This is a genomic window from Haliea sp. (genome assembly GCF_040221975.1).
In the GTDB taxonomy this organism is placed as follows: Bacteria; Pseudomonadota; Gammaproteobacteria; order Pseudomonadales; family Halieaceae; genus Haliea.
Genome location: NZ_JAVJWR010000023.1, coordinates 1 through 112,899 on the forward strand (window position 1 = coordinate 1; position 112,899 = coordinate 112,899).

Below are 112,899 nucleotides of genomic sequence, written 5' to 3' on the forward strand. Positions count from 1 at the left end.
GGACCACCTGGTGCGGGTGGATCGCGACTCGCTGACCCTGGGCTGGGCCGGGGTCTACTCCAGCTTCCTGCTGTTTGCCAAGCGCAGTGCGGCCAAGTACGGCCTGTCCTCGCGCGACATCCTGGTGGAGCTGGGCCGCCGGCGCACGGTGGGTGGCCAGGAGGACATGATCGAGGACCTGGCGCTGGATATGGCGCGGGAGCGGGACGCAGCTGCCGGCTAGGTGGGGCCGCCTAGGTGGGGCCGCCCAGGTGGGGCCGCCCCCTCTGAATCAGTGGCGCTTGTGCTTGCTGGTCTGGTGGTGGCCGTTTTCCATTTCACCGCCGCTTTCATAGCGATCGAGCAGCCCCAGATCCAGTACCGGTGAAGCGTCTATGTGCTCCGCATCCATCATTTTTGCGATGCGCTGCAGGGAGGAGATAATCATGGTCTGCTCCCACTCCTGCAAATCCCCGAACTGTCTCGTGAACTGTTCCTGCAATGGAATAGGCGCACTCTTCAGCACTTCCTGCGCATCCGCGGTGAGATGGGCGTGCACCTTGCGCTTGTCCGCACTCGAACGCTTGCGGTACGTCAGGCCGCGCTTTTCCAGTCGATCGAGTATGGTGGTTACGGTTGCCTGACTGAGACTGATATCGGTGGCGAGTTCACCGATGGTGACTTCGCCGCGGTCGCGGATGGTCTGCAGCAGCAGGATTTGCGGCGCAGTCAGGCCCGTGGTCTTGGCCAGGTGGCGTGAGTGCAGGTCGGTCGCCCGTATCACTCGTCGCAGGGCGACGAGCACTTCATCTATCCTGCCCAACAGTATCTCTCCCCTGGTTGCATAAACCAGCATAGTGTACCTCCGGCCGTCTCCCGGCGTCAGTGGCTGGAGCGTCTTTGCCGCGCCCTTGGCAAGCGGTCGACTATACTCCTGTTGTCCCTGATAGAGTGTAAGTATTTAGTGGCCAAAAAACAAAAATTTCCTTGATTGTTGACTAAAAGCATCCAACGGCGGCGAATAAACAGAAAAATGCGGGTTAATATTCTGGGCTCGTACTGGTATAATGTTTAGCGTTCTAAAGACCAGAGAGGTAATAGCATGAGTTTGAATCTGACATTGCGGCCACCGACCGATAGCGATGGCATGGCAGTGCACAAGCTTATTGCTGAGTGTCCGCCACTGGACACCAACTCTGCCTACTGCAACCTCATCCAGTGTGCGCATTTCGCCGCCACCTCCGTGATCTCGGAAGGGGCGGGAGAAGTCGTGGGATTTATTTCCGGACACCGGATTCCTGCCCGCCCCGACACCCTGTTCGTATGGCAGGTTGCGGTCAGCGCCAAAGGTCGCGGTCAGGGGTTGGCCGGGCGCATGCTGGCCGCCATCCTTGATCGCCCGGGCAATGAGGATATTCGGTTCCTGGAGACGACGGTGACGGCGGACAATGAAGCGTCCTGGGCCCTGTTCGAGAGTTTTGCCCGCAAGCGCGATGCCGGCCTGGAACGGAGCGTGTTTTTTGATCGCGAACAACATTTTGCGGGTACCCACGACACGGAAATGCTGGCCAGGATAGGCCCGTTCCGGCAGGAGAGCGTGCGCGCCGTGGCTCCCTGAATTGCCACTGAACTGAAACATTGATACGCAACGGACAAAGGATTATTCCATGAAAATATTTGAAGAGATTGAATCGGAAGTTCAAAGTTACGCCCGCTCTTTCCCGCGCCTGTTCAACCGCGCCAAGGGCGAGTTTCTGTATGACGATGACGGCAAGGAGTATCTGGATTTCCTGGCCGGCGCCGGCACCCTCAATTACGGGCACAACAATCCGGTTCTGAAGGAGAAGTTGCTGGCCTATATCGAGGCGGATGGCATCAGTCATGGCCTCGACCTGCACACGGTCGCCAAGGCCGAGTTCCTCGATACTTTCAACGAGAAGATACTCAAGCCGCGCAAGCTGGAGTTCATGGTGCAATTTACCGGGCCCACCGGTACCAATGCGGTGGAGGCGGCGCTGAAGCTGGCTCGCAACGTGACCGGGCGGGAGAATGTGATCTCCTTTACCAACGGCTTCCACGGCGTCAGCCTGGGTTCGCTGGCCACTACCGGCAACTCCCATCACCGGGGTGCCGCGGGCGTCAGCCTGAATGGCAGCAGTCGCATGCCTTTTGACGGCTACCTGGGTGACGGTATTGATACGACCGCCTATCTCGACAAGGTACTGTCGGATTCCAGCAGTGGGATCGACAAGCCCGCCGCGGTCCTGGTGGAGACTGTGCAGGGCGAGGGCGGGATCAATGCCGCCAGTTTCGAGTGGCTGCGCAACCTGGAAGCGGTCTGTCGCAAGCATGATGTGCTGGTCATTGTGGATGACATCCAGGCCGGTTGTGGCCGCACGGGAACGTTCTTCAGCTTTGAGGAGGCGGGTATTTCCCCGGACATTGTCACCATGTCCAAGTCCCTCAGTGGCTACGGCCTGCCATTTGCGGTCGTGCTGATTCGCCCCACGCTGGACCAGTGGAAGCCGGGCGAGCACAACGGTACCTTCCGCGGCAACAATCTGGCTTTCGTCACTGCCAAGGCTGCAATAGATCACTTTTGGTCGGATGACAGCTTCGCGAAGCAGGTGCAGGCCAAGGGCCGCTATATCTCCGGACGGCTGCAGACCATTGTCGACCGCTATGGCGAAGGCAACTTCACCACTCGCGGCCGCGGCATGTTCCAGGGCATCAACTGTGTCAATGGCGATATTGCGGCGCGCATTACCCGCAAGGCGTTTGCCAAGGGGCTGATGATCGAGACCAGCGGTGCCGATGATCAGGTGGTCAAGTTTCTCTGCCCGCTGACGATTTCCGAGGATAACCTGAAGCGTGGTATCGACATCGTTGAGCAGGCCATTGCCGAGGTGTGTGCGGCCGAGGGCGGAATTCCTGAAACCGTGGATTTCTTCGAGGATGACTATAGCGTTTCTGCCGAAGACCGGTTTCGCAAGGCAGGCTGAAGCAGCCGGCTGACCCGTTGGGATCATAATGGCCTTAGTGAGCGTAATGGATAATGGAACAGAACCCAGGCCGGAAGATGCCGGCCGCGATAGCACAGGGGGAGTTGTGAGTAGTCATACCGTGGAAAAAATCGGTGGTACATCGATGAGCAATTACGCCGCTGTGCGTGACAGCATCGTCTTTGGCCAGCGCAACGGCGATACGCCCTATCAGCGCGTGTTTGTAGTATCCGCCTATGGCGGCATTACCAACAAGTTGCTGGAGCACAAGAAGGACGGCAAGCCCGGGGTCTATGGGCTGTTTGCGAGCAGCTTCAAGGACCGCAGCTGGGAGGAAGCGCTTGACGGTGTGCGCGATGACATGTTCGCCATCAACTCGGAGCTGTTTGCCGACGCCGAGTCCCGGGCGGAAGCCAATGCCTTCATCGGCGAGAGGCTCGAAAATGCTCGCAAGTGCCTCGAAGACCTGCACAGTCTCTGCGGGCACGGCCATTTCTCCGTGCAGGACCATCTGGTCACGGTGCGGGAAATGCTGTCCAGTGTTGGCGAAGCGCACAGCGCCTGGAATATGGCGAGACTACTGCGGCGCGATGGTCTCAACGCCATTTTTGTGGATCTGTCCGGCTGGCAGACTCCGGGCAGCATGCCGCTGGACACCGTCGTGCAGCAGGCATTTGCCGATATTGATCTGGAGAGGGAGCTTCCGATCGTGACAGGTTACGCCTACTGCAGCGAAGGGCTTATCCGTCAGTTTGACCGCGGCTACAGCGAAATGACTTTCAGTCGAATCGCGGTGCTCACCGGTGCGCGTGAAGCCATCATCCACAAGGAATTTCACCTGAGCAGTGCGGACCCGCGCCTGGTGGGCGAGGATAACGCCGTCCCCATCGGTCGGACCAACTACGATGTAGCCGACCAGTTGGCCAATCTCGGGATGGAAGCGATCCACCCCAAGGCCGCCAAGGGCCTGCGCCAGAATGACATTCCGCTGCGGGTAAAGAACACCTTTGAGCCGGAGCACACCGGCACCCTGATTACCCGTGACTATGTCAGCGACACTGCCTGCGTCGAGATAATTGCCGGTTGCCGCGGCGTCTACGCGCTGGAGCTGTTTGACCAGGACATGGCGGGAATCCTGAGCCAGTACGACACCGAGATATTGCGCAACATCCAGCGTTTCAAGGCACACATTGTCGGCAAGGACATCAATGCCAACACGGTGACTCATTATCTCGACACCAATTTGAAGACAGTCAAGCGGATCAAGACCGCGCTGCAGGAAGTGTATCCCGAGGCAGAGATACGTGAGCAGAAAGTTGCCATTGTCTCCGCCATTGGCAGTGACATGCAGGTGCCCGGCCTGTTGGCGCGCACCGTGGCGGCCCTGTCAAAAAACGACATCAGCGTGTTGGCTATCCACCAGTCCATGCGCCAGGTCGATATCCAGATTATCGTCAATGATGATGACTACGAGGTGGCCATCAGGAGCCTGCACGAAACTCTGGTCGAACCCCACGACCACGGCCGGGCCATCTGCCTCGCCTCCTGACCCGGTGCGTCCACTGGCCCGGAGCTGCTCTGCGGTATAGCCTTGCAGCTTCCGGCTCCTGCCAGTGATGGGCGCGCGCTGTGTTCCCCGGCAGTAATGCCGTCAGCTTGACTGACATCAATGCTTGCAACTGGCTGCTTCTTTACCATGCGCGCAGGGTGAGTGGTCACCCAAGTCCATAGTGAGGAGTAAGACATGAAACAGGTAACAAGCCTGGCCCTGGCGGCCTTTCTGGCTGCTGGCGCCGTCAACGCCAGTGCCTATGAAGCGGGTGATTGGGTTCTGCGGCTGGGTGCAACGACAGTAGCTCCGGACGAAGACAGCGACAGTATCGTACTGCCCACGTCACCGGCGACGGTTTTGCCCGGCGTCTCAATCGACAATGATACCCAGCTCGGCATTATCCCGATGTATATGCTGACCGATAACTGGGGCGTGGAACTGCTGGCGGCGACGCCCTTCGAGCACGACGTCAAGGTCAATGGTGTGGGCATCAAGGCCGGTTCTGTCACCCACCTGCCGCCGACCCTGATCATGCAGTGGTATCCTTTCGGTGGACAGCGCGGCTGGCAGCCCTATGTCGGGCTCGGCTTGAACTATACCTTCATTTACGATGAGGATGTGGATCCGCAGCTGGCGGGTGCGCTGGAGGCCCTGCTCGGCGCCAGCGAGGCAAAATTGTCTCTGGATGACTCCTTCGGACTGGCTGCACAGGCCGGTGTGGATATTCCCCTGTCAGACAACTGGGCGATCAACCTGGCGGTCTGGTACATCGATATTGACTCAACCGCCAAGATCCGCACTGATGTGGGCACTGTCGAGTTTGATGTGTCGATAGACCCCTGGGTATACAACGTAGGCGTAGCCTACCGTTTCTGACTCTCCTGAGCGGGCAAGCCGCGTTGCGCGGCTCGCTCGTGATTCCCTCCGTCAGTCCAGGCCTCCCCGTTACCTGGCGTCACGCAGTCTTCAATGGTGGTGCTGACCGTGCCCCTGATCCATCTGTTCCTGCTGCTGCCCATGGCTGCTGTGCTCGCCGTGGTTGCCGTGGCTGATCGTCAGGTACAGCGTCCATATTCCCGACAGTATCAGCAGGAGCCCCAGGACAATTTTCAGCCCTCTGCGCCGCAGCAATGACTGCACGGCACCGGCGCCGAAGCTGGTTGCAAGCATGGCCGGCAGCGTGCCCAGCCCGAAAAACAACATCATCAATGCCGACAGTCCGGGATCCTGGGCTGTAGCCGCCCATGCCAGGCTGCTGTAGATCAGACCACAGGGCATCAACCCCCAGCACAGTCCCAATGCCGCGCCCTGATACCAGTGCCGCAGGGGCAGCAGCTTGCCGGACCAGCGCTGCACTGGCCGCCAGAGTACGGCGCCACCGCGTTCCAGCCACTGTAGCGCCCGCCACCAGTCGGCGATGTACAGCCCCATGGCTACCAGCAGAATCCCGGCGAGATAGCGCAGTGCCATGGTCCAGGCGGTGATATCGATGCTGCCGGCGGCAAATCCCAGTGCAGCACCGAGCAAGGTGTAGCTGGTGATACGGCCGCCGTGATAGGCCAGGGTCATGCCGGTTCCCCTGGCGCCGCCGAGTTGCAAAGCGGCGGCGATACCGCCGCACATGCCGAGGCAATGGCCGGCGCCTGCCAACCCCAGGGCGAAGGCGCTGCCGAGTTCAGTCAGCATTGTCTTTATCTCCTTCCGCTGGCGGTTTCTGCTTGCCGGCTTCCTCGTCCATAAGGATGCGCGAGGCTTCCTTGTCGAGGTCCTCGTACTGGCCGCTGTCGATGGCCCAGATCAGCAACCGGATGACGATGACGCAGAATACCAGCGCAATTGGAATCAACAGATAGAGGCTTTCCATATCAGGCCGCGCCCTGATCGCGTGACTTGTTGAGGCGCAGTGAGTTCATCACCACGACCAGCGAGCTCAGGGACATCCCCAGGGCTGCCGCCCAGGGCGGTATGAAGCCCATGGCGGCCAGCGGTATCCCGCTGCAGTTGTAGCCCAGGGCCCAGGCAAAGTTCTGTTTGATGATACGGGTGCATTGGCGGGCCTTGCGCAGGCTGGTAATCAGGGCCCCGAGGTTGTCACTGTCGACCACGAAGTCGGCCTGGGCCCGGGCCAGGTCGGTGGCGCTGGCGACGGCGAAAGATGCGTTGGCCAGGCTCAGCAGAGGAGCGTCATTGAGACCATCGCCCACCGCCATGACGACCTGCCCCTGTTGCTGCCAGTTGCGTACCTGCAGCATCTTGTCCTCCGGCGACAGGCCGATACCGACATGGTCAAAACCCAGCTCGGTCGCCAGCCGCTTGCCGGCGGCGGAGCTGTCCCCGGTCAGCAGGGCCAGCGTCATGCCGGCGCTACGGGCGGCTGCCACGACCTCGCCCGCTTCGGCGCGCAAACGGTCCGAGAGCCCGAACCAGGCCAGCGGCTGGCCCTGTGCACACAGGGCGACCCAGTACAGGCTTGAGTCCGGCGCTGCAGGCAGATCCGCTGCGATTTCGCGACAGAAACGTTCGCTGCCCATGCGGTAGCGCCGCTCCTCCCAGCTCGCCTCAACACCAGCGCCGGTAACATAGACCGGGTCAGTCACCTGGGCAAGCGGGCCAATGTCGCGAAAGGCGTAGGCAATCGGATGATTGGAATGTTGCTGCAGGGCGCCGGCCAGGGCAGTCAGTTCCCTTGCATCGGTCTGGCCGCAGGGCACTACCCGCTGCAGCTGCAATTTTCCCTCGGTCAGGGTGCCGGTCTTGTCGAATACCAGCAGGCGCGACCGTGACAGGGCTTCAATGGCATTGTCGCCGTGTACCACGACGCCCTTGCTCCGCAGGGCGCTGGCGGCCGCTGTCAGCGCGGCCGGGGTTGCCAGTGCCAGGGCGCAGGGACAGCTGATCACCAGCACCGAGAGACAGATCCACAGTACCTGCTCCGGTGCGATCTGGCTCCAGACCAGCCCGGTGGCAGCGGTGATCACCAGAATGCCGGCCACGAACCAGGCCGACAGGCGGTCAGCCATCCGCGCCAGGTTGGGCTTGGCGCGCTGGGCCCGTTCCACGCTCTGCTGCAAGGCTGCCAGGCGGCTGTTCTCGTAGAGCTGCTGTACCGTCAGTTCCAGGCTGCCTTCCAGGTTGATGGTGCCGGCAAAGACCGCGTCGCCCGGTGTCACCGTGCGCGGCACATACTCGCCGTTGAAGGTGTCTTCACGCACGGCACTGGTGCCACTGTGCACAGTGCCATCAACGGCGATGGTTTCGCCGGCCATCACCCGTACCGTATCGCCGCGCTGTAGCAGGCGCCTCGGGACACGCTCCCAGGCGCCATCGCGGCGTACGCTAACCGCCAGTGGCAGACTGTCCTCTGCATCGTGGCAGGCGAGCATGTGCCTGCGTCGCATGCGTTTCTCGAAGAACCGGCCCATGAGCAGGAAGAATGTGAACATCACTACGGAATCGAAATAGACCTCACCACCCCCCGTAGCGGTTGCCCAGACGCTGGCGCTGAAGGCGAGGCCGATGGCCAGGGCCACGGGCAGGTCCATCACCAGCGAGCCATGGCGCAGGTGACGCCAGGCCGTGGTGAAGAAGGGACGCGCGGAGTAGACCATGACGAAGCTGGCGACCAGCAGGCTGACCGAGCGCAGCAGGGTTTGGTATTCGAGGGCAATACCCTGCAGGTCGCCAGCGTGCAGGGCAATGCCGAACATGCCGACCTGCATCATGCCGACGCCCGCGACCGCCACCCGGCGCAGGTCGGCGCGGTAGTCCTGCTCGATCTGGTCGCGCTGGCTGCTGCTGTGGAACGGCCTGGCACTGTAGCCCAGTGCTTCGACCAGGGCGAAAATGCGGCTGGGCTGGATCCTGGCACTGTCGAAGTGCACTGCCAGGCGTTGCTGCTGCAGATTGACCTGGGCGTCGAGGATGCCCGGCTCGCGCAGCAGTGTCTGTTCTATCAGCCAGGTGCAGGCCGCACAGGTGACGCCGCCGAGCAGAAGCCGTGCGTTCTCGGTGCCATCCTCGCCGCGGTGGCAGAACTGGCTGCGCACGGTCGGGTCATCGTAGAGCCGGTATTCTGCCAGTGTTGGCGGGGCATCGCTGGCTGGCTTGTCGCTGAAAGCCGTGCGTTGGCGGTAGAAGCTCGCCAATCCGCTGTCCGCGATGAGGCTGGCAACGGCGCGGCAGCCGGGGCAGCACATGGGCTGGGCGATACCGTCGATAACAACACTGAAGCGGGTGCCGGAGGGTACGGGCTCGCCGCAGTGGAAGCAGGGTTGGGGGCCGGTCATCGCCGTGGCGCGCCTCCTCAGGAATCTTCGGCGAGCAGATCTTCCGCACGAACGACACCGTCCAGGCGCCATTCGTTGCCCGCGCCATCACTGAGAATCCAGTGCCAGCGCTCGGCAACGGCGGCCGTCATCTGGCCGTTGTAGATGCCCGGGCCTACCCTTTGCAGCGGGATGCTGAAGTCGCGGTCGGCCTCCATGGGGTGGGAGAAAGTCAGTTCCAGAGTGCCTGCGGTTACCGGTCCATCCAGCTTCGCGGTAACCTGTTGGTCGGTAATCGTGAACTGTGCCGCCAACGCGAGTTCCGCCGCGCGTTCCTTGCGTTCCAGCTGACGATTGATCGCCAGTCCCACCTTGTAGTATTGATCCACGACCAGATCGTCAGAGTGCTTGTAGGCGGTGTACATGAGATGGAAACTGACCACCACCACGGTGCCAGGCAGAGCGATGAGGAACCAGGGCCAGAACTGCCGGTACCAGGGTGTGGTGTCTTGATCGGGATAGACCGGTTTCATCACAGTGGCCTCATGAAGCGCGATTCGGAACGAGTCTGCAGCGATTCCTGGTCGGTGGCCCTGGCGGTAAAAACAATTTCGCTACTGGGTTTCGGCAGCTGTTCCGGGGCGGCACGAACCCTCAGGGTGATGCTGCGCACCTCGCCACCGCCAAGAGTGTAGAGCGTGTCACCGATGATTTCAGCATCGTCTATGCCGCTGATCTGGATCTCGAACTCGTGCATGGACTGCTCCATGTTGACCAGGCTCAAGGTGTAGATGTTTTCTATCTTGCCGTCCATGGTGGTCATGTACAGTTCGTTGCGGTCCCGGATCACGGTCAGTTCCAGCGGCACTCGGGTGACGATCCGGTAGCTGAACAGCCCCACCATGACGCACAGTACCAGCAGGTAGCCGATGATGCGGGGCCGCAGCCAGTGGGTGGTGCCCCCCTGCAGCTGATGTTCACTGGTATAGCTGATCAGCCCCCGGGGATAGGACATTTTGTCCATCACCGAGTCGCAGGCGTCAATGCACAGGGCGCAGCCGATACATTCGTATTGCAAGCCGTCGCGAATATCGATGCCGGTCGGGCACACCTGTACGCATAGCTCGCAGTCGATGCAATCCCCCAGCCCCAGTGCCTTGTAGTCGGCGTCACGCTTGCGTGATCCGCGCGGTTCGCCGCGCGTCGGGTCATAGGAGACAATGAGGGTGTCCTGGTCGAACATCACTGACTGGAAGCGCGCATAGGGGCACATGTACTTGCAGACCTGTTCTCGCATCCAGCCCGCATTGATGTAGGTGGCCAGGGTGAAGAAGACCGTCCAGAGTACGCCCCACTGGCCCGCCGAGAAGGTCAGCAGGTCCGGCAGCAGTTCCCGTACCGGATAAAAGTAGCCGACAAAGGTCATCCCGGTAAGGAAGGCCACGAACAGCCAGCCACCGTGTTTCAGGCCCTTGCGCAACACTTTCTCCGCGGTCCAGGGGCCCTTGTCCAGGCGCATGCGCTGGTTGCGGCTACCTTCGAACTTCTGCTCGATCCACATGAAGATACTGGTCCACACCGTCTGCGGGCAGGTGTAGCCGCACCAGACCCTGCCCGCAACGACTGTCACAGCGAACAGGGCAAAGGCCGAGATGATCAGGAGAAAGGCCAGCAGCGGAAAGTCCTGGGGCCAGAACACCAGCCCCAGGATGTGGAACTTGCGCTCGGGCAAGTCGAACCAGATCGCCTGGCGGCCATCCCAGGACAGCCAGGGCAGCAGGAAATAGGCGATCAACAGAGGCCAGCCGGTGTACAGGCGGATACGCTGGTAGAAACCCTCGATCTTGCGGGTATAGATTTTCTCCCGGTGCTGATACAGATCGATTTCGCTCACTTCCGCCGGAGCAAACTCGTGAACGTCAATCAGGTTCTTGTCTTTCATGCCGCGGTACCACTATCGAGGGCAGGGGAGGGTGTAGCGACCGGCCTCCCGAGGGAAGCCGGCGGGTAGATCAGTTGCTGAGACTGTAGACGTAGGCCGCCAGGATGTGGATCTTGTCCTCGGTCAGGCTGTCGCCAAACGCTGGCATCACACCGTTGCGGCCCGCACGCAGGCTGTGTGCGATCTGCTCGCGGTTGCCGCCATACAGCCAGATACCATTGGTCAGGTTGGGCGCGCCAAACAGGTAGTTGCCCTTCGCATCCCCGCCGTGACAGGCAGCGCAGTAGGTTTGATAGTGCTGCTCGCCGGCGGCGGTCATATCCGCGTCGGTGGAGCGCCCGTTCAGGGACAGCACGTACTCGGTGGTTTCCGCGATACCCTGGTCGCCCAGGACACCGGCCCAGGCGGGCATGGCGGCGCGACGACCGTCGACCAGAGTGGTCTTGATTGCCTCGGGGCTGCCGCCCCAGAGCCAGTCGTTGTCGGTCAGGTTGGGGAAACCGTAGCGGCCCTTGCCGTCAGCACCGTGGCACTGGGCGCAGTTGTTGCCAAACAGGCGCATGCCCATCCTGAGCACCGCTGGGTCCTCGGCAATCTCTTCCACCGACATGGCCAGGTAACGGCTGCGCATTTCACTGTAGCGCTCCTCCGCGGCGTCGACTTCTGCCTTGTGCTGGCCGATCTGGGTCCAGCCGATCAGGCCCGGGTAATTGCCCATGCCGGGGTAGATGATCAGATAGCCGATCGCCCAGACAATGGTGATCACGAACATGTAGAACCACCAGGCCGGCAGGGGATTGTCATACTCCTCGATACCATCGTGGGCGTGGCCGGTTGTCTTGTCGGTGGTCCCTTCGCCGCGCTTGCGGTTGGCCAGCAGGATCCAGGTGATCCCGACAAAGGTGATGACGGTCAGGATGATGACCCACCAGCTCCAGAAACTAGTCATTGTTCTTTGCCTCCTCCTGCTTGGTACGTTGACTCAGTTCCTCATCTGCGAAGGGCAGGTTGGCGGCCTCGTCAAAGGATTTCTTGCGCTTGCTGCTCCAGGCCCAGACACAGAGGCCGATGAAAGCGAAGAACAGCAGCGCCGTGCTGATTCCTCTCAGGTCATTGATGTCCATTGGTCAGCGCCTCGTCTGCAGGAGGGTGCCCAACTGCTGGAGATAGGCCACCAGGGCATCGATTTCCAGCTTGCCTTCCACCGCGCTGGCGGCGCCGGCGATATCCTCATCGGTGTAGGGAACCCCGACCCTGCGCAGTGCCGTCATCTTCCTGGGAGTGCGTTCGCTGTTGATCTCGTTGTCGAACAGCCAGGGGTAGGCGGGCATGTTGGACTCAGGGACCACGTCCCGGGGGTTGTACATGTGGGCGCGGTGCCAGTCGTCGCTGTAGCGCTGCCCCACGCGGGCCAGGTCCGGGCCGGTGCGCTTGGAGCCCCAGAGGAAGGGGTGATCGTAGACGAACTCGCCGGCAACGGAGTAGTGGCCGTAGCGCTCGGTTTCGGCGCGCAGCGGGCGGATCATCTGCGAGTGGCAGTTGTTGCAACCCTCGCGGACATAGATGTCCCGTCCTTCCAGCTCCAGGGCGGGCAGTGGCTTGAGGCCGGCAATGGGCTCGTTGACCTGCTTGCCGAACATCAGCGGAACCAGTTCCACCAGGGTGCCAAAGCTGATGGCAACGATGATCAGAATGATCATCAAGCCAACGTTTTTCTCTACGACTTCATGCTTCATGCGTGACTCCCCTGTGCCGCGCCCGCCGGGAGCGCCTGTTCGGCAACATCCTTGCGTGTGGTCATGTAAACGTTGTAGGCCATCACCAGCATGCCGGCAAAGAAGATGGCACCACCGGCCAGCCGCACCAGATAGCCCGGATGGCTCGCCACCAGGGACTCGACAAAGGTGTAGGTCAGGGTGCCGTCCTCATTGTAGGCGCGCCACATCAGGCCCTGCAGAATGCCGTTGACCCACATGGAGGCGATGTACATCACGGTGCCAATGGTCGACATCCAGAAGTGGACATTGATGAGCTCAATGCTGTACATGCGGCTCTTGCCAAACAGTATCGGGATCAGGTGGTAGATACAGCCAATGGAGATCATGGCGACCCAGCCCAGGGCCCCGGAGTGGACGTGGCCGATGGTCCAGTCCGTGTAGTGTGAGAGTGCGTTCACGGTCTTGATGGACATCATCGGACCTTCAAAGGTGGACATGCCGTAGAAGGACAGGCTGACCACCATGAAGCGCAGGATCGGGTCGGTGCGCAGTTTGTGCCAGGCACCGGAGAGAGTCATCATGCCGTTGATCATGCCGCCCCATGAGGGTGCCAGCAGAATGATGGACATCACCATGCCCAGGCTCTGGGCCCAGTCGGGCAGGGCAGTGTAGTGCAGGTGGTGAGGACCGGCCCAGATGTAGACGGCAACCAGGGCCCAGAAGTGCACAATACTGAGGCGATAGGAATAGATGGGGCGTTCCGCCTGTTTGGGCACGAAGTAGTACATCATCCCGAGGAAGCCCGCGGTGAGGAAGAACCCGACCGCGTTGTGGCCATACCACCATTGCACCATGGCATCGACAGTGCCGGCATAGGCAGAGTAGGACTTGGTCATGTCTACTGGCATCGACGCACTGTTGATGATGTGCAACACCGCGACCGTGACGATGAAGCCGCCAAAGAACCAGTTGGCCACGTAGATGTGGCTCACCTTGCGTTTGACGATGGTGCCGAAGAATACGATGGCGTAGGAGACCCAGACCACCGCGATAAGAATGTCAATCGGCCACTCCAGTTCGGCATATTCCTTGGAGGAGGTGAGCCCCAGCGGCAGGGTGACCGCCGCCGCCACGATAACCGCCTGCCAGCCCCAGAAGGTAAAGGCGGCCAGCTTGTCGGAGATCAGGCGCGCCTGGGTGGTGCGCTGCACGACGTAATAGGAGGTCGCGAACAGGGCACTGCCGCCAAAGGCGAAAATCACCGCATTGGTATGCAGGGGCCGCAGCCGCCCGAAGCTGGTCCAGGGCAGGTCGAAATTCAGGGCCGGCCAGGCCAGCTGGGCGGCGATCAGCACGCCGACCAGCATGCCGACGATACCCCATACCACCGTCATGATGGCAAATTGGCGCACGACCTTGTAGTTGTAGGTCGGATGCTCCAGTGCAGCGTTGAGTTCACTCATGGTTTGATTCCACTGTCAAAGAAGGTGGGCTCAGGCCCGGACCAGGGTTGTTCAGACGTCGGTGAAGGCAGGCCCCACACCGAAATCCCACAGGATAACGGTGGTTACCATCAGGGATACGAGAATCACCAGGCCCACACCGACCACCGCGGATGAAAACAGGAAGCCGCGCTCCTCGGGTATGTTGGTCATGATCGGAATCCCCAGGTACAACAGGTACACCGACCAGCTGACCGCAATTACCGCCAGCAGCATGTCCACCCACAGCAGGGGGTAAACGCCAGCAAGGCCGAACACGAACAGGGGGGTTGCCGCCAGGCTCGCGATCACGATGCCCTTGGCAAAGGTGGTCTCGGCGCCGTAGGTCTCCGCCATCCAGTGAATGAAATAGCCTACGGCCACCACGCAGCCGACCATGGCAAAGTAGAACAGGATACACAGTTGCAGGGCGCTTTCGACGGTCAGCCTGATGGCTGGTCCGTCGCCAACCGTCCAGCCGACACGGCTGGTGCCGAAGTACCAGGCGACAGCGGGCAGCAGCGCCATAACGCAGGGATAGAGGATCAGGATATTGATCGAGCTGGCGGGCAGTTCGGCCACACTGCGCCACTGCGCATCGGGCTTCACCAATAGGCCTAGAGTGTGCTGAATCATGTTGTTTTTCTCTCCCCAAGAGTTCGTTGTGCGTGGCACGGGCGCATTCTAACGGTCTGCATTGCCAGCGCCTTGATACAGATCAAGAGAGCCAGAGGGGCGCCCCCGGCCGCCTCTCATGCCGCGATGTTGGCCGCCAGCTGCAGGGCCTCCTGGTCCAGAATCTCGATTTCCTTGTTGTCGACCCGCAGGATGCCGCTTTTCTGCATCCGGCTGAATACCCGGCTGATGGTCTCGACGGTCAGCCCGAGATAGTTGCCGATATCCACCCGCGACATGGGCAGTCGGAACTGGCTTGCACTCAGGTGGCGGCGCGCGTTGCGCCGGGAAATGCTCAGCAGCAGGGTGGCCACGCGCTCATCGGCTGAATTCTTGCTCAGCAGGGTGATCAACAATTGATCCTCGGTGATCTCCCGGCTCATGAGCTGGAACAGGTGTCTTTGCAGGCCGGGCATGAGGGCGCTGAGCTTTTCCAGGGAGTCGAAGGGAATCGCGCAGACGGCCGAGGTTTCCAGCGCCCGTGCCGATGAGGCATGGGCGCTATCGCTGATGCCGTCCATTCCCAGGACTTCGCCGGGGAAGTAGAAGCCGGTGACCTGCTCGCGGCCATCGCTGGTGGTGCGGTAGGCTTTCATGGCACCGGAGCGCACCGCGTAGATGGATTGGAAGGGCCCGCCCTCGTGGTAGAGGAGCTCATTCCTCTGCAGCGGTTTGCTGCGCTGGATGATGTTTTCCAGGTGCTCCAGATCGGCGCTGTTCAGCGCCAGCGGTAGACAGATCCGGCTCAGCCGGCAGGTGTCGCAGCTGACTTTGTACTCGTGGCTACACGATCGGAAAGGCTCGGTTTCGCTGACGTTTTGCACGCGCACTGACATGACGTCCCCCTGGACAAATTCATGATCCAGAGTATAGAGCATTTGATAGGCTGCCTGCACCCTGCGGCGATCAGGTCAGGGCCGGGGTTTCAACCCAGTGAGGCGACACTTTTCAGTACCAGCCTCACCAGTTCGGCCTGACGGGAGACGCCGGTCTTGGCAAAGATGGATTTCAGCTGGGCGCGGGCGGTATGCGGGGAAATGTTCTGGGCCTCGGACACCTCCGCCAGGCTGAGGCCGCGGGACAGGAGGATGGCCAGGTTGGCCTCGGCCGGAGTCAGGTCGAAGAGCTGCCCGAGGGTGCCCTGGGACGCTGTTTCGTTGAGTTCCGGGTCGGAGATGAATACCGCCACACAGGGGCTTGACTGACCTTCCCCCCACTCGGGAACGGGCACCGGTCGCAGTACCAGGCCAAGTTGGGAATGGCCGCCGCTGCGGGGGACGCGCAGGGCACGCACCACCGAGGTTTCACCTCGATGCTGGGCCTTGATGATGGTTTCCAGGGCAGTCTGCAGTTCCCGGTTCTTGTCGCGATTGTCGATGACCAGGTGTTGTCCACGCACGCTGAGTCCGTTACCTTCGTCCAGCAGCGCCCGGGCGATGGTATTGGTGCTGAGGATGCGCCCCTGTTCATCCAGCACAATGGTGGCCACCGCCAGCTGCTCCACGGCACCGGCGTAGAGGTTGCGCTCCGACACGGTGCGGCTGAGGGTGGCATACAGCTGTATGGACAGGCGCAGGTGGGGCGCAATACGGGCCAGCAGGTTGCGCTCGTCGGTGCTGAAACGGGGCTCGTTGCGGCGCCGAGAGAAGCGCAGGCGGGCCAGCATGCCGCCGGGCTCGACCGTATCAAGCCCCAGGATCCGGAACAGTCCTGCCGACTCCAGGTAGTGTTCATAGTAGTCCGAGGCCACCAATTCCTCGTCGCTGAGGATGTCTTCCAGCGCCACCACGCGATCCGGCGGCAGGTTGACGAATGGGTCCAGGGAGAAGAACTGCTCGCGGTAGGCGGTTACCTCCCAATCCGGAGGGCCGTCGAGCTCCCCGGGGCGGGTATCATTGCTGCGGGGGCGAACGCTGTTGAGGATAACGCCCCGGTCATCTTCTGCCGGAGGTCGCAGCACCAGCGATACGACGTGACAATCAATCAACTCGCGCAGCGCTGGCAGGGCCGAAGCCCAGGGCTGGCTTTCCAGAGGGCCGCGGTAGAGGGTCGCGATCAGCTCATCGTAGGCGGCCGGAATCGTAGCCAGTGTGGCGGGGGTCAGGCCGGGCCCGGGCCGTTTCACTTTTCTATGCTCGAGAGGTCAAGCGCCACTTCTGCCAGTGGTTTCGGTCGCCCGATCCCCCAGCCCTGCAGGTAATCGACACCGATTTCCCGCAGCTTCTCTATGATGGCCTCGTTTTCCACTGACTCGGCGATGGTTTCCTGGCCGAGGAAGTGGGCCAGGTCGTTGATCGAGCGCGCCATCGCGTAGTCATTGCGATTTTCGTGGATGTTGGTGATGAAGCTGCCGTCGATCTTGACGTAGTCCACCGGCAACTCGCGCAGGTAGTTGTGGCTGGCAAGGCCGGTGCCGAAGTCGTCGATCGAGAACTTGCAGCCGATGTTGCGGAAGGCGCGCACGAAATCCGCCGCCTTGACCATATTGGATATGGTGCCGGTCTCGGTGATTTCGAAACAAAGGCGATTGGTGCCGACGCCGAATTCGGAGATCTGCTCGAACAGGTAGTCGAGAAACGCATCGTCGGTGACGCTGGCGCCGGACAGGTTGATGGCGAGGTTGGGCACCACTTTCTGGGCGTCCATCAGTGAGCTGATCCAGCGAAAGGCTTCCCGCACTACCCAGCGATCTACCAGGGTCATGAAACCATAGCGCTCGGCGGAGTCGATAAAGGCCTGGGGAGAACTCAGGTTGCCGTTCTTGTCGCGCACCGCCAGCAGCAGTTCGTAGTGCCTGGTGATGGACATGTTGCCGGCGACGGCGGTTTTGGCAATCGGTTGAGCGCGCAGGACGAAGCGTTCGCTCTCCAGCGCCTCCTCCAGCGCCTGCCGCGACCGGCGCTGTTCCTGCCGGTAGCTGCGCACGACATCCTCGCTGTCACGATACTGCTCCACCCGGTTGCGGCCGTTGTGCTTGGCCAGTTGCATGGCGGCCTGGGCGTTGGCCATGATCTGATCGACATCGGGGCTGTAGTCGAGAATCGGGGCGATACCGATGGAGACGGTAAAGCCGACTTTCTCGCCTTCGATTTCCACGCTGCCGGCGGCGATGTCGCTGCGGATCCGTTCGCCAATCGCCTGGGCCTGTTCCAGGTCGCGGTCTACCAGCAGTACTGCGAATTCATCCTCACCGAGGCGGGCCGAGGAAATTTTCTTGCCGTGCAGCTGCGCCAGCAAACGGGAGAATTCCAGTAATACCTGGTCGCCGCTGATGCGGTCATAGATCTTGTTGACCAGGTTGAACTTGTCGATATTGAGCCACAACATGGCATGCTGGGACTGGTGTTGCTGGGCGTGGCGCAGGGTTCGGCCCAATTGCTCGACAAAGGTTTCGCGATTGATCAGGCGGGTGAGGGAGTCGTGGTTGCGGGCAAAGCTCAGGGTGCGCTGCACATTCTCCAGCGTGCCGTACATGCTCTGGTCGACCACTGACAACGTGTCTGCTGGCGCCGGCAATTGCGCGCCACGACTGAGCTGGCGGGCCAGCTGAATCTTGTCGAGTTCAGCCACTTTTTGCCCGCGCTCGTTGACAAACAGGAAGCGCTCGAGGTCGTCGCTGATCCAGGCCAGTTGCATGCGGTGCCGCTGTCCTTCGTGGTCGCGGTAGTTGAGCCAATTGCCCGTTTCCAGCTCTTCCACCCGCCGCACCCAGCGCCGCAGGCGCAGGGTCTTGTCGATGCGCTTGCGCCGGGCGTCGGTGTCGCTGCCCGCTTTGACGGTCCGCGGGCGATCGTCCGCAGCCACTGCAACCGGAGCCTCGCCGGCAAGGATGGCGCGCAGCTCGTCCAGTACGGCCTGGATGGATACATTGCCAGGCAGGGCTGCGCCAACCTGCTGTTCGATCAGGTCGATGAAGGGTTCGGCCTCAAGGCTGCGCTCGACGACAAGATCCTCATCGACATTGCCCCGCTGTTGCTGCACCAGCCAGGTGGCGAGCAGATCCAGGGTGCGCAGGTGCTCCTGCCACTCGCGGCTGTCGGCTCCCTGCTTGATATGGGTGAGTACCATCAAATCGCGCCAGCCGTTGTCAATCAGGTCCAGCAGGACCTGTGGCACATCCGATTCGGGCAGGGTGGCGTGCACGACAGCGTCCACCGCGCTGCGGGCGCTGGCCAGTTTCTCCTTGCCTTCCTGGGCCTTCACCACCCGTTCGATGTTGCGCGCGTGGGCCTGGGCCTGCTGCTGCACCAGCCTCTCTACCCCGGCGAGCGCTTCGTCGAACACTCCCGTGTCGCGATCATAGTTGGCGACTATGTTGTCGATGATTGTCTCGACCCTGCTCTCCAGCATGCGGTTTGGGAAGTTCGCCGAACTGGTCAGCACGGCCAGCTTGTCGACGAGGCTGCGGGCAGGATGTGCCGGGTCGAGGAAGAAGTGGGGCTCGAGCAGGGCCAGGCGCGCCAGCGGAATCTGCAGGTTGCCCAGAGCGGGCTTCAGGTCCGTGCTGACATCCAGCTGCGACTGGATGGTGCCGAACAGGCTGTCAACCATCTCCAGCTGGTTGCGATTCTCGACGCTGAGAGCGTTGCCGGCACCCAGACCCTGTACTTCCGCCGTCTGGGCGACGAGGTAGTCGGCGATGGAGCCGGCACGCCTGATTTGCTGCAGTGCCTCGCCGCTCTGTTGCAGGCGCGCCAGGGCGTCGACCACGGTTTGGGCATCTGCCACGGGCCCGGTGCTGGTCGTTGCTGAGCCTCCCTCGGCTTCGCGCTTGAAATTCAGGGCGTTGATCACAGAGCTGTAGAGTTGCTGTGGGCGTGACAGGGAAGCGCTGTCACCACCCGGGCCGCCGGCCGCCATTGTGGCGGGCTGCTCCTGTGGTTTCGGGGGCGGACGCCGCAGTGGCCGGTGGTGGGAGGTCACCGGTTTTTTCAACAGCGAACCGTGAGCGCGTATCTCGGTTTCCAGTTCCGGCTTTATTCCCGCGCCCTCGAGATGGTTGTTGAGCGCCGCGAAGAATTCGTCCAGCCGGCGGACGAAGTGGGATACAAAAAAATCGTAAATCCTGGGAGACAGCTTCTGTGGCACCCGGAACGCGTCGAGCACCTGCTGCAGGGCGCGGCATAGTTGCGCGACATGCTCGGGCAGGCGCAGGCGCGCAGGATCTGCGCCCGCCAGTTCTGCAACGCGGATCTGCAGGGCCTCCATGGGCACCCGGAACAGATCCTCGCCAATGCTGACCATGCGCTCAATGGCGAGGAAGTCCTCGAAGTCATTCAGGTCCACCAGATCGAGGGTGCCGCCCTCGTCAATCAGGTCCCACCACTGGTGCAGTTCCGAGGGCGGCGGGGTCAGGTTGGCGTGAAAGTGCCGGATGTGGTCCAGAAAGGCTTCCACCATGCCCGTGCGCTGCAGTTGCAGGATGGCGACGGCCTCCGCAACCGTGCCGTGTCCGACCTGGCCGGCTTGCGCTCCCGACGCACTGCGCTGCAGGTTGTCGCAGAGCTCCTGCAGAAACCCGGTGAACAGGCCCTGAAGCTCGCGCTCGCTGAGTGCCCGGTAACTGTCCAGCAGGCTCAAGCGCCTTCCTCCACAAAAAAATGCAGTATACCGTTCCGGGCGTCGGGCACAAACCTGCCCTGGACCCGGGTTCCGTCAGGCCGCGATCAGGGTGGGGAGGAACCGTCCGTGGGCGCGGGCAGACTGAAGGCAAGCAGCGCATCACCGGCTTCGGACCAGCCATGGCCGCCGGCCGCCAGCACCACAAACTGGCGGCCCTGCGGGCGGGTGCGATAGCTGAGCGGGGTGGCGTTGCCGGTATAGGGCAGGGCATGTTCCCACAGCAGTTCACCCGTGGCGCTGGCAAAGGCGCGGAAGCGGGAGTCGGTGGTGGCGGCGATGAACACCAGGCCGGAAGCCGTGGTCAGGGGGCCACCGGCGTTTGGGCTGCCGGCATCGAACCAGAACGGCCACGGGGCCTGGCCACGCGTATTGCCCAGGCTGCGGGTCCACACGGTCTCTCCCGTGCGCAAGTCCACCGCGGTCAGGCTGCCCCAGGGGCGAGGATTACAGGGCGCTCCCAGCGGCGACATCAGGGGAAAGCGGCGCACACCGTAGGGGCTGCCGGCCATCTCGTAGTGCTCCAGCGGGTACCCGGGCTCAGGGTTGAGCGCGTCGTACTCTGCCCGCGGAATCAGTTGCACCACCGATGCCAGATGCATCTGGTTGACGATCAGCAGGCCCCGCTCCGGGTCGATGCTGATCCCGCCCCAGTTGATGCCGCCGGTGGTGCTGGGGTACAGCACGCTGCCTTCCAGGCTGGGCGGGGTAAACATGCCCTCATTGCGATACTTGGCCAGCTCCCTGCGACAGGCAAGTTTGTCCAGCCAGACGAAGCCGTCCATGTGCTCGGGCCCCAGCCGCTCGGGCAGGTGCAGCGGCGGCGGGTGGGTCGGAAATGGCTGGGTGGGCGAGAGCGTTTCGCCGGGCACACCGTTGCCGGGCACCGGGCGCTCCTCCACCGGGTACAGCGGTGCGCCGGTTTCCCGGTCGAGCAGGAAGACATGGCCCATTTTGGTGGCCTGCGCCAGACCAGCGCGACCGGCTCCTACATCGGGAATCTGGAACAGGGTGGGCTGGGAAGCCACATCGTAATCCCAGACATCGTGGTGCACCGTCTGGAAGTACCAGCGCAACTCGCCGCTGCGATCGTCCAGGGCGACCACTGAGGAGCCATAGGTGTCGATACCGTCGCGCTCGCCGGCGAACAGGTCCGGTGCCGGATTGCCCGTGGGTACATACACCAGGCCCTGTGCAGGATCACCCGCGATGGGTGCCCAGACGTTGGGGCTGCCCATGTGATAGCGGGCATTGCCCAGGCTGTCACGATGCCGTTCCCGGTAGTCCTCGGGCACCGGCTCCCAGGCCCAGGCCAGCTCACCGCTGCGGACATCGAAGGCGCGCACTACGCCGGAGGGCACATCCTTGCGCTCGTTGTCCGGCACCAGGGCGCCGATCACGGCGACATCATTCTGCACCCAGGGCGGGGACGTCGGGTAGTACACCAGCGGCTCGCCGCCGCTGATGTCCTCGCGCAGGGATACCCGGCCATTGTTGCCGAACGCTGCGCACGGCAGGCCGGTAGTCGCATCCAGGGCGATAAGCTCCGCGTCGCGGGTGCCGTACAGGATCCGCTTGCCGCAGCTGCCGGCGGCTTCCTCGGGGTCACTGGCCTGCCACAGGGCCACGCCGCGGCAGACGGCCGGGTAAACGCCGCTGCGGCGGTTCTGTACCTGGGGGTCGAACTGCCAGCGCTCGGCGCCGGTCTCCGCGTTCAGGGCGAATACACGGCCAAAGGGCGTGCAGTAGTAAAGAGTATCGTCGTCGACCAGCGGGGTGACCTGAAACGAAGTCAGGCCCCAGTCGCCGCTGCCATCACTGAAATCACCGGAGCGGTGTTGCCAGGCCAGTTCCAGCTGGCCCACGTTGGCCGGGGTGATGTCCGTGAGCGGGCTGTACTGGCTGACGTCCCGGCCGCCGTAGTTGGGCCAGCCGGTGCTCGCGCCCGGCGCCGACTCCCGGGCGGCGAGGCAGCCTGTGGCAAGGCCCAGCGCCAGCGCGGCAACCGCCAGGCTGCGGCGCCGGCTCACGCGCCGGTGCCCGCATTGGCGGCCTGCAGGAAGGCGGGTTTTTCACCACCACCGTGGACTGCAATGCTGCTGCCACTGATATAGGAGGCGAGCGGGGAAGCCAGGAACAGGCAGGCGTCGCCAATGTCCCCGGGAACTGCCATGCGCCCGAGCGGAATCGTGCGGCCCACCGCTGCCACACCTTCGGCGTCGCCGTAGTGCAGGTGTGACTGCTCGGTCTCCACCAGGCCGGCGATGATGGCGTTGATGCGGACCTTTGGGCCCCACTCCACTGCCAGCGAATGTCCCAGGTTGACCAGGCCGGCCTTGGCGGCGCCATAGGCTGCGGTGCCTGGAGACGGCCGGATAGTGCTGACACTGGCAATATTGATGATACTACCGCCGTCCTCCTGCTGCTGCATGACGCTGTTTGCCAACTGGGCGGCATGCAGGGCCGAGGTCAGGTTGAGGGCAATGATGGATTCGTGAAAGCGCGGGGATGCGGTCGCGGCCTCTGCGTGGGGTGCGCCACCGGCATTGTTGACCAGCACGTCCAGGCGCCCGCAGCGCTCGATGACGGCAGTGACCAGGGCCTGCAGCTGCTCGTGGCGGCGGACATCACAGGCGACGAAAAACGCTTCCCGGCCACCTGCGGCCGGCAGGGAGTCGGGCGGGTTGCGACCACAGATCGCCACGTCGGCCCCCGCGGCCAGGAAGCGCTCGCTGATGCCCCTGCCGACACCCTTGCCACCCCCGGTTACCAATACCGTGCGGCCACTGAAATCCATGGGATTGTGCATGTCACCCTGCTCCTTGCTGCTGTCGTGGGGCAACTTGTGATCGGCAGATGAATTGCCTAAGATGCCTCGGCTTCGCGCATCCTACCGCCTTCCCCCGGGATCGGGAAATGCCTGCGGGGCTGCGACCATTTTCCGGGCAGAGAGAGGTGGTATCAGTAGACTTAGCTGAACCATCCGGCCCTTCACCAAGCAAGCAGGAATCACACCTATGGCAACTGAATCACTGCCCGTGCTCGCCATCCTCGGCGGCACCGGCGATCTGGGAACGGGCCTCGCCCGGCGCTGGGCACAGGCTGGCTACCGCGTCATTATCGGCTCGCGTACCCTGGACAAGGCAGAATCCGCTGCCAATGACCTGCGCGCGGTCATGGCCGAGCGCGGTGCAGCCGCGGTGAACGTCGAGGCCATGGAGAACCTGGCAGCTGCCGAAGCGGCTGACATTGTTGCCATTACCGTGCCCTTCAGCCACCAGAAAGCAACCCTGGAGCTGGTTGCCCCGGCCCTGCAGGGCAAGATCCTCATCGACGTCACGGTGCCGCTGGTGCCACCGCGGGTCGCGCGGGTACAGCTGCCGCCGGAAGGCAGCGCGGGTCAGATTGCCCAGGACCTGCTGGGCGAGGGTGTGGAGGTGGTGTCCGCGTTCCAGAACGTGGCCGCGGCGCACCTGCAGGATACCGGAGCCGTGGACTGCGACGTGCTGGTCTGCGGCAACAAGAAGGAGGCCCGGGCCGAAGTGATCAAGCTGGTCGAAGCGGCGGGCCTGCGCGGCTTTCACGCCGGCATGATCGCCAATGCGGCCGCCGCCGAGGCGCTGACCTCGGTGCTGATCACGATCAACAAGCAGTATAGCTGCCACGCCGGTATCCGCATTTCCGGCCTGGACAGCCATGAATGAGTGCACGCCTTGAACTGATTCCTCTGGAGAACTTTCCCGAGGTCGTTCCGGGCGCTGACCTGGCGGCTCTGATTGCCGCCAGTCTGGAAGCCAGTGCGCTGACCCTACAGGACGGTGATGTGCTGGTGCTGGCGCAGAAAATCGTCTCCAAGGCGGAGGGGCGCTATCGCCGTCTGGCCGAGGTGCAGCCGGGGCCCCGGGCGCTCGAACTGGCGCGCGCCGCGGACAAGGACCCACGCCTGGTGGAGCTCATTCTCAGTGAATCCCGGGAAGTACTGCGGGTGCGAGCCGGGGTGATTATTGTCGAGCACCGGTGCGGATACGTGCACGCCAATGCCGGCATCGATCGCTCCAACATCCGCAATGATCCCGATGACCCGCAGGTGCTGCTGTTGCCGGAGGACTGCGATGCCTCCGCCGCGGCGCTGCGCGAGGCGCTGGCGGAGCGCTGCGGCACCGCGCCGCAGATCATCATCAACGATAGCGCCGGTCGTGCCTGGCGCGTGGGCACCGTGGGCATCGCACTCGGTACCGCCGGCCTGGATCCGCTGTTCAATCAAATTGGCGGGCAGGATCGCTTCGGCAACCGCCTGGAAGTCACCGAGCCCGCCGTCGCCGACGAGCTCGCCAGTGCCGCGTCGCTGGTGATGGGGCAGGCGGCGGAGGGCCTGCCCGTGGTGCTGGTCCGCGGCGCCCGGCTGCGATCATCGAATCGTGATGCCCGGGCCCTGCTGCGGCCCCGCGAACAGGACATGTTCCGGTGAATTTACCGGCGGGCCCGGTGCTGGCGCTTTCCGGCGGTGTCGGTGGCGCCAAGCTGTGTCTGGGTCTGGATGACCTGCTGCCTGCCGGACAGTTGCACATTGCCTGCAATACCGCTGACGACTTCGGGCACCTGGGCCTGACCATCTGCCCCGATATCGACACTGTGCTGTATACCCTGGGGGGGGTCAGCAACCCGCATCAGGGCTGGGGCCTCGACGGGGAAAGCTGGCAGGTACTGGCCGCGCTGGAACAGCTGGGCGCGGACAGCTGGTTTCGCCTCGGCGATCGCGATCTGGCCACGCACCTGTGGCGTGCCGGTGAACTGGCGCGGGGTGCAAGCCTGTCTGCCGTTACGGCTGAACTGGGCCGGCGCCTGGAGGTGCAGGCGGCGGTGTATCCCATGAGTGATGACCCGGTGCGGACCGTGGTCCATACCGCCGAGGGTGACTTGCCGTTCCAGCACTATTTCGTGCGGGAACAGTGCCGGCCCCGGGTGCACGGTTTCAGCTTTGCCGGGCTCGACGCGGCTGTGCTGCAAGCCAACCTGGCCGACCTCTGTGCCTCGCGAACCCTGGCCGGGGTGATTATTTGTCCTTCCAACCCCTTTGTGAGCATTGATCCCATCCTGCAGCTGGACAGTTTCTGGCAGACCCTGCGAGAGTCGCAGGTGCCGGTGCTGGCAGTGGCGCCCATTGTCGCCGGCCAGGCGCTGAAGGGTCCGGCGGCAAAGATGATGGCGGAGCTGAACCTGCCGGTCACCGCGACCGGGGTGGCGGCGCATTACGCGGAGCACTATCCGGGCTTGATCGGGACATTTGTTGTAGACCACAGTGACGCTACACTGGTCCCGGCGATACAGAAGCTGGGCATGGAGGTGGAAGTGACAGTGACCATTATGCGCGAACGCGCCGACAAGCAGGCCCTCGCAGCGGCCTGCCTGGAGTTGTTGTGCCGATAGATTCCCGGACTACCGTACATGCGCTGGTGCCACTGAAACAGCTGACCGGAGCCAAGACCCGTCTGGCTGGTCTGCTCGACAGTGAGCAGCGCCGGACCCTGGCGCTGGCCATGGCCCGGGATGTGGTGGGGGTGCTGGCCGCCCACCCGGCCATCAGTACCATCACCCTGGTCTCGGACGAACCCGATGCCCGCGAGCTGACGGCGCCAGCGCCGGTGCGCCTGTGGTCCGAACAGGCCCTGCTGGCTGCAACCGAACTGGCCCCCGTGACCAGCAGCGGTCCGCTGCCATCGCTGAATGGCGTACTGGCGGCGGCCTGCGAGCGACTGCGTTGCGAGGATGCCAACGCGGCAGCGCTGGTGCTGGTGCTGCATGCGGACCTGCCCCTGCTTGCCAGCGCTGATATCGACGCCGCCCTGGCCTGTGCCGAAGCGCGCAGCGGGCTGGTTGTGGGGCGGGATGCCGCGGGGTCCGGTAGCAACCTGTTGCTGTTTCCCGCGATCACGCCACCGCGATTTGCCTTCGGGCCCGACAGCAGCAAGTTGCATCTGGCCTGGGCGGAAGCGCAGGGCCTGCCCGGCCGCAGCCTGCAGCGGCCCGGTATTGCCCGCGATATCGACACTCCCGCCGATCTCCTGCAGCTGCACCAGCAGGTGGCGACGCTGCCCGCCGGGCACACCCGGAGCTGGTTACACAATCTGGCCGCACCGCCCGGTCGCGCCCGGGCCCTGGCTCTCGCGGACTGCGAGGATACTCCCGCCCTGGTGGCCCTGGCGGGTCAGCTGCGCGATCTTGGCCACGGTAATGTTGTCACCTATTCCCGCAAGGTATTCATCCCCCTGACCCGGCTGTGCCGGGATGTCTGCCACTACTGCACCTTTGCCACCACGCCGAAAAAGGTCGAGTCGCCGTTCATGAGCGTGGACGAGGTTCTGGAGCTGTGCCGCCAGGGCGCGGAACTCGGCTGTCAGGAAGCCCTGCTGACCCTGGGCGAAAAGCCCGAGTTGCGCTACCGGGCCGCCCGCGAGGCGCTGGCGGCGATGGGCTTTGCCAGCACCCTGGAATACGTGGCGCATGTGGCCGGGCGCATCCTCGAGGAAACCGGTCTGTTGCCGCATATCAACGCCGGTTGCATGACTGCGGCAGAGGTCGCCTTCCTGCGTCCGGTCAGTGCCTCCATGGGCATCATGCTGGAGTCCGCTGCCGAGCGCCTGTGCGAAAAGGGCATGCCGCACCACGGTTCCCCGGACAAGGTGCCGGCGGAACGCCTGCGCACCCTCTCTCTGGCGGGAGAGGCAAAAGTGCCCTTCACGTCGGGTATCCTTATCGGCATCGGTGAAACCCGACGCGAGCGCATCGAATCCCTGCTGGCCCTGCGGGATTCGCATCAGGCTCACGGTCATCTGCAGGAAGTGATCGTGCAGAACTTCCGCGCCAAGCCCGGCACCCTGATGGCCCGGGCGCAGGAACCGGACCTGGAAGAGTTACTGTGGACCCTGGCGGTGACGCGGATCATCTTTGGCCCGGCGATGAGCATCCAGGCGCCCCCCAATCTCAGCCCCGGGGTGCTGCCACAGCTGCTGGCTGCGGGGATCAATGACTGGGGCGGCGTCTCGCCCCTGACGCCCGACCACGTCAATCCGGAAGCGCCCTGGCCGCACCTGGACCAGCTGGCGCGGGAAACGGCCGCAGCCGGCAAGTTCCTGGAGCAGCGTCTGACGGTTTACCCGGCCTATGCCAACACGCCGCAGACCTGGCTGGATCCCGCGGTGCGGCCCGCGGTACTGCGCCAGCAGGATGCCGCCGGCTTCGCCCGCCGGGATAGCTGGGTACCGGGGGAGGAGGCGCCCGTGCCCAGCGTGGAGGCGGCCCTGCTCAGCGAGCCGGTCAATGCCTTCGCCGTCGGTACGGACTTGCGCGCGATCGTCGAACGCTGCGAGAACGGCACTGCGCTTGCGGAAGCCGACCTGGAACGTCTGTTTGCCGCCCGTGGCCCCGAGTTCCGTTTCGTGGTTGACGCCGCGGACCGGCTGCGGCGCCAGCGCTGCGGTGACACCGTCAGCTACGCCATCAATCGCAACATCAACTACACCAACGTCTGTTACTTCAAGTGCCAGTTCTGTGCCTTCTCCAAGGGCAAGCACAGCGAGGCGCTGCGCGGGCGCCCCTATGACATCAGCGCCACCGAGATCGCCCGCCGCTGCCGCGAGGCGTGGCAGCGCGGCGCCACCGAAGTATGTATGCAGGGCGGGATCCACCCGAATTACACCGGCCAGACCTATCTGGATATTCTTGCCACCGTGCGTGCCGCCACCCCGGAGATGCACATCCACGCCTTTTCGCCGCTGGAAGTGTGGCAGGGGGCGGCGACCCTGGGCGTGTCCCTGGAGGATTTTCTGCGCCAGCTGCAGGCCGCCGGGCTCGACACCCTGCCCGGCACCGCCGCGGAAATCCTCGATGACGAGGTGCGCGCTACCCTGTGCCCGGACAAGCTCAACAGCGCCGAGTGGCTGCAGGTCATGGAGACCGCGCACCGTGTGGGCTTCCGTACCACCGCCACTATCATGTACGGCCATATCGAGCAGCCCCGGCACTGGGCCCGGCACCTGCTGGCAGTGCGCGAATTGCAGGCCCGCACCGGCGGCTTTACCGAGCTGGTGCCGCTGCCCTTCGTGCACATGGAGGCGCCGATGTTCCTGCGCGGGCGCGCCCGCCGCGGCCCCACCTTCCGCGAGGCGGTGCTGATGCACGCGGTGTCGCGATTGGTACTGCATGGCCATATCGACAATATCCAGACCAGCTGGGTGAAGATGGGCGCGGCCGGGGTGGATGTGTGCCTGAATGCCGGAGCCAACGACCTTGGCGGCACCCTGATGAACGAGAGTATCACCCGCGCCGCCGGCGCCGCCCACGGCCAGGAATGGGCGCCAGCGGTGATGGAACAGCGCATCCGCGCGCTCGGGCGTCAGCCGCGCCTGCGCACCACGCTCTATGCCGATGCCCCGGCCGAACGCCGTGCGGCTGCCAGTGCCGCGGCCGACCTGCTGCCCGTGGACAACGCCGATGCCGGCAAGCGCGCCCGCGACAAGCGCTTGCTGCTGGCCACGGACATCCCGCGACCCGTGCCCACGGAGCAGGTAGTGCTGATGGCGGCCTGCAACTGAGCATGTCGACGATACAGCTGGAGCCCAGCTGGCTGGCACCGCTGGCCGGCGAATTCCAGCAGCCCTACATGCGCGCGCTCAAGGACTTCCTGCAGCAGGAAAAACGCGACGGCGTCAGCGTGTTCCCCCCGGGGCCGGAAATATTCAATGCCTTTGAGCACACGCCGTTGCCGAAGGTGAAGGTGGTCATCCTCGGCCAGGACCCCTATCACGGCCCCGGCCAGGCCCACGGCCTGTGCTTCTCGGTGCGCCCCAGTGTCGCGATCCCGCCGTCCCTGAAGAATATCTACAAGGAAATCCAGCGCGACCTCGGTATTGGCCCTCCCGGCCACGGCAACCTGACCGCCTGGGCCGACAGGGGTGTGCTGCTGCTGAACAGCGTGCTGACGGTGGCCGCCAACAGTGCCGCTTCCCACCGGGGCAAGGGCTGGGAAACCTTCACCGACCGGGTGGTGGAAGTGGTGAACCGCGAACGTGAAAACGTGGTGTTCATGCTCTGGGGCAGCTATGCCCAGCGCAAGGGCGGGGTGATCGACCGCCAGCGCCACTGTGTGCTGAAAGCGCCGCATCCCTCACCCCTGAGTGCCCACCGCGGCTTTATTGGCTGCGGGCATTTCAGCGCTGCGAATGCGTATCTGCAGGCGCAGGGCCAGACGCCGATAGACTGGAGTCTGGCCTAGCCGAATGGCACGGGGTAGGGGAGTTCCAGCACCTGCACCGGCTGTTCGTCATCCGGTGCCAGGCGCAGGCCTTCCGCCGCCGCCGGCTGGGTGGTGGTGATCAATGCCAGCGTCCTGCCGTCTGCGGTGGTCGCGGCATTGACCACCTGCGCAGCGGCTTGTTCCCCGCCCTGCAGATACAGTGGTTCCCCGGCGCTGGCGGCACTACCCGCAGGCAACTGCACCAGCAGCATGCGGCGCTTGGCCTTGCCCCGGTAGTGCATGCGCGCGATGACTTCCTGACCCGGGTAGCAGCCCTTGCGGAAGTTGATGTGACCGCTGAGGTCGTAGTTGAGCTGCTGTGGCAGCAGTTCGCCGGTAGTCGCCGCAGTGATGCGGGCGATGCCGCGGCGCAGGTTCGCAGCCTCCCAGTCCGCCTCGCTGGCGGCCTCGAGAGTGGCCTCAAGCTGTTCCGGCAGCGCCGGCTGCCGGTCCCGGTTCACCCATGTCTCGAAGCATTCGTCGCTGCCGTCGAGTTGCAGCAGCAGTGCGTCAGCGTCTCCGGTCCAGGCCAGGTCTGCCGCTGGCAACGCCGCGAACAGTGGCTGCAGCAATGCGGTTGTGCCGGCGCCACGGCAGCCGAGCAGCTGCCACTCGTCACCCGCAGCTTGCAGGGTCACCCTGGAGAACAGGGCAAAACGCCCGAGCGCGGCGAGGGTGCTTTCCAGGATGTCCCGTCGCAGGCGCAGCAGAATCCTTTCGGGACCCAGTGCCAGGGCGATAAAGTCCGCCAGCACACGACCCTGGGGGTTGCAGAAGGTGCCGTAGCTGGCACGGCCGGATTCGAGTTGCTGTAGATCGCAGCTGGCCTGGTTGTGCAGAAAGGTCACGGCGTCGCGGCCGCTGACCTCCAGCAGGGCTTCCCGCTCGAGGCGGGTGACTGTGGCGCTGTTTGTTGACACGGTGACGACTGCTCCTCCGTTGCTCTGCATTGTTCGGCTATTGCACATTGTTGCCATCGGAAACGCTATAATAGCCGCTTTTGATGTTCCCGTACCGGGCTGGAGCTGCCATGCTGGAAACTGAAGAACACAATCGCATGCGCTGGGCCAGTCGCCGCGGCATGCTGGAGCTGGATCTGGTTCTGGAGCCTTTCGTCAACCAGCGTTTCCCGCAGCTGGATGCGGCAGACCGTGATCGCTACCGGCAGCTGATGCTCTGCGAGGATCAGGAGCTGTTCGGCTGGTTCCTGCGCCGCGAGGTCCCCGAGGACCCGGAGCTGGCCGCCATTGTCCACATCATACTCGCCTTCACTCGTCCTGACCTGGACTGACCATCGCCCGCGCCCGCTCTGGTGCGCGGTGTGCCTGCTGCTGCTGGTTGCGCTCGCCGAGATTGCCTGGCGCGGGTACGGTTTGTGGGCACTGCTCGGGCTGCTGGCCTGGATCCCGGTTGTCTGGTTCGGGTCGCCGCCGCCGCCAACCTCCCAATCCCTGCAACTGGAAGCCCGGGCCTGTGCGTTGCGGCAGGCACCCGAAGCCGTTCCTGTAGCGATAGATCTCCTTCCCGGCACGGTACTGCTACCCTGGGTGATGGTGCTGCACTGGCGGCCAACTGCTGGCCGTGGCCGGCGTTTCCTCTGGTTATGGGCCCGCGACCTGGGGGAGGACGGCTTCCGCGACCTGCGGCGCTGGTGGCTGGTATTCGGCCAGAAGAGCCGATGACAAGGCCTGAGTCTTGAGCCTGGCGGCACTGACAGCGCTGTTTCTCACCGCTTTCGGGGCGGCAACACTGCTTCCGCTCCAATCCGAAGCCGTTCTCGCTGGTCTGCTGCTTCAGGGTGAACATCCGGCCATCCTGCTCCTGGCTGTGGCCACTGCGGGGAATGCGCTGGGCGCCATCGTCAACTGGTGGCTGGGTCGCTATGTAGAGCACTGGCGGGACCGACGCTGGTTTCCCGTCAGCGGGTCTGCACTTGACCGGGCGCAGGAGAGATATCATCGTTATGGACGCTGGTCCCTGCTGTTGTCCTGGGCGCCGATTATCGGCGATCCCCTGACTGTAGTGGCGGGCGTGATGAGGGAGCCGTTCTGGAGCTTTCTGGCCCTGGTTGTCGCCGCCAAGGCGGGGCGGTATCTGGTGCTGGCGGCCGCGGTCCTTGCCCCGGAATGGTGCTGAGCCCACGCTGCCTTGCGCAGGTCAGGACACCTGTTTCCGAAGGTGGCATTGCATGAATACCATTGCCTCGAAGAAGTGGCTCCTGCGGCTGCCGCTGTTTGCCGGGTTGCTGGCCGGGTGCGGTGCGACAGTTCTGCCGCTTGTGGCCGAGCCGGGCTGCGCTGGGGCGCTGGCAGTTTGGCACCTCGGCGCGGGAGGCGGCAGGTGATGCTGATCTATCGAAATGTCTTTGAGCTGGTGCGGAACTCATGACCACAGTATTCAATAATGCCGGGGATCTTTTCAGCACGGAGGCGCTGGAAAATCCCTACCCGCTTTATACAACCATGCGCTCGCTGTCCCCGGTGTGCCAACTGGGTGGCACTCGTGCCTTCCTGGTTGGAACCCACGCGGCGGTGTCGGAAGTGGTCATGCGGCACGAGGCTTTTTCCGCCAACCTGGAGCGGATGCTGGTGCGTGGTGACGACGGCATGCCACAGATATTCGATCTGGCCGGTGCCGGTCATGCGAGCAATGTGCTTGCGACCGCGGACGAGCCGGACCATGCGGTGCACCGGCGCATGCTGGTGCAGCCGCTCAAGGCCGCCGCTATCGCCGCTCTGGAACCGCGGCTGCGTGCACTCGCCGCGGAGCGTGTGGATTCACTGCTGGCGACGGGTGGTGGCGACTGTTGCGCTGTCCTCGCCGAGCCCTTGCCCGCCTGGGTTGTGAGCCAGCTGCTGGGCCTGGGGGACGACGCGCTGGAGGTGGTGCGGCGCTGGGCGATGATGGGCGGGGATTTTCTTGCGGGCACGCTGGATGCCGAGCGCCTGGCGGTAGTGCTGACCGAGACCGGGCGCCAGCATGCCTACCTGGAGGCACAGCTTGATGCAGTGGCGGAGATGGGGGGAGATTCGCTGACGGCGGTGCTTGCCGGCGCTGTTGAGAGCGGGCTGATCACCCGGCGCCAGGCGGTGGGCATGCTGGTGATTTTGTTCGGCGCAGCGGGGGAATCCACTGCCAGCCTGCTGGGCTCGGCGGTACGCCTGTTGGCCGGCGCTCCCGAGTTGCAGCAGCGCCTGAGAGCCGCCCCCGGCCTGATCCCGGCATTTCTGGAAGAGGTCGTGCGGCTGGAGACCCCGTTTAAATTTCACTACCGTGTGGTGCGCCGGGAAACCCGTCTCTGCGGTATCCCCCTGTACCCGGATGATTTGTTACTGGTGAGTTGGGCCGCCGCCAACCGGGATCCGGAGCAGTGGCCCGACCCAGACCAGCTGCGCCTGGATCGGCCCGGGGCTGCGCGCCATCTTGGATTTGGTTATGGCATCCACTTTTGCATCGGTGCTCCGTTGGCCCGTCTGGAAGCTCGTGTTGCACTGGAGGAACTGTTGGCGCGCACCCGCAACTTCGCGCTGGATTCCGCCCGTCCCCCTGTGCACGTGCCGAGCCTGTTTGTGCGCCGGTTGCGGCATTTGCACCTGACGCTGTCCTGATCCCGGTTCCGCGTCGCCATCGTGGCGTCGTTCAGACCGGGTCGAGCACCACCACCGGAATCTGTCGCTCGGTCTTCGCCTGGTAGTCGGTGTAGGGCGCGTAGTAGTCCACCAGCAGCTGCCACAGACGCTCGCGCTCCTCGCCTTGGGCGACGCGAGCCCGAGCGCTGAACTTGTCGCTCGCCACCTGGACTTCGACGTTCGGATTGGCCTCCAGGTTCAGGTACCAGGCTGGATGTGCCGGTGCGCCACCCTTGGAGGCAATCACGCAGTAGCCGCCATCGCCGGTGGGCCGGTAGATCAGGGGCAGCGTCAATGCCTTGCCGGACTTGCGCCCGGTGGTGGTCAGCAGCAGTGTGGTCAGCATGCCTTCGCCGCCGCCCAGAGAGGCATCCCAGTAGTGGCCGGCCTCCGGATCGCGGCGGTAGAGTTCGATGTGCTCCCTGATCCAGTCGGGCAGAGAGGCGGGGATCTGTTCGCTCATGATGAGTGCTCCGGTTGCGGGGTGGCTCATCAGCATAGCGCGACTGGCCGTGGATACAAGCTGCCGCGCCCTCGGTTACCGCGATGCGGGGAACCGGGACGCGGGCTAGTGGCTGGGAACCAGCACGGTATCCAGCGCTTCCGGCAGCAGGTCGGGATAGTCGAGGGTGAAGTGCAGGCCGCGGCTTTCCTTGCGGGCCTGGGCGCAGCGGATCATCAACTCCGCCACCATGGCCAGGTTGCGCAATTCCAGTAGGTCGTTGCTGACCTTGTAATTGCTGTAGTACTCGTTGATTTCCGCCTGCAGCAGCTCGATCCGGTGCTCCGCCCGGGCCAGGCGCTTGTTGGTGCGGACGATGCCGACGTAGTCCCACATGAAGCGGCGCAGTTCGTCCCAGTTGTGGGAGATCACCACATCCTCGTCGGAGTCGGTGACCTGGCTTTCATCCCAGGGCGGCGCGGCTTGAGGCTGCGGGGCCCGGGCGATGGTCGCGGCGATAGCGGCGGCGGCGGATTCAGCATAGACAATACATTCCAGCAGGGAATTGCTGGCCATGCGGTTGGCGCCGTGCAGGCCGGTGCTGGAGGCCTCGCCGATCACGTACAGGCCATCCACATCACTGCGACCGGCCGTGTCCACCACCACGCCGCCACAGGTGTAGTGTGCAGCAGGTACAACCGGTATGGGCTCGCGCGCGATGTCTATGCCCAGCTCCAGGCAGCGGGCGCTGATGGTGGGGAAATGCTCCTCGAGGAATTCCCGCGATTTGTGGGAGATATCCAGATAGACAAAGTCGATGCCCAGGCGCTTCATCTCGTGGTCGATGGCGCGGGCCACGACATCTCGCGGCGCCAGTTCCCCCCGGGGGTCGAATTCGTCCATGAAGCGACTGCCATCGGGCAGCAGCAGCTTGCCGCCCTCACCGCGGATGGCCTCGGTGATCAGGAAGGATTTCGCCTTCGGGTGATACAGGCAGGTGGGGTGGAACTGGTTGAATTCCAGGTTGGCGACCCGGCAACCGGCGCGCCAGGCGATGGCGATACCGTCGCCGCTGGCGCCATCGGGGTTGCTGGTGTAGAGGTAGGCCTTGCTGGCGCCACCGGTGGCGAGCACCACCGCCCTGGCCTGGAACAGTTCCACCCGGTCGCTGCGCCGGTCGAAGATATAGGCACCTTCACAGCGCCCTTCGTGCAGGACCACATCCACCGCGACCCGATGCGGGAATACCTCGATATTGTCCGCCGCCAGTACCCGCTCGGTGAGCACCTCGGAAATTGCCCGGCCGGTCCGGTCCGCGGCGTGGATAATGCGGCGATGGCTGTGGCCCCCCTCCATGGCGAGGTGGAATTCCTGGGCGGCATCCGGCAGGTGATCAAAGTCCACGCCCTGCGCTACCAGCCACTCCACGCAGCTGCGACTGTTACTGACGGTGAAGCGTACCGCTTCCTCGTTGCAGAGTCCCGCGCCCGCCACCAGCGTATCGGCAACGTGTGATTCCACGGTGTCCTCTGAGTCCAGCACGGCTGCCATGCCGCCCTGCGCCCAGTAGGTGGAACCCTCGTTGAGGTCGCCCTTGGAGAGCAGGGCGATGCGCAGATGGGAGGGCAGGCGCAGGGCCGTACTGAGGCCTGCGGCACCGCTGCCGATGATAAGGACGTCGTGCTGAAATGAATTGCTGGACATGGGATTGGTGCTTGCTGCCTCTGGGTGGTGAAATATATTATGTGTCTCAATAACTTACGTAGCGTAAAGTACGGCAGGTCACCGGCACGGCGAGTATAAACGAGGTGCCCCGGATTAAGGAAATGCAGGATTGCGGAACTTTTGTGGTACCAGAACCTCATACAGGCAGCGTGGTATGGGTGTAACAGCCGCTGCGGCGGGCGTCAGCGCGGGCGGCCCCAGGGGGCTGTGGATCAAGCTGTCATGGATCAGGGAAGGAGTCGGGACATGACAGCTGCACCAACAGACCAGCAGCTCGTGGCCCGGGTGCAGAAGGGCGATTCCCGTGCTTTTGACATGCTGGTGTTGAAATACCAGCACAAGATACTCGGATTAATCAGCCGCTATGTGCACGATGATGAGGTTCAGGATGTCGCCCAGGAAGCCTTTATCAAGGCCTACCGCGCACTGCCGCGTTTTCGTGGGGACAGCGCTTTTTACACCTGGCTCTACCGGATTGCCATCAATACTGCCAAGAATCACCTGGTCGCACGCTCCCGGCGCCCGCCCGGCTCGGACGTCGAGATCGGCGATGCAGAGTATTTCGAAGGCGGCGGGGCGCTGCGTGAGATCGAGACTCCGGAGAGCGCGCTGTTCGGTGCCGAACTCAAGCAGGTCGTGGAGCGGGCGATAAAGGATTTGCCGGATGATTTGCGTACAGCGGTAACTTTGCGCGAGTTTGATGGTCTCAGTTATGAGGACATCGCCGAGATCATGGATTGTCCTGTTGGTACTGTTCGGTCGCGGATCTTTCGCGCCCGGGAGGCGATCGACAAGAAGGTGCGTGATCAGATTGACGGAGTGTAGTGTGAGCCAGCATAGCGGCAACAAAATCAGCAGAGTGGAACCGGCCATGGCAAAAATTCGCAGCAGCAGTGACTCGACCTTGATGACGCAAAGCGGAGGGCTGGCACCATGACTGAACAACTGCGTGAGTCACTCTCTGCCCTCATGGACGACGAGGCCAACGAACTCGAGCTGCAGCGACTGTTGAGTCAGCTGGCTGAGGACGACGCCCTGCGCCAGACCTGGGTTCGCTACAATCTGGCCCGGTCGGTCATCTCCGGACAGCCTGCGGGCCGCATCAATCTGGATATATCCAGGCAGGTCAGCGCCGCGATTGCCGCCGATCGACAGCCCGCAGCCGGTGCCTGGCAGCGTCTGGCCCGGCCGCTGGGCAGTCTTGCGGTCGCGGCATCGGTAATGGCAGTGGTAGTGCTGGGTGGTCAACAGCTTTACCAGGCGGCTGACCCCGGCGCTGGCACCGCGGCCCCGGTCGCGGCCTCTGGCGTTTCTGCGGTCGGCTTCGTCAATAGCCTCGGCGCGGTGCCCATGCGTGCCAGCTACGGCAACCAGGCTGTGCCTGAGCTTGAGCCCGCGGCGCGCACGGCCTACCGCGAATTGGCCCGGCAGCGCATGTACCTGTACATGCAGGAGCATGCCGAGCATGCAGCACTCAATTCCCCCCAGGGCCTGATTCCTTTCGCGCGCGTCCCCAACATCGAGGAGTGAGCTTACAGTGGTGATCACTGCGCGATCGCTGTTGCATTCCCTGGCTGTTTACGGTGTGCTGCTCGCCAGCCAGATTGCTGCGCCTCCGGCGTCAGCCATCACCTGCTCTGAAACCGACGCCGAGGCACTGGGCTGGCTCGCGAAAATGTCCCGCAGCTACCGCGAGGTGGCCTACCAGGGCGTGGTGACGTTCCAGCGTGGCGATGACCTGCAGGTGATGCAGATCGCGCGCTCGGTGGAATCCGGTCAGAGTCATGAGCTTCTTACCCGGCTTACCGGCCAGGGAGCCCGGGTCGTGCGCGCTGGTCACCCCCTCGATTGCACTCATCCCGGCCAGCAGCTGTTGCAGCTGGGCGATCGGGCGCCAGCCACGGGATGCGGCATTGCAGAGTACTATCGGTTTCAGGTGGGCGCAGGCGATCGCATCGCCGGACGCCAGGCGGTGAGGGTCGGGATCCAGCCCCGCGACATGTACCGGCATGGCTACGTGCTGGAACTGGACCGCGAAACCGGCTTGCTCCTGCGTATCAGTACCCTCGGTCGCGGCGATAAGGTCCTCGAGCGCTTCCAGTTTGCCGATCTTCACTACGGCGAGCCCCTGTCACCGCAGCAGGATGTGGCAACTGTCCATCCCGCTCGTCATCCACATCCCGACCAGGTCGATGAGGGGCCGTCCGTCAGTGCGCCCTGGGTGGTAAGCTGGCTGCCCCGCGGCTTTGTTCCGACCGACTCCGCCGCCGAGGCAAGTATCCGCCGTACCTACACCGATGGCCTCGCAGTCTTTTCCGTGTTCCTCGAGCAGTTGCCCCGCGCCATGCGGCCGGGCGAGGGTGTCGCCCGGGAGGGCAGTACCACCTCCTATTCCCGGGGCATGAATCTTGCCGAACAGCCCGTGCTGGTCACGGTGGTTGGCGAGGTGCCGGTGAACACCGCACGCATGGTCGCGGACTCGGTCAGGATGGTGCGCTGATGCCCACGGAGACCGGTCGCATTGTCGCCATAGAGTCTGACAGTCTGTGGGTCGAGACCATCCGCAAGAGTACTTGCGGCGCCTGTTCGGCGCAAAAAGGCTGTGGCCATGGGCTCCTGAACCGGATCCGCGACGGTCAACGCGGCCTGGTCCGGGTCCTGCCCGGGACATTTTCCCTGGCGGACTGTCGGATCAATGACGAGGTCAGTATCAGCCTGCCCGACGAGGTGATCCTGCGCGGCTCACTCATCGTCTATATGTTGCCGTTGTTGGCGATGCTGGCCGGAGCTGCCGCCGGCAGTCACTGGCTGCCCTGGTCGCAGGACCTGGCGGCGGTGGCGGGTGCAGCTGTGGGCTTTGCCGGTGGTGTCGCGCTGGTGCGCTGGCATGCCTGGCACCACCGGGACGACGCCCGCCTGCAGCCTGTTCTGGCGGCTTCACCGGGGGGGCAACAGCAGCTGCTGCACTCGTCGCCGTCGCTCTCACCGTAACTTTTTCACAACACCTGAAATGGATTGATTGCATGATTTCACGCAGAACCTTGTCGACACTGTTTTTCCTCTGCCTGACGCTGGCAGCTCCCGGGCTGGCGGCGCAGTCGCTGCCGGACTTTCGCGAAATCGTGAAGTCGGGGTCACCGGCGGTCGTGAAGATCGTGGTTCAGCATCCTCCCGGGCGCAGCGCCAGCAATCCTCATGACATGGAAGAAATTCCGGAATACCTGCGCCGCTTCTTCGAGTTCCGCGGCCAGCAGCCGCAGCCGCCCCAGCAGCGCCAGCGCATGTCCATGGGCTCCGGCTTCTTCATCTCGGCCGATGGCTACCTGGTGACCAACAATCATGTCGTCGAAGGTGCCGAGAACGTTCTGGTGCGGATGATTGACCGCCGCGAGTTCGAGGCGGAAGTGGTGGGGACCGACCCGCGTTCGGATCTGGCGTTGCTGCGGGTAGAGGCCAGTTCGCTGCCCTATTTGCGCCTCGAAGCCAGTGACGAGCTGGAAGTCGGGGAGTGGGTGGTGGCCATCGGCTCTCCCTTTGGTCTCGACTACTCGGTAACCGCGGGGATCGTCAGTGCGATGGGCCGCAGCCTGCCCACTGAGCAGGGTGAAAACTACGTGCCCTTTGTCCAGACCGATGTCGCCATCAACCCGGGCAATTCGGGTGGTCCGCTGTTCAACCTCAATGGAGAGGTGGTGGGGGTCAATTCCCAGATATTTACCCGCAGTGGAGGCTCTATCGGCCTGTCCTTTGCGATCCCCGCCAGTGTGGTGCGCAACGTTGTGGCCCAGCTCAAGGAAAGCGGGCGCGTTACCCGCGGCTGGCTGGGTGTAACCATTCAGGATGTCGACAAGACCCTGGCGGAATCCTTCGGCCTCGACCGGCCCCAGGGGGCACTCATCGCGCAACTGGCCGGGGATGGTCCCGCCGCCAGGGCGGGCCTGGAGGCGGGGGATGTGATCCTGCGCTTTGACGGCAAGGATATTCCCACGTCGGCCGAGTTGCCCCACGTGGTCGGCCTGACCGCTCCGGATACCACGGTGCCGGTGGAGATCATGCGGGACCACAAGCGCAAGACCGTGCGGGTCAAGGTTGGTGGCCTGGACGCGGACGACAGCTACGCCCTGAGCAGCGACCGGGCCGGCGAGGATCGCGGCGGTCGCCTGGGATTGGTGGTGGAAGAGGCCGGCCCCGAGGCTCTGGAGCGCTTCGGCATCAGCGGCGGTGTGCTGGTGCGGCAGGTGTCCCCGGGTTCGGTGGCGGCAGAGTCCGGCGTCCTGCCGGGCGATGTCATCACCATGCTCGGTTCCACCCCGGTCAAGGATGTGGCGTCGTTCGAGCGTGCGGTGTCGCGCCTGGAGGCCGGTGACTCTGTCCCCCTGCGCCTGATTCGTCGCGGCGCACCGCTGTTTATCGGTCTCAAGCTCCGCGACTGAGTTCGCCCGCCGGTCCAGTGCCGCTGTCGTCTGCGCCTGCGCGGCGCGGCATGGCGGTGGCCGGGGCATTGGGGTACAATCGCGCGTCCTTTCGCCAGCACCTTTTTACCCCAGCCGAGCCCAGTTGAGTGAGTGATCTAAGCCACATCCGCAATTTTTCGATTATCGCGCACATTGACCACGGCAAATCGACCCTCGCGGACCGCTTTATCCAGCACTGCGGTGGCCTGAGTCAGCGGGAGATGGCGGAGCAGGTGCTCGATTCCATGGATATCGAGCGCGAGCGCGGCATTACCATCAAGGCCCAGAGCGTCACCCTCAACTATACGGCGCGCAGCGGCAAGGTCTACCAGCTCAACTTCATCGACACCCCCGGCCACGTCGACTTTTCCTATGAAGTGTCGCGCTCCCTGTCCGCCTGCGAGGGCGCCCTGCTGGTGGTCGATGCCGGCCAGGGTGTGGAGGCCCAGTCCGTAGCCAACTGCTACACGGCCATTGAGCAGGGCCTGGAAGTACTGCCGATACTCAACAAGATGGATCTGCCGCAGGCTGACCCGGACAAGGTCAAGCTGGAAATCGAAGAGATCATTGGTATCGACGCGACCGAGGCCTGCCTGGTCAGCGCCAAGTCGGGGATGGGTATAGAGGATGCGCTGGAGTACCTGGTGGAAAACATTCCACCACCGGAGGGTGACATCAACGCTCCCCTGCAGGCCCTGATCATTGACTCCTGGTTCGACAACTACCTCGGCGTGGTGTCGCTGGTGCGCGTCAAGCAGGGAGTGCTGCGCAAGCGCGAGAAGATCATTACCAAATCCACCGGCCGGGTACACCAGATTGACGCGGTTGGCATTTTTACCCCCAAGCGGCTGGAGACCGGCGAACTCAAGGCCGGTGAGGTGGGCTTTGTGGTGGCCGGTATCAAGGATATTCACGGTGCCCCGGTCGGGGATACCCTGGTCAATGCCCAGCACCCGGAGGTGCCATCACTGCCCGGATTCAAGCAGGTCAAACCGCAGGTCTATGCGGGAATATTTACCATCTCTACCGATGATTACGAGGATTTCCGCGACGCTCTGTCCAAGCTGACACTCAACGACGCCTCCCTGTTTTACGAGCCCGAGACCTCGGATGCGCTCGGTTTCGGCTTCCGCTGTGGCTTCCTCGGCATGCTGCACATGGAGATCATCCAGGAGCGGCTGGAGCGGGAATACGATCTCGACCTCATCACTACCGCCCCCACGGTTGTCTACGAGGTGGTAAAAAAGAACGGCGAGGTCATTTACGTCGACAGTCCCTCGAAACTGCCCGACCCGGGCGAAATCGAAGAGATGCGTGAGCCCATCGCGCGCTGCAATATCCTGGTTCCCCAGGAGCACCTGGGGAACGTGATCACCCTCTGCGTGGAAAAGCGCGGCCTGCAAAAGGACATGCTGTTTCTGGGCAGCCAGGTCTCGGTGGTCTACGATATTCCCCTGGCGGAAGTGGTGCTCGATTTCTTTGACCGGCTGAAGTCAGTCAGCCGCGGTTACGCTTCCCTGGACTACAGTTTTGACCGCTTCGAGCCCGCCAACCTGGCGCGACTGGATGTGTTGATCAATGGCGAACGGGTGGATGCGCTGGCGGTGATTGTACATCGCGACCACACCATGCACCGGGGACGGGTACTCACCGAGAAGATGAAGGAACTGATCCCGCGGCAGATGTTCGATGTCGCGATTCAGGCAGCGGTCGGTGGCAAGGTTGTGGCCCGCCAGACCGTGAAAGCGCTGCGCAAGAATGTGACAGCGAAGTGCTATGGCGGTGACGCATCGCGCAAGAAGAAGCTGCTGGAGAAACAGAAGGCAGGCAAGAAACGCATGAAGCAGGTCGGCAATGTGGAAATTCCCCAGTCGGCCTTCCTCGCGGTGCTGAAAGTGGATGGATAGCCCGATATGACGATAGATTTTCCTCTGGTTCTGGTAGTGCTGGTATTTGGCAGTGGCGGTATCTGGCTGTTCGATACCCTGTTCATGGCGCCGCGCCGACGGCGGACCCGGCAGGCCCTGCAGGTGGCGCATCCGCAGTGGTCCGATGAGGGCAGCAAGGATGCGGCCGCCTACGAGGCCAAAGTGCGCACCACTGCGTCCGAGCCAGTCCTGGTGGAATACTCGCGGTCGTTCTTCCCAGTGCTGTTCGTGGTGTTCGTGCTGCGCTCGTTCCTGGTGGAGCCGTTCCAGATTCCCTCGTCCTCCATGGTCCCCACCCTCGAAGTCGGCGATTACATCCTGGTCAACAAGTTCACCTACGGTATCCGCTTGCCTGTCGTGCGGACCAAGGTCATGAACATCAACGAGCCCCGGCGCGGTGACGTCATGGTGTTCTTCCCGCCGCACATGAATGACACCTATTACATCAAGCGTGTGATCGGTCTGCCCGGGGACACGGTCAGCTATCGCAACAAGCGCCTGTTCGTGAATGGTGAGCCAGTGCCCACCGAGTCGCTGACCGTGGTGCCGGACGGGCAGGCACGGGTGGAGGTGGGTCTTGAGATCCTGGGCGACCAGCCGCACCTGATGCAGGACGACCAGACGCGACCGGGGCGGGATTTTTCCCTGGTGGTGGAGCCGGGCCACTATTTCATGATGGGCGACAACCGCGACAATAGCAGTGACAGCAGGGTATGGGGCCTGGTGCCGGAAAGGGATATAGTAGGCAAGGCCTTCGCGATCTGGATGCATTGGGATTCGCTGTTCAGTATCCCCAGCTTCAGTCGCGCCGGCACGATAAAATGAGTCCACAGATAGCGTGCGGGGTAAACAATATGAAGTTGCGGCAACAGCAGTCCGGCATGTCCTTCCCGGGGATGCTCGCCATTGCGATCATGGTCGGGTTCTTCGTCATGTGTGGCCTGAAAATGGCTCCCAGCTACTTCGAGTACTTCACCATCCGCGATGTCGTCACCAGGGTTGCCGCCGAGCATGACCCTGCCACGGATACCATCGCCGACATCCGTCGCAAGCTCGCCAATCTTTTCAATACCAACCAGATCTATGGCCTCAAGCCCAGTGAGGTCGAGGTGTTCCGCAAGGATGGCAAAACCTATATCGATGCCAGCCACGAGGCGCGCATTCCGCTGTTCGGCAAGATTGATGTGGTCATCCGCTTCGATGATCTGGAAAGGGAAGCTGGCGTCCGCCAAGCCCCCTGATGCCGCATGGATAAGCTTCGCCGCCTGCAGCAATTGCTGGGCCATGAGTTCAGTGATCCTGGCCTTTTGCAGCTGGCCCTGACCCATCGCAGTGCGTCCGGCAACAACAACGAACGGCTTGAGTTTCTCGGCGATTCCATTGTCAATCATGTGATTGCGGAGTCCCTCTACCAGCAGTTTCCCAAGGCCCGGGAGGGAGACCTCAGCCGCATGCGGGCGACTCTGGTCAAGGGCGACACACTGGCGGAAATAGGGCGCGAGTTGGGCCTGGGCGAGTTTGTTCGCCTGGGGCAGGGTGAGCGCAAGAGCGGCGGCCATCGTCGGGCGTCCATCCTCGCGGATGTTCTCGAAGCCATTGCCGGGGCTATCCTGCTGGACAGTGGCACCGATCGCTGCCGGGAGTGCCTGTTGCGCTGGTTTCACGGCCGGCTCGAAGGCCTGGAGATGGGCGCTGCGGGCAAGGATGCCAAGACCAGGCTGCAGGAGTACCTGCAGGGCCGCGGTCGGCCCCTGCCGGCCTACGAATTGCTCGCCGTTGACGGCGAAGATCATCAACAGGTGTTTCGCATCCTGTGTCGCGTCATGCAACCCGAACGGACTTTCGAGGGTGGCGGTGGCAGCCGCCAGAAGGCGGAACAGGCGGCCGCCGAGGCGGCACTGGAGGCACTAACCCATGGCCAATGAGACAAATACCATCCAGCGCTGCGGTTATGTCGCCATCGTTGGTCGACCCAATGTCGGCAAGTCGACGTTGCTGAACCACCTGTTGGGCCAGAAGATCAGCATTACCTCGCGCAAGCCCCAGACTACCCGCCATCAGGTACTGGGGATCAAAACCGAGGCCGGCTGCCAGTTCATTTTTGTCGATACCCCGGGCCTGCATCGCGCTGAGCCGAGGGCCATAAACCGTTACATGAACCGCGCCGCCAGCAGCGCCATACGCGATGTCGACGTCATTGTGATGGTGGTGGATCGCACCGCCTGGACCGACGAGGATGACATGGTCCTGCAGCGTGTGGCCCAGGCGGCTGTGCCGACCCTGCTGGTGGTGAACAAGGTGGACCTGCTGGAAGACAAGACCGTACTGTTGCCGCAGCTGCAGCAGCTGGCCGAGCGGGCACCTTTTGCCACCATTATTCCGCTCTCGGCCCTGCGCGGCCAGAACCTGGACGCGCTGGAAAAGGAGATTCGCCAGCGCCTGCCGGAGGCCGGCCATTTTTTCCCCGAGGACCAGATTACCGACCGCAGCCAGCGCTTCCTGGCGGCGGAGATAGTGCGCGAGAAGATCATGCGCCAGCTCGGTGACGAGCTGCCCTATGCGGTGACAGTGGAAATCGAGGAGTTCAAGCAGGAGGAGGCCATCCTCAATATCTCCGCCCTCATCCTGGTCGAGCGCGATGGCCAGAAGCGTATCCTGATTGGCGAGGGCGGCAGTCGCCTGCGCTCTATCGGCACCGATGCACGCCGCGACATGGAAAGGCTGTTCGAAAGCAAGATCATGCTGCGGCTCTGGGTCAAGGTGAAATCGGGCTGGTCGGATGACGAACGGGCCCTGCGCAGCCTCGGTTACGATGATCGCTGAGTGCGAGCGAGCCTCTCATGCGCGTAAATCTCCAGCCCGCCTATCTGCTTCACAGTCGCCCCTGGCGCGACACCAGCCTGCTGTTGGAACTGTTTACCGCTGAGCACGGCCGCCTGAGTCTGGTGGGAAAGGGCGCCCGCCGGCGCAGTCGCGGCGGTACCCAGGCTGCCCTGCTGCAACCGTTTCGTCCCCTGCTGGTGAGCTTTGCGGGGCGCGCGGAAATGAAGCAGCTGGTGGCGGTCGAGGCCGCAGGCAGCGCCCCCCGGTTACAGGCAGAGCGCCTTTTCACTGGTCTCTACCTCAATGAACTGCTGGTGCGCCTGCTGCAGCGCCAGGATCCCCAGCCACAGCTGTTTGCCCGTTACGGTGACACCCTCCAGCAACTGGCGGCCGACGCTGCTGGCGATGCCTGCCTGCGCCGGTTCGAATTCTGCCTTCTGGAAGCCCTGGGCTACCATTTCGATCCTGCAGTCGACGGGTACAGCGGAAAACCGGTGACGCCGGAAGGCTGGTATCAATACCAGACGGAGTTCGGACTGGTCGCCTGCGCACGGCATGCGCACACTCCGGCGGTGCTGTTCTCGGGACGGGACCTGCTGGCGATCGCCGCCGGGCACTACGATGGCGAGCAGGCCAGCGCGGCCAAGCGCCTGCTGCGTCAGGCCCTGGCCGGGCACCTCGGTGAGCGGCCGCTGGCCAGCCGGGAACTGTTCCGTCAGTTTCGCGACCGGAGCCAGCAGCAGTGATCGCCCTGGGTACGGATATTCTCGAGGTGGTCCGGGTCGAAGCCGTAGTGGCCCGGCTGGGAGACAAGTTCGTGCGACGCATCCTGACGCTGGCGGAACAGGGCGAATACGCCGCCAGCCAGCAGCCGGTACGCCTGCTCGCCAAACGCTTTGCCGCGAAGGAGGCGATCGCCAAGGCCCTGGGCACGGGCATCGGGCGCGGCGTCAGCTGGCAGGATATCGAGGTGCGCCACGATGTCCATGGCGCCCCCCTGGTACATTTGTCCGGCGGTGCCGCGGAAGTCCTGAAACGTCGCGGTGGCACCGCCATGCTATTGTCGCTGGCCGATGAACAGGCGTATGTGGTGGCCTTTGCGGCCCTGAAATGATCGGTGCATGCCCGCGCCGGTGAAAGTCGATATACTGCCCCGCCCGGCGGGTAACGGTGAATTATGTCCGAATATCCAACGATTGAAGCCTGCATTGGCAATACCCCCCTGGTGCGCCTGCAGCGTCTGCCTGGCAACACCTCGAACACGCTGCTTGCCAAGCTGGAGGGCAACAACCCTGCCGGCTCGGTAAAGGACCGCCCGGCACTGAGCATGATTGCGGAAGCGGAGCTGCGGGGCGATATCCGTCCGGGTGACACCCTGATTGAAGCCACCAGTGGCAACACCGGCATCGCCCTGGCGATGGCCGCTGCCATCCGCGGCTACCGTCTGATCCTGATCATGCCCGCGCACATGAGTGCCGAGCGGAAACAGGCCATGTCCGCCTATGGTGCAGAACTGGTAGAGGTGACCCAGGCCGAGGGGATGGAGGGTGCCCGCGACCTGGCGCTGCAAATGCAGAGCGAGGGCAAGGGCCGGGTGCTGGACCAGTTTGGCAATCCCGACAATCCGCTGGCGCACTTCCGCGGGACGGGACCGGAAATCTGGCGCCAGACCAGGGGTACGATTACCCATTTTGTCGCGTCCATGGGCACGACCGGGACAATCATGGGGGTGTCGGCCTACCTCAAGCAGCAGAACCCCGATATCCAGATTGTCGGCCTGCAGCCTGTGGAGGGCTCCAGTATCCCCGGCATCCGGCGCTGGCCTCCCGCCTACCTGCCGGCGATTTTCGACGCCGCCCGGGTTGATCGGGTCATTGATATTTCCCAGGCCGAATCCGAACACCACATGCGCCTGATGGCGCGGGAGGAGGGTATCTTCTGCGGTGTTTCCTCCGGCGGTGCGATTGCCGCCTCGATCAAGCTGTCGAAAGAGGTCAGCAATGCGGTGATCGTCGCTATTGTCTGCGATCGCGGTGATCGCTATTTGTCCACGGGCGTCTTCGCCAGCCCCTGAGCGGAGCCCAACGATGGTCCGAGTACGGGAACAATCGCATCTCACGGCTTCCGGCGAGATAGATCTGGAGCGTTGGCTGCAGCAGCTGCCGCTGGCGCACCGGCTGGATGAGCAGGAGCTGTTGTTGAGCGCCTGTGTACTGGCGCGGGAGGCCGGCTCCCTGCCGGGCCGCGATGTGCCCGACTGGGCGCGGGAGTCGGACTGCTTTGTCACCGGGCTTGATATCGCCCAGATCCTGTCAGAGCTGCACGTCGGCACCGAATGCCTGGTCGCCGGCATTCTCTATCGCGCGGTGCGCGAAGAGCGGCTGCAACTGGACACAGTGGGTGAGCGCTTCGGGCCGGGGGTGCGCAACCTGATCGGTGGTGTGCTGCGCATGGCTGCCATAAGCGATCTCAAAACCCAGGTGGATTCTCCGGTGCTGGGCCAGGCGCACGGCCAGAAAGACAACATTCGCAAAATGCTGGTTGCCCTGGTGGACGACGTGCGGGTCGCGCTGATCAAGCTGGCGGAGCGGACCTGCGCCATTCGCGCGGTCAAGAACGATGAGGAGCGACGCTGGCCCATCGCCCGCGAGGTGTTCGATGTCTATGCGCCGCTCGCGCACCGGCTCGGGATCGGACACCTGAAATGGGAACTGGAAGACCTGTCCTTCCGCTATATCTACAGCGACGCCTATCGCAAGATCGCACGGCTGCTGGATGGCAAGCGCCTGGAGCGGGACCGCTTCATTGCGCGTGTGACCGGGGAGCTGACCCGGGTGCTGGAGCAGGCGGGGCTGCAGTTCAACATCAGTGGCCGGGCGAAACATATTTACAGCATCTGGCGGAAAATGCAGCGCAAGGGCATCGGTTTTTCCCAGGTTTACGATATCCGAGCGGTGCGCATTCTGGTGCCTGAGATCAAGGACTGTTATGCGACCCTGGGACTGGTGCACGGCTTGTGGCGCAATATACCCAATGAGTTTGATGACTACATAGCCAATCCCAAGGAAAACGGCTATCGCTCATTGCACACAGCGGTCATCGGGCCCGAGGGCAAGATTCTCGAAGTGCAGATACGCACCAGCCAGATGCACGAGGAGGCCGAGCTGGGGGTTTGCGCACACTGGCGCTACAAGGGTTCTGATTCCAGTGGCGGCATGGCCAGCAGCTATGAAGAGAAAATCGCCTGGTTGCGGCAGGTGCTCGACTGGCACGAAGAGACCGGCGACAGCGGGGATGTGGCGGAGCAGTTCAGTTTCGATCTCGCCCAGGATCGGGTCTACGTGTTTACGCCCAATGGCGATGTGGTGAATCTCGCCCAGGGCGCCACCCCGCTTGATTTTGCCTACCATGTGCATACGGAAGTGGGACACCACTGTCGCGGCGCCAAGGTCAATGGCGTGATCGTGCCCCTCACCTACAGCCTGAAGACCGGTGAACGAGTGGAAATCCTGACCAGCAAGCAGGGCAGCCCCAGGCGCGACTGGCTGCAGTCCGGGCTCGGCTTCCTGCGCACCTCCCGGGCCAGGGCCAAGGTGCAGCAGTGGTTCAAGGCGCAGGCCCGTGAAGACAACATCGACGCCGGCCGGCACCTGCTGGAGCGGGAGTTTCGCCGTCTCGCACTCACCAGCGTCGACTACCGGCGAGTGGCGGACAAGGTCAATATGGCCACCGTGGAGGACATGTTCGCGGCGGTCGGTGCCGGTGACCTGAGTTCGGCCACCGTGCTCAACGCGGCCCAGTCCCTGGTGGAAAAGCGCCCCGAGCCGCAGCTGCAGGTAGCGAGGCCCGGCAGCGGCCCGGTTTCCCGCAGCCAGATCAAGGTGCAGGGTGTTGGCAACCTGCTGACCCACATGGCTGGCTGCTGCAAGCCGCTGCCCGGTGATGCCATCGTCGGCTTCATTACCCAGATCCGCGGTGTCAGTATTCATCGCAGCGACTGCGCGCGCCTGCTGAAATTGCAGGAGACGTCGCCGGAGCGCGTGATTGAAGTGGCCTGGGGGGAATCGCCGCGGGAAAATTATGAAGTGGATGTCGCCATCGAAGCCTATGACCGCCAGGGCCTGCTGCGCGATATCACCGGGCTGTTCGCCAATGCGCGGATCAACGTGCTGGCAATCAATACACAGACCAACAAGAAAAGGCATACAGCCACCATGCGCCTGACGGTGGAAGTGCCTGATCTGGGCGCACTGTCGAAACTGCTGGAGCGAATCGATCGCCTGAGCAACGTGATTTCCGTTGCCCGGGTGTCTGAATAGGGGGGTGATGTGACTGCCGGGCACTATACGGTAAACGACCTGCTGCGGGTGATGCAGCGCTTGCGCGATCCCGATGGTGGCTGTCCCTGGGATCTGAAGCAGGACTTTCGCAGTATCGTGCCCTCCACTCTGGAGGAATGTTACGAACTGGCGGAAGCAATAGAGCACGGGGACTACCCCCACGTCGCCGAAGAATTGGGTGACGTACTGTTCCAGGTCGTGTTCTACGCCAGGCTGGGGGAAGAGCAGGGCCTGTTTTCTTTTCCGGATATCGTACACACCCTGGTGGACAAGCTGTTGCGGCGCCACCCCCATGTATTTGCGCACGGAGAGATCGAGGGTGTTGTGGCCGACTCGCTGGATGTCGCGCAAGTAAAGCGTTCCTGGGAGGCGATCAAGCGTGACGAGCGTGCGGCGCGGGCACAGGGCGGGGTGCTGGATGATGTCCCGGTGGCACTGCCGGCATTGCCGCGGGCACAGAAACTGCAAAAGCGGGCAGCGCTGGTCGGCTTTGACTGGGCTGACGCTGCCGCTGTGCTGGATAAAGTGGATGAAGAACGGCGTGAGTTGCAGGAAGCCATTGAGGCCGGTTCGGAGTCAGCGATCGCCGATGAAATGGGCGATCTGCTGTTTACCTGCGTCAACCTGTCGCGCCAGTTGGGGCTGGATGCAGAGGCCGTGCTGAGGCAGGCGTCTGCCAAATTTGAACAGCGGTTTCGGGCCATGGAAAAATCTGCCGCTGCCGAGGGAGCCGTTGATCTGCGGGCGCTCACCGCGACTGAACTGGACCAACTCTGGCGGGCTGCAAAGGTGCTGACCTGATGCCGGTTTGTTGCCCCGTTCCGGGCTTGTGCAAAGTCCTGCCCCTGTGTATGGTTACGACCCTCCGACAATCCGGCAGCGCAAAACACCTGCTCGTGCGGTTGCGATAGCCGCTCTACAGACATTGAGGAAGTACCTGAATGCGATTGATACTCCTTGGCGCACCCGGCGCCGGTAAAGGCACCCAGGCCCAGTTCATCATCGAAGAGTTCGGCATCCCGCAAATCTCCACGGGCGATATGCTCAGGGCGGCGGTGAAGGCGAAATCCGAACTCGGCCTTGCCGCAAAGGAAGTCATGGACGCCGGTGCTCTTGTTTCCGACGACATCATTATTGGGCTGGTGAAGGAGCGGATCAAACAGCCAGACTGCGCCGGCGGTTTTTTGTTTGATGGTTTTCCGCGCACAATACCGCAGGCCGAAGCGATGGTTGCCGCGGGCGTGGACATAGATCACGTCGTTGAAATCGCAGTGGATGATGAAGAAATTGTCGAGCGATTGAGTGGTCGTCGCGTACATCCTGCCTCGGGCCGTGTCTATCATGTGCAGCACAATCCACCCCGGCGTGAGGGTGTTGATGACGAAACCGGTGAAGCCCTGGTGCAGCGCGACGACGACAAGGAAGAGACGGTTCGCAAGCGCCTTGAAGTTTATCAGCAGCAAACTCGCCCTTTGGTGAATTTTTATCAGTCCATGACCGGGCCTCGCGCACCTGCCTGTCATCGGGTCGAAGGCGTCGGCAGCGTTGAAGACATACGTCGGAAAGTGTTCGCTGCACTGGGCGTATAACCTATAAATAAAGCGTTTTCTGCAGACTCCGGGCGAAAGGATGCGCCCGCCGACCAGTCAAGCCCGCGTAAAACCCGCAAATTATTTTCTCACCGGCGCGCAAACTCGTTGCATGTGTTGCAAAAACGTTGTTGTGTGCCCCGGAGAATATTGCTATTTTCTCGCCCGTGGTATTTACAAACAGCATCTGGAGAGTGGGATTATGGCAGCAGCCAAAAGCAAGGCGAAAACAAAAACCAAAACAGCGGTGCGCAAGGCGCCGGTAAAAAAGGCGCCGCGCAAAAAGCCTGCGCCCAGTGCGAGCAGAAAGTCGACCGCAGTGTCCACGGCAGAAAAAAAGTCGCGTGAAACTCTGGCCAAATTGAAGTCCACGGTTGAAGCCGAGAAAAAGGCACTGGCTGACGCACGGGCACGGGTGAAAGCCGCTCGGGCGAAAGCGGATGAGCGCGGGAAAAAGGCAGCGTCGAACGCCGCTGCTCGTGCCAAGGCCCGCCTGGAAACAGCGCAGGGCAAGCTCAGGGAAACGCGTCAGCGGGTGAAGGAAATTGTTGCGGACGCGACGCTGGTAGCCAAGCAGCTTGCGGCACAGGAAAAGATTCTCGAGAAAAAGGCGGAGTTGGCGGCCAAGGCCGAGATCGACAAGGCCCGGGCACTGACCAAACACGCCAAGAAGTGGACTGCGCAGCGTGCGAAGGCCGACGCCGCCAAGATCAAGGCACTGGAAAAGAAAGTTCTGGGGCAATTACGCGCGGCGGAAAAGAAAGCCGAGGCTGCTACCAGGAATGCCTTCAGAAAAGCTCGTACCGGTCGCAAGTCACTGGCACAGACTGCGGACACCATGGCGGAGTCAGTGGCTCCGGCGGCATCCAGGGTCAAGGCAAAAACCAGGGCTAAGGCGAAAACCGCGGCCCGGAAGGCAAAGGCTGCTCCCCGGAAAGCAAAAGCTGCGCCGAGCAAGGCAAAGGCCGCCGTCGGGAAAGCGAAGGCGGCCCCGAAGCGGGCAAAGGCTGCACCCAGAAAGGCGAAAGCCACACCCAAAGCCACTGCCACCGGTAGTTGATCGCCTGCGGGCACTGAAGAACCCGCGCCGGAGTTCCGGCGTGGGTTTTTTTATGGCCGCACAAGTCTCACGCTTGCGTCAGTATTTCGTTGTGATTGTCGAAAGCGCTACCGGCATCTGCAAACTCCACGCTGACACAACGCAGTTGTGCATGCCAGCCCCGTACAGAACGGCCACCGCCTGCCAAATAGCCGGGCAGGCTGGCCAGGCAGCGCCGTCGCAGCAGGGTGTGCAGATAGTGATGCTGGCCATTGGCGGTGGCGTAGGCGAGGTCACAGGAATCCGGCTGGGCTGCCAGAGCGCGGTGCAGACGTGCAGCTAGATCCAGTGGCAGATCCGGTGTGTCACAGGGAACCACCAGCAGGAACTCTGCAGCGGGATCCGACGGTACTGCCTCCAGCCCCGCCAGTGGCCCCTGGAAACCGGGCCGGCGGTCACTGAACACCCGGTCGGCATAGCCAGCATAGGTGGCGAGGTTGCGATTGCAGCTGATTTGCAGGTGACAGGTCTGGTGTCGAAGCCGTTCGCTGACCCAGGCGACCAGTGGCCTGCCTTGCCAGTCCAGCAGGCCCTTGTCGCGCCCGCCGCTGCGGCGTCCGGCGCCGCCCGCAAGAATCAGGCCGCCGCACTGGGACGTTTGCATGCGACTCACTTGTTTTGTCCTCTGTTTGCGGTTCTTGCCGGCGCCGGGCTGTGGGATAATCCGCGCCTTGGCAATGGTAACCGATTCTATGACAAGCATCCTCGCAGTTGATACGTCCACAGAAGCCTGTTCAGTGGCACTGTACCGTGAAGGCGATGTGACGGCACTGCATGAATTTGCACCGCGGCGGCACAATCAGCTGTTGCTCGCCATGTTGCGTGAACTTATGCCTTCCGGCCCCGCAGCGCTGGATGCGGTTGCCTACGGGTGCGGCCCGGGCTCGTTCACCGGGTTGCGCATTGCCGCCAGTGCGGTGCAGGGCCTGTGTTTCGCCACCGGCCTGCCGGCCTTGCCGGTCTCGACGTTGAGCTGCCAGGTCTACGGGGCCATGCGTCTGGGGCAGGCAGGGGAGGGGGATTGCGTCCTCAGTACCCTGGACGCCCATATTGGCGAGCTGTACTGGGCACTGTATCGGATCGATGGCAACCGCGCCGTGGAGGTCAGCGCAGCACAGGCAACGAAGCCCGCACGGCTGGCACCGTCTGGCGATGAGGCACTGGTCGTGATCGGCAGCGGACTGCAGTATCGGGACGCCATGCCCCCTGCTGTTACCGCTCGTTTCAGTGCCGAGTATCCGCGGCTTTTGCCTGCGGCCCGGGACTTGCTGCCGGAGGCGCTCCGCGCCCTGCAGGGGCAGCGAGTGCAAAGCGCAGAACAGGTGTGCCCGGTGTACGTGCGCGACGAGATCAGCTGGAAAAAACTGGCTGAGCAGGGGCCGCAAACATGACGGAATGGCTGCAGGCCCTGCTGCTGGCCCTGGTCCAGGGCATCACGGAATTTTTGCCCATCTCCAGTTCGGCACACCTGGTGATTCCCGCTCTGTTGCTCGGCTGGGATGACCAGGGTCTCGCCTTCGATGTTGCCGTGCATGTGGGTACTTTGCTGGCGGTGGTGCTGTATTACCGTCGCGAGCTGCTGCAAATGACGGCCAGCTGCGCCGGCCTGTTGCGCGGGCAAGCGGTGAACGACGATGTTCGCCTGGTCATGTACCTCGCCCTGGCCACGGTGCCGGTCGTTATTGTTGGATTTCTGGCGGATGAATTTATCGAGACCCGGCTGCGCACCCTGCCGGTGATTGCGACTACCACGCTGGTGTTCGGGCTGTTGCTGGGTCTGGCGGACTGGCGTGCGCGTAGTGGGGCACCGGCACGATCGCTGGCGGCGGGCGTGGCCCTGCTGATTGGTCTGGCGCAGGCCCTGGCCCCTGTGCCCGGCGTATCCCGCTCCGGCATCACCATTAGCGCCGGCCTGCTACTGGGCCTGGATCGCGCCACTGCGGCGCGCTTCGCCTTCCTGCTGTCGATTCCCGTTATCGCCGGCGCGGGATTGCTGAAAGGTCTGCAGCTGGCACAGCAAAGCGCGCCCGTGGACTGGCTGCTGCTGGCCGTGTCGGCACTGGTGGCGGCGGTGACCGCTTATGCCTGTATCAGCCTGTTCCTGCGCCTGCTTGAGCGCCTGGGTCTGATGCCCTTCGTCTACTACCGTATCGCGCTCGCAGGTCTGCTGTATGCGCTCTGGCTACTCTAGCCATGGCTGTGCTGACCGTTGTTTCCCCGGATCGAGGTTCTTTAATCCATGACACCGCAACAGTTCAATAGTGATCTCCTGGCGTTTCTCACTGAAGCGACCACGCCGTTTCACGCCGTGGCCGCGCTCGTCGGCAGGCTGGAAGCGGCGGGGTTCACCCGCCTGCCGGCAGAGGGTGAGTGGAATCTGCAACCCGGGCAGTGCTGCTACCTGACCCGCAACGACAGCTCTCTGCTCGCGTTCATCGTCGGGTCGGAATCGGCGCCGGAAACAGGCATGCGCATGGTCGGTGCGCACACGGACAGCCCCTGCCTGATGGTCAAGCCTTCACCCGAGAAGCAGCGCTCGGGTTACTTTCAACTCGGGGTGGAGGTCTACGGCGGCGCCCTGCTTAATCCCTGGTTTGACCGCGACCTGTCACTGGCGGGCCGGGTCAGTTTCGCAGACTCAGCTGGGGCATTGCACACCGCGCTGGTGGATTTTCGGCGCCCGCTTGCCGTCATTCCCAGCCTGGCCATTCACCTGGACCGGGAAGCCAACCAGTCCCGCAGCATCAACCCGCAAACCGATATCCTGCCGATCCTGGCGCTGCAGGCTGACACCTCGGTGCCCGATTTTCGCAGCCTGTTGCGCCAGCGCCTGCTGGAAGAGCATCCAGACTGCGGTGTCGAGAGAGTGCTGGACTATGAGTTGTGTTTCTACGACAGCCAGCGTCCGGCCCTGGTGGGACTGCGGGAGGAGTTCGTCGCCTCGGCCCGGCTCGATAATCTGTTGAGCTGTTTTGCCGGACTCCAGGCCCTGCTGCAGTCTGATCGCCGCCGCAGCTGCCTGCTGGTCTGCAACGATCACGAGGAGGTGGGCAGCCAGTCCAGCTCCGGTGCCCAGGGGCCGATGCTGTTGTCGACCCTGCGCCGCATCGCCGGTACCGAGGAGCGGCTGGGCCAGCTGGTGCAGAACTCGATGATGATCTCTGCCGACAATGCCCACGGCATCCATCCTAACTATGCCGACAAGCACGACGACAATCACGGCCCGCGGCTCAATGGTGGTCCGGTGATCAAGGTCAACGCCAACCAGCGCTATGCCACCAACGCCGAAACTGCCGGCCTCTACCGCCTGCTGGCGGCGCAGGAGGAGGTGCCGGTGCAGAGCTTTGTGGTGCGCAGTGACATGGGCTGCGGCAGCACCATCGGCCCGATTACCGCCGGTGGCACCGGCATCCGCACCCTCGACATCGGCGTGCCGACCTTTGCCATGCACTCCATTCGCGAACTGGCCGGTAGCGAGGATGCCTGCAACCTGGGCCGCGTGCTGCGTCGTTTCTACAATCATCCCGGCTCGCTGGCGCCGGCCTGATCGGGCTTCACACGGCGCTCAATTTACAGGCTGTTGCGGGGAAGCTGTTTTGCCTGGCGGCGGCATACCACCTCCGGATCAGCGTGGGCCGGGAATAGCCAGCGGTCTCCCAAGGCGCTAGAATCGCGGGCTTTTACCAGATCGGGGCAATCATGAGCAAACAACGCGTTCTCACCGGCATTACCACCACCGGCACCCCCCACCTCGGCAACTATGTGGGCGCGATACGTCCCGCGATTGCCGCATCCAACGCGGCCGACACAGAGTCGTTCCTGTTCCTGGCGGACTACCACGCCCTGATCAAGTGCCAGGATCCGGCGGTGGTGCGCCAGTCCAGCAAGGAGATAGCGGCCACCTGGCTGGCGCTGGGGCTGGATACCGAGCGTGCAGTATTTTACCGCCAGTCAGACATCCCGGAAATCACCGAGCTGACCTGGATCCTGTGTTGCAACTCCCCCAAGGGTCTGATGAATCGGGCCCATGCCTACAAGGCGGCAGTGCAGGCCAATGAAGAGGCGGCAGAGGATCCCGACTTCGCGGTTACCATGGGCCTGTTCAACTATCCGGTACTGATGGCTGCGGATATTCTCATGTTCAGCGCCCACAAAGTGCCCGTCGGTCGCGATCAGATCCAGCATCTGGAAATGGCCCGTGACATCGCCCAGCGCTTCAATCACAACTTCGAGCCCCTGTTCACCCTGCCAGAGGCGGTGGTGGAGGATAACGTGGCGGTGCTGCAGGGTCTGGACGGGCGCAAGATGAGCAAGAGCTACAACAACACCATTCCCCTGTTCCTGCCCGAGAAACAGCTGCGCAAGGCCATCAACAAGATCAAGACCAACCTGCTTGAACCCGGCGAGCCCAAGGACCCGGACGACTCCACCGTATTCCAGATCTGGTCCGCCTTCGCCGCAACGGAGGAAACCGCGCGCATGCGTCGCGAGTTCGAGCAGGGCATCGCCTGGGGTGAAGCCAAGAAGCAGCTGTTCGAACTGGTCAACGACACCCTGGCCGCTGCCCGCGAGCGCTACCTCCAGCTAATGGACGACCCGGCCCACATCGAACAGGTACTCAAGCGCGGTGCTGAACGCGCACGCGCCTTCAGCACTCCGTTACTGGCGCAGGTACGGGAGGCCGTGGGTATCGCGCCCATGCGGTAAGAGCGGTGAGGGGGAGCGGCTTCGCTAGCCCTCGCCCCAGGAGTACCGCAACTCGACAAACGCACTCCGCGGCCTGCCGACGAAGTAGCGGTACTGGCCAAAGCCCACATCAGCCCGCTCCGCGTAGTCCTCGTCCAGCAGGTTGGTGATGCGTACACTGGCGGCCAGGCGCGGGGTCAGGGGGCTGCTGATACGCAGGTTGAGCAGGGAGTGCCCTTCGTACTTGAAGCGATTTTCCGGCTCCAGGTAATACTCGTCCATGTACACCCACTCCAGCTCCGCTACCGGAGCCGTGCCGTGACGGGAGGCGAACTCCCAGCCAAGGCGGGCACTGCCGAACAGGCGCGGAGCGGTGTCGATATCGTTGCCGTCGATGGCCTCGTTGACGCCCAGGGGCAGGGCGTTGTTGCCGTAGCGGTGGCGTGCGGCGGTGACGTCCAGGCGTGAATACCAGGGCCCCTGTGAACGGTAGTCGAGGCTTATTTCCAGGCCATAGTGTTCGGTTTTGGCGCCGCTGACGTTGCGCCGGTCGGCATCCTGGAAGATCACCTCGTCCTTGTTCATGTGATAGACCGAGAGGTCATAGCGCAGGCCGGTGCCGGTGTCACCGCGCAGTCCCAGCTCGATATTGTCGATTACTTCCGAGTCCAGGTCGGCCACGGACTGGCCGGACTGCAGGCGGTACAGCTCGCTGGTGTCCGGCGCCCGGAAGCCGTTGGCAAGGCGCAGGTAGGCGTAATGGTCGGGGCGCAGCTCGACGCTGGCACCGGCATTGACGGACCAGTCGGTGAAGCTGTCGCTGCGATCGGCAACCCGGAAGAAGCGGCAGGCGGAGGCCGTGGGGGCACAGGCCGGGCCATCCTCGGCCAGGTTCTCGTAATCGTAGTGGGTGTATTCCAGGCGCACCCCGCCGTCCAGAGTCCAGCGTTCGTTCAGCGCATGGCGCAGCTGGCTGTAGACGGCGCCGACGCTGGCCTTGACCTCGTAGTCGTAGTGGGTGCCGCGGGGCTGGTTGGGGCTGAAGTCATTTTCCTGGTTTTCCTTGAGCCAGCCATCGGTGTACTCAAGGTCGGTGCCCGCGACCCAGCTCAGGCGGTCGGATTCCCCGTGCAGTGCGGTGCGCAGTCCCAGGGATTCGTGGCCATTGGTCTCCACCGCCTTCCAGGGCAGGAAGTGTTGCAGGAACTCCATGCGATTGCGGCGCAGATAGGGCGTGATGCTCAGGCGCTGGCCGCTGGCCAGTTCGCGGCTGGCCTTGCTGTACATGCGCAGAGACCAGACATCGCGATAGGCCTCGGGGTTGGGGTTGCTGCGCCGCAGGGCGCTGTCTTTGTAGGCTTCGAAGCCCTGGATAAAGCCCGCGGTCTCCTGATTCAGGTTGGCGGCGTCGACTACGCTCCGGAAGGCCCAGACGTCCCCATCGTAATCGTGGCGCAGGGTCAGTTTCTGCTGATCGAAGCCGGATTCTTCCTGGTAGCCGCCGTCCGTGGTGGCGTTCATTCGCAGGCTGACGCCGTGGCGGCCCTCGACGTGGTCCAGGCGATATTTACCCCGGTAGTAAGCGTCGGGGCCGCTCTCGATGGCGAGCTGCTGGCCGGCCCCCGGCTTCGGCGCAGCACTGAGAATGTTGATGACCCCGTGCATGGCGTTGGAGCCGTAGGTCGCCCCCGCCGGACCCTTGATGACCTCGATCCGGCCCGCCTGCACAATGTTGGCGTCAAACAGCTGGTTGACGTTGCAGAAGCCCGGTGCCCGCAGGCTGATGCCGTCCGCGGCCATGAAGAACGAGGCGCAGCCACCGGCGCCGGTAAGCACCGGGGAGCGCAGGGCAGTCAGGCTTTCCTGGCCGTTGCCGCGGCTGATCCAGGAGCCGGGCACCTGCTGCATGATTTCATTGGGGTGGGTTGGGCCGATGAGATCGAGGTCGCTCTGATCGACAACGGACCAGGCCAGCGGCAGGCGGCTGGCGTCCTCACTGATCCGCTTGGCGCTGACCAGAACCTGTTCCAGGCGCTGCTCGGCCGCTGCTGCCGCGGTGGTGCTTGCGGCAACGGCGATAGCGAGTACGCGTATGACTGATTTAACCTGCGGCGATGACATTGGGGTCCCTTTGGGTTGCTCTGGGTTGATCGCGATTGCGCACCGCATCCGCGATACGCTGCAATGGAATGCGCAACATCTCGCGCAGTTCCTCCGGGGCGTCACTCTCGGCGAGAGCCTGTTCCATGCACCAGAGCCACTGATCTCTTTCCTCGGGGCCGATATGGTAGGCAGCGTGGGAGTCGGTGAGGCAGACGGTGCCGTATTTCTCCGCGTAGCGCGGCGGTCCGCCCATCCAGCCGGTCAGGTACTCGGCCAGTTTTTCCGTGACCGGGCCCAGGTCTTCAGCGTGCATGGCGCGCAGTTCCCGCGCCTCCGGCCGGGCATCCATGATACGGTAGAAATTCTCGCAGAGCTGGCGGATGCCGTCCTCTCCAAGAATCTCGAATGGCGTGTTGGCTGTAGTCATAGTCGTGGTGGCGGTTGTTTTCGGGGGGGCACAGTCTACCCGTCTTCGGCGCTGATTTCCTCCCTGCCGGGGTGGCTGTCTGAACCGGGCGCCGCTGGCTGGCGCTAGAGGATATCGGTCATGGACAGCCCGAAGCCGATGCGGGTGTTGTTTCGATCGTAGTCGATCAGGCTCTCGCCGTAGCCGTTGAAGTACTGGATGTACCCCTTGAAGCGGCGGTTAATCGGAAAGGTCCACTCCAGCTCGATCGCGCCGCGATTGTCGTTGCGCAGGTTGTTGCGCAGGCGCACGCCGAATTCATGCTCCCGCCACTTCCAGATGCCGGCGATGTCGCCGTAGCCCATGTAGCGCATGATATCCGGATTGTCATCATCGCTGCGGCTTTCTGGAATGCGGGACCAGACTCGGACATTCAGTGCCATGCGTCGCCTCTCGAAGGCCGCCATGCCCATGACCCGGTTCCAGCTGCGTGACAGGTCGCCGCCCTTGCCATTGGACTCGTGCTTGAAGCCGGCGCCGACCACGGTGTTGGTGAAGCCCCAGAAGCGCCAGTTGTTGGCGAAGGTCAGGAAGACTTCCGGCTGGTAATTTGTTTCCCGAAAAGGTGAGGATTTGTTGTAGAGCTGCCACCAGTTGCGCTGGGTATAGGCAACCCAGAGGTTGCTCCCCGGGCCCAGGATATCTTCCCAGGCGATGGTTTTCAGGCTGATCTGGAACTTCGCTTCTATGCGGTCCATGGCCTTTTCCGCCTCCAGCGCGGCCCAGGCGTCCCGGTTGAGGTTGTCGCTGTAGGTGACCGGTAGCAGGTAGTTGCGCTGGTGGGGGGTAATCACCCAGGCGTTGCCCGCAAGTTTCGTCTCCTCTGCCAGCCGCTTGCCCAGGAGCAACTCGTCCTCGGCGAGGTCTACTGGTGCAACGGCTTCCTCGGCAAGTAGCGAGTCCTCGCGTTCCGCCGGGGCCGCAAGGCTGTCGTAGCAGGCCAGACGCTGTTCGCTGTCGGTTATACCTACGCAGGCTGTGAGACTGTCTGTTGCCTGGGCTTGAGTGGTGGTGCCCAAGGCCGCCCAGAGGAGTGATTGTGCGAGCAATCGAGCCTTCATTACGCTGCTGATTTCCGGAGGGGAATGAGGCTCCAGTTTACCGGAGCCGATGCCGGGGGGACAGCCACGGAATTCAGCCGTGCGGCCTGCGCAGCGACGATGGCGGGTGCCCCGACGGCGCACGGTCTGCTAGAATTTGCGCTTTTCCTCTGGGTACTTTACAGGAACGCAAAATGAGTTTTGCAAACAAGGTCCTGGCGGTCAACAACGACCTGCCGATTCGCACCGGTGCCCCGGTTCATTCCGGCAAGGTGCGGTCTGTCTACTGGCTGGACGCTGCGGACAGCGCGCGCCTGATCAGGGAGCGCGGCTATCCGGTGGCCGCGGATGCGCCGCTGGCGATCATGGTGATCAGCGATCGCATCTCCGCCTTCGAGTGCATCTGGCGCGGCGAGGGTGGTATGGCCGGGGTACCGGGCAAGGGCGCCGCCTTGAACGCGATCTCCAATCACTGGTTCCGGCTGTTCCGGGAACAGGGGCTGGCGGACAGCCATATCCTGGAAATTCCGCACCCACTGGTATGGATCGTGCAGAAAGCCCGGCCGGTGATGATTGAGGCCATTGCCCGCCAGTACATTACCGGCTCCATGTGGCGCGCCTACGCCCGCGGCGAGCGCGAATTCTGCGGTATTCGCATTCCCGATGGCCTGCAGAAGGACCAGAAGCTGCCCGAGCTGCTGATAACCCCGTCCACCAAGGGGATTCTGCAGGGTATCCCGGGCGTGCCCGAGCAGGACGATGTCAACATTGCCCGTGACGATATCCTCAACAACTACGCCGCTTTCCGGTTCCGTACGCTCGCCGATGTGGATCGCTACGAAACCCTGCTGCGGGAAGGTTTCGACGTCATCAGCCGCGAGCTGGCCCGCATCGACCAGATCTTCGTCGATACCAAATTTGAATTCGGCTATGTGACCAACGCCGCCGGTGAAGAGCAGCTCATCTACATGGATGAGGTGGGAACGCCGGACTCCTCGCGCATCTGGGATGGCCCGGCCTGGCGCGAGGGCAAGGTGGTGGAGAACTCGAAGGAGAGCTTCCGCCAGCTTTTGCTCAACCACTTCCCGGACCCCGACATCCTGCTCAACAAGGATCGGATGCCGGAGCGCGTGGCCCTGGCCCGGGACAATGAACTGCCGGCCTCAGTGCTGATGGCGGTCTCCGCCACCTATGTCGGTATCGCCGAGAAAATCACCGGCCAGCCGCTGGCCCTGCCGGACGATCCGCGGCAGGAGATCATCGATATCCTGGGTGCCGGGTTCGGCCTGATCCGCTAGTGGTGCCGCGGTGGGGCGTTGCCTTATAGTGGGGAGCACGAACACCAGACTCTGGAGGTGACACCATGTTCCGTCCTGTTTTCCACAGCCTGGTCATCCTGGCCGGGCTTGCACTCACTGCCTGCGCCGGCAGCGATTTCTCCCGCGATTCCGCTCTGACCCACGATGGCCTGGAGCGGGTTGCAGGTCATGATTTTGCCGAGGTCTACCTGCGCCCGGGAGCCGATCTCGGGCACTACCAGCACCTGTCCCTGAGCACATGTGAGGTCTCTTTCCGCAAGAACTGGCTGCGCGACCAGCAGCGTGACAGCAGAACGCTGGCCTCCCGCGTGCGCCAGGAGGATGCGGACCGGATCCGCGAGCAGATGGCCAGCGCCTGCGACGAGCATTTCCGCGCGGCGCTGGAACGGGAACCGGCGTACGACCTGGTTGAAGAGGCGCCCAACGGCGAAGATGTGCTGTTACTGCGCCCGTCCATTGTCAATCTGGATATCCATGCGCCCGATGTCCAGGGTGCGGTACGCAGCCGCTCCTATACCACCTCGGCCGGCGAGATGACCCTGAACCTGGAGTTGGTGGATGCCTTGACCGGTGAGGTGCAGGCCCGGGTTGTGGACCGCCGGCGCGGTGTGGAACAGAGTCGGCTGCAATGGACCAGCAGCGTGACCAACCGGGCCGAATTCCGGCGTATACTGCGGCGTTGGGCGGATCTGCTCAGGGACGGCCTCGATCGTGTACGCGCTGCCCAGTGATCCGTGATTCAGATACCGTAGCGAGGAGCTGCCCGTGAATATAGTCAAGATTACCCCGGATGTTGCCGTGTCGGAGCAGATAGTGCCCGAGGATGTGGCAGCCCTCGCGGCTGCGGGATACAAGGTCCTGATCAACAATCGTCCCGATGGCGAGGCCCCGGGGCAGCCGACTTCCGCCGAGTTTGCCGCTGCGGCGGCGCAGCACGGCATGAACTACCTGTACTATCCGGTCAATGGCATGAACTTTCCGGGGCCCGATCTGGAGCAACTCGCCGGCGCATTTGCCAGCGCCCGGGGGCCGGCGCTGGCGTTTTGCCGCAGCGGCACCCGCTCCATCAACCTGTGGCTGGCAACCCGCCCGGAAGCGGAGTGGCCGGAGGCGGTGCGGCTGGCCCGCAGCCTCGGCTACGATCTCTCCATGGTGGGCCAGCGCTGAGGTTGCCATCCCTGGCTGCGCTGGTTAGCCTAACGGGCTGACCCACTGAACGGACTACCCATGCCTGCTTCTCCCCGATTGTCACTCGGCACCCTCCTGCTGAGCCTTGCTGTCCTGGCCAACCCGGCGCCGGCCAGCGAACTCGCCGAGCTGGTAGCCGCCGATTACGAGCGCCACCTCGGCGCGCTGTTTACCCATTTCCACCAGAATCCCGAGCTGTCCGGCATGGAGGTCAAGACCGCTGCGCGCCTGGCCGCGGAATTGCGCGAGGCGGGGTTCGAGGTCACCGAGAGCGTGGGGGGCACCGGGGTAGTGGCTCTCCTGCAAAACGGGCCCGGGCCGCTGGTGATGATGCGTGCGGACATGGATGGTTTGCCGCTGGAGGAAAAGTCGGGCTTGCCCTATGCCTCCAGGGCAAAGCAGGTGGATGAGTCCGGGCAGGAGACATTCGTGATGCACGCCTGCGGCCACGATGTCCACATTACCAGCCTGGTGGGCACGGCGCGACTGATGGCTGCGCAGCGGGAGCAGTGGTCCGGTACCCTGATGTTGATCGGCCAGCCCGCCGAGGAGCGCATCGTCGGTGCCCGGATCATGATGGAAGACGACCTGTGGCAGCGTTTCGGCCAGCCTGACTATGCGCTGGCCTTCCACGTCTCCGCGCAGTTGCCTGCGGGCCAGCTCGCGGTGACCGAAGAATCTCCCTACTCGGGCGCGGATACCGTCGATATCATTGTCCACGGCATCGGTGCCCATGGCGCCAGCCCCCACGAAGGCATTGATCCGGTGGTGCTGGGCAGCCAGATTGTGCTCGCACTGCAAACCGTTGTGTCGCGGGAACTGGCACCCCGGGATGCCGGGGTGATTACCGTGGGCGCCTTCCACGCCGGCAGCAAGCACAACATCATATCCGACCGCGCCCACCTGCAGCTCACGGTGCGGCATGACGACCCGGAAAACCGCGAACTGCTGCTGGATGGCATCCGCCGGGTGGCGGAGAACATGGGGCGGGTCGCGGGATTGTCCGACGATCTGTTGCCAGAGGTGATAGTCTCCGAGAGCGAGTCGGTACCGCCGACCAGAAATGACGCGCCGTTGACCCGCGAGTTGCGGGAAGTCTGGAGCGGCCACTTTGGGGAGCAGGTGTTCATGGAAGGCAAGCGCAAGGGCATGGGCGCCGAGGACTTCGGCTTCTTCACGACCGACCCCTATATCCCCAGCACCTATTTCGCCGTTGGCGGTACGCCGAAGGAAGACTTCGACCGCGCTGCCGCCGGCGGTGACCCCGTGCCCTCCCACCATTCCCCGCAGTTCAGGGTGGTGCCCGAACCCGCGATTACCCTGGGGGTCGAGGCAACGGTGGTGGCCCTGCAAAAGCTGCTGCAGGCTCCCGCACAGTGAGCCGGGACAGCTTTTTCTCGCGACCGGACAGTCAGTCTCCGGAGCCCGTCGAAGCACGCCCGGCCAGTACCGTGGTGCTGCTGCGCGATTCTCCCGAGGGTTTGGAAACCCTGCTGCTCCGGCGCAACAAGGCGCTGCTCTTTGCGGGTGGCTACTGGGTCTTCCCGGGTGGCGCCCTGGAGCCGCAGGACTGGGAACAGGCCGCTGGTGATGAAGACCGCGCCACCCGCCTGGCGGCGGCCCGCGAGGCCGGGGAAGAATCGGGTCTGCGCCCCTCTCCGGATGACATGGTGCTGATCAGCCACTGGACCACGCCGGTCAACGAAGCCAAGCGCTTCGCTACCTGGATTTACGCGGCCCCCGTGGACAGTGACACCGAGGTGGTGATTGACGGCAGCGAGATTCACGACTCGCGCTGGGTAAACGTCGCGGCCGCAGTCGAGGAGCACCACGAAGGTACCCTGGGCGTGCTGCCGCCCACCTACGTCACCCTGTGCCATATCGCCCACTACCGCACCGTCGACGAGCTGCTGGCGCGGGAGCTGGAGCGACCTCCGGGGGAAGTACTGCCGCGGTTCTGCCACGGTGATGGCACAGTGTTCGTCATGTTTCGCGGCGACGCTGGCTACGACAGCGGCGACGGCTCGGTACCCGGCGCGCGCCACCGGGCGACCCTGAGAGACGGTCGTTGGTATTACGAGTACGAGAACGTGGCTGCTGAGTTCCCCTGCCTGATTGGACCCTGAGATCGATAGCGAGACAGACGACCATGCCCCGAAGTGCCGACCCGGTGAATCCGCGTTCATCCCATCCCCTGTGGGACTGGCCAACCCGACTCTTTCACTGGTCCCTGGTGCTGCTGCTGCCGCTGGCCTGGTGGACCGCGGAGGAGGGCCAGATGGAGCGCCACCAGTGGGTCGGGTACAGCGTCATCGTGCTGGTACTGTTCCGCATTTGCTGGGGCTTTGTCGGCAGTCCCCATTCCCGCTTTCGCGACTTCCTCCGGGGCCCCGGTACCGTACTGAGCTATATCCGGGGCCGCGTCGCGCCCGGTCCGGGACACAACCCGCTGGGCGGCTGGTCGGTGCTGGTGCTGCTCAGTCTGCTGCTGGTGCAGGCGGGCAGCGGTCTCTTCAACAGCGACCGGATCCTGTTCAACGGCCCCTTCCGCTATGCGGTGAGCGCGGATACGCGGGACTTCCTCGGCGCGGTGCATGCGTGGGGGGTCGACGCCCTGCTGGTCATGGTGGTGCTGCATCTGCTGGCGGTTGCCTGGCACCAGTTCCGGCGCCGCGAGAAGCTGGTTCAGGCCATGGTAAAAGGCAGGGCGGAAGGCAAGGAGGGGGAGGCAGCGCCGGCACCCTGGTGGCTTGCGCCGCTGCTGCTGGCTGCGGTTACCGGTGTTTGCTGGTGGGTGTTGCAACAGGCGCCGCCACCACCACGGATGTGGTAGGGCGGCATCTGGCAGGCACTGCCCGCCTGCCGGCTCAGTAAAGGTAGTTGTCCGATTTGTACTCGTCGTGGCAGGCCTTGCAAGCCTGGCCCACGGCGCCGACCTGCTGTGCGATCGCGCCGCGGTCGCCACCGGCAACCGTGGACTGCAGGGTCTCGGCTGCCGCTGTCAGATCGTCAAACTTGCTGGCAAAGTCGTTCAGGTTTTCCCAGATCTCCGGCTGCGCCCGGGTGGTGCCTTGCTCCGAACCCTCGGGGAAACCCCGGAGAATGTTCAGTGTGCTTACCGCCGCCAAATCGTCGGCAAATTCCTGCATTTGCTCCTGGTTCCACGGCATTTCCCCTTTCACCATGGCGCCGATGGGGCCAAAGTTGGCGCCCAGCAGGGCAAAGTAGGACTGGCGGTAGGACTGGTGAAACTCGTCCTCGTCCAGGTGGGACAGGGCCAGGGGCGAGATGGCCAGGGCCGCGGCCGAAGCCAGCATGGCCACGCGCGTACGCAACGGGTTCGACATCGAAAATCTCCTTGCTGTAGTTTGGATCCTGCATGTTGTTGGGCCGTGCGCCAGTGCAAGACTCACGGACCCGTGTAACTATACGGGATGGATGCGGTTCTCGACCAATTTTTTGAACCTGCCTCGGGTTACGCCCCGGTGACGTGGGGAATTGCCGCCGGGTGGGCTACCATTGCCCCCTTGATGACATGGGGTGGCCGATGAGCGCGCAGCAGTGGGATTACAGTTTTGACGTGGTGGTGGTCGGATCCGGCAACGGGGGCCTGACCGCGGCACTGTGCAGCTACGAAATGGGCACCCGCGATGTGCTGGTGGTGGAGAAATCCGACCTCTATGGCGGCACCAGTTCCATCTCTGGCGGTGGGGTCTGGATCCCCTGCAACCGCTATGCGCGGGCTGCCGGCGCCGAGGACTCCATCGACAAGGCCCGCACCTACCTGCGCCAGCTGATCACCGAAGAGGAAGTGCCCGAGTATCAGCTGGAGGCCTTTCTCGAGAACGGCCCGAAGATGGTCGACTTCCTGCACGAGCGCACGCGCATGCGCTACGTCACCCTGGAACACTACCCGGACTACTACACCAACCTCGACGGCGCCATGGTTGGCCACCGCTCAATGGAGCCGGAAACCTTTGCCGCCAGCGAACTGGGCGACGAGTGGCGGCGCCTGCGCCGGACCCACCCGATGATGCACCTGGGCGGACTGATCGGTTTTACCCAGGTCGAGGCGGCGCTGCTAATCGGACAGCAGCCGGGCTGGTGGAAGACCGCAGTGAAGCTGGTGGCCAGCTATCTGACCGATATTCCCTGGCGCCTGAGGGACAAGTACCACCGGCGCCTGGCCACGGGCTGTGCCGGCGTGGCTCGCCTGCGCGCGTCGATGCAGGACCGCGACATGCCCCTGTGGCTGAATACGGCCATGACCCGCGTGATAGACGAGGACGGGGCCGTACTGGGTATCGAGGTCAAGCGCAACGGCGAGACCCTGCGTATCCAGGCCCGCAAGGGCGTGGTGCTGGCCGCGGGCGGCTTCGAACACAACCAGGCGATGCGCGAACAGTACCTGCCCCAGCCCACCGACCATCGCTGGAGCGCCGGTACCCTGGACAACACCGGCGACGCCATCCTCGAGGGCCAGCGCCTGGGGGCGAAGATGCATCGGCTCAACGAGGCCTGGTGGTGCAACACCATTTCCGTGCCGGGGGAGGAGATTCCCCGACTCAGCATCATGGAGAAGTCCTACCCCGGTTCCATCGTGGTCAATCCCGCCGGCGAGCGCTTCGGCAACGAATCCCAGAACTACATGGCGTTCCAGCAGGAGACCTTCGAGAAGCACAGCGAAGAGAATCCCTGCAACCCGAGCTGGCAAATTTTCGACGCCGACTTCCGCGCCAGCTACTTCGTCGGCCCCCTCTACAACAGCAAGTTCCGTCCTGACTGGGCCGTACCCAAGCGCTATGAGGAAGAGGGCTTCTTCGCCAGGGCGGACACTATTGCGGAGCTGGCCCGCAAGATCGACGTCGATCCGGACGGGCTGGCCGATACGGTGGCGAAGATGAACGAGTACGCCCGTACCGGGGTGGATCTCGACTATCACCGCGGCGACTCTGCCTACGACCGCTACTACGGCGATCCGCGGGTCACGCCCAACCCCTGCCTGGCGCCCATCGATCAGCCGCCGTACTACGCGATGAAAGTGGATCCGGGTGATTTCGGTACCCAGGGCGGCATGGTCTGCAACGCCGACGCCCAGGTCCTGCGCGAAGATGGCTCCGTGATCCCGGGCCTCTATGCCATCGGCAACTGCAGCGCGCCGACGCTGCCTTGCTACCCGGGCCCGGGCTCGACCCTGGGGCCGGCCATGACCTTCGCCTACCAGGCGGCCAAGGCGATTACCGGGTATCGGGAGCCGTAGCGTTCAGGCCGCCAGCCAGCCCAGGGCAAACACCAGCGTGGCGCTGGCGGTGCCCCAGGAGCCCAGCACCCGCAGGGCGACCCGCTGCCAGTGGCGCCGGGCCCGTTCACTGAGGTCTGCAAGCAACAGCAGGCAGGTGAAGGCGCCGAGACCGGTTCCCAGCAGCGACGCGGCGGCAGGCCCCGGCGCCAGATCTCCGGGGGCGGAATCCAGTCCCAGCAGCAGGCCGACACCCGCTCCCGCGGCGTAGAACAGTGGCAGCGGTGGGCGCCACTGCAACACGACCAGCAGCCCTGCAAGCACCGATGCCAGGAGCAGCGCCGGTTCCAGCTTGACCTCCGAGCCGTTTCCCAGCCCCGCCAATACCAGGCCCAGTGCCAACGCCGGCAGGAAACCCAGGTGGCAGCGACGTATTGCTCCCAGGCCATTCTGGCCCGCCACTAGGGCCAGCAGCACCAGTGCCAGGGCGTGCGCTGGCACCAGCAGCGGATGCAGAATGCCGCTGTAGAACTCCCCTATGCCCTGCATTGGGCTGTGGGCGAGGGCGATGGTCGGCAGGCAGAGCAGGGCGCCAGCGCCGACCCCACGGGCCATGAAATGCAGTCTCAAATGGCGTTGCCCAGGAATACCATCCCCCCCAGGGCAATCACGGCGCCGCCGGCGCGCACTGCAATTCTGCCGAGGGGCCAGCGTACCAGCAGCCCGAAACCGATCCCTGCCAGGTGCAGCAGGCCAGTGGCGATGACAAAGCCCAGGCTATAGGCCAGGGGGCTGGCGGCCTCGGGCAGCTCCGTGCCGTGGGCGTGGCCGTGGAAAATGGCGAAAATGGCGACGATCACTCCCGCCAGCCACAGGGGTGGCCGCGCGGCCAGCACGATCATGATACCCAGAACCAGTGCCGACAGGGCGATGCCGATTTCCACGCTGGGCACAGGAACGCCAGCGAGCCCCAGGGCGCCGCCGAAGGCCATCACCAGGGGAAACACGACTGGCAGCAGCCACACGGCAGGGTTGCCCAGGAATGCGCCCCAGAGCCCCACGGCGACCATGGCCGCCACGTGATCCCAGCCCAGCACCGGGTGCAGCAGTCCACTGACAAAACCGCCGCCAATGTCTGCGGCCGAGTGCGCCTGGACATTACTTGCCAGCAGCAGGCTGAGTCCGGCGACCCAAAAAAGTCTGTTCATAGGCATTGTTGTTTCCTCCAGAATCCCGAGCCGCAGGATAGCCTGTCTGGCAGTTGTGGTGGAAGGGCGGCGGCGTCAGTGGCCGGGATGTTTGCCCATGGCGTGTTTCGGGTTTACTGTACTGACCCAACGCAGCGCAACGGGAGCTTGCCCAGCAGCGACAGAGAGAGGGTATTGCTGTCATAACGGGTAGACGGCCAGGGGGCTACCCGCCGCGCATTTGTCGACGCATTCGAACCGAGAAGGATACAACGCATGTCTGATTTCCGTGAGCTTGGCATTATCGTCTACGGCGCGACCGGTTATACCGGGCGCCTGGTCTGCGAATATCTCAACGGACAATACGGTGTGAACGGCGCCGTCAACTGGGCCATGGCCGGGCGCAGCAAGGAAAAGCTCATTGCCGTGCGCGACGAGCTGGGCCTCTCGGAAAACATTCCCCTGGTGGTTGCCGATGCCGACAACGCCGATTCCGTGCGCGAGATGGTCGCCCGTACCAGGGTGCTCATCACCACGGTTGGCCCCTATCAGCTCTACGGTTCAGACCTGGTGGCTGCCTGCGCCGGCGCCGGTACCGACTATGTGGATCTGTGCGGTGAGCCGGCCTGGATGCACGAGATGATTGCTGCCCACGGGGACGCCGCCAAGGCCAGCGGCGCTCGCATTGTGTTCTCCTGCGGCTTTGATTCCATCCCCTTTGATCTCGGTGTCTGGTTCCTGCAGGAGGCCGCAGAGGAAAGGTTCGGGGCACCGATGCCGCGGTTGAAAGGGCGGGTGCGGGTGATGAAAGGCACGTTCTCCGGGGGCACTCTGGCAAGCTTCAAGGCCACCATGGCAGCCGCCGCCAGGCAACCGGAAATGGTCAAGCTGCTGATGGACCCGTTTGCCCTTACCGAGGGACATGCCGGCGTCGAGCAACCCTCCGGTATGGCGCCCGTGTATGAAGAAGAGTTGCAAAGCTGGTCGGCGCCTTTTGTCATGGCCACCATCAATACCAAGAACATCCACCGCTCCAACTTCCTGCTGGGGTACGCGTACGGAAAGGATTTTGTCTACGACGAAATGCTGCTGACCGGCCCGGGCCAGCAGGGCGAGAAGATGGCACTCGCCGTTGCCGAGGACAAGTCCATGGCTGAGGACCCGCGGCAGCCAGGCGAGGGTCCGTCAAAGGAAGAGCGCGACGCCGGGCACTACGATGTGCTGTTTGTGGGTTCCAACGCTGAGGGGCAGACCATCAAGGCCAGTGTCAAGGGCGACAAGGACCCGGGCTACGGTTCAACCTCCAAGATGATTGCCGAGAGCGCCGTGTGCCTCTTGCAACATCCCGGCAACGTGCCCGGCGGTATCTATACCCCCGCACCGGCGATGGGCGGCCTGCTGGTGGAGCGTCTGCAGAAAAACGCCGGCTTGACGTTCCAGCTGGAAGACTGAGCCGGCGACTTTCGCGTCCGTGGCTGGAGGAGTGTAAACAACATGATGCGCCTGGGCCGACTCCGCCATATGGCGCTGCGGGCCCATGCGGCGATTGACGCCCGCATGCACCCGCCCGGGGGCGAACCGGCCTGCAATATTTGCGGCTGCAAACTGCGCGGAGAGCAGGCGCTGTGGTCGCAACGCGAAGTGCCCAGTTGCCACGTGTGCAAATCCACCTTGCGATTTCGCTCGTTGCTGGCCGCCTTGCAGCTCCGGCTGCACGAACGCCTCGAAGTTGCCCTGGCAGGCGTCGCCCCCGACAAGGAAATTACCGGCCTGGGGATGAGTGACGCTTCCGTATACTCCTATTGGTTGGAGCAGAAGTTCTCCTACCACAACACTTTCTTCCACACACGCCCCTATCTCGATATCCGAAACCCGGAACCACACTATCTGGCAGGAAATGATTTTTTGATCAGCTCCGACGTGCTCGAACATGTAAACGCGCCGCTGGGTGACGTATTTGCCAATTTGCACGCCTTGCTGCGCCCGGGTGGGATCCTGGTTTTTACCGTCCCCTACACTCTGGATGGGCACACCATCGAGCACTTCCCCGGCCTTCACGACTTCGAGATCATTGGTGGGAAAAGCAGCCGCCAGTTAATCAATCGGGACAGGGACGGTCGCGAGACCGTCTACAGTGATTTGTGCTTTCATGGCGGAGACGGAGCAACCCTGGAATTGCGGATATTCTCGCTGCCGGATTTGCTGTCCCACTTGCAGCGGGCTGGTTTCCGGGATATCCGGATACACTCGGAAGACTACCCGGAGTGGGGTATTGTGCATGCAGACACGTTGGGCGCGCCTATTTCCGCGATCGCCTGATGTTGCCTTCTGGCCCAGCGCGGAACCGGAACAGACTGGAATATTGTCGAACAACCTGGAATTGGACGCCGCCAGGACACTAACTCACGAACGCCTGGAGAAACTATCGAGACCGGGTTCCAGCCACAGGCTCGCGTTCCCCTGAATTGATTGATGGCATGGGGTACTTCTTCTGTATGTCACGCATTGCGAAATACCGCACATGTTCCTTCTCGTGCGCTAATGGGAGAGTATGTAGAATGTTTTGGGCTGCTTTCGACCCTAGTTGGACCTTAGGCAGCCTATGGTGTCAGGATTTTTTACAGACGGAATCATAGGCACTCATGCAGAACTTGCAGATTATCCTTTAACTAATTGGTTAATAAAACAATTCTCCAGATCAGCACAAAGCTTGCTTTTCTACCCTTATCGCTCGGCACCGTGAATCCCGACAATAGTTTTGTCCTACGGAGGAAATAACGATGAAAACAGTGGCAATGCGTCTACTCTTTTGGTGGGTCGGTTTCACGCTGTCGGCGACAGCGAGCGCCGGCCTGATTAATTTTGATCTCACGCCAGGGAACGCTGGTGACTTCGGCCCGGGTGCGGCGGTGTTTGGTGGCCCGACTTCGGTATGGAACTACTACGATCGCGGTATTGACCCAGCGTCAACTGGCCCTTTGTCATTGCTGGATGATTCCGGGACTGCGACGTCGGTGACGGTTTCCTATACCAGAGTCTTCTCCGGGAGATTGGTGGTCCCCATTAGTGGAGCTTTCGGAGGCCTGGCTGAGGGTATTGTACAGGTCGCCGATGACGGTGGCATGCTGCGCTTCGCGGGCCTCAATCCGGGAGCGAGATACGATCTTTCAGTATTCACAGCGCGTGACGCTTTCAGTACAGCAAGCGGAGATTGGTCGAGCTTGATTGAGGGAGCACACTACACCCTCTGGTCAGGTCTTGCGGCAGATGGCGGTGGCGGTATTTCAGTTGCGGGTTTGACGAACGAATGGGAGCCGTCCAACTGCCCTGCGTGTGGATCATTTACCGGATTTCAGTTGAGAACCGATGATAGTTCGGCAATACCGACTCCAACCACCCTTGCCCTTCTCGGTCTCGGCCTCCTCGGCCTCAGACTGCGCCGTAAGTAAACCAGAACTCCTCATGTAGGCCCGCTTCGTCGGGCTTTTTTGTGGGCGACCGCTTCTGGCCGATTGTGAAACTAGGCGTCGGATTGAGTGGAATCAAGCCTGCATGGTACTCTCTGCAAATGCTGGTGCATTCCGAGCCAACACGTGTGGCGACGGGCTTGATCTCATGAAGCAAATTTCCCCGACAATCTGGGCGACAATCGGCTGGATTAGTCTTGGTCTGTCAGCGTGTTCCTTTGTGTTGGCAACAATCGGTGGTGTGATGGCATATTTTGTTATTGTGATTGCAATAATAATTGGTGGATTTTCCAGTATCGGACTAACTGCTTCAGCAAAATTCGCTGTATCGACGGTGGTGTTAGGCACTGTGTTGGTATTCTGGATGACTCATCACAACGCCTCCACCGGCTTTCAGCTGCCGGATGGAAATTCTATGGCCACCATGTTCTCATCAACTTCCATTCCAATTCTGGTGTGTGTTGCCATGATGATTTGGGGTATTCATCGGCGCAAAACGTTCCCGAGGTCTTCCTTGGAGTAGCGCGAATGGCTACTACGTACGCTCCTGGCCGAAAGGTCGCGGTTGAGGATTCGAAAATCCATTCCAAATGCGGTACCTTCTTCCTAATAGGGGGGTGGCTTGCCTGCCTACGTTTATTTGCAAAGTACCTGAAGCCTATCAGCCTCGCATCGAACCTCGGTTTGAAACTTCAGCCCAACATCGTTGCAAGTTTTATACATTAACTGCACAAGCGTCCCAGTACCGCTGGAATCGCTCAACGACTTTTGCGCCATTGGAAGTATCGCTGTACAACTAGTGTCGGCGTCGAAGGGTTGTTCGCCGGCGCTGAGCGCATCACTTCGAATTTGCGCTTTATACGCTTGCTGTACATTTCCCGCATCGAACCATTTGCCTTCGCTATTTGCGGTAGGGTCCCCATTGCCGCAGCCAGTCATCACTGCGATGACGAACGCTGCCATTACCGGATAAATCAACTTGATTTGCTGATAGTTTATATCGTGGCTCCCGCGGTTTTACATTTCGCTTTGTATGGCGGAATCTCTCCCCCCACGGCACTGATGCTTTTGAAATGCTAACGACAACAGTAAACATGAAGCATAGCCAAATAACAATATATCTCCATAGATCAGCTCTTATCAAGCAGTCGCGATTCAGGCCAGACTGAGGAAAAAATTTGTTTGGCGAGCATGCCGTAATGAAGAGCAAGCTGACCGCCACTTGAGGTGCTACTTACGCCCGCTCCTGGTCGAAACTAGCTGCTGGGTCCTGGGAATGCCAATGACTCTTGTACAGACAGACACCAGCCTTGACATGCCTCAGTATGTACATACAATGTATGCATGATTAAGTTTGAGTGGGATCAAGCCAAGGCTAAGTCCAACCTTAAGAAGCATGGTGTTTCTTTTGAGGAGGCTCAATCTGTTTTCTACGATGATTTAGCTGTTCAGTTTTTTGATGAATCTCTCGGAGAGGAAGATAGGTTTATCTTGCTTGGTATGAGCAATCTTTCCCGTGTGCTCGTGGTAGTTCACTGTGAACGAGGCAAAGATAATGAAGTCCTACGCATCATTTCAGCCCGAAGAGCCACGAAGACCGAGCAGAGTTACTATATGGGTGAAGGGTCATGAAGAATGAGTATGATTTCTCAAAGATGAAGTCGCGTAGAAATCCGTACGCTTCTAGATTGAAAAAATCGGTCACCATCCGCCTAGGAGAGGATGTCATTGATTATTTCAAGAGCATGTCCGAAGAGTCAGGTATTCCCTATCAAAGCTTGATCAATCTGTACCTGCGCGATTGTGCCAATCATCACCGGAAGCTTGATATCAGTTGGCGTCCCTAAGCATTAGCAGCTCCGAGCACAGGGACACCATTTCCGGTGCGCCTTTGGCTCGGCTACATAGCCGGGATTTTCGCGGCGGCATTGTCCGCTCCTGGCCGATAACCACCTAACCGGAAAGGTGGCGGCCTTGAGAAAGCCGCCAATCTGAAAATGATTGCCCACAGCTATATTTCGGTCTGTTCTGCTAGTTCCAGGGCGTCGTCTACTTCGATACCAAGGTATCTGACTGTGCTTTCAAGCTTCGTATGGCCAAGCAGCAACTGAATCGCTCTCAGGTTTTTGGTTCGTTTATAAATCAGGATTGCTTTGGTTCTACGCAATGAGTGTGTGCCGTAATCTTCAGGTTGCAGGCCAATTTGCGCAACCCAAGACTTTACGATCCGTGCATACTGTCTGGTACTGAGATGCGCGGAATGGTGGATGCGGCTTGGAAACAGGTAGTCTTCGGGAGTCAGCTTTCTCGATTCGATCCAGATTGTTAAAGATTCCCGCGTCTGTTGAGTGATTTCGAATTTTACCGGCTGTAACGTTTTCTGTTGAATTACCATCGCTCGTTTCAGGATGTTGGCACCTTGCGCGATGCCTCTGACCTTCAGCTTCACGAGGTCGCAGCTTCTGAGCTTGCTATCGATGGCCAGGTTTAGCAAGGCGAGATCGCGATGGTGATTGGCGATCTCGAGCCTGACGCGAAGTGCCCAGATTTCTCTGAGTTTAAGTGGTGGCTTTTGGCCGACCACTCTGCCTTTGTTCCAGGTGCTTCGTTGGCGTGCGCCTTCATTGACATTTACCATTATGTAACCCTCCACAGGGGGGGTTATGAGTATGGTTACCATTTCGTCATTGGTCGACGCCCAGACCTGATGTAAAACAGTGTGGGGAGCCGAGCCGTAGTCCGGCTGCGGTTCCCCTGGTGGAAGGCGGCTTTGCAATTCATCTATAGAGTTGATTTGGGGTAATCCAATGGATTACACTTGATGTCATGCAGACTATCGTAGAGCTCCCCGAGTTTCAGAGAAGAGCGTCAGGTCTTGTCAATGACGAAGAAAAGGCAAGTATTATCAATTACTTGGCCTTCCACCCTCATTCTGGTGACCTGATGCAAGGTGCGGGCGGTATTCGGAAATTACGCTGGGCTGCTCGGGGGAAAGGTAAAAGTGGTGGCGTTCGGGTAGTTTATTATTACCACAATGACGGGATTCCGCTGTTCCTTTTAACGTTATTTGGCAAGGGGGAAAAGGCCAATCTCAGTAAAGCCGAGCGCAACGAACTTGGGAAACTCACCGCTCTTCTAATCCAACGCTATGGTGAATCAAATGGGTAACGCGTTTTCAAGCATCAAGCAGGGGCTTTCTGAAGCCATTGACTACTCCGAGGGTAAGATTAAAAAGGCGACTGTCCACAAGTTCAGTCCGCTCAATGTCAAAGAAATTAGAGCCAAGGTTGGCATGTCACAAAGTGAGTTCGCTTCTGCATTCGGAATTAGCGTGAGTACACTCCGTCACTGGGAGCGTGGTGATCGCATTCCACATGGCCCTGCACTCGTGCTGCTAAATGTGGTGGCAAAAGAACCTGAAGTAGTGCTTCGCGCATTGGCTTCTTAGACGAAAGTATAGGTTCTTGGAAACACTTTTTTTCTACGGTTACAACCCGTCACAGGTACAGGCGTGAGACCTGCTGAGTTGAGGTCCGCTCCTGGCTTCAATCATGATCTGACGCTTTGACCGAAGTACCCGGCTATAAGACCGATTTACCCGGTCATATAAAAACGTGGATGGGTGATCGGCTACTTTTTCTTGGGCAGGCATCGGCGCTAGAAATGACGCTGACTCAAATCAGTAAATATAAAAAACAAATGCTAGGAAACACGTGGCTTCCAGTTCCTTTTTTGGAGCGATTTATCAACGGGAGGCGGTTTCCGCGGAGATCTCTTTTCGCATCCAAACCTATCATCGATATTGTAAGAGTTTCTGCTGCTAAAGGATTGAAACCTATCAAGGGCTTTAAAGGTGAGGCATCATCTGGAAATTGGAGGGGAATTTGGTCATCCCGTCTGAATATTCAATACCGGGTGATTTATAAAGTACAGAGAGACCAGGTGCTGGTGGAGATTGAGCTTGAATCAGCCGCCTGAACAACAGTCGCAACGAGCGTGGATTGAACACGCTATAGGCGTCCAGCCCGTAACCCGTATATTTGGCGTTGACCAGCTCGGAAAAGTGCTTCTATACTGCTCGCTTTTAACGCGAGAGGAAAATACCCTTGTTCAATCACATCATGATCGGTTGCAACGACATCGAAAAGTCTAAAGATTTCTACACTGCTGTGCTCGGGGTGCTGGGATGCCCGCCGCCGACGCGCAACGAAGATGCCGAGGGCAACGTGCGCTATTTCTTCATCCATGACGGCAGCGTATTCGCGCTGACCCAGCCGATCGATGGCAATCCGGCAACCTGCGCCAACGGCTCGACGATAGGCTTCCGTTGCGGTTCGGGCGAGAAGGTCAAGGAACTGCATGACGTGGCGGTGGCCAACGGCGGCACCTCGATCGAAGACGCGCCGGGCCTGCGTAACGGCAGTATGGGCCCGATGCACCTGAGCTATTTCCGAGACCTCGACGGCCACAAGATCTGCGGCATCCACCAGGGCCGATGAGAGTTCGGTTCAGGGAGTGAATTTGACAACGGATGAAATTGAGTCAATCTGCAGTGCCATCGCAATGATGGTTCGTAAACGTGTAGCAACAACGGTATAGCCATCGAAAGGTGGACGCGCGCACCTCTTCAGTGTTCCGCCGACCAAACCAGTGCCAGCAACTTGCCCTCGACAATATCCTCGGGGGGCGTGTCCTCGTTAATGACCCGCAATTTGCCGTCGGTCGTGAGCAGGAACAGGGGGATCAGGCTGCCCCCGTTCTTTTCCTTGTAGGCATCCAGGTCGAACTCTTCACTGAGGTTGATCGGCTTGATCTCGCCGCCTGCCGCCAGCAGGCTGGCAAGCTTCTGGTAGGTAACATCCTTGCCAAACATGCGAGGTGCACGGAATTCATCCACGGGTCGCTCCCTGTTGCTCTCCTCCCGCTCCTCCGCATTGCGCAGGCTGAAGACCCGCTTGGGGCCGAACTCGCTGCGGTATTTCAGGCAGGCCAGCGTATTCCAGCGTGCCCGTCGCGACATGGCAAACAGGCGGCCTATGCCCACCAGCTCCAGATACTGTTCGGCGTGTGAGGAAATCGGGTCGCCGTAGTAGGTCTCCAGGCCCGCCATCCGCGCGCTGCGGATCTCTTCGTAGGAGGTGTCCGCGAGCTTGACCCGGAACCCCTGTCGGGTCAGGGCCAGGGCAATGGCGCGAGCCACGCCATTGGCGCCAACAATCAGCACGCCGTTCGGGTCTGCTTCGGCAAGGTCTAGCGCCCGGGTGAGGGCACCCGCCGTCAGACTCTGCAGGATCACCGTTGCGATGATGACGAGGAAGGTGTAAGCCACCAGTTCGGAAGCGCCGGGGTACCCCAGGTCATCCAGGCGCAGGGCGAACAGGGATGACACGGCGGCGGCGACGATGCCGCGCGGTGCCACCCAGCTCAGCAGCGCCTTCTGCCGCCATGTGTAGCCGCCGCCGAACGCGGACGCCCACACCACGACGGGCCGTGCCAGCAGTACCACCAGCAGCACGATCACGCCGTTCCAGCCGGTGGCGAGGATGTCCAGGGGATCAACCCGGGCCCCCAGCACCACGAACAGGACCGAAATGATAAGTACCGACAGACTTTCCTTGAAACTGAGAATTTCGCTCACACCCACGTCTTTCATGTTGCCGAGCCAGATCCCCATGACCGTCACGGTGAGCAGCCCCGATTCATGGGCAATGTAGTCGCTGCCGGCAAACATCATGACCACCCAGGCGAGCGTGACCACATTGATCAGGTATTCCGGTACCCAGTGTTTGCGCAGCACAAAGCCGAGACTGAATGCGCCGGCAAAGCCCGCCACCAGGCCGACGCCGATGCTTTGGGCAAACACCGCCCAGGAATCGGTGCCGGAAAGCAGGTACTGAAAGACCAGTACCGCCAGCAGTGCGCCCACCGGATCAATCAGGATGCCCTCCCAGCGCAGTACCTGGCTGACTTCCTGCTTGGCGCGCATGGTGCGCAGCAGCGGGTTGATGACCGTGGGGCCGGTGACCACAACCAGGGCGGCGAACAGCAGGGCGATCGGTGCGGAGAAGCCCGCGAGTAACCAGCAGCCGGCGGCCATGAGCAGCCAGTTCAGCAGGGCCCCCCAGCTCACCAGGTTGGTGACGACCCGCCCGTGGCCCTTGAGGTCGCGAAACTTGAGGGTCATGCCGCCCTCGAACAGGACGAGGGCAACGCCGAGGGATACCATCGGGAACAGCAGGTCGCCGAATTGTTCATCGGGACGCAGCAGGCCCGTGACTGGCCCCGCAACAATGCCCAGCACCAGTAGGGCGAGGATAGACGGCTGCTTCAGGCGCCAGGAAAGCCACTGGGCACCCACACCAAGTACCAGCACGGCGGCAACGGTGTACAGCAGATTCTGATCCACGGGTAGAGCTCCTCTCAATGTGTGGTGGGTAACGTGAAGCTCAGCATACCGCAAATGGTGCTTCTGGCGCGTCCGTCTTCGCTGCGGCGCGACAGGCCGGGGAGTGGTTTGGTAAGAAGTGGGGGGAGCCGCGTGTGCTGATGGCGGCACGCGGCTTTCGCCACGGTTGGCCTAGTTGACGATTCCCGGCTGGCTGTAATCGCAGACCCCGTCAGGGAAAATGGCTGCCAGCTTTGTCTGTTCGGCAGCTGACGGCATCCAGTCGCCGTAGAACCCCGCTTCGATGGCGTCATCCAGCGATTGCAGGGCGCAGCGGAACACATCGCCGGTGATCGGCCCGCCAGCCACAATGCGTGAGGTACTGTAGGGCGGGAAGCGCTTTGTGCATGCGCCTGCGGGCTGGTCATCGAGAATGCCGTCCCATACGCTGGCACCGCTGGCAATGAGTTCACCGGTGCTGTCGAAACAGCTGTCCTCGGCGCTGGCGGGTCGGTTCGCGCCCACCGAACTGTCCGGGTTGGCGCGGATGTTGGCCATCCACTCATCGAGCACGGCAAACGCCTGCATCGTGTTGTCGTGGTTGCTGCCGTCCGGATTGCGGTCGATGAACCAGATCACCTGGTTGGAGGCGTCGCCATCGTGATTCAGCAGGCGTTGCCGGGTAACGAAGGACTGGATGGTGTTGTGCATGTCCAGCTCGTCTTCCAGGTAGTGCCGCAGGTCGATAAAGGGGATTTCCGCCTCCCCGCGCTGCACCATGCCCGAATCAAACGCTGCCTGGATGGCGCCCGGGTCCGCTCGCTTGCGCGGAGCCGGTGCGCTGTCTGTGGCCGTTGTGGCATTGCGCCAGCTCCAGGGGTCGATCTGGTTGGGGTAGAGCGGCTCGCTGTCATTCAGGGCGAAGCACAGGTCGATAATGAAAGGGCAGCCTTCCTGCACCATCTCCGGTTCGTTCTTCCAGCTGCCGATGTTCCAGTTGAGATCGATGAATTCGGCCGATGTGATATTGCCGTCCAGCAGCGCCTGCAAACCATACTGTACCCCGACATTGTCCCAGGTGGTCGCCGCGAAGCCGTCTTCGGCACGGCCGTAGATGTTGATCAGGTCGGCAAAGTGCGTCCATTCAACCTCTGCCTGTTGCTCCGGGGTGATCCCCGGGGCTTCGCCGAAGTACGGGTTCAGGGCCAGCGGCGACAGGCCGCGCCAGGAGGCGGTGCACTCGCTGGAACCCGGGGGTACCCAGGGGGTGAGGCCGAAGCTGACCACATCGTTGGGTACTTCATTGTTGGCGTTGAGGCCGATCAGCCAGCTGCGAGTGTTCCAGTCCGCCCACTTGCTGCTGGGATTATCCCGTAACTGCAGGTCGATCCAGCGCTCGATCAGCTCGCAATCGCCGATGTGGATGGTCTGGGTCACCATGTCGGAGTAGGAATATTGCGGTACGCCGGCGTCGATCAGCCCGGGGTGGTTCTGCGCATACACATACTGCTGGATGCCGCCGCCCGAGCCGCCCACACCCACCGTGTAGTCCGGTGCGCCGTAGGCAGAGATGAAGCGGTCTTTCACCATGATGGCGGTCTCACCACCCAGTTCCAGATTGTAGTGCGTGCCTGTTTTTGTGCCGGTGGAATAGGCCACCGCATACCCGGCCGCCAGGCCATCGGTGTACAGCGCCCGGCTGCGGCTGGGGCCGCCCTGGTAGTGGCCGATGGCGACACCGCCCTGGAAGTAGTAGATCAGACGCTGGTTCCACACGCTGAGGTCCGGCTCCCCGTCCTCGCCGGGGGGTGGTGACAGCATGGCGATGGAATAGAGGAATCGGTTCAGGCTACCCCGTTCCCAGCGCACGATGAAATCGACATCGTCGCCGGCAAGCGTGGTAGTGGTGGCGATGTCAGCCGGCCGCTCACCGCCCGCCGGGTAATCCGCCCAGGCGCCAGTGTCGGTCATATATTTGTAGCTTACCACCGTCTCCACACTGCAGTTCTCGTCCACGACCGGGCCGAGTTCCAGGTCTGCCAGATGGCCATCGGTGGCGCAGAAAAACGGTTCCTGATGCGGTCCAGAGAAAATGGGCCCGGTGACGGGGTGGTTGACCAGCGTAACACTGGCCGCTGTTACGTTGCCTTCAGTGCTGCTCACTTCGAGGGTGTTGTCGCCCTCAGTCAGCCCGCGTACCCGGCCCTCAAGTCCATTGCCAGCAGAGCGGGGGGTAAACTGGTCGCTGACATCCGTGCCGTCGAGCATCACCATGACCTCTGCCAGCGGCAACGCTGCCGGGGCCTCGATCCTCACTCGCGCCTCGCCACCGCTCACCGCCTCGGGGGGGCTGGAGAGAACGGAGATGGCGAATACACCCAGTGGCTCTAGCTCGCCGCCCGTGCTTGACTGGTCGTTGCCGTCACTGCAAGCAGCGATCAGTACTGGGAGTGTCAGTACACACAGGGAGCGCAACACGCCGCGACCGGCGCCTGAACGAAAAAGCTGCATCTTGTTCGCCTTATTATCCGTGGATGTGCAGTCCCCACATGATAGACGGCTGGGCGTACGTCGCCACCCGCACGGTGCAATTATATGGCCCGGCACGTTGGGAAATGGGGGGAAGTCCAGTGTTGCAGGCATCAGTGGACTTCAACCAGCGCCTCCAGCAGCGTCGCCACCACCCGGCTGGGCGGCGGTGACTGGCGCACGATCGCGCTGAACTGGCACACGTACTGGAAGCGGTCACTGGCCAGCGGGCGCATGCGCCGGGCGCTGACGAAGCCCTCGGCGTAGTGCTGCGGCAGGTAGCCCAGATAGCGTCCGGAGAGCACCAGGTGGGCGACTGCCTCCTGGTCCCAGGCGGTGGCGTCACGGCGCTGGCCGAGCTGGCGGGTCACTTCCATGTTGGGGGAGTGGTAGCCGATACCGACGTATTTGTTGGCCAGAATCTCGCTGTCCTCCAACGCCTCGCCGGCGCGCGTGAACAGAGGATGGCCCGCGCCGCAGTAGAGGTACATCTGCTCGTCGAACAGGGGGTAGTAACTGAGGCTGCTTGAGGGACGGTGGTCGGGGATGATGCCAAGGTGAAAACGGCCTTCCATGACCCCGCGCTCGATGGCGTTTATTGGCTCCACATGGATTTGCAGGTGAACCCCCGGTGCCTGCTGATCAAACAGTGCCAGGGCGCGGTCGATGTGGCAGGCGGGATTGGAGGCGGTCTTGTCGAAAATGGCGATCGCCAGAGAGCCTGTCAGGCGCTGGTTGATGTCGTTGACGTCGTGCTGGTAGTCATCCAGCGCCGCCATCATTTTTTGTGCGGCGCTGTAAAACTGCGCGCCCTCATCGGTGAGGGCGAAGCCACCCCGGCCCCGGCGACACAGGGTGAAGCCGAGGCGGGTCTCCAGGTCCTTGATGTGGCGCGAGATGGTGGAGCGGTTGATGTTCAGCTCCAGTTCCGCGGCCGCGAATCCGCCGCAGGCGACCACGGCGCGGAATACCCGCAGCAGGCGCAGGTCGTTATCGGTGACTGTGCCCAGCAGGGCTTTGCGGGACATGGCGTCGCCTCCGGTGCAGGTTGCTGGAAAGTTTCATAATAGTGAAAGTCAGTGGTGATAGATAATGATTTGTGCACTCTTGAAGTCGGCCTAGAATGCTTGCACCAACATTCAGGAAGAGTGTCATGACCCGTATGCCTGCCAGCCAGAAACTGACCCGGGAGCAGCTGGAATCCCACTGGATGCCCTACACCGGCAACCGCCAGTTCAAGCGCGACCCGCGCATGATCGTCGCCGCCGACGGGATATATTTCATTGACGACGATGGCCGCCGGGTGCTGGACGGTCTCTCCGGGCTCTGGTGTAGCGGTGCGGGCCACAATCGGCCCGAGATCGCCGAGGCGGTGCACCGCCAGCTGACTACGCTGGACTATGCCCCGGCCTTCCAGTACGGGCACCCCAAGTCCTTTGAGCTGGCCAACCGGATCAAGGCGCTGACCCCGGAGGGGCTGGACTATGTGTTCTTTACCAACTCCGGCTCCGAGTGCGCGGACACCGCGCTGAAAATGGCGCGGGCCTACTGGCGCCTCAAGGGCCAGCCCGCCAAGACGCGCCTGATTGGCCGCGCCAAGGGCTACCACGGGGTCAACTTCGGCGGCATCTCCGTCGGTGGCATCGGCCCCAACCGCAAGCTGTTCGGGCAGGCGGTGGAGGCTGACCACCTGGCCCATACCCTGCTGCCGGAAAACGCCTTTACCCGCGGCATGCCGCACCAGGGCTGGCAGCGCGCCGACGAGCTGCTGGAGCTGATCGCTCTGCACGACGCCAGCAACATCGCCGCGGTCATTGTCGAGCCGATGGCTGGCTCCGCCGGGGTGATTCCGCCGCCGGCGGGCTATCTGCAGCGGCTGCGGGATATCTGCACCGCCCACGACATCTTGCTGATCTTCGACGAGGTCATCACCGGCTTTGGCCGCTGCGGCGCCATGACCGGAGCCGATGCCTTTGGTGTGGTGCCCGATATCATGAACGTGGCCAAACAGCTGACCAATGGCGCCATACCCATGGGCGCGGTCATTGCCAAAGCCGAGATCTACCAGACCTTCATGGCCCAGGGCGGGCCGGACTACATGCTGGAGTTCCCGCACGGCTATACCTACTCCGCGCATCCGGTGGCCTGTGCCGCGGGCATTGCCGCGCTGGATATCCTGCAGCAGGAGCAGTTGCCGGCCCGGGTCGCCGCGCTGGCACCGTATTTCGAGGATGCGCTGCACCAGCTCAAGGGCGCGCCGCAGGTGGTCGATATCCGCAACTTCGGCTTTGCCGGAGCCCTGCAGCTGCGGCCCTACGAGGGCGAACCCGCGCGCCGTCCCTTCGAAGTGGCCATGCGCATGTGGGAGAAGGGTTTCTACGTCCGCTACGGCGGCGACACCATCCAGCTGGGCCTGCCCTTCGTGATCGAGAAAGCCGAAATCGACAGCCTGCTGACAGCTCTCGGAGAATCCCTGCGGGAACTGGCATAATAGGGGCCCCTTTCGGTGGCCCCTGACTCTTGCCTGCTTCTGATCTCTTACAACTTGTCCTGACCGCACTTTCCGTCAGCGTTCCCACCTTTGGCTGGGTGGTGCTGGGCATGCTGCTGCGCCGGGTGGGCCTGCTGCAGCAGCGCCACATCGACGCCGTGTCGCGCTTCGCCTTCAATGCGGCGCTGCCGCTGTTGCTGTTCATTAGTGCCGCCGGGGTCGACTTTGCCGCTCTCGGGGGTGCGACCTACCTGCTGGCGGGCGTCATGGCGACGCTACTGACCCTGGCCTGCGGCTGGGCGTACGGGCGCTGGCGCGACTTCCCCCGTCCGACCCTCGGCATATTCGTACAGGCCACTTTTCGCTCCAACCTCGCCATCGTTGGCTTCGCCCTTTGTCACGCCGCCTACGGGGAGGCCGGTCTGGGCCTCGCCGCGCTGCCGGTGGCATTGCTGACCGCGCTGTACAATGTGCTGGCGGTGTGGGTCCTGCAGGTGACCCACGGCGGCAGCCGCACGGTGCTGGGGCTGCTGCGGGGAATGGCTGTCAATCCGCTGCTGCTGGGTATCGGCGCGGGGGTCATTGTCGCGCTCGCGGGCTGGCCCTTGCCGTCTTTCACGCCGCTGGTCAGCCAGGGCTTGTCGCAGTTCTTCCTGCCCCTGACGCTGGTTTGCATCGGCGGCGCCCTGCGCATCAGCGTGTTGCGCACCGCCGGTAGCGTGACCTGGGAGGCCACTCTCTGGCGTCTGCTGGTGGGGCCGCTGCTGGCAGTGCTGGTGGCGGTTGTCCTGGGCGTGGAGCCAATGCAGCTCGGGGTGGTGTTTCTGCTGCTGGGCGCGCCGGTGGCCGCGGCCAGTTTTGTCATGGTGGTGGCGGCCCGGGGAGACGGCACCATGGCGGCCAATATCGTGGTTCTTACCACGCTCACGTCCATTGTCACGGTCACGCTCGGCTTCGCCCTGCTGATTCTCGCGGGGCTGGCCGCCGCGCCAGTCTGATGGCGCCCGCTTATCGGGTACAATCGGGATTTTGCAGGGAGGTTGGCGGGTGACAACAGGAACCAGACCACTTGAGGGCTTGCGGGTTATCGAGCTGGGTCAGCTGCTGGCAGGGCCGTTTACCGGCACCATCCTGGCGTATTTCGGCGCCGAGGTCATCAAGGTGGAACCCCCCGGCGGCGACCCGATTCGCGGCTGGCGCATTGTCCAGGACGGTACCTCGCTCTGGTACCGCAGTCTGGGCCGCAACAAGAAGAGCGTCACCCTGGACCTCAAGAGTGAGCGCGGCCGCGAGCTGGTGTTGCAGCTGCTGGATGGCGCCGATGTGCTGGTGGAGAACTTTCGCCCCGGCGCCATGGAGGAGTGGGGCCTGGGTCCGGAGGTGGTCAAGGCGCGCAACCCGGCGCTGGTGTATGCCCGGATATCCGGCTATGGCCAGACCGGTCCCTATGCCGGCAAGCCCGGCTACGCTTCGGTCACGGAAGGGTTTGGGGGCTTTCGCTACATCAACGGTGAGCCCGGCCACGCGCCGGTGCGGCCCAATATCAGCCTGGGCGATACGGTTGCGGCCCTGCACGCGGCCCTGGGCATTACCCTGGCGCTGCTGCAGCGCGGCAAGACGGAGGGCGGTGCAGGGCAGGTGGTGGATGTGGCGCTGTACGAGTCCATCTTCAACCTGCTGGAGGGCATTGTCCCCGAGTACGACGGCGCCGGCGTGATCCGCGAGCCCTCGGGCACCACGGTCACTGGCATTGTGCCGACCAACACCTACCGCTGCGACGACGGCAAGTACGTGGTCATCGGCGGCAACGGCGACTCCATTTTCAAGCGCCTGATGACGGCGGCGGGGCGCTCGGACATGGCCGCGGACCCGGCGCTTGCCGACAACGCCGGCCGCGTGCGCCACGAGCACGAGATCGACAAGGCCCTGAATCTCTGGTGTGGCCAGCATTCCTCCGAGCACATCATCTTTGTCCTCGAGCAGGCGGGAGTGCCGGTGGGGCCTATCTACAGCGTGGCCGACATGCTCCAGGATCCCCAGTATCAGGCCCGCGGCATGTTCGAGCAGGTGGAGATCGACGGCAAGCCACTGCAGATACCGGCCATAGTGCCGCGGCTGGCGGATACCCCCGGACGTACGGACTGGCCCGGCGGGGCGCTGGGCAGCCACAACCGGGAAGTATTGCAGGGGCTGCTGGGGCTGGATGAGGAGGAACTGGCGCAGCTGTCGGCGCAGGGCATCATCGGCCCGGCCGCTGAACCGGCCTGATGGACCCGCGACTGGAAGCACTGCTCTGGTGGGGCTCCGGCCTGTCGCTGCTGTGCCTGGTGGCAACTGTGGTCGGCGTGCCCTGGGTGGTGAGTCGACTGCCCGGTGATTATTTCAATCAGCCCACCCGCTCGGTCTGGCGCAACTACGCGGATTTTCCGCGCTCGGTGCTGTTGCTGGGTGCGCTCAAGAACCTGGTCGGGGTGCTGCTGGTCTTGCTCGGCTTGCTCATGCTGTTCACACCGGGGCAGGGGCTGCTGACCCTTCTGGTGGGGCTGCTGCTGATGAACTTTCCCGGCAAGTACCGGTTCGAGCGCTGGCTGGTACGGCGCCGCGGCGTACTGACTGCGCTCAACTGGCTGCGTCGGCGCAGCGGGCGTCCTCCACTTGCCTCTCCCATGCCTGAGCACGATCACCCGCCAACGCCCCGGGATGACTGAACACCAGACTGCCATCCTCCAGTGACGCCGTGGGCAGGGTCTTGCGGTCGCTGACGTAATCCTGGGGGTTCAGCCAGGGTTCGCGGTCGCCCTGTTTCGGCAGCAGGTGCATGACCCGTTGCAGGTAGCCGGCGCTGAAGCCTTCGATCCAGGGTCGCGCGGGCATGTCGTGCTCGTCGGCCCGCAGGGTCGGGGTTACCTGTTCCAGTCCTTTCCGGTCCATGTGGTTCAGCAGCCGGCAGACAAAGCGCGCGATCAGGTCCGCACGCAGGGTCCAGGAGGCGTTGATGTAGCCGAAGGTATTGGCCATGTTGGGCACGCCGGAGTACATCATGCCGCGCCAGGTCCAGCGCTGGCTGAAGTCGACCGTTTCCCCGTCCACCTCGAACACGATTTTGCCCGTCACTACCAACTCCAGCCCGGTAGCGGTGACGATAATGTCCGCGGGCAGTTCCTGGCCCGACTGCAGGCGGATGCCGCGCTCGGTAAATTCCGCGATATGCTCCGTGACTATTTCGGCGCGGCCGCTGCGCAGAGCGGCATAGAGGTCGCCGTCGGGCACCAGGCACAGGCGCTGGTCCCAGGGGTTGTAGTCGGGAGTGAAATGGCGCTCGACATCGAACCCGGGTCCCAACTCCTTGCGCAGCATGCCCAGCAGGCGCGCCTTGACCTGCTTCGGATGGGTGCGGGTCTTGCGATAGAACCACTGCTGCAGGCGGGTATTTTTCCAGCGGGTGAGGGCGTAGGCCCAGCGCTCCGGCAGCAGCCTGCGCAGCAGGTTCGCCAACCGGTCCCTGGCCGGCCGGGAAATCACCCAGGTGGGCGAGCGCTGCAGCATGGTGACCCTTGCCGCCTTTTCCGCCAGCGTCGGTACCAGGGTCATTGCGGTGGCGCCGGAGCCTATGACCACCACGCGCCTGTCGCGGTAGTCGAGGTCCTCGGGCCAGTGCTGCGGGCGCACGATGGGACCCTGAAAACGCTCCTGGCCGGGGAAGACGGGGTCGTGACCGTGCGCGTAGTTGAAGTAGCCGGCGCACATGAGCAGGAACTGGCAACTGAAAGTCTCGCGCTGTTCCCGGCCGTCACTGACAACTGCGACCTCCAGCTCCCAGCGTGCCTGCTTACTGCAGAAGCGCGCCCGCTCGACCCGGTGCTGGAAGTGGATCTTCTCTTCCACACCGTGTTCGCGGGCGGTTTCCTTGATGTAGTCGAGAATCGCCGGCCCGTCGGCGATGGCCCTGGGATTGCGCCAGGGTTTGAAGTCGTAGCCCAGGGTGTGCATGTCGCTGTCCGAGCGAATCCCCGGATAGCGGAACAGATCCCAGGTGCCACCCATGGCGGCGCGGCTTTCCAGCAGCGCCACGTGCTTGCCCGGGCACTGCTGCTGCAGATGCACCGCGGCCCCGATGCCGGAGAGTCCGGCACCGACGATAATAACGTCGTAATGCCGCTCTGGCGTAAACGCCCCGGCTTCGCGGGCAGTCATCTCAGGCCCGGCCAAGGATGGAGCGTGCGACCAGCTCGCGCATGATCTCCGAGGTGCCGCCGTAAATGCGCTGGATGCGCGCATCGGTGTAGAAGCGCGAGATCGGGTATTCCACCGTGTAGCCGTAGCCGCCAAACAGCTGCAGGCATTCGTCGATGGTGTCGCACTGCATTTCACAGGAGGCCAGCTTCAGCATCGCCGCCTTGTCGGCGGTCAGTTCGCCGCGGCTGTATTCGTCCGCGCACTGTTCGTAGAGAGCCCGATTGAGCGCGATCTCGGTGCGCACATCAGCGAGCTTGAAGCGGGTATTCTGGAAGCTGCCGATGGCCTGGCCGAAAGCCTTGCGCTCCAGCACGTACTCCACCGTCAGGTCGAGCGCGCCCTCGGCGGCGGCCACTGCCTGGGCGGCGATGCCCAGGCGCTCCCGCGGCAGCTCTTCCATCATGATCATGAAGCCCTTGTTTTCCTGGCCCAGTAGCGCATTCGCCGGCAGGCGCATGTCCTGGAAGAACAGCAGGGCGGTGTCGGAGGCGTGCTGGCCGATCTTCTCGATCTTCTTGCCGCGCTCGAAGCCCGGCAGGCGGGTATCCACCAGGAACAGCGAGGTACCCTTGGCGCCCTTGCCGGGGTCGGTGATGGCGGCGACGATCACCAGGTCCGCGTGCATGCCGTTGGTGATAAAAATCTTGGAGCCGTTCAGCACCCACTCGTCGCCGTCGCGGACGGCATTGGTGCGGATGCCCTGGACGTCGGAGCCGGCGCCGGGTTCGGTCATCGCCAGGGCGCCGACGGCGTCACCGCTGACCATGCGCGGCAGCCACTGCTGCTTTTGTTCTTCCGTACCGTGGCGGGACAGATAGGGGGCGACGATATTGGAGTGAATACCGAAGCCGGAGGCAAAGCCGCCGAAGCCCATCCGCGACAGCTCTTCGATCAGCATCAGGGTGACGTGGGGCGAGGTGCCCGCGCCACCGTAGGCTTCGTCCACATCCGCGCACAGCAGGCCGGCGGCACCCAGGGTGCGCCACAGCTCCCTCGGCACCATGTGCTCCTCTTCCCACTGTTCATAGTGGGGGCTGATCTCGGCCTCGAAGGCACGGCGCGCCATGTCGCGGAACAGGGTCATTTCTTCGGACTGCATGCGGGTCTCTCCAGTGTCAGGTGCGGGCAATGATAACCCTATGGGGTGGTGGCCGACCACTCAGGCGGTGCTACACTAGCGGACATCGATAATCAGTTGCTGGAGAGCACACATGCGCGAATATCTGCAGTTTTACATCAATGGTGAGTGGGTCGATCCGGCCCGGCCCAACCCCCACGACGTGATCAACCCGGCCACCGAGGAAGTCTGTGCGCACATCTCGCTGGGTTCCGAGGAAGATGTGGACCGTGCGGTGGCCGCTGCCCGCGCCGCGTTCGAGACCTGGGGCTACAGCAGCCGCGAAGAGCGGATTGCGGTGCTGGAGTCCTGTGTCGCCACGTATGAGAAATACTACAACGACATCGCGGACGCCATCCGCGAGGAAATGGGCGCGCCCAAATCCCTGGCGGTATCGTCCCAGGCCCACGCTGGCCTCGGCCATCTGAAGGAAGCGCTGCGGGTGCTGCGGAACTTCCCCTTCGAGGAGAACCTCGGTGAGCACCGGGTGTTCAAGGAGCCGATCGGGGTCTGTGGCCTGATCACGCCCTGGAACTGGCCAGTGAACCAGATCGGCTGCAAGGTGGCACCGGCCCTGGCGGTGGGCTGCACCATGATCCTCAAGCCTTCCGAAGTGGCGCCCCTGTCGGGCTACGTGTTTGCCAAGATCATGCACGAGGCCGGGGTGCCGGCGGGTGTGTTCAACCTGGTCAACGGCGACGGCCCGACGGTGGGCACGGCACTGTCCAAGCACCCGGGGGTGGACATGATGTCCTTTACCGGGTCCACCCGCGCCGGTTCCCTGGTGGCGCAGAATGCGGCGCCGACGGTGAAGCGCGTGACCCAGGAACTGGGCGGCAAGTCTCCCAACATCATCCTCGACGACGCCGACCTGGAAAAGGCGGTGACCCGCGGCGTGCTGCACATGTACAACAACACCGGCCAGTCCTGCAACGCGCCCTCCCGCATGCTGGTACCCCGGGAGCGTCTCGCCGAGGCCGAGGCGATTGCGGCGAAGGTGACGGAAAAAGTGGTGATCGGCGACCCGGCGGATGACGCCACCACCATGGGCCCGGTGGTCTCGGAGTTGCAGTTCAACAAGATCCAGGGCCTGATCGAGAAGGGCATTGCCGAGGGCGCCAAGCTGGTCTGCGGCGGTCCCGGGCGCCCCGAGGGCATCGACAAGGGGTATTTCGTGCGCCCCACCGTGTTTTCCGAGGTCAACAATGACATGACCATCGCCCGCGAGGAAATCTTCGGGCCGGTACTGGTGATGATTCCCTACGACAGCGAGGACGAGGCCATCCGCATCGCCAACGACACGCCCTACGGCCTGGCGGGCTACATCCAGAGTGGCGATATGGAGCACGCGCGTCGGGTCGCTTCCCGTATCCGCGCCGGCAACGTGCACATCAACGGTGCCAGCGGTGGATACAATGTGCCCTTCGGCGGCTACAAGCAGTCCGGCAACGGTCGCGAGTGGGGCGCCCACGGCTTCACTGACTTCCTTGAAATCAAGGCAATCGAGGGCTATGGCACCTGATATGGGTGCCTTTATCCTCGCCATCGATCAGGGCACGACCGGTACCACGGTTGCCCTGATGGATGAAAAGGGTCAGCTCCGGACCAGCGTCAATATCGAGTTCCCCCAGCACTACCCCAAGCCTGGCTGGGTGGAGCATGACGCCGGGGATATCTGGAACACGGTGCAGCGTGGCATTCGCGCCGTGCTGCGCAAGCGGCTGTGCAAGCCCGGTGATATCGCCGCCATCGGCATCACCAACCAGCGCGAGACCTCGCTGCTCTGGGATCGCGGCAGTGGCGAGCCCCTGAACCGGGCCATCGTCTGGCAGTGTCGACGCACCACCGAGTTCTGCGAAACCCTCAAGGCCGGCGGCCACGAGAAGCAGGTACAACGCAAGTCCGGCCTGGTGCTGGACCCGTATTTTTCCGCCAGCAAGTTCCGCTGGCTGCTGCAGAACACCCCCGGCATCGCCCGCAAGCTCAAGGCCGGGCAGGTGGCCGCGGGCACCATCGACAGCTACCTGATCTGGCAGCTCAGCGGCGGCGCCGCGCATGTCAGTGATGTCTCCAACGCCTCGCGCACCTCGCTGATGAACCTGCGCCGGCTGAGCTGGGACAAGGAACTGATGGACCTGTTTGAAGTGCCGGAGGGGATCCTGCCCAACATCGTCTCCTCCAGTGCGGCGCTGGCCCACACCCGCGGCATCCCCGGCTTGCCCGACGGTATTCCCATTGCCGGTGTGGCGGGGGACCAGCAGGCGGCGCTGTTCGGCCAGGCCTGTTTTGCCGCAGGCGATGCCAAGTGCACCTTCGGCACCGGCTCCTTTATCCTCATGAACACCGGCTCCGAACTGCTGCAGTCCCGCTCCGGCCTGCTCACCACGGCGGCCTGGCAGCTGGGCGAGGGCAAGCCGGTCTACGCCCTGGAGGGCGGTGCCTTCGTCTGCGGTGCGGCGGTGCAGTGGCTGCGCGATGGCCTGCAGATCATCAAGCGCTCGGCCGATGTGGAGGCACTGGCGGGCACCGTGGAAGACGCCGGTGGAGTGGAATTCGTGCCGGCGCTGACCGGCCTCGGTGCCCCGCACTGGGCGCCGGACGCGCGTGGAACCCTGAGCGGACTCACCCGCGGCAGCGGGCGCGGCCACATTGCCCGCGCCACCCTGGATGCCATGGCGCTGCAGAACGCGGATATCCTGCTGGCCATGGAGCGTGACCTCGGCAGGCGCATGCGGCCGCTGCGGGTCGATGGCGGTGCCGCCGCCAATAACCTGCTGATGCAGATCCAGGCCGATGTGCTGGGCCGCAAGCTGATTCGGCCACGGGTCATCGAGACCACGGTAGCCGGTGCCTGCTACCTGGCGGGGCTGGGGGTGGGACTCTGGTCGGGCATGGGCGACATCCGCAAGATCTGGGCCGCGGACCAGGAGTTCAAGGTGAAGGTGTCTGCTGGCGCCAGGCGCCAGCGGCAGGCATCCTGGCAGGCCGCACTGGCCCGTACCCTGCTCTGAACGCTGCCCGTGGCCGACATACTCCCGTTTCGCAAGCCGTCCCTGCAGGAAAAACACAAGGGCAAGACCCTGTGCCGCCACGGCCATCACAAGTGGGTGATGGACAAGGCGAAGCAGTTTGACGTGAAGCAGGGCAGGCTGGTGACAGTCTACCGCTGCGCCCGCTGTGGGAAGCAGAAGGTGAAGGCACACTGATACTCGACAGGAGATCGAATGATGACAGGTACCAAGGCTGGAATACTCGCTACTGCCATGGCGGTTGCAATGGGGACCGGGTTGCTCACCGCCTGCGATCGGCAGCGGGATCCGGCACCGGTGGCCGCCACCACGTCGGAGCAGCGTACGCCCGCGGCGGATCTGGTGATTCGCAACGCGCGGATCTATACCCAGAATCCGGAGCAGCCAGAAGCTTCGAGTGTTGCGGTCGTGGACGGTGCAATTGTCGCGGTGGGGGACGATGCCGCAACCGCGATGTTCGTCGCTGACAGCACTCGGGTAATCGACGCGGAACAGGGCATGCTGCTGCCGGGACTGCACGACGCCCACGTGCACCCGCTGTCGTCGGGCGCCGCCCTGCTGGGCTGTTCCCTGAGCGACGCGGCCTCCGAGGAGGCTATCCTGCAGGGCCTGCAGGCCTGTGCCACCGATACTGCTGACGATGAATGGCTGGTGGGTCTCGATTTCAACCTGGGGTTGTTTCCGAACGGCAACCCGAACAAGGCTTCGCTCGACGCGCTGTTTCCGGAGCGCCCGGTCTACCTCGCCGCCGCTGATGGGCACTCCGCCTGGGTAAACTCCCGCGCCCTGGCACTCGCCGGTATTACCGCGGATACGCCCAACCCGCCGCAAGGGGTGATCGAGCGCGACCCCGCCACGGGTGAAGCGACCGGTACGCTGCGCGAGACGGCCCAGGCGCTGGTCAGTGACCTGTTGCCGGAGACCGCGCCCGAAGATGATATTGCCGCGCTGCGTGCGGCCGTGGCCTTCATGCACAGCAAGGGCATCACCTCGTTTATCGACGCCGCGGTTGGCGAGCAGCACTGGCGGGCCTATCGGTCGCTGGCCGCTGCCGGGGATTTGCGGGCCCGGGTCCGGACCTCCCTGACCCACGGTACCTTCAGCCAGCATCCCGGCGACGAATTCGACGCGGTGCTGGCGCGGCGGGGCGAGTATGCCGGCGAACAGGTGAACACCGACGCGGTGAAGCTGTTTGTCGACGGCGTGCTTGAGGGCGAGACGGCGGCCCTGGTGACACCCTATCTCGGAGACGATCCGCACCGGGGGGAAATCAACTTTGACCCGGAGGAACTCAAGGACATTGTCACGCGCCTGGATGCCATGGGCCTGCAGGTTCACGTCCACGCCATTGGCGACCGCGGCGTGCGCATCGCGTTGGACGCCTTCGAGGCGGCGCGAGCACGCAACGGCGAGCGCGACAACCGGCACCATATTGCCCACCTGCAGCTTGTTCACCCCGAGGACATCCCGCGATTTGCCGAACTCAATGTCAGCACCACGTTCCAGGCGTTGTGGGCGTATCCGGACAGCTACATTACCGAGATCAATCTCCCGGCTGTCGGCGCCGAACGGGTGGATCGCATGTACCCGGTTCGCAGTCTCCAGCGCGCGGGAGCCCGTATCGTCGGCGGCAGTGACTGGTCGGTGTCATCGGTGAATCCACTGGATGCGATCGAAACCGCCCTGCGCCGGCAGGACCCCGACAGCATTGTCGAAGGCACCCTGAATGCGGCGGAGTCGGTTACCCTGGGCACCATGCTCGCCGCCTACACTCGCAACGCAGCCTGGCTGATGCATCAGGAGGACACTGTCGGCAGCATCGAGGTGGGCAAGCGGGCGGACCTGGTGATGTTGGATCGGGACCTCTACCGCATTCCCGTCGAAGACATCAATACCACCGCGGTGCGGATGACGCTGTTTGACGGCGAAGTGGTCTATCAGGCCAGGTAGTTGGTGCCTGGCTCGCCTGTTCCCTGGCGACGCCATGACCGCCGGGAGGAGCATACGGTCAAGGCCCTGCAGCGCCTTCAGAGATAAAGCGCACAGCCTGCACTAGCCAGTCTATACTGCTGTCATCAACGTCGGTTTCGCAGGGGGCGTGACCGTGAATGTGATCCAGCTTGCCGTGCGCAATCCCGCAGCGACTTTAGTCGCGGCGCTGCTGGTGCTGGGTTTTGGGGTGCTGGCGATTTACCGACTGCCCATCCAGTTGCTCCCGGAACTGACTCCCCCGAAGATATTCATCTTTACCGGCTGGCGCGCCGCCGCACCCGAGGAAATCGAGGAACAGATCGTCCAGGGCCAGGAGCGCGTGCTCGGCAATATCCAGGGCGTGACCAGCATGGTCAGTTCCATCGCCCGGGACCAGGGCTATATCGAGCTCAACTTCGAGATTGGCTGGGACATGCAGCAGGGGCTGATCGACGTCATCACCAATCTCAACCAGGCACCGCCCCTGCCCGCCGATGCCGACGAACCGATTGTGCGTGCCGGGGCCGGGACCACCGGCAACAACGCCGCGGCCACCCTGCAGCTGTTTCGCGCCGACGGCACCGACACCGATGTCAGCGTCTATGAAGATCTGGTGACCACCGTCATCGAGCCCCGGCTGGCGCGCGTACCCGGTGTCTCCGAGGTTCGCCTGGAATCCCGCCGCGAGCGTGAAATTGCGGTCAACATCGATCCCTACCGGCTCGCGGGCATGGGTGTCGCCATCGACGATGTAACCCGGGCGCTGCGTCGCGCTACCGATGTCTCCGGCGGCTTCGCCGATGTCGGCCGGCGTCAGTATACGGTCCGTATTGCCGGCAGCTTTGGCATTGACCGGCTCGGTGAGCTGGTCGTTGGCTGGCGCAATCAACAACCGGTCTACCTGCACGACGTGGCCAGCGTCGAGGCGGGCTTCATGAAACGCAACAGCTTTTCCCGGCGCAACGGCAATCCGTCCTATTACATCCGCCTGAATCGAAGCAACGGCGCCAACACCGTGGAGCTGCTCGATGGCCTCAAGGCGGTGATTGCCGAATTGAATGCCGGGCCGCTTGCGGCCGAGGGACTCACCCTGGAGCTGAGTTTCGACGCCTCGCTGCACATCCGCCGGGCGATCGCCCTGGTGCAGGGCAACCTGTTGCTCGGGCTGGTGCTGTCGAGTTTGGTGCTGTTTTATTTTCTGCGGGTCATGCGCGCCACCTTGGTCATTGCCCTGAGTATACCGCTGTCGTTGATGGGCGCGTTCCTGGCGCTGCAGGTAACCGGCCACAGCCTCAACGTCATCTCTCTTGCTGGCCTCGCATTCGCGGTGGGGTTGTCGATGGATGCCTCCATTGTGGTGCAGGAAAATATCATGCGCCTCGGGCAGCAGGGCCTGGGTCGGCGCGCGGCGGCGGAAGCCGGTGCCCGCGAGGTGGCGCCGGCGCTGCTGTCATCGACCCTGACCACGGTGGCGATTTTTGTTCCCATCATTTTCCTCGAGGGGCTGGAAGGCCAGTTGTTCAAGGACCTGGCGATCACGCTTTCGGCGGCGGTGCTGATGTCGCTGCTGGTGTCACTGACCGTGCTGCCGATGGCGACCGCACACGCCGCACTGTCCCAGGTCCCGGTCGACCCCCTGCGGAGTTTCTGGATCCGGTTGGCGGACTGGATTGACCGCCGCACCCTCTCCGGCCGCGCCCGCATGCGCTGGATCCTGGTCATTCTGGGCGCTTCGATCCTGACCGTGGGAATATTGATGCCGAAGGTGGATTTCTTGCCCAAGGCCGATGTCGATGCGGTCGAGAGCTACCTTGACCTGCCCCCGGGCACCAGTCTCGATACCATCGAGAAAGAGATTTTCGGCGAGATAGAGCGGCGCCTGCGGCCACACCTTGCGGGCACCAGGGAGCCCGCGGTACGCGGCTTCAATGTCGGCGTCGGTCCTGGCTACGGCACGGTGTTCCTGTACCCGGCGGAGCCCGAGGGCACAGAACCCATGATCGAAATCATGCGCGAGGAAATTCTCGCCGGCCTGCCCGACGTGGAACCTTTCGTGCGCCGTGCGTCGATGATCCAGGTGGACGGCGGCGGTCGCAGCATCGCCATCGATATCCGCGGCGCAGATCTCGAAACCCTGATGCGGGTTGCCACTGTCGGCATGGAACAGGTCAAGCAGATGTGGGAGGACGGCAGTGCCTATGCCCAGCCCGCCCTGACCATGGATCAGCCGGAGCTGCGCATTGTGCCGGACGACAAGCGTCTCGGTCTCGCGGGCCTGGACCGGATGACCCTGGCCGATGCGGTGCGGGCACTGACCGATGGACTCTATGCCGGAGAGTACTTCGATGGCAATCGCCGCTATGACATGATCGTGCACGGTCCGGGCTGGAGCACACCGGAGGAACTGGCGAGTACCCCCATCGCTACCCCTCTTGCCGGGGTGCAGGCCATCGGCGAACTCGCGGCTATCGAGTACACCGTGGGCCCCGTGCAGCTGCAGCGGGTCGATGGCCTGCGCACGGTCACCATCAACGTGTTGCCACCGGAACAGGTGACGCTCGAGGAGGCGATTGAACGCCTGCGTGCGGAACTGGACCCGGAGCTGCAGGGCATGCTGCCGCCGGGCGCCTCGATCGCCTATCGCGGCAGTGCCGACCGCCTGCAGGAGGCGGTCAACAAGATGTTGCTGAATTTCGCCATCGCCGTGCTGATTCTGTTCGCGATCATGGCGGCAATCTTTCGCTCCGCCTGGGACAGCCTGCTGGTACTGCTGGTCATGCCACCGGCCATCGCCGGCGGGGTACTCGCACTGAAGGCCTACAACGTGTTCAGTTATCAGTCCCTCGATATGCTGACCATGGTCGGTTTCATCATCCTGTTGGGTCTGGTGGTCAACAACGCGATTCTGCTGGTTGACCAGACGCGGATCAGGGAGCGCGAGGGAGTGGCGCGTCGGCAGGCCATACGGGACGCGGTGCTGACCCGGGCGCGCCCGGTATTCATGAGCACCCTCACCAGCATCTTTGGCATGCTGCCACTGATGCTGATGCCGGGCGTGGGCTCGGAAATCTACCGCGGCCTGGCGGCGGTGATTGTCGGTGGCATGATTGCCAGCGGGGGTCTGTCCCTGCTGTTGATGCCAAGCCTGCTGGGGATGGGCATGCAGGCGGCGCAACGACTGCCGGCAGCTGACTCACTGGCAATGGGTGCCAACATGGAGGCGGAACGATGAGGACAACGATACGCTGTGTACAGGTGCTGGGCCTGGCGCTGGTGCTGCCGGCGCTGATAGCCGCGGCCGACACCGGCGTGGTGGTGGAGACTGCCCGTGTCGAGCGCATTGTCATGGGTGCGACCCTGCCGCTCAACGGCAGCGTCTTCAGCCGCAACGATGTTGCGGTGACCGCCGCGGTGGCCGGGGAACTGGACTGGGTTGCGGAGCCCGGCACCCGGATCGGCAGGGGGCAGGTGATTGCACGCCTGGATCGCACACCGTTGCAGCTGCGGCGCGAGGAACTGCAGGGCCTGCTTGAGCGGGAGGCCGTCAACGAGGTCTATCAAAGCAAGGTAGTCGAGCGTTATCTGGCCCTGAGCGAAACCCAGAACCTGTCGGTATTCCTGCTGGACGAGGCCATGTCGCGGCGGGATATCGCGCGCAAGGACATGGCGATCCTGGAGGCGCGTATCCGTCAGCTGGATGACGAAATGGCCCGCTCCGAGGTCCGCGCCCGGTTCAACGGCATTCTGGCGGAGCGCTACAAGCAGGGCGGCGAGTACGTTGTCCCCGGCGAAATCATCGGTCGCCTGGTCGATCTCGAACGGCTTGAAGTGCGGGTGGCCGTGCCGATCAGCTATCGGGCACGGCTCGCGGTCGGTGACCGCCTGGAGATAACCGTGGACGAGGACTCTCAAGCCGGCGTGGTGCGCACACTGATCGCCGCGGGCGACCCTGTCTCGCAGACCTTTGAGCTGCATATCGATCTGCTTGACGCTGACCGCGAGGTCATTATTCCGGGACAGCTGGTCAGGGTGGAGATCCCGCTGGAGGCCAGCCAGATGACCCTGGCGGTGCCGCGGGACGCAGTGGTCATTCGCAGCGAGGGCAGTTACATCTACCGGGTCAGCGCGCGCGGCATAGCCGAGCGGGTGCCGGTAGCCGTCGGTGCGGGACAGGCCCACCTGGTGGCTGTCAGTGGTGAACTGGAGGAAGGGCAGCGTATCGTGGTGCGCGGTGGCGATCGCCTGCGGGAGGGCCAGCAAGTGACCGAGCAGGGGCAGACCCAGGCCAAGCTGCAGAGTTAGGCTGGTGGTACCCCCAGGTCCCGCAGGTAGCGCTGCAACTCGTCGATAAACAACTGCGCCCGTACGGTGCGCGAGGCTTCGGGTTCACTGACCAGATAGATCCCCTCATCCACGGCCATCTCCTGGTCCAGCAGCCGCACCAGGGTACCGCGGCGCAGGTCCGCGGCCACTTCCAGCCGGTCGGCCAACACGATGCCCAGGCCCTGGCGCGCCGCCTCGATGGACTGGAAGCCATAGTCGAAGTGAATATTGCCGCGGCCCCGGGCCCGGTCGATGCCGTGGGTCGCGAACCATTCCTCCCAGTGCTGGAAGCGCTCGTGCAGCAGGGTGTGGTCCAGCAGGTCCCGGGGCTGGTGCACGGGCTGTTCCGCGCTGACCAGCTTGGGTGCGCAGACCGGGAAATAGTATTCCTGGTAGAGCTTGGTCACCACCTTGCCGCGCGCCTCCGGCGCGCCCAGGCACAGGGCCAGGTCGAAGCGGGCGGGCAGGGTGCGCTGGTGCGGCTCAATGGTGGCGCAATGCAGTTCCACCTCCGGGTAGCGCTGGACGTAGACCTGGATAACCCCGGGGAGCCAGTTGATCGAGATGGTGGGCGTGGTGGCGATCACCAACTCGCCGGCCAGCGCCGCCGGGTCCAGGTGCACGACGCCCTCGGCCAGGGCATCGAGCGCAGCCTGGACCACGTTGAGGAAGCGGCGTCCGGCGGCGGTGAGCTGCATGCCGTTGTGGACGCGACTGAACAGGCTGCAGTCCAGCTCGCTTTCCAGCAGCCTGACCTGGTGACTGAGGGCGGCGTGGGTGAGATTCAGTTCCTCTGCGGCCCGGCGCAGATGCCCGTGGCGTCCCACCGCTTCGAAGGCGCGCAGGCTGTTGAGGGGGAAGCGGCGGTCCAGGGGCATATTGGTAACTTTAATTGACCAGAATGGGCAAATTTAATCGCTTGTGGATACATAGGCAAGCCATGGAAAATTACAGGCAAGGGTATGCCTGCACACCACGAGCGTCTGCGCTACCCTGAGAAGTCCGATTGCAACCTGTCGCGCGAGGAACCCGCCATGACCCACATGATCTATCCGACCACCAACCTGAAAGCCACCGAGCAACTGGTGATCGAGCGCGGTGAGGGCGTGTATGTCTACGACAACCAGGGGCGGCAGTACCTGGAGGGCATGAGCGGTCTCTGGTGCACCGCGCTGGGCTATGGCAACGAGGAAATCGTCGCGACCGCGGCGGAGCAGATGCGCACTCTCGCATACTCGCATCTGTTTGGCGGCAAGACCCACCCGGCCGCCATGGCCCTGGCGGACAAGCTGGCCGGGATGGTGCCGGTGGACAATGCCCAGGTGTTCCTCGGCAACTCGGGTTCCGATGCCAACGACACCCAGGTGAAGCTGCTGCGCTATTACTTCAACGCCATCGGCAAGCCGGAGAAATACAAGATCATCTCCCGCGAGCGTGCCTATCACGGCGTCACCGTCGCCGCCGCGTCCCTGACCGGCCTGGTGCCCAATCACACGCACTTCAGCCTGCCTTTTGAAGCACTGGGTATCCTGCGTACCGGGGCGCCGCATTTTTACCGCGACGGCCTGCCCGGCGAGAGCGAAGAAGAGTTTGCCAGCCGCCGGGCGCAGGAATTGGAAGACCTGATTCTGGCGGAGGGCCCGGAGACGATCGCGGCGTTCATTGCCGAGCCCATCAGCGGCGCCGGTGGGGTGGTTGTGCCGCCGAAGGGATACTTCGAGAAAGTCCAGGCGGTGTTGCGCAAGTACGATATCTTCATGTGGGACGACGAGGTGATTTGCGGTTTCGGCCGCACCGGTGCCGACTTCGGTGCCACCAGCTTCGGTATCCAGCCGCAGCTGATGTCCCTTGCCAAGGCCCTGTCCTCAGCCTACCTGCCGGTCAGTGCCGCGATTGTCACCGGTGACATCTACGAGGCTCTGGTGGAGCCCAGCGCCAAGGTGGGGATTTTCGGTCACGGCTATACTTACGGCGGTCACCCGGTAGCCTGTGCCGTCGCCTCGAAAGTGCTGGAAATCTACGAGCGCGACAATCTCTTCGAGCGCGCCCGGGTGATGGGCGAATACATGCAGCGGAAACTGCAGGCTTTTGCCAGTCACCCGCTGGTGGGCGAGGTGCGCGGCATGGGCATGATCGCGGCGCTGGAGCTGGTCGCCAACAAGGACACGCGGCAGCCCTTCGACGGCAACGCCATCGGCGGCTTCTGTGCCCTGCGGGCCCAGGAGGCGGGCCTGATTGTGCGCGCCATGGGTGGCAACAGCATCGCCCTGTGCCCGCCGCTGATCATCTCCGAAGCGCAGGTCGATGAAATGACCGACAAGCTGGGCCGGGCGCTCGATGAAACCCTGGCCCATGTGACGCGGGAGCAACTGCTGGTGGCCTGACCTAATTGTGGGATTGGTAGGCTGTGGGACTGGTAGGCTGTGGGACTGGAGGATTTGTGGGACTGGAAGATTTGTGGGACTGGAAGATTTGTGGGAGCCCGCTCCGCGGGCGATGGGATGATCGCCCGCGTACGAGGTGAATGGCCGCGCAGCGGCCAGAGAGGGTGGCCAGGGCCAGCGGGCTCCAACAGTTACCGGTCCAATCCCCCCATCAGCATGTACTTGATCTCCAGGTAGTCGTCCATTCCGTACTTGGAGCCTTCGCGGCCCGAGCCCGATTCCTTGACCCCGCCGAAGGGCGCCATCTCGTTGGAGATGATGCCCTCGTTGATGCCGACAATGCCGTACTCCAGCGCCTCTGCCACGCGCCAGACCCGGCCGATGTCGCGGGTGTAGAAGTAGGAGGCGAGGCCGAACTCGGTGTCATTGGCCATGGCGATGGCCTCCGCTTCGTCCTTGAAGCGCACCACCGGGGCGACCGGGCCGAAGATCTCATTGCGGAACACCGCCATCTCCGACGTGACCTCAGTGAGGATGGTAGGCTGGTAGAAGCAGCCGCCGAGGTCATGCGGGCCGCCGCCGAGAGCAACCTGGGCGCCGGCGCCGATGGAATCCTGTACCAGGCTGTCGACATCGTTGACCGCGCCGACATTGACCAGCGGGCCGATGCTGATGCCGTCGGCAAAGCCATCGCCCACCGCCAGTTCGGCGGTGGCCTTGACCAGCTTCGCCACGAACTCGTCGTAGACCCCGGCCTGTACCAGCATGCGGTTGGAGCAGACGCAGGTCTGTCCCGAGTTGCGGTACTTGGAAGTCACCGCACCCTTGACCGCGGCGTCGATGTCGGCGTCATCGAAGACGATGAAGGGAGCGTTGCCGCCGAGTTCCATCGAGGTCTTCTTCATGGTTTCTGCGCACTGGGCCTCCAGCATCTTGCCGACCGGGGTGGAGCCGGTGAAGGTGAGCTTGCGTACGATGGGGTTGCCAGTCAGCTCGCCGCCGATAGCCGAGGAGCCACCGGCGACGATATTCAACACGCCCGCGGGAACGCCTGCGCGCTCTGCCAGTACCGCCATGGCAAAGGCCGACAGCGGAGTTTCGCTGGCGGGCTTGATCACGATGCTGCAGCCCGCGGCCAGGGCCGGTGCCGCCTTGCGCGCGATCATGGCATTGGGGAAGTTCCAGGGGGTGATCGCGGCGACCACGCCCACCGGTTGCTTGATGCAGACAATGCGCCGGTCCGGGGAGGGCCCCGGGATGACATCGCCGTCGATACGCTTGGCTTCCTCGCCGAACCACTCGACGAACGAGGCGCCGTAGGCCACTTCGCCACGCGATTCTGCCAGCACCTTGCCCTGCTCGGCGGTCATGATGCGGGCGAGGTCTTCCTGGTTTTCCATCATCAGGTCGAACCACTTGCGCAAAATCTGCGCGCGCTGTTTTGCCGGGACGACCTTCCAGCTGTCCATGGCTGTTTGCGCGGCTTCGATCGCGCGCCGGGTCTCGGCTGCGCCAACTCTGGCCACCTCGGCAATGACCTCACCGTTGGCGGGGTTGCTGACAGAGAAGGTAGCGCCGTCATCGGCATCGACCCACTGGCCATTGATGAAGGCCTGGGTCTGGAGCAGCGCGGGGTCGGTGAGAGACAGGCTCATAGCGTGGATCCTTGTTGCTGTGTTCGCTGAGTGGGGCGGGCATGTGCACTGCCCGACAATTACTGGCACGACCGTAACATGCCTTCTGCATTGCGGCCCACCATGACTTCTTACTATAGCTGTTTTATACAGCTTTCGCGCTCCCCGAAAGGGGTGCAATGCGCTCGCGTTCAGGCTGTGCGACGGCGGCGCCTGCGGCCGAGCTTGTGTTTGCGCACCAGGCCGCGCAGCTGGTCGTAACTGAGTCCCAGTGCGGCGGCTGTCTGGCGCTGGTGGTGGCCGTTGTCCGCCAGGGCCTGGTGGACCAGGCGGCGTTCAATGGCCAGCATGCGCGCGGCAAAATCGGTTACCCCCGGGGTGGCGATGGCGGCTGTTTCGCGCCCCTGCGCCGTTGCCGCCACGACAGGGTCCGCAGGGCCGGAGCTTGCCAGGGTGGGTTCGCCATAGGGGGAAACGAACGGATCCAGTGCCACCTCGGCCACGGGGCGCCGGGGATGGTTCCAGCGGTGCAGGGAACGCTCTACCGCGTTTTTCAGCTCGCGGACATTGCCCGGCCAGGGGTGGGCCTGCAGGGCTGCCATGGCCTCGTCGCTGAAGCCGGGGAACAGGTCCCAGCCGAGCTCCGCACTCATCTGGATGGCGAAGTGGTGCGCCAGCTCGGGGATGTCCTCCGGGCGCTGCTGCAGGGCCGGCAGGTGGACCACGTCAAAACCGAGCCGGTCCAGCAGGTCGGCGCGGAACTCACCGGCTGCCGCCAGGGCCTGCAGATCCGCATTGGTGGCTCCGACCACCCGTACGTCCACCTGCAGGGTCTGCTGCCCCCCCAGGCGTTCGAATTCACCGTACTCGACCAACCGCAGCAGCTTTTCCTGCAGGCGCAGGGACATGGTGCCCAGCTCGTCAAGGAACAGGGTTCCGCCATCGGCGCGCTCGAAGCGGCCCTGGCGCACCCGGGTGGCGCCGGTGAAGGCGCCCGGTTCGTGACCGAACAACTCGGACTCCAGCAGCGAATCCGCCAGCGCGGCGCAGTTGACCTTGACGAAGGGGGCCTCCCAGCGCGCCGACAGGAAGTGCAGGCGCTCCGCCGCCAGCTCCTTGCCGGTGCCCCTGGGCCCCAGGATCAGTACCGGGCGGTTGATGCCGGCCAGCCGCGACACCTGCTCCAGGGCGTGGGCGAGGGCGGCAGAGCTGCCGATAATGCTTTCCTGTGGTTTCATAAGGTAAATATAGCCCTATTTATGAGGTTATAAAAACCTGTAAAAGGTAAATATAACCTTAAAAATCGCCCGGCGTGGGGCCATAATGATTGTCCGGCAGAAATAATCGTTTAGAAACAATGGATTGTGGTATGTGGCACGAATCCTGATTGTATCTGCCTGCAAGTCGGCAGCGGGCCGTCGGTAACCGGGGCAGGGCCCCAGTGGAGAGGAACCATGGGTATTTTTTCGCGGATGTCAGACATCATTAATTCCAACCTCAATGCGTTGCTCGATCAGGCTGAGGACCCCCAGAAGATGATCCGCCTGATCATCCAGGAAATGGAGGACACTCTGGTGGAGGTGCGCAGCTCCTCGGCCCGGGTGCTGGCGGACCGCAAGGCCGCCGCCCGCCGCCTGCAGCAGGTGCAGGCTGACGCGGACAGCTGGGAGCGGAAGGCGAAGCTCGCCATCAGCAAGGGCCGCGAGGACCTGGCGCGGGCGGCCCTGCAGGAAAAGCACGCGATTGAGGACGAGCTGGCCGTGGTGACCGCGGAACTGACCGCCGCTGACGAGCATATCGCCCAGCTGAGCACGGAAATCGGCCAGCTGCAGCAGAAGCTGTCCGACGCCAAGTCGCGGCAGCAGGCCCTGTTGATGCGCAGCCAGACGGTCGAATCGCGGATCAAGGTGAAGCGGCAGATGCATCGCGAAGCCCTGGATACCGCGTTCCACCGTTTCGAGCACTTCGAGCGGCGGATGGACAACCTGGAGAGCCAGCTCGAACTGCTGGACGTGGGCCGGGAAGTGCCTCCGGACCTGGCCGCGGAAATCGATGCCCTGCAGCAGGACGAGCGCATCAGTGACGAATTGCAGCGCCTGAAGGCCGAGCTGGAGGCCCGCCAGGGCAGCCGCGACGGCAACGGCTAGGGTCATGTCACTAGTGTCGACCACCACGAAGTGGCAGCATACGGCCTGACCGCAGACCTGCCCGAGGACAAAAACAATGCAATTCTGGCAATTCATGTTTGTGCCCACGATCCTGTTCCTGGTGATCGTGGCGCCAATCTGGATCACGATGCACTACCGCAGCGTCAACCGCTCCTCCCGCAGTCTCAATGAGGAGGACCGGCAGGCGCTGGAGGAACTGCTGGCGACAGTGGACCGGCTGACCGAGCGCATTGGCGTTCTGGAAACAATCCTGGATTCGGATCACGCCAACTGGCGTGACCAGACTGACCGCCAGCGGCGGGGCAAGGAGTACGATCATGAGTGAACGGCATCATCGCGACTATCGTCGCCACACAGGCCCGGACTGGCGCGGCGGCGAGCGGCGCTTTCGCCGCCGACGCGCTTCCGGCTGGGGCATGAACCTCTACCGCAACCCCCGCGAGGGGAAAATTGGCGGGGTCTGTGCGGGACTGGCGGACCACTTTGATATCGCCCACTGGGTAGTGCGCCTGCTCTGGGTCGCAGCACTGCTGTTTACCGGTACCCTCGCGCTGTGGGCGTATCTCGGTGCGTGGCTGCTACTGGCTCCGCGACCCTCGGCGCGGCGTGGCGGCAGGTCGGGCCTGCCACCGGACGATCTCGACCCGGGCCCCGAGGCCGACGTTGCAATGGAGTATGACGAGCGCCACCACGACTATCGTCCGCGCAAGGTCTTCCGTTACAGCGAACCCGGCACTGTGCGCCTGCGCCGGGCGCGGGAGCGGCTGGATGCGGCGCTGCGCCGGGTTGAAGCCATGGAATCTTTCGTCACCTCGCGCCAGTACGAGCTGGACCGGGAGATTTCCCGCCTCTAGCCCGGGGCTTCCCCCGGGCGGGCCTGTTGGGCTATGCTCAACTGCATGAATCTTGTTATGCAAGGCGCTGGGAGTGCCCGTGACGGCTATGGAAGTGATTGACTACGAGACCAGTATCCAGCTGGAACCGGTTGTTCCCCCGCCCCATGCGCTGCTGGCCCTGACCGAGGCACACCGGGTGGTGGTGGAGATGCTGTCCCTGCGCCTCAGCCGCAAACTGCTGGACAAGGCGCCCCGGGGTGACGGTCACCCGGTGATGGTACTGCCGGGATTTCTCGGCGCCGATGGCTACAATGCCTCCTTTCGCCGTTATTTGACCAGGCTCGGCTATGCGGTTCATGGTTGGGGCCAGGGCCGCAACCTGGGGCCGCGGGATGGCGTTCTGGAGGGCCTGCAGGAGCGCATCACTTTTCTGTCGGAGCGCTACGGTGGGCCGATTTCCCTGGTCGGACACAGCCTGGGCGGGATCTTTGCCCGGGAGCTGGCGCGGGAATTTCCCGATCGGGTACGGCAGGTGATTTCCCTGGGCAGTCCTTTTGGCGAAGGCCGCCTCACCGCATCCTATCCCTCGCGCCTGTTCATGGCACTCAATCCGATCGATGAGTTGCCGATCGAACAGGAGCAGCTGCATGTGGCACCGCCGGTACCGACCACGGCGATCTACTCCCGCGGCGACGGCGTGGTCAACTGGCAGACCACCCTGCAGCGCGACGGCCACGAACATACCCAGAGCATTGAAGTGCGCGGCAGCCACTGCGGCATGACCTTCAATCCGACCATCTGGTATCTGGTTGCCGACCGCCTGGCGCTGCCCGATGGTGGCTGGCGGCCCTTCGAGCGCCACAGCTGGACCAGCCTGCTGTACCCGGCACCTTCCCTGAGTTAGCTGTCCGCCAGCATTCTGGCGTGGAAGGCGATGTGCTCGCCGACAAAAGTGGCGATGAAAAAATAGCTGTGGTCGTAGCCCGGTTGCCGGCGGATATGGGCCTTGAACCCGGTGTCGGCACAGGCCTGCTCCAGCAGCCCGGTTTGCAGTTGCGTCTCAAGGAAATTGTCCGCCTCGCCCTGATCCACCAGCATCGGCAGATGTGGGGCGCCGGCGCGGATCAGGGCGCAGCTGTCGTAGGCCTGCCAGGTAGTGCGGTCTGGCCCCAGGTAGTTGCCCAGGGCTTTCTCACCCCAGGGGCATTGGCTGGGCGCCACGATGGGGGAAAAGGCCGACACCGAGGCATAGCGTCCCGGATTGCGCAGGGCCAGCACCAGTGCGCCGTGGCCACCCATGGAGTGGCCGAAAATCCCGCAGCGCTCCGCCTGTAGCGGAAACTCGGCCGCCACCAGGGCCGGCAATTCCTCGCTGACATAGTCATCCATCCGGTAGTGCCGGTTCCAGGGTGCCTCGGTGGCGTTGACGTAGAACCCCGCACCGAGGCCGAAGTCCCAGGCGCCTTCAGGATCATCCGGTACACCTTCGCCCCGGGGGCTGGTGTCAGGGCAGACGATGGCGATGCCGTGGGCCGCCGCGTAGCGCTGGGCACCGGCCTTCTGGACGAAATTTTCGTCGCTGCAGGTGAGGCCGGACAGCCAGTACAGCACCGGAACCGGGCCCTGCTCTGCCTGGGGCGGCAGGTAGATGGCTGCCTGCATGGTGCAGTCCAGCGCCCCGGAGCGGTGGCTGAAACGCAGTTGACGGCCACCGAAGCAGCGGTTTTCGGCAATGATTTCCACGCTCATGGCCTCAGTACACCACGACCGAGCGGATACTTTCGCCGCCGTGCATCAGGTCGAAACCCCTGTTGATATCCTCCAGCGGCATGGTGTGGGTAATCAGGTCATCGATATTGATCTTGCCGTCCATGTACCAGTCGACAATCGTCGGCACATCGGTGCGGCCGCGGGCGCCGCCGAAGGCGACCCCGTGCCAGGACCGGCCGGTGACCAGCTGGAACGGGCGGGTGGCAATTTCCTTGCCGGCACCGGCGACCCCGATAATGTAGGACTCGCCCCAGCCCTTGTGGCAGCACTCCAGGGCCTGGCGCATCACCTCCACGTTGCCGATGCACTCGAAGCTGTAGTCGGCGCCGCCGTTGGTCAGCTCGACAATGGCCTCGACCACGTTGGCCACATTGTTCGGGTTGATGAAGTCGGTCATGCCGAACTTGCGACCCAGGGCCTCGCGCTCCGGATTCAGGTCGATGCCGATGATTTTCCCGGCGCCGACCAGGCGCGCGCCCTGGATGACATTGAGGCCGATGCCGCCGAGGCCGAACACCACCACATTACTGCCGGGCTCGACCCTGGCCCGGTAGACCACGGCACCGACCCCGGTGGTGACGCCGCAGCCGATATAGCAGATCTTGTCGAACGGGGCATCTTCGCGCACCTTGGCCAGCGCGATTTCCGGCAATACGGTGAAGTTGGAGAAGGTCGAGCAGCCCATGTAGTGCAGCAGGGGCTTGCCGTCCAGGGAGAAGCGGCTGCTGCCGTCGGGCATCACGCCCCGGCCCTGGGTTTCGCGTATCGCCTGGCACAGGTTGGTCTTGGGGTGCAGGCAGAAATTGCACTCCCGGCATTCGGGGGTGTAGAGCGGAATCACATGATCGCCGGGTTGCAGCGATTTCACCCCGGCCCCGACCTCGCGCACGATGCCCGCGCCCTCGTGGCCGAGGATGGCCGGAAAGGCGCCTTCCGGGTCATCGCCCGAGAGGGTGAAGGCATCCGTGTGGCAGATACCGGTGGCCATCATTTCCACCAGCACTTCACCGTCCCGAGGTCCTTCCAGGTCGACATCGACCACTTCCAGCGGTTGGTCGGCCCCGAAGGCAACGGCAGCACGGGTTTTCATGGGGCAACTCCTTTTACTGTGGCATCGGACGTGTGGGCGAACATGGTACGGCCCCGCCCCGGGCGGGACAAGCGCCGGGTTTTGCATTAGGCTGGCGCCAGCATGAATCACAACTTTGCAGGAAGCAGAGACACCCGATGCAGGAACGACTGGAATCTTTCGGTGGCAGTGGCGAGCCGCTGGTGTTTGCCCATGCCAACGGCTATCCGCCCGGTAGCTACCGGCGCCTGCTGGCGCCCCTGGCGGAGCACTATGCGGTGACTTGCTACCGGCACCGCCCCCTGTGGTCGCGGGAGCCGGTGCCGGCGCGGGCCGACTGGCACCAGTTTGCCAACGACCTGATCCACACTCTGGAGCGCGGCGTGGGTGAGCCGGTGTGGATGATGGGCCATTCTCTGGGCGGCGTGGTCTCCATGCTGGCGGCATTGCAGCGACCGCAGCTGTTCCGCGGCCTGATCCTGCTGGACCCGGTTTTTGTCAAGACCCGGCTGGCCCTGGGGCTCAACCTGACGCCGCGCTCGCGACTGCCGAAAATTCCCATGGTGCGGCGAGCGCTGAACCGGCCGGACCGGTTTCCCGACCCCCAGACTGCGTTCGAGTTTCACCGCGGCAAACGCGCCTTCAACGCTTTCGACGACGAGGTGTTGTGGGACTACATCCGTGCCGGTTTCAAGCAGGGGCCGGGGGGCGACCTGGAGCTGGCCTATTCGGGCGACTGGGAGGCCGCGGTGTACTCGTCCCTGCCGCTGGTATGGCCCAGGCTGCTGCGGCTCAAGGTGCCAACCCTCGGCATTGGCGGCGACAGTTCTGACATTCTGTCGGCAGCGGCCCTGCGACGCTGGGCCCGGCTGCAGCCGCAGGCAGAGTTGCACAGCATTCCGGGTGGCCACCTGTTCCCGCTGGAGCAGCCGGACCAGACCGCGGCCCTGGTGCTGGACTTCCTGGCGCGCCAGCGGCACTGATGCTGCACCGGATCTGGCTGGGCTTCTTCCTTGTCGCTTTTGCCAGCGCCCTGTTCCAGTGGCTGGTGGCCGGCGATGCCGAGGTTTTCCAGCGCATGGTGGCCGGCCTGTTCGAGATGGCGGCCCTGGCAGTGCAGCTGGCCATCGGCCTGATCGGCCTGATGGCCCTGTGGCTGGGGGTGGTGGCCATCGGCGAAGCCTCCGGGCTGGTGGACAAGCTTGCGCGCCTGCTGTCGCCGGTGTTTGTGCGCCTGATGCCGGATGTGCCGAGGGGGCACCCGGCGATTTCCTCCATGACCCTGAACCTGTCCGCGAATGTCCTCGGCCTGGACAATGCCGCCACGCCGCTGGGCATCAAGGCGATGAAAGACCTGCAGCAACTGAACCCGAACCCGACCGTGGCCAGCAACGCCCAGATCCTGTTCCTGGTGTTGAATACTTCGTCGGTGACCCTGTTTCCGGTAACGGTGCTGCTGTACCGCGCGCAGATGGGGGCCCCGGACCCGGCGGCGGTGTTCATCCCTATCCTGATCGCGACCAGCTGCTCCACGCTGGCGGGTCTGCTGGTCACCGCCTGGGTGCAGCGCATCAATCTCCGCGACACGGTGGTGCTGGGTTGCCTGGGCGGAGCTTTCGCCGTGCTGCTGGCGTTGGTGGGCTGGTTTTCCACCCTCACCGCCACCGAGTTGCAGCGGCAGTCCAGCCTGCTCAGCAATCTGCTGATTATCAGCCTCATTATGCTGTTTCTGGTGGTGGCGCATCGACGTGCAGTCAATGTCTACGAAACCTTTATCGAAGGTGCGAAGCAGGGCTTCGAGACCGCCATCGGCATCATTCCGTACCTGCTGGCCATGTTGGTGGCGATCGGTGTGTTCCGTGCCAGCGGTGCGCTGGAGCTGGTACTGGAGCTGCTTCGGACCGGGGTCGGAGCGCTGGGCTTTGACGCCCGCTGGGTGGAGGCGATGCCCACGGCATTGATGAAGCCCCTGTCCGGGTCGGGTGCGCGTGCGATGATGATCGATACCATGAATACCTATGGTGTGGATTCGTTCCAGGGGCGACTGGCGGCAACCATGCAGGGCTCCACCGAGACCACTTTCTACACGCTTGCGGTCTACTTCGGTGCGGTGGGCATTCGTCACGCCCGGCACGCCCTGGGTTGCGGGCTGGTGGCGGATGCCGCCGGCATCAGCGCGGCCATCGTCGTGGCCTACTGGTTCTACACCTGAGTTGCTGTCATAAAACTTTCACATGACGGGCGATGAAAACCGGGTGAACGCCAGGCCTTGGCGCGATAGACTGCTCTGTCCATTGGCCACGAGGCTGCCCTGGGGCAGAGAACCCGCTTGAAAGAGATCCACAGCTCCCTGCAGCGACGCCTGGCTGACCTCGATGAAAGCCTGTTTATTCCCCGGGAGATCAGCTGGCTTTCCTTCAATGCAAGGGTGCTGCAGGAGGCCGCCGATGACACCGTGCCGGTGATCGAGCGGCTGCGCTACCTGGGCATTTTCTCCAACAACATGGACGAGTTCTTCCGGGTCCGGGTGGCGGAAGTGCGGCGTCTGATTACCGTCTCCGATGCCAGCCTCAGACCCCAGGCCAAGGATCTGCTGGCCGCCATCCAGAAGCGGGTGGTAGAGCTGCAGAAGCAGTTCGAGAAAACCTACAACGGGGTGCTGCGGGATCTGCAGTCGCGGCAGATCTACATGATCAACGAGCGCCAGCTCGACCCGGGCCAGGCGGCGTTTGTACAGGCATTTTTCACCCGGACCGTGCTGCCGGAACTGGAGCCCATCCTGTTGCGGGAAGGCCACTCCATTTCCCCGCTCAACGACGAGTCGATCTACCTGGCGCTGGATATCCGTACTGGCGAAGATTACAACTACGCCGTGGTCGAAGTGCCGACGGACCGGCTGGATCGCTTTGTGCAGATTCCCAAGCGCAAGGGCAAGTCCGGCAAGGTCTTCATCGCCCTGGACAACGTCATCCGCGCCTGTCTGCCACAGATGTTTCGCGGGGTATTCCAGATCGACGAGGTGGCGGCCTACTGCTTCAAGTTTTCCCGCGATGCGGAACTGGAAATCGACCCCGGCATCAGCGAAAGCCTGATTGACAAGATGGAAACCAGTCTCAAGCAGCGGCGGCGAGCGGAGGCGGTGCGCTTCGTGTACGACGCCGCCATGCCGAAGCGCCTGCTTGACCATCTCTGTACCCGGTTTGGCTTTGGCAAATACGACAGCCTGATTCCCGGTGGCCGCTACCACAATTCCAAGGACTTCATGTCCTTCCCCAACGTTGGCCCCAAGTACCTGGAGTTTTCGCCCCTGCCACCGATTCGCCTGCCGCGCCTGGATGATCCGGGCAGTCTGGCGGACAACATCCGCGAGCAGGACGTGTTTCTCTACTACCCTTATCATCCCTATGACTATATCGTCGACCTGCTGAAAACGGCGGCCCTGGACCCGGCCGTCACCGCCATCAAGATCTGCCTGTACCGGGTGGCGAAACAGTCCCGGGTCATCGATGCCCTGGTCAATGCGGTGCAGAATGGCAAGCGGGTGCTGGCGGTAGTGGAGCTGGCGGCGCGCTTCGACGAGGCCGCCAACATCAGCTGGGCCCAGCGGCTCACCGAGAACGGCATCCAGGTGATCTTCGGTATTCCCGGCCTCAAGGTGCACAGCAAGCTGCTGCTGATCGAACGTCGCGAAGAGGGCCAGATCCGCTACTACAGTCACATCGGCACCGGCAACTTCAACGAGAAGACGGCGCGGGTCTACACCGACTTTACCCTGCTGACCTATGACCAGAACATCGGTCGCGACATCTACGACGTCTTTGATTTCCTGCAGTTCACCTACAAGCGGCCGCGCTACCGCACCCTGCTGGTGTCTCCTCACAGTACCCGGCCCGGGTTGATGCACCTGATCGAGCAGGAGATCGCCAACGCGCGCGCGGGCTATCACGCCGAGATTACCCTCAAGTGCAATAACCTGGTCGACAACCAGCTGGTGATGAAACTGTACGAGGCCTCGGACGCCGGCGTACAGATCAAGCTCATTATCCGCGGCATGTGCTCACTGCTGCCCGGGGTGAAGGGCATTTCCGAGAACATCGAGGCCATCAGCATTGTTGACCGCTACCTGGAGCACCCGCGCGCCTATGTGTTCTTCAATCGGGGCAACCCGCGCTACCTGATAGGCTCCGCCGACCTGATGACCCGCAACCTGGACTACCGGGTGGAGGTGCTGTGTCCGGTAAGGGATCCGGCCGCGCAGAAGACCCTGCAGGATATTCTCGATCAGCAGTGGCACGACAACGTGAAGGCGCGGATCATCGACCAGCACCAGGTAAACGAGTTCGTCCCGCGGCCCCACAAGGCGCCCATGATTCGCTCCCAGGAATCCATTCATCGCTACCTGGCCACCGGCAAGCTGCCGCGCTATCCGAAGACGCCCGCCACCGGCAAGAAGCCCCAGCGGCGGCGCAAGCGGCGCTGACACCGGGGTCTGTCGCCGCGGCCCCGGCTGGCATACACTGTCGGCCTCACTTTCGAATCCGATGATCATGGCCGGTACCAGCCTTCTAGCGCTGCTTGACGACATTGCCACCATCCTTGATGACGTGGCCGCGATGAGCAAGGTCGCCTTGCGCAAGACTGCCGGCGTGCTCGGCGATGACCTCGCAGTCAATGCTGATCAGGTGAGCGGTGTCCGTGCCGATCGGGA

Annotated in this window: 108 protein-coding genes and 1 pseudogene (1 of these 109 only partly in view); 72 read left to right on the forward strand and 37 right to left on the reverse strand. The window is 63.1% G+C overall.

The genetic code is table 11. The annotated features are described in order from the left end of the window. Positions 1 to 223: pseudogene (locus RLO07_RS08545) on the forward strand (4-hydroxy-2-oxovalerate aldolase); the annotation flags it as partial. 48 nt (positions 224 to 271) lie between these two features. On the opposite strand, the gene RLO07_RS08550 reads toward RLO07_RS08545, so the two are convergent. Beyond that, entirely contained in the window at positions 272 to 835 is a 564-nt protein-coding gene (locus tag RLO07_RS08550; protein WP_462291721.1) for a MarR family winged helix-turn-helix transcriptional regulator, read from the reverse strand. A gap of 246 nt (positions 836 to 1,081) precedes the next feature. On the opposite strand from RLO07_RS08550, the gene ectA reads away from it, so the two are divergent. From ectA to RLO07_RS08570, 4 genes are all read left to right on the forward strand, one after another. Then, positions 1,082 to 1,597: a diaminobutyrate acetyltransferase gene (gene ectA / locus RLO07_RS08555; RefSeq protein WP_462291722.1), complete on the forward strand. Its 516-nt coding sequence runs from the start codon at positions 1,082 to 1,084 to the stop codon at positions 1,595 to 1,597. A 49-nt stretch (positions 1,598 to 1,646) separates the two neighbouring features. After that, positions 1,647 to 2,981: a diaminobutyrate--2-oxoglutarate transaminase gene (gene ectB / locus RLO07_RS08560; RefSeq protein WP_462291723.1), complete on the forward strand. Its 1,335-nt coding sequence runs from the start codon at positions 1,647 to 1,649 to the stop codon at positions 2,979 to 2,981. A gap of 106 nt (positions 2,982 to 3,087) precedes the next feature. After that, the gene (locus RLO07_RS08565; RefSeq protein ID WP_462291724.1) at positions 3,088 to 4,530 is read left to right on the forward strand and encodes an aspartate kinase; all 1,443 of its coding nucleotides are present in this window, start codon (positions 3,088 to 3,090) and stop codon (positions 4,528 to 4,530) included. Between the two features lie 195 nt (positions 4,531 to 4,725). Then, positions 4,726 to 5,409: an OmpW/AlkL family protein gene (locus RLO07_RS08570; RefSeq protein ID WP_462291725.1), complete on the forward strand. Its 684-nt coding sequence runs from the start codon at positions 4,726 to 4,728 to the stop codon at positions 5,407 to 5,409. Between the two features lie 90 nt (positions 5,410 to 5,499). Here RLO07_RS08570 and RLO07_RS08575 read toward each other — a convergent pair whose 3' ends face one another. The 15 genes from RLO07_RS08575 to RLO07_RS08645 all read right to left on the reverse strand — a co-directional run bounded on the left by RLO07_RS08575 (position 5,500) and on the right by RLO07_RS08645 (position 23,042). Continuing rightward, positions 5,500 to 6,219: a sulfite exporter TauE/SafE family protein gene (locus RLO07_RS08575; protein ID WP_462291726.1), complete on the reverse strand. Its 720-nt coding sequence runs from the start codon at positions 6,217 to 6,219 to the stop codon at positions 5,500 to 5,502. Further along, positions 6,209 to 6,397, reverse strand: a complete 189-nt coding sequence (gene ccoS / locus RLO07_RS08580; protein WP_462291727.1) for a cbb3-type cytochrome oxidase assembly protein CcoS — start codon at positions 6,395 to 6,397, stop codon at positions 6,209 to 6,211. The genes RLO07_RS08575 and ccoS overlap by 11 nt, the downstream gene beginning before the upstream one ends. 1 nt (position 6,398) lies before the next feature. Then, entirely contained in the window at positions 6,399 to 8,819 is a 2,421-nt protein-coding gene (locus RLO07_RS08585; RefSeq protein ID WP_462291728.1) for a heavy metal translocating P-type ATPase, read from the reverse strand. Between the two features lie 17 nt (positions 8,820 to 8,836). After that, the gene (locus RLO07_RS08590; RefSeq protein WP_462291729.1) at positions 8,837 to 9,331 is read right to left on the reverse strand and encodes a FixH family protein; all 495 of its coding nucleotides are present in this window, start codon (positions 9,329 to 9,331) and stop codon (positions 8,837 to 8,839) included. Beyond that, a complete protein-coding gene (gene ccoG, locus RLO07_RS08595) occupies positions 9,331 to 10,740 on the reverse strand; it encodes a cytochrome c oxidase accessory protein CcoG (protein WP_462291730.1) in 1,410 nt (469 codons plus the stop codon). The genes RLO07_RS08590 and ccoG overlap by 1 nt, the downstream gene beginning before the upstream one ends. Positions 10,741 to 10,810: 70 nt before the next feature. Continuing rightward, positions 10,811 to 11,689, reverse strand: a complete 879-nt coding sequence (gene ccoP / locus RLO07_RS08600) for a cytochrome-c oxidase, cbb3-type subunit III (protein ID WP_462291731.1) — start codon at positions 11,687 to 11,689, stop codon at positions 10,811 to 10,813. Next, a complete protein-coding gene (locus RLO07_RS08605) occupies positions 11,682 to 11,864 on the reverse strand; it encodes a cbb3-type cytochrome oxidase subunit 3 (protein WP_462291732.1) in 183 nt (60 codons plus the stop codon). The genes ccoP and RLO07_RS08605 overlap by 8 nt, the downstream gene beginning before the upstream one ends. Before the next feature lie 3 nt (positions 11,865 to 11,867). Then, the gene (ccoO, locus tag RLO07_RS08610; protein WP_462291733.1) at positions 11,868 to 12,476 is read right to left on the reverse strand and encodes a cytochrome-c oxidase, cbb3-type subunit II; all 609 of its coding nucleotides are present in this window, start codon (positions 12,474 to 12,476) and stop codon (positions 11,868 to 11,870) included. Beyond that, positions 12,473 to 13,921, reverse strand: a complete 1,449-nt coding sequence (gene ccoN / locus RLO07_RS08615; protein WP_462291734.1) for a cytochrome-c oxidase, cbb3-type subunit I — start codon at positions 13,919 to 13,921, stop codon at positions 12,473 to 12,475. The genes ccoO and ccoN overlap by 4 nt, the downstream gene beginning before the upstream one ends. Positions 13,922 to 13,972: 51 nt before the next feature. Next, a complete protein-coding gene (locus RLO07_RS08620) occupies positions 13,973 to 14,575 on the reverse strand; it encodes a Yip1 family protein (RefSeq protein WP_462291735.1) in 603 nt (200 codons plus the stop codon). A gap of 116 nt (positions 14,576 to 14,691) precedes the next feature. Then, positions 14,692 to 15,450 carry a fumarate/nitrate reduction transcriptional regulator Fnr gene (fnr, locus tag RLO07_RS08625; protein ID WP_462291922.1) on the reverse strand — a complete coding sequence of 253 codons (759 nt, stop codon included), beginning with the start codon at positions 15,448 to 15,450 and terminating at the stop codon, positions 14,692 to 14,694. 89 nt (positions 15,451 to 15,539) lie between these two features. Beyond that, complete coding sequence (locus tag RLO07_RS08630) at positions 15,540 to 16,739, reverse strand: helix-turn-helix transcriptional regulator (protein WP_462291736.1); 1,200 nt, start codon at positions 16,737 to 16,739, stop codon at positions 15,540 to 15,542. Further along, positions 16,736 to 20,194, reverse strand: a complete 3,459-nt coding sequence (locus RLO07_RS08635; RefSeq protein ID WP_462291737.1) for a DUF1631 family protein — start codon at positions 20,192 to 20,194, stop codon at positions 16,736 to 16,738. Before RLO07_RS08635 ends, RLO07_RS08630 begins: the two co-directional genes overlap by 4 nt. A gap of 86 nt (positions 20,195 to 20,280) precedes the next feature. Further along, entirely contained in the window at positions 20,281 to 22,263 is a 1,983-nt protein-coding gene (locus RLO07_RS08640; protein ID WP_462291738.1) for a pyrroloquinoline quinone-dependent dehydrogenase, read from the reverse strand. After that, the gene (locus RLO07_RS08645) at positions 22,260 to 23,042 is read right to left on the reverse strand and encodes an SDR family oxidoreductase (protein WP_462291739.1); all 783 of its coding nucleotides are present in this window, start codon (positions 23,040 to 23,042) and stop codon (positions 22,260 to 22,262) included. The genes RLO07_RS08640 and RLO07_RS08645 overlap by 4 nt, the downstream gene beginning before the upstream one ends. A 208-nt stretch (positions 23,043 to 23,250) precedes the next feature. Here RLO07_RS08645 and npdG point away from each other — a divergent pair, with 208 nt between their 5' ends. Genes npdG through ung form a run of 5 tightly spaced genes read left to right on the forward strand, consistent with a single transcriptional unit; the run spans position 23,251 to position 29,504 of the window. Further along, positions 23,251 to 23,937, forward strand: a complete 687-nt coding sequence (gene npdG / locus RLO07_RS08650; RefSeq protein WP_462291740.1) for an NADPH-dependent F420 reductase — start codon at positions 23,251 to 23,253, stop codon at positions 23,935 to 23,937. After that, on the forward strand, positions 23,934 to 24,701 hold the full coding sequence (gene cofE, locus RLO07_RS08655) for a coenzyme F420-0:L-glutamate ligase (protein WP_462291741.1): 768 nt from the start codon (positions 23,934 to 23,936) through the stop codon (positions 24,699 to 24,701). The genes npdG and cofE overlap by 4 nt, the downstream gene beginning before the upstream one ends. Beyond that, complete coding sequence (locus RLO07_RS08660) at positions 24,698 to 25,660, forward strand: 2-phospho-L-lactate transferase (RefSeq protein WP_462291742.1); 963 nt, start codon at positions 24,698 to 24,700, stop codon at positions 25,658 to 25,660. The genes cofE and RLO07_RS08660 overlap by 4 nt, the downstream gene beginning before the upstream one ends. Beyond that, positions 25,651 to 28,824 (forward strand): 5-amino-6-(D-ribitylamino)uracil--L-tyrosine 4-hydroxyphenyl transferase CofH, encoded by a 3,174-nt coding sequence (cofH, locus tag RLO07_RS08665; RefSeq protein ID WP_462291743.1) that lies wholly within the window; start codon positions 25,651 to 25,653, stop codon positions 28,822 to 28,824. The genes RLO07_RS08660 and cofH overlap by 10 nt, the downstream gene beginning before the upstream one ends. A gap of 2 nt (positions 28,825 to 28,826) precedes the next feature. Further along, positions 28,827 to 29,504: a uracil-DNA glycosylase gene (ung, locus tag RLO07_RS08670; protein WP_462291744.1), complete on the forward strand. Its 678-nt coding sequence runs from the start codon at positions 28,827 to 28,829 to the stop codon at positions 29,502 to 29,504. On the opposite strand, the gene ygfZ is transcribed toward ung, so the two are convergent. Further along, positions 29,501 to 30,445, reverse strand: coding sequence for a CAF17-like 4Fe-4S cluster assembly/insertion protein YgfZ (ygfZ, locus tag RLO07_RS08675; RefSeq protein ID WP_462291745.1), 945 nt, complete (start codon positions 30,443 to 30,445; stop codon positions 29,501 to 29,503). The genes ung and ygfZ overlap by 4 nt on opposite strands. Positions 30,446 to 30,555: 110 nt before the next feature. Between ygfZ and RLO07_RS08680 the strand changes: the two genes are divergently transcribed. From RLO07_RS08680 to RLO07_RS08700, 5 genes are read left to right on the forward strand one after another with little or no spacing between them, the layout of a single operon-like run. Further along, positions 30,556 to 30,816: an FAD assembly factor SdhE gene (locus RLO07_RS08680; protein ID WP_462291746.1), complete on the forward strand. Its 261-nt coding sequence runs from the start codon at positions 30,556 to 30,558 to the stop codon at positions 30,814 to 30,816. Beyond that, complete coding sequence (locus RLO07_RS08685; RefSeq protein WP_462291747.1) at positions 30,773 to 31,207, forward strand: hypothetical protein; 435 nt, start codon at positions 30,773 to 30,775, stop codon at positions 31,205 to 31,207. Before RLO07_RS08680 ends, RLO07_RS08685 begins: the two co-directional genes overlap by 44 nt. Positions 31,208 to 31,220: 13 nt before the next feature. Further along, the gene (locus RLO07_RS08690) at positions 31,221 to 31,661 is read left to right on the forward strand and encodes a YqaA family protein (RefSeq protein WP_462291748.1); all 441 of its coding nucleotides are present in this window, start codon (positions 31,221 to 31,223) and stop codon (positions 31,659 to 31,661) included. A 52-nt stretch (positions 31,662 to 31,713) separates the two neighbouring features. After that, the gene (locus RLO07_RS08695; protein WP_462291749.1) at positions 31,714 to 31,869 is read left to right on the forward strand and encodes a hypothetical protein; all 156 of its coding nucleotides are present in this window, start codon (positions 31,714 to 31,716) and stop codon (positions 31,867 to 31,869) included. A 40-nt stretch (positions 31,870 to 31,909) separates the two neighbouring features. Continuing rightward, positions 31,910 to 33,133, forward strand: coding sequence for a cytochrome P450 (locus RLO07_RS08700; protein ID WP_462291750.1), 1,224 nt, complete (start codon positions 31,910 to 31,912; stop codon positions 33,131 to 33,133). 31 nt (positions 33,134 to 33,164) lie between these two features. Here RLO07_RS08700 and RLO07_RS08705 read toward each other — a convergent pair whose 3' ends face one another. Both RLO07_RS08705 and nadB read right to left on the reverse strand, forming a co-directional pair. Next, a complete protein-coding gene (locus RLO07_RS08705; protein WP_462291751.1) occupies positions 33,165 to 33,617 on the reverse strand; it encodes a nitroreductase family deazaflavin-dependent oxidoreductase in 453 nt (150 codons plus the stop codon). A 105-nt stretch (positions 33,618 to 33,722) separates the two neighbouring features. After that, entirely contained in the window at positions 33,723 to 35,300 is a 1,578-nt protein-coding gene (gene nadB, locus RLO07_RS08710; protein ID WP_462291752.1) for an L-aspartate oxidase, read from the reverse strand. 267 nt (positions 35,301 to 35,567) lie between these two features. On the opposite strand from nadB, the gene rpoE reads away from it, so the two are divergent. The 17 genes from rpoE (at position 35,568) to RLO07_RS08795 (ending at position 51,515) form a co-directional block, all read left to right on the forward strand. Continuing rightward, positions 35,568 to 36,146: an RNA polymerase sigma factor RpoE gene (gene rpoE / locus RLO07_RS08715; RefSeq protein WP_462291753.1), complete on the forward strand. Its 579-nt coding sequence runs from the start codon at positions 35,568 to 35,570 to the stop codon at positions 36,144 to 36,146. Between the two features lie 108 nt (positions 36,147 to 36,254). Further along, on the forward strand, positions 36,255 to 36,851 hold the full coding sequence (locus RLO07_RS08720) for a sigma-E factor negative regulatory protein (RefSeq protein ID WP_462291754.1): 597 nt from the start codon (positions 36,255 to 36,257) through the stop codon (positions 36,849 to 36,851). Positions 36,852 to 36,861: 10 nt separating this feature from the next. Further along, on the forward strand, positions 36,862 to 37,821 hold the full coding sequence (locus RLO07_RS08725; protein ID WP_462291755.1) for a MucB/RseB C-terminal domain-containing protein: 960 nt from the start codon (positions 36,862 to 36,864) through the stop codon (positions 37,819 to 37,821). Continuing rightward, a complete protein-coding gene (locus tag RLO07_RS08730) occupies positions 37,821 to 38,312 on the forward strand; it encodes a SoxR reducing system RseC family protein (RefSeq protein ID WP_462291756.1) in 492 nt (163 codons plus the stop codon). Before RLO07_RS08725 ends, RLO07_RS08730 begins: the two co-directional genes overlap by 1 nt. 32 nt (positions 38,313 to 38,344) lie before the next feature. Then, positions 38,345 to 39,754 (forward strand): Do family serine endopeptidase, encoded by a 1,410-nt coding sequence (locus tag RLO07_RS08735; RefSeq protein ID WP_462291757.1) that lies wholly within the window; start codon positions 38,345 to 38,347, stop codon positions 39,752 to 39,754. Positions 39,755 to 39,882: 128 nt separating this feature from the next. Beyond that, a complete protein-coding gene (gene lepA / locus RLO07_RS08740; protein ID WP_462291758.1) occupies positions 39,883 to 41,682 on the forward strand; it encodes a translation elongation factor 4 in 1,800 nt (599 codons plus the stop codon). A gap of 6 nt (positions 41,683 to 41,688) precedes the next feature. Next, complete coding sequence (gene lepB, locus RLO07_RS08745; RefSeq protein ID WP_462291759.1) at positions 41,689 to 42,528, forward strand: signal peptidase I; 840 nt, start codon at positions 41,689 to 41,691, stop codon at positions 42,526 to 42,528. Between the two features lie 29 nt (positions 42,529 to 42,557). Further along, entirely contained in the window at positions 42,558 to 42,944 is a 387-nt protein-coding gene (locus RLO07_RS08750) for a DUF4845 domain-containing protein (protein ID WP_462291760.1), read from the forward strand. Positions 42,945 to 42,950: 6 nt separating this feature from the next. Next, on the forward strand, positions 42,951 to 43,628 hold the full coding sequence (rnc, locus tag RLO07_RS08755) for a ribonuclease III (protein WP_462291761.1): 678 nt from the start codon (positions 42,951 to 42,953) through the stop codon (positions 43,626 to 43,628). After that, the gene (gene era, locus RLO07_RS08760; protein WP_462291762.1) at positions 43,618 to 44,526 is read left to right on the forward strand and encodes a GTPase Era; all 909 of its coding nucleotides are present in this window, start codon (positions 43,618 to 43,620) and stop codon (positions 44,524 to 44,526) included. Before rnc ends, era begins: the two co-directional genes overlap by 11 nt. Before the next feature lie 17 nt (positions 44,527 to 44,543). After that, positions 44,544 to 45,272 (forward strand): DNA repair protein RecO, encoded by a 729-nt coding sequence (gene recO / locus RLO07_RS08765; RefSeq protein ID WP_462291763.1) that lies wholly within the window; start codon positions 44,544 to 44,546, stop codon positions 45,270 to 45,272. Further along, on the forward strand, positions 45,269 to 45,640 hold the full coding sequence (gene acpS, locus RLO07_RS08770; RefSeq protein ID WP_462291764.1) for a holo-ACP synthase: 372 nt from the start codon (positions 45,269 to 45,271) through the stop codon (positions 45,638 to 45,640). Before recO ends, acpS begins: the two co-directional genes overlap by 4 nt. A 63-nt stretch (positions 45,641 to 45,703) precedes the next feature. Further along, positions 45,704 to 46,600 (forward strand): cysteine synthase CysM, encoded by an 897-nt coding sequence (cysM, locus tag RLO07_RS08775; protein ID WP_462291765.1) that lies wholly within the window; start codon positions 45,704 to 45,706, stop codon positions 46,598 to 46,600. 13 nt (positions 46,601 to 46,613) lie between these two features. Next, positions 46,614 to 48,845 (forward strand): GTP diphosphokinase, encoded by a 2,232-nt coding sequence (gene relA, locus RLO07_RS08780; RefSeq protein WP_462291766.1) that lies wholly within the window; start codon positions 46,614 to 46,616, stop codon positions 48,843 to 48,845. A 9-nt stretch (positions 48,846 to 48,854) separates the two neighbouring features. After that, positions 48,855 to 49,667: a nucleoside triphosphate pyrophosphohydrolase gene (gene mazG / locus RLO07_RS08785; RefSeq protein WP_462291767.1), complete on the forward strand. Its 813-nt coding sequence runs from the start codon at positions 48,855 to 48,857 to the stop codon at positions 49,665 to 49,667. A gap of 140 nt (positions 49,668 to 49,807) precedes the next feature. Beyond that, positions 49,808 to 50,455, forward strand: coding sequence for an adenylate kinase (gene adk, locus RLO07_RS08790; RefSeq protein WP_462291768.1), 648 nt, complete (start codon positions 49,808 to 49,810; stop codon positions 50,453 to 50,455). Between the two features lie 202 nt (positions 50,456 to 50,657). After that, positions 50,658 to 51,515: a hypothetical protein gene (locus RLO07_RS08795; RefSeq protein ID WP_462291769.1), complete on the forward strand. Its 858-nt coding sequence runs from the start codon at positions 50,658 to 50,660 to the stop codon at positions 51,513 to 51,515. A 67-nt stretch (positions 51,516 to 51,582) separates the two neighbouring features. Here the strand turns inward: RLO07_RS08795 and mobA are convergent, their stop codons facing one another. Then, the gene (mobA, locus tag RLO07_RS08800; protein ID WP_462291770.1) at positions 51,583 to 52,158 is read right to left on the reverse strand and encodes a molybdenum cofactor guanylyltransferase MobA; all 576 of its coding nucleotides are present in this window, start codon (positions 52,156 to 52,158) and stop codon (positions 51,583 to 51,585) included. An 88-nt stretch (positions 52,159 to 52,246) separates the two neighbouring features. On the opposite strand from mobA, the gene tsaB reads away from it, so the two are divergent. The 4 genes from tsaB (at position 52,247) to RLO07_RS08820 (ending at position 56,261) form a co-directional block, all read left to right on the forward strand. Then, a complete protein-coding gene (tsaB, locus tag RLO07_RS08805) occupies positions 52,247 to 52,945 on the forward strand; it encodes a tRNA (adenosine(37)-N6)-threonylcarbamoyltransferase complex dimerization subunit type 1 TsaB (RefSeq protein WP_462291771.1) in 699 nt (232 codons plus the stop codon). Further along, the gene (locus RLO07_RS08810) at positions 52,942 to 53,745 is read left to right on the forward strand and encodes an undecaprenyl-diphosphate phosphatase (protein WP_462291772.1); all 804 of its coding nucleotides are present in this window, start codon (positions 52,942 to 52,944) and stop codon (positions 53,743 to 53,745) included. The genes tsaB and RLO07_RS08810 overlap by 4 nt, the downstream gene beginning before the upstream one ends. 48 nt (positions 53,746 to 53,793) lie before the next feature. Continuing rightward, complete coding sequence (locus tag RLO07_RS08815; RefSeq protein WP_462291773.1) at positions 53,794 to 55,101, forward strand: M18 family aminopeptidase; 1,308 nt, start codon at positions 53,794 to 53,796, stop codon at positions 55,099 to 55,101. 152 nt (positions 55,102 to 55,253) lie between these two features. Then, a complete protein-coding gene (locus tag RLO07_RS08820; RefSeq protein ID WP_462291774.1) occupies positions 55,254 to 56,261 on the forward strand; it encodes a tryptophan--tRNA ligase in 1,008 nt (335 codons plus the stop codon). 24 nt (positions 56,262 to 56,285) lie between these two features. On the opposite strand, the gene RLO07_RS08825 is transcribed toward RLO07_RS08820, so the two are convergent. The 3 genes from RLO07_RS08825 to RLO07_RS08835 all read right to left on the reverse strand — a co-directional run bounded on the left by RLO07_RS08825 (position 56,286) and on the right by RLO07_RS08835 (position 59,870). Beyond that, the gene (locus RLO07_RS08825; protein ID WP_462291775.1) at positions 56,286 to 58,361 is read right to left on the reverse strand and encodes a TonB-dependent receptor; all 2,076 of its coding nucleotides are present in this window, start codon (positions 58,359 to 58,361) and stop codon (positions 56,286 to 56,288) included. Beyond that, positions 58,342 to 58,770, reverse strand: a complete 429-nt coding sequence (locus tag RLO07_RS08830; RefSeq protein ID WP_462291776.1) for a group II truncated hemoglobin — start codon at positions 58,768 to 58,770, stop codon at positions 58,342 to 58,344. Before RLO07_RS08830 ends, RLO07_RS08825 begins: the two co-directional genes overlap by 20 nt. A gap of 104 nt (positions 58,771 to 58,874) precedes the next feature. Next, a complete protein-coding gene (locus RLO07_RS08835) occupies positions 58,875 to 59,870 on the reverse strand; it encodes a phospholipase A (RefSeq protein ID WP_462291777.1) in 996 nt (331 codons plus the stop codon). A 173-nt stretch (positions 59,871 to 60,043) separates the two neighbouring features. Here RLO07_RS08835 and RLO07_RS08840 point away from each other — a divergent pair, with 173 nt between their 5' ends. The 6 genes from RLO07_RS08840 to RLO07_RS08865 all read left to right on the forward strand — a co-directional run bounded on the left by RLO07_RS08840 (position 60,044) and on the right by RLO07_RS08865 (position 65,189). Beyond that, the gene (locus RLO07_RS08840) at positions 60,044 to 61,147 is read left to right on the forward strand and encodes a phosphoribosylaminoimidazolesuccinocarboxamide synthase (RefSeq protein WP_462291778.1); all 1,104 of its coding nucleotides are present in this window, start codon (positions 60,044 to 60,046) and stop codon (positions 61,145 to 61,147) included. A 65-nt stretch (positions 61,148 to 61,212) separates the two neighbouring features. After that, complete coding sequence (locus RLO07_RS08845; RefSeq protein ID WP_462291779.1) at positions 61,213 to 61,899, forward strand: DUF3313 family protein; 687 nt, start codon at positions 61,213 to 61,215, stop codon at positions 61,897 to 61,899. 34 nt (positions 61,900 to 61,933) lie between these two features. Further along, the gene (locus tag RLO07_RS08850) at positions 61,934 to 62,335 is read left to right on the forward strand and encodes a protein tyrosine phosphatase family protein (RefSeq protein ID WP_462291780.1); all 402 of its coding nucleotides are present in this window, start codon (positions 61,934 to 61,936) and stop codon (positions 62,333 to 62,335) included. A 60-nt stretch (positions 62,336 to 62,395) separates the two neighbouring features. Beyond that, a complete protein-coding gene (locus RLO07_RS08855) occupies positions 62,396 to 63,736 on the forward strand; it encodes an amidohydrolase (RefSeq protein ID WP_462291781.1) in 1,341 nt (446 codons plus the stop codon). Continuing rightward, the gene (locus RLO07_RS08860; protein ID WP_462291782.1) at positions 63,733 to 64,482 is read left to right on the forward strand and encodes an NUDIX hydrolase; all 750 of its coding nucleotides are present in this window, start codon (positions 63,733 to 63,735) and stop codon (positions 64,480 to 64,482) included. The genes RLO07_RS08855 and RLO07_RS08860 overlap by 4 nt, the downstream gene beginning before the upstream one ends. Before the next feature lie 23 nt (positions 64,483 to 64,505). Further along, positions 64,506 to 65,189 (forward strand): cytochrome b/b6 domain-containing protein, encoded by a 684-nt coding sequence (locus tag RLO07_RS08865; RefSeq protein WP_462291783.1) that lies wholly within the window; start codon positions 64,506 to 64,508, stop codon positions 65,187 to 65,189. A 34-nt stretch (positions 65,190 to 65,223) separates the two neighbouring features. On the opposite strand, the gene RLO07_RS08870 is transcribed toward RLO07_RS08865, so the two are convergent. Beyond that, on the reverse strand, positions 65,224 to 65,703 hold the full coding sequence (locus tag RLO07_RS08870; protein WP_462291784.1) for a c-type cytochrome: 480 nt from the start codon (positions 65,701 to 65,703) through the stop codon (positions 65,224 to 65,226). Between the two features lie 200 nt (positions 65,704 to 65,903). Between RLO07_RS08870 and RLO07_RS08875 the strand changes: the two genes are divergently transcribed. Continuing rightward, the gene (locus RLO07_RS08875) at positions 65,904 to 67,616 is read left to right on the forward strand and encodes an FAD-dependent oxidoreductase (protein WP_462291785.1); all 1,713 of its coding nucleotides are present in this window, start codon (positions 65,904 to 65,906) and stop codon (positions 67,614 to 67,616) included. 3 nt (positions 67,617 to 67,619) lie between these two features. On the opposite strand, the gene RLO07_RS08880 is transcribed toward RLO07_RS08875, so the two are convergent. Together RLO07_RS08880 and RLO07_RS08885 are read right to left on the reverse strand one after the other, a co-directional pair. Continuing rightward, positions 67,620 to 68,225 carry a HupE/UreJ family protein gene (locus RLO07_RS08880; protein WP_462291786.1) on the reverse strand — a complete coding sequence of 202 codons (606 nt, stop codon included), beginning with the start codon at positions 68,223 to 68,225 and terminating at the stop codon, positions 67,620 to 67,622. After that, entirely contained in the window at positions 68,222 to 68,803 is a 582-nt protein-coding gene (locus RLO07_RS08885) for a HupE/UreJ family protein (protein ID WP_462291787.1), read from the reverse strand. The genes RLO07_RS08880 and RLO07_RS08885 overlap by 4 nt, the downstream gene beginning before the upstream one ends. 255 nt (positions 68,804 to 69,058) lie before the next feature. On the opposite strand from RLO07_RS08885, the gene RLO07_RS08890 reads away from it, so the two are divergent. From RLO07_RS08890 to RLO07_RS08915, 6 genes are all read left to right on the forward strand, one after another. Then, positions 69,059 to 70,234 (forward strand): saccharopine dehydrogenase family protein, encoded by a 1,176-nt coding sequence (locus RLO07_RS08890; protein ID WP_462291788.1) that lies wholly within the window; start codon positions 69,059 to 69,061, stop codon positions 70,232 to 70,234. 69 nt (positions 70,235 to 70,303) lie between these two features. After that, positions 70,304 to 71,101: a class I SAM-dependent methyltransferase gene (locus RLO07_RS08895; RefSeq protein ID WP_462291789.1), complete on the forward strand. Its 798-nt coding sequence runs from the start codon at positions 70,304 to 70,306 to the stop codon at positions 71,099 to 71,101. A 461-nt stretch (positions 71,102 to 71,562) separates the two neighbouring features. Beyond that, positions 71,563 to 72,231, forward strand: coding sequence for a PEP-CTERM sorting domain-containing protein (locus RLO07_RS08900; protein WP_350132411.1), 669 nt, complete (start codon positions 71,563 to 71,565; stop codon positions 72,229 to 72,231). 166 nt (positions 72,232 to 72,397) lie between these two features. Beyond that, entirely contained in the window at positions 72,398 to 72,772 is a 375-nt protein-coding gene (locus tag RLO07_RS08905; RefSeq protein ID WP_462291790.1) for a hypothetical protein, read from the forward strand. An 821-nt stretch (positions 72,773 to 73,593) separates the two neighbouring features. Beyond that, the gene (locus RLO07_RS08910; RefSeq protein WP_350132405.1) at positions 73,594 to 73,881 is read left to right on the forward strand and encodes a BrnT family toxin; all 288 of its coding nucleotides are present in this window, start codon (positions 73,594 to 73,596) and stop codon (positions 73,879 to 73,881) included. Then, entirely contained in the window at positions 73,878 to 74,096 is a 219-nt protein-coding gene (locus RLO07_RS08915) for a BrnA antitoxin family protein (protein ID WP_350132402.1), read from the forward strand. Before RLO07_RS08910 ends, RLO07_RS08915 begins: the two co-directional genes overlap by 4 nt. Positions 74,097 to 74,260: 164 nt before the next feature. Here the strand turns inward: RLO07_RS08915 and RLO07_RS08920 are convergent, their stop codons facing one another. Further along, complete coding sequence (locus RLO07_RS08920) at positions 74,261 to 74,887, reverse strand: tyrosine-type recombinase/integrase (RefSeq protein ID WP_462291791.1); 627 nt, start codon at positions 74,885 to 74,887, stop codon at positions 74,261 to 74,263. A gap of 188 nt (positions 74,888 to 75,075) precedes the next feature. Between RLO07_RS08920 and RLO07_RS08925 the strand changes: the two genes are divergently transcribed. The 4 genes from RLO07_RS08925 (at position 75,076) to RLO07_RS08940 (ending at position 76,748) form a co-directional block, all read left to right on the forward strand. Further along, entirely contained in the window at positions 75,076 to 75,417 is a 342-nt protein-coding gene (locus RLO07_RS08925) for a type II toxin-antitoxin system RelE/ParE family toxin (protein WP_350132399.1), read from the forward strand. Beyond that, positions 75,410 to 75,697, forward strand: coding sequence for a NadS family protein (gene nadS, locus RLO07_RS08930; RefSeq protein WP_350132396.1), 288 nt, complete (start codon positions 75,410 to 75,412; stop codon positions 75,695 to 75,697). The genes RLO07_RS08925 and nadS overlap by 8 nt, the downstream gene beginning before the upstream one ends. A 116-nt stretch (positions 75,698 to 75,813) precedes the next feature. Next, on the forward strand, positions 75,814 to 76,227 hold the full coding sequence (locus tag RLO07_RS08935; protein ID WP_350132393.1) for a type II toxin-antitoxin system RelE/ParE family toxin: 414 nt from the start codon (positions 75,814 to 75,816) through the stop codon (positions 76,225 to 76,227). Positions 76,228 to 76,355: 128 nt separating this feature from the next. Further along, positions 76,356 to 76,748, forward strand: coding sequence for a VOC family protein (locus RLO07_RS08940; RefSeq protein ID WP_350132390.1), 393 nt, complete (start codon positions 76,356 to 76,358; stop codon positions 76,746 to 76,748). A gap of 128 nt (positions 76,749 to 76,876) precedes the next feature. On the opposite strand, the gene RLO07_RS08945 is transcribed toward RLO07_RS08940, so the two are convergent. From RLO07_RS08945 to RLO07_RS08955, 3 genes are all read right to left on the reverse strand, one after another. Next, positions 76,877 to 78,655 (reverse strand): cation:proton antiporter, encoded by a 1,779-nt coding sequence (locus RLO07_RS08945; protein WP_350132387.1) that lies wholly within the window; start codon positions 78,653 to 78,655, stop codon positions 76,877 to 76,879. Positions 78,656 to 78,826: 171 nt separating this feature from the next. After that, positions 78,827 to 81,145 (reverse strand): DUF6351 family protein, encoded by a 2,319-nt coding sequence (locus tag RLO07_RS08950; protein ID WP_350132384.1) that lies wholly within the window; start codon positions 81,143 to 81,145, stop codon positions 78,827 to 78,829. A 131-nt stretch (positions 81,146 to 81,276) separates the two neighbouring features. After that, on the reverse strand, positions 81,277 to 82,191 hold the full coding sequence (locus RLO07_RS08955) for a LysR family transcriptional regulator (RefSeq protein ID WP_350132381.1): 915 nt from the start codon (positions 82,189 to 82,191) through the stop codon (positions 81,277 to 81,279). A gap of 125 nt (positions 82,192 to 82,316) precedes the next feature. Here RLO07_RS08955 and aptA point away from each other — a divergent pair, with 125 nt between their 5' ends. Genes aptA through RLO07_RS08975 form a run of 4 tightly spaced genes read left to right on the forward strand, consistent with a single transcriptional unit; the run spans position 82,317 to position 86,362 of the window. Next, positions 82,317 to 83,654 (forward strand): omega-aminotransferase AptA, encoded by a 1,338-nt coding sequence (gene aptA / locus RLO07_RS08960; protein WP_350132378.1) that lies wholly within the window; start codon positions 82,317 to 82,319, stop codon positions 83,652 to 83,654. Positions 83,655 to 83,683: 29 nt separating this feature from the next. Next, entirely contained in the window at positions 83,684 to 84,652 is a 969-nt protein-coding gene (locus tag RLO07_RS08965) for an AEC family transporter (protein ID WP_350132375.1), read from the forward strand. 49 nt (positions 84,653 to 84,701) lie between these two features. Further along, positions 84,702 to 85,922, forward strand: coding sequence for a CaiB/BaiF CoA transferase family protein (locus RLO07_RS08970; RefSeq protein ID WP_462291792.1), 1,221 nt, complete (start codon positions 84,702 to 84,704; stop codon positions 85,920 to 85,922). Further along, positions 85,922 to 86,362 (forward strand): PGPGW domain-containing protein, encoded by a 441-nt coding sequence (locus RLO07_RS08975; protein WP_462291793.1) that lies wholly within the window; start codon positions 85,922 to 85,924, stop codon positions 86,360 to 86,362. The genes RLO07_RS08970 and RLO07_RS08975 overlap by 1 nt, the downstream gene beginning before the upstream one ends. Here the strand turns inward: RLO07_RS08975 and RLO07_RS08980 are convergent. Then, positions 86,274 to 87,848, reverse strand: coding sequence for a flavin-containing monooxygenase (locus RLO07_RS08980; protein ID WP_462291794.1), 1,575 nt, complete (start codon positions 87,846 to 87,848; stop codon positions 86,274 to 86,276). The two genes, RLO07_RS08975 and RLO07_RS08980, sit on opposite strands and share 89 nt — an antisense overlap. Before the next feature lies 1 nt (position 87,849). Next, positions 87,850 to 88,989 carry an acyl-CoA dehydrogenase family protein gene (locus tag RLO07_RS08985; protein WP_462291795.1) on the reverse strand — a complete coding sequence of 380 codons (1,140 nt, stop codon included), beginning with the start codon at positions 88,987 to 88,989 and terminating at the stop codon, positions 87,850 to 87,852. A gap of 112 nt (positions 88,990 to 89,101) precedes the next feature. Here RLO07_RS08985 and RLO07_RS08990 point away from each other — a divergent pair, with 112 nt between their 5' ends. The 6 genes from RLO07_RS08990 to RLO07_RS09015 all read left to right on the forward strand — a co-directional run bounded on the left by RLO07_RS08990 (position 89,102) and on the right by RLO07_RS09015 (position 98,309). Continuing rightward, positions 89,102 to 90,529: an aldehyde dehydrogenase family protein gene (locus RLO07_RS08990; protein WP_462291796.1), complete on the forward strand. Its 1,428-nt coding sequence runs from the start codon at positions 89,102 to 89,104 to the stop codon at positions 90,527 to 90,529. Then, on the forward strand, positions 90,519 to 92,018 hold the full coding sequence (gene glpK / locus RLO07_RS08995; protein ID WP_462291797.1) for a glycerol kinase GlpK: 1,500 nt from the start codon (positions 90,519 to 90,521) through the stop codon (positions 92,016 to 92,018). The genes RLO07_RS08990 and glpK overlap by 11 nt, the downstream gene beginning before the upstream one ends. Before the next feature lie 9 nt (positions 92,019 to 92,027). After that, complete coding sequence (locus RLO07_RS09000) at positions 92,028 to 92,213, forward strand: hypothetical protein (RefSeq protein ID WP_462291798.1); 186 nt, start codon at positions 92,028 to 92,030, stop codon at positions 92,211 to 92,213. Between the two features lie 18 nt (positions 92,214 to 92,231). Continuing rightward, on the forward strand, positions 92,232 to 93,986 hold the full coding sequence (locus RLO07_RS09005) for an amidohydrolase (protein WP_462291799.1): 1,755 nt from the start codon (positions 92,232 to 92,234) through the stop codon (positions 93,984 to 93,986). A 154-nt stretch (positions 93,987 to 94,140) separates the two neighbouring features. Then, positions 94,141 to 97,239 carry an efflux RND transporter permease subunit gene (locus tag RLO07_RS09010; RefSeq protein WP_462291800.1) on the forward strand — a complete coding sequence of 1,033 codons (3,099 nt, stop codon included), beginning with the start codon at positions 94,141 to 94,143 and terminating at the stop codon, positions 97,237 to 97,239. Beyond that, a complete protein-coding gene (locus RLO07_RS09015) occupies positions 97,236 to 98,309 on the forward strand; it encodes an efflux RND transporter periplasmic adaptor subunit (RefSeq protein ID WP_462291801.1) in 1,074 nt (357 codons plus the stop codon). Before RLO07_RS09010 ends, RLO07_RS09015 begins: the two co-directional genes overlap by 4 nt. Here RLO07_RS09015 and RLO07_RS09020 read toward each other — a convergent pair. Next, positions 98,306 to 99,208, reverse strand: coding sequence for a LysR substrate-binding domain-containing protein (locus tag RLO07_RS09020; RefSeq protein WP_462291802.1), 903 nt, complete (start codon positions 99,206 to 99,208; stop codon positions 98,306 to 98,308). The two genes, RLO07_RS09015 and RLO07_RS09020, sit on opposite strands and share 4 nt — an antisense overlap. Positions 99,209 to 99,364: 156 nt before the next feature. On the opposite strand from RLO07_RS09020, the gene RLO07_RS09025 reads away from it, so the two are divergent. Further along, positions 99,365 to 100,714 carry an aminotransferase gene (locus tag RLO07_RS09025; RefSeq protein ID WP_462291923.1) on the forward strand — a complete coding sequence of 450 codons (1,350 nt, stop codon included), beginning with the start codon at positions 99,365 to 99,367 and terminating at the stop codon, positions 100,712 to 100,714. A 191-nt stretch (positions 100,715 to 100,905) separates the two neighbouring features. Here the strand turns inward: RLO07_RS09025 and RLO07_RS09030 are convergent, their stop codons facing one another. Together RLO07_RS09030 and pspF are read right to left on the reverse strand one after the other, a co-directional pair. After that, positions 100,906 to 102,369, reverse strand: coding sequence for a succinate-semialdehyde dehydrogenase (locus RLO07_RS09030; protein WP_462291803.1), 1,464 nt, complete (start codon positions 102,367 to 102,369; stop codon positions 100,906 to 100,908). A 170-nt stretch (positions 102,370 to 102,539) separates the two neighbouring features. After that, on the reverse strand, positions 102,540 to 103,586 hold the full coding sequence (gene pspF, locus RLO07_RS09035) for a phage shock protein operon transcriptional activator (protein WP_462291804.1): 1,047 nt from the start codon (positions 103,584 to 103,586) through the stop codon (positions 102,540 to 102,542). Between the two features lie 216 nt (positions 103,587 to 103,802). Between pspF and pspA the strand changes: the two genes are divergently transcribed. From pspA to RLO07_RS09055, 4 genes are all read left to right on the forward strand, one after another. Next, positions 103,803 to 104,495, forward strand: a complete 693-nt coding sequence (pspA, locus tag RLO07_RS09040; protein ID WP_462291805.1) for a phage shock protein PspA — start codon at positions 103,803 to 103,805, stop codon at positions 104,493 to 104,495. A gap of 76 nt (positions 104,496 to 104,571) precedes the next feature. Then, positions 104,572 to 104,841 carry an envelope stress response membrane protein PspB gene (gene pspB / locus RLO07_RS09045; RefSeq protein ID WP_462291806.1) on the forward strand — a complete coding sequence of 90 codons (270 nt, stop codon included), beginning with the start codon at positions 104,572 to 104,574 and terminating at the stop codon, positions 104,839 to 104,841. Further along, the gene (locus RLO07_RS09050) at positions 104,834 to 105,370 is read left to right on the forward strand and encodes a PspC domain-containing protein (protein WP_462291807.1); all 537 of its coding nucleotides are present in this window, start codon (positions 104,834 to 104,836) and stop codon (positions 105,368 to 105,370) included. Before pspB ends, RLO07_RS09050 begins: the two co-directional genes overlap by 8 nt. A gap of 88 nt (positions 105,371 to 105,458) precedes the next feature. Further along, on the forward strand, positions 105,459 to 106,256 hold the full coding sequence (locus RLO07_RS09055) for an alpha/beta fold hydrolase (RefSeq protein ID WP_462291924.1): 798 nt from the start codon (positions 105,459 to 105,461) through the stop codon (positions 106,254 to 106,256). On the opposite strand, the gene fghA is transcribed toward RLO07_RS09055, so the two are convergent. Continuing rightward, a complete protein-coding gene (fghA, locus tag RLO07_RS09060; protein WP_462291925.1) occupies positions 106,253 to 107,095 on the reverse strand; it encodes an S-formylglutathione hydrolase in 843 nt (280 codons plus the stop codon). The two genes, RLO07_RS09055 and fghA, sit on opposite strands and share 4 nt — an antisense overlap. A 10-nt stretch (positions 107,096 to 107,105) precedes the next feature. Further along, positions 107,106 to 108,212 (reverse strand): S-(hydroxymethyl)glutathione dehydrogenase/class III alcohol dehydrogenase, encoded by a 1,107-nt coding sequence (locus RLO07_RS09065; protein WP_462291808.1) that lies wholly within the window; start codon positions 108,210 to 108,212, stop codon positions 107,106 to 107,108. A gap of 137 nt (positions 108,213 to 108,349) precedes the next feature. Between RLO07_RS09065 and RLO07_RS09070 the strand changes: the two genes are divergently transcribed. The 4 genes from RLO07_RS09070 to RLO07_RS09085 all read left to right on the forward strand — a co-directional run. Next, complete coding sequence (locus tag RLO07_RS09070) at positions 108,350 to 109,174, forward strand: alpha/beta fold hydrolase (RefSeq protein ID WP_462291809.1); 825 nt, start codon at positions 108,350 to 108,352, stop codon at positions 109,172 to 109,174. Next, positions 109,174 to 110,403, forward strand: coding sequence for a nucleoside recognition domain-containing protein (locus RLO07_RS09075; RefSeq protein ID WP_462291810.1), 1,230 nt, complete (start codon positions 109,174 to 109,176; stop codon positions 110,401 to 110,403). The genes RLO07_RS09070 and RLO07_RS09075 overlap by 1 nt, the downstream gene beginning before the upstream one ends. Positions 110,404 to 110,529: 126 nt before the next feature. Continuing rightward, positions 110,530 to 112,671: a polyphosphate kinase 1 gene (gene ppk1 / locus RLO07_RS09080; RefSeq protein ID WP_462291926.1), complete on the forward strand. Its 2,142-nt coding sequence runs from the start codon at positions 110,530 to 110,532 to the stop codon at positions 112,669 to 112,671. A 67-nt stretch (positions 112,672 to 112,738) separates the two neighbouring features. Then, a protein-coding gene (locus RLO07_RS09085) for a DUF808 domain-containing protein (RefSeq protein ID WP_462291811.1) crosses the window boundary here: on the forward strand, positions 112,739 to 112,899 show its beginning. Its footprint extends 790 nt past the window's final position; only the first 161 of its 951 coding nucleotides appear in the window; it begins with the start codon at positions 112,739 to 112,741; the stop codon falls past the right edge of the window.

Excerpts from the sequence above, each read along its gene's own strand:
- RLO07_RS08830 (WP_462291776.1), bottom strand. The coding sequence starts at position 58,770 with ATGACTACAGCCAACACGCCATTCGAGATTCTTGGAGAGGACGGCATC.
- RLO07_RS08680 (WP_462291746.1), top strand. The coding sequence starts at position 30,556 with ATGCTGGAAACTGAAGAACACAATCGCATGCGCTGGGCCAGTCGCCGC.
- aptA (WP_350132378.1), top strand. The coding sequence starts at position 82,317 with ATGACCCGTATGCCTGCCAGCCAGAAACTGACCCGGGAGCAGCTGGAA.
- RLO07_RS08990 (WP_462291796.1), top strand. The coding sequence starts at position 89,102 with ATGCGCGAATATCTGCAGTTTTACATCAATGGTGAGTGGGTCGATCCG.
- RLO07_RS08885 (WP_462291787.1), bottom strand. The coding sequence starts at position 68,803 with ATGAACAGACTTTTTTGGGTCGCCGGACTCAGCCTGCTGCTGGCAAGT.
- RLO07_RS08550 (WP_462291721.1), bottom strand. The coding sequence starts at position 835 with ATGCTGGTTTATGCAACCAGGGGAGAGATACTGTTGGGCAGGATAGAT.
- RLO07_RS08815 (WP_462291773.1), top strand. The coding sequence starts at position 53,794 with ATGACACCGCAACAGTTCAATAGTGATCTCCTGGCGTTTCTCACTGAA.
- RLO07_RS08890 (WP_462291788.1), top strand. The coding sequence starts at position 69,059 with ATGTCTGATTTCCGTGAGCTTGGCATTATCGTCTACGGCGCGACCGGT.
- RLO07_RS08950 (WP_350132384.1), bottom strand. The coding sequence starts at position 81,145 with ATGCAGCTTTTTCGTTCAGGCGCCGGTCGCGGCGTGTTGCGCTCCCTG.
- RLO07_RS08905 (WP_462291790.1), top strand. The coding sequence starts at position 72,398 with ATGAAGCAAATTTCCCCGACAATCTGGGCGACAATCGGCTGGATTAGT.
- RLO07_RS09015 (WP_462291801.1), top strand. The coding sequence starts at position 97,236 with ATGAGGACAACGATACGCTGTGTACAGGTGCTGGGCCTGGCGCTGGTG.
- RLO07_RS08915 (WP_350132402.1), top strand. The coding sequence starts at position 73,878 with ATGAAGAATGAGTATGATTTCTCAAAGATGAAGTCGCGTAGAAATCCG.
- RLO07_RS08875 (WP_462291785.1), top strand. The coding sequence starts at position 65,904 with ATGAGCGCGCAGCAGTGGGATTACAGTTTTGACGTGGTGGTGGTCGGA.
- nadB (WP_462291752.1), bottom strand. The coding sequence starts at position 35,300 with ATGTCCAGCAATTCATTTCAGCACGACGTCCTTATCATCGGCAGCGGT.
- RLO07_RS09055 (WP_462291924.1), top strand. The coding sequence starts at position 105,459 with ATGGAAGTGATTGACTACGAGACCAGTATCCAGCTGGAACCGGTTGTT.
- RLO07_RS08920 (WP_462291791.1), bottom strand. The coding sequence starts at position 74,887 with ATGGTAAATGTCAATGAAGGCGCACGCCAACGAAGCACCTGGAACAAA.
- ccoP (WP_462291731.1), bottom strand. The coding sequence starts at position 11,689 with ATGACTAGTTTCTGGAGCTGGTGGGTCATCATCCTGACCGTCATCACC.
- RLO07_RS09065 (WP_462291808.1), bottom strand. The coding sequence starts at position 108,212 with ATGAAAACCCGTGCTGCCGTTGCCTTCGGGGCCGACCAACCGCTGGAA.
- mobA (WP_462291770.1), bottom strand. The coding sequence starts at position 52,158 with ATGCAAACGTCCCAGTGCGGCGGCCTGATTCTTGCGGGCGGCGCCGGA.
- RLO07_RS08900 (WP_350132411.1), top strand. The coding sequence starts at position 71,563 with ATGAAAACAGTGGCAATGCGTCTACTCTTTTGGTGGGTCGGTTTCACG.
- RLO07_RS08810 (WP_462291772.1), top strand. The coding sequence starts at position 52,942 with ATGACGGAATGGCTGCAGGCCCTGCTGCTGGCCCTGGTCCAGGGCATC.
- rpoE (WP_462291753.1), top strand. The coding sequence starts at position 35,568 with ATGACAGCTGCACCAACAGACCAGCAGCTCGTGGCCCGGGTGCAGAAG.
- RLO07_RS08585 (WP_462291728.1), bottom strand. The coding sequence starts at position 8,819 with ATGACCGGCCCCCAACCCTGCTTCCACTGCGGCGAGCCCGTACCCTCC.
- nadS (WP_350132396.1), top strand. The coding sequence starts at position 75,410 with ATGGGTAACGCGTTTTCAAGCATCAAGCAGGGGCTTTCTGAAGCCATT.
- RLO07_RS08955 (WP_350132381.1), bottom strand. The coding sequence starts at position 82,191 with ATGTCCCGCAAAGCCCTGCTGGGCACAGTCACCGATAACGACCTGCGC.
- RLO07_RS08605 (WP_462291732.1), bottom strand. The coding sequence starts at position 11,864 with ATGGACATCAATGACCTGAGAGGAATCAGCACGGCGCTGCTGTTCTTC.
- glpK (WP_462291797.1), top strand. The coding sequence starts at position 90,519 with ATGGCACCTGATATGGGTGCCTTTATCCTCGCCATCGATCAGGGCACG.
- RLO07_RS09030 (WP_462291803.1), bottom strand. The coding sequence starts at position 102,369 with ATGAGCCTGTCTCTCACCGACCCCGCGCTGCTCCAGACCCAGGCCTTC.
- RLO07_RS08795 (WP_462291769.1), top strand. The coding sequence starts at position 50,658 with ATGGCAGCAGCCAAAAGCAAGGCGAAAACAAAAACCAAAACAGCGGTG.
- RLO07_RS08575 (WP_462291726.1), bottom strand. The coding sequence starts at position 6,219 with ATGCTGACTGAACTCGGCAGCGCCTTCGCCCTGGGGTTGGCAGGCGCC.
- RLO07_RS09025 (WP_462291923.1), top strand. The coding sequence starts at position 99,365 with ATGACCCACATGATCTATCCGACCACCAACCTGAAAGCCACCGAGCAA.
- RLO07_RS08845 (WP_462291779.1), top strand. The coding sequence starts at position 61,213 with ATGTTCCGTCCTGTTTTCCACAGCCTGGTCATCCTGGCCGGGCTTGCA.
- RLO07_RS08620 (WP_462291735.1), bottom strand. The coding sequence starts at position 14,575 with ATGATTCAGCACACTCTAGGCCTATTGGTGAAGCCCGATGCGCAGTGG.
- ccoN (WP_462291734.1), bottom strand. The coding sequence starts at position 13,921 with ATGAGTGAACTCAACGCTGCACTGGAGCATCCGACCTACAACTACAAG.
- cysM (WP_462291765.1), top strand. The coding sequence starts at position 45,704 with ATGTCCGAATATCCAACGATTGAAGCCTGCATTGGCAATACCCCCCTG.
- RLO07_RS09070 (WP_462291809.1), top strand. The coding sequence starts at position 108,350 with ATGCAGGAACGACTGGAATCTTTCGGTGGCAGTGGCGAGCCGCTGGTG.
- RLO07_RS08590 (WP_462291729.1), bottom strand. The coding sequence starts at position 9,331 with ATGAAACCGGTCTATCCCGATCAAGACACCACACCCTGGTACCGGCAG.
- rnc (WP_462291761.1), top strand. The coding sequence starts at position 42,951 with ATGGATAAGCTTCGCCGCCTGCAGCAATTGCTGGGCCATGAGTTCAGT.
- relA (WP_462291766.1), top strand. The coding sequence starts at position 46,614 with ATGGTCCGAGTACGGGAACAATCGCATCTCACGGCTTCCGGCGAGATA.
- RLO07_RS08730 (WP_462291756.1), top strand. The coding sequence starts at position 37,821 with ATGCCCACGGAGACCGGTCGCATTGTCGCCATAGAGTCTGACAGTCTG.
- RLO07_RS08645 (WP_462291739.1), bottom strand. The coding sequence starts at position 23,042 with ATGCACAATCCCATGGATTTCAGTGGCCGCACGGTATTGGTAACCGGG.
- ectB (WP_462291723.1), top strand. The coding sequence starts at position 1,647 with ATGAAAATATTTGAAGAGATTGAATCGGAAGTTCAAAGTTACGCCCGC.
- RLO07_RS08980 (WP_462291794.1), bottom strand. The coding sequence starts at position 87,848 with ATGACTGCCCGCGAAGCCGGGGCGTTTACGCCAGAGCGGCATTACGAC.
- RLO07_RS09075 (WP_462291810.1), top strand. The coding sequence starts at position 109,174 with ATGCTGCACCGGATCTGGCTGGGCTTCTTCCTTGTCGCTTTTGCCAGC.
- recO (WP_462291763.1), top strand. The coding sequence starts at position 44,544 with ATGCGCGTAAATCTCCAGCCCGCCTATCTGCTTCACAGTCGCCCCTGG.
- RLO07_RS08720 (WP_462291754.1), top strand. The coding sequence starts at position 36,255 with ATGACTGAACAACTGCGTGAGTCACTCTCTGCCCTCATGGACGACGAG.
- pspF (WP_462291804.1), bottom strand. The coding sequence starts at position 103,586 with ATGAAACCACAGGAAAGCATTATCGGCAGCTCTGCCGCCCTCGCCCAC.
- adk (WP_462291768.1), top strand. The coding sequence starts at position 49,808 with ATGCGATTGATACTCCTTGGCGCACCCGGCGCCGGTAAAGGCACCCAG.
- RLO07_RS08895 (WP_462291789.1), top strand. The coding sequence starts at position 70,304 with ATGGCGCTGCGGGCCCATGCGGCGATTGACGCCCGCATGCACCCGCCC.
- RLO07_RS08870 (WP_462291784.1), bottom strand. The coding sequence starts at position 65,703 with ATGTCGAACCCGTTGCGTACGCGCGTGGCCATGCTGGCTTCGGCCGCG.
- ccoS (WP_462291727.1), bottom strand. The coding sequence starts at position 6,397 with ATGGAAAGCCTCTATCTGTTGATTCCAATTGCGCTGGTATTCTGCGTC.
- RLO07_RS08865 (WP_462291783.1), top strand. The coding sequence starts at position 64,506 with ATGCCCCGAAGTGCCGACCCGGTGAATCCGCGTTCATCCCATCCCCTG.
- RLO07_RS08825 (WP_462291775.1), bottom strand. The coding sequence starts at position 58,361 with ATGTCATCGCCGCAGGTTAAATCAGTCATACGCGTACTCGCTATCGCC.
- RLO07_RS08925 (WP_350132399.1), top strand. The coding sequence starts at position 75,076 with ATGCAGACTATCGTAGAGCTCCCCGAGTTTCAGAGAAGAGCGTCAGGT.
- RLO07_RS08855 (WP_462291781.1), top strand. The coding sequence starts at position 62,396 with ATGCCTGCTTCTCCCCGATTGTCACTCGGCACCCTCCTGCTGAGCCTT.
- RLO07_RS08835 (WP_462291777.1), bottom strand. The coding sequence starts at position 59,870 with ATGAAGGCTCGATTGCTCGCACAATCACTCCTCTGGGCGGCCTTGGGC.
- RLO07_RS08840 (WP_462291778.1), top strand. The coding sequence starts at position 60,044 with ATGAGTTTTGCAAACAAGGTCCTGGCGGTCAACAACGACCTGCCGATT.
- RLO07_RS08695 (WP_462291749.1), top strand. The coding sequence starts at position 31,714 with ATGAATACCATTGCCTCGAAGAAGTGGCTCCTGCGGCTGCCGCTGTTT.
- ccoG (WP_462291730.1), bottom strand. The coding sequence starts at position 10,740 with ATGAAAGACAAGAACCTGATTGACGTTCACGAGTTTGCTCCGGCGGAA.
- RLO07_RS08570 (WP_462291725.1), top strand. The coding sequence starts at position 4,726 with ATGAAACAGGTAACAAGCCTGGCCCTGGCGGCCTTTCTGGCTGCTGGC.
- pspA (WP_462291805.1), top strand. The coding sequence starts at position 103,803 with ATGGGTATTTTTTCGCGGATGTCAGACATCATTAATTCCAACCTCAAT.
- RLO07_RS08750 (WP_462291760.1), top strand. The coding sequence starts at position 42,558 with ATGAAGTTGCGGCAACAGCAGTCCGGCATGTCCTTCCCGGGGATGCTC.
- tsaB (WP_462291771.1), top strand. The coding sequence starts at position 52,247 with ATGACAAGCATCCTCGCAGTTGATACGTCCACAGAAGCCTGTTCAGTG.
- npdG (WP_462291740.1), top strand. The coding sequence starts at position 23,251 with ATGGCAACTGAATCACTGCCCGTGCTCGCCATCCTCGGCGGCACCGGC.
- ectA (WP_462291722.1), top strand. The coding sequence starts at position 1,082 with ATGAGTTTGAATCTGACATTGCGGCCACCGACCGATAGCGATGGCATG.
- RLO07_RS08700 (WP_462291750.1), top strand. The coding sequence starts at position 31,910 with ATGACCACAGTATTCAATAATGCCGGGGATCTTTTCAGCACGGAGGCG.
- cofE (WP_462291741.1), top strand. The coding sequence starts at position 23,934 with ATGAGTGCACGCCTTGAACTGATTCCTCTGGAGAACTTTCCCGAGGTC.
- RLO07_RS08910 (WP_350132405.1), top strand. The coding sequence starts at position 73,594 with ATGATTAAGTTTGAGTGGGATCAAGCCAAGGCTAAGTCCAACCTTAAG.
- ccoO (WP_462291733.1), bottom strand. The coding sequence starts at position 12,476 with ATGAAGCATGAAGTCGTAGAGAAAAACGTTGGCTTGATGATCATTCTG.
- RLO07_RS08820 (WP_462291774.1), top strand. The coding sequence starts at position 55,254 with ATGAGCAAACAACGCGTTCTCACCGGCATTACCACCACCGGCACCCCC.
- RLO07_RS08705 (WP_462291751.1), bottom strand. The coding sequence starts at position 33,617 with ATGAGCGAACAGATCCCCGCCTCTCTGCCCGACTGGATCAGGGAGCAC.
- lepB (WP_462291759.1), top strand. The coding sequence starts at position 41,689 with ATGACGATAGATTTTCCTCTGGTTCTGGTAGTGCTGGTATTTGGCAGT.
- RLO07_RS08975 (WP_462291793.1), top strand. The coding sequence starts at position 85,922 with ATGGACCCGCGACTGGAAGCACTGCTCTGGTGGGGCTCCGGCCTGTCG.
- RLO07_RS08985 (WP_462291795.1), bottom strand. The coding sequence starts at position 88,989 with ATGCAGTCCGAAGAAATGACCCTGTTCCGCGACATGGCGCGCCGTGCC.
- ung (WP_462291744.1), top strand. The coding sequence starts at position 28,827 with ATGTCGACGATACAGCTGGAGCCCAGCTGGCTGGCACCGCTGGCCGGC.
- RLO07_RS09050 (WP_462291807.1), top strand. The coding sequence starts at position 104,834 with ATGAGTGAACGGCATCATCGCGACTATCGTCGCCACACAGGCCCGGAC.
- RLO07_RS09020 (WP_462291802.1), bottom strand. The coding sequence starts at position 99,208 with ATGCCCCTGGACCGCCGCTTCCCCCTCAACAGCCTGCGCGCCTTCGAA.
- era (WP_462291762.1), top strand. The coding sequence starts at position 43,618 with ATGGCCAATGAGACAAATACCATCCAGCGCTGCGGTTATGTCGCCATC.
- RLO07_RS09005 (WP_462291799.1), top strand. The coding sequence starts at position 92,232 with ATGATGACAGGTACCAAGGCTGGAATACTCGCTACTGCCATGGCGGTT.
- pspB (WP_462291806.1), top strand. The coding sequence starts at position 104,572 with ATGCAATTCTGGCAATTCATGTTTGTGCCCACGATCCTGTTCCTGGTG.
- fnr (WP_462291922.1), bottom strand. The coding sequence starts at position 15,450 with ATGTCAGTGCGCGTGCAAAACGTCAGCGAAACCGAGCCTTTCCGATCG.
- RLO07_RS08735 (WP_462291757.1), top strand. The coding sequence starts at position 38,345 with ATGATTTCACGCAGAACCTTGTCGACACTGTTTTTCCTCTGCCTGACG.